This is a genomic window from Actinomadura sp. GTD37 (assembly GCF_041951365.1).
Taxonomy (GTDB): domain Bacteria; phylum Actinomycetota; class Actinomycetes; order Streptosporangiales; family Streptosporangiaceae; genus Spirillospora.
The window spans coordinates 57,672-171,858 of the sequence record NZ_JBGNUS010000003.1 but is presented as its reverse complement, the minus strand read 5'-3'; the positions used below and the strand labels follow the sequence as shown (position 1 = coordinate 171,858).

Annotated in this window: 100 protein-coding genes, 2 tRNA genes and 1 pseudogene (1 of these 103 running past the window's edge); 29 read left to right on the top strand and 74 right to left on the bottom strand. The window is 72.0% G+C overall.

What is annotated here, in order from left to right; translation table 11 throughout:
* The 5 genes in view from ACA511_RS19200 to ACA511_RS19180 are tightly spaced (each overlapping or abutting the next) and all read right to left on the bottom strand, a layout consistent with a single transcriptional unit that may run on beyond the window.
* A protein-coding gene (locus ACA511_RS19200) for a glycosyltransferase (protein WP_375025756.1) crosses the window boundary here: on the bottom strand, nt 1–181 show its 5' portion. Its footprint begins 947 nt before the window's first position; only the first 181 of its 1,128 coding nucleotides appear in the window; the start codon lies at nt 179–181; its stop codon lies off the left edge, out of view.
* Nucleotides 178–870 carry a polysaccharide deacetylase family protein gene (locus ACA511_RS19195; protein WP_375025755.1) on the bottom strand — a complete coding sequence of 231 codons (693 nt, stop codon included), beginning with the start codon at nt 868–870 and terminating at the stop codon, nt 178–180. Before ACA511_RS19195 ends, ACA511_RS19200 begins: the two co-directional genes overlap by 4 nt.
* Nucleotides 827–2,530, bottom strand: a complete 1,704-nt coding sequence (locus ACA511_RS19190; protein ID WP_375025754.1) for a lipid II flippase MurJ — start codon at nt 2,528–2,530, stop codon at nt 827–829. Before ACA511_RS19190 ends, ACA511_RS19195 begins: the two co-directional genes overlap by 44 nt.
* Nucleotides 2,527–3,864: an O-antigen ligase family protein gene (locus ACA511_RS19185; RefSeq protein WP_375025753.1), complete on the bottom strand. Its 1,338-nt coding sequence runs from the start codon at nt 3,862–3,864 to the stop codon at nt 2,527–2,529. Before ACA511_RS19185 ends, ACA511_RS19190 begins: the two co-directional genes overlap by 4 nt.
* Complete coding sequence (locus tag ACA511_RS19180) at nt 3,861–5,294, bottom strand: exopolysaccharide biosynthesis polyprenyl glycosylphosphotransferase (protein WP_375025752.1); 1,434 nt, start codon at nt 5,292–5,294, stop codon at nt 3,861–3,863. The genes ACA511_RS19185 and ACA511_RS19180 overlap by 4 nt, the downstream gene beginning before the upstream one ends.
* A 353-nt stretch (nt 5,295–5,647) precedes the next feature.
* Between ACA511_RS19180 and ACA511_RS19175 the strand changes: the two genes are divergently transcribed.
* A complete protein-coding gene (locus ACA511_RS19175; RefSeq protein ID WP_375025751.1) occupies nt 5,648–6,880 on the top strand; it encodes an Ig-like domain-containing protein in 1,233 nt (410 codons plus the stop codon).
* Between the two features lie 75 nt (nt 6,881–6,955).
* Here the strand turns inward: ACA511_RS19175 and ACA511_RS19170 are convergent, their stop codons facing one another.
* The 5 genes from ACA511_RS19170 to ACA511_RS19150 form a co-directional block, all read right to left on the bottom strand.
* Nucleotides 6,956–8,020 carry a hypothetical protein gene (locus ACA511_RS19170; RefSeq protein ID WP_375025750.1) on the bottom strand — a complete coding sequence of 355 codons (1,065 nt, stop codon included), beginning with the start codon at nt 8,018–8,020 and terminating at the stop codon, nt 6,956–6,958.
* A gap of 315 nt (nt 8,021–8,335) precedes the next feature.
* Nucleotides 8,336–8,408, bottom strand: a tRNA-Thr gene (locus ACA511_RS19165).
* Between the two features lie 61 nt (nt 8,409–8,469).
* On the bottom strand, nt 8,470–9,960 hold the full coding sequence (locus tag ACA511_RS19160; RefSeq protein ID WP_375025749.1) for an alpha/beta hydrolase: 1,491 nt from the start codon (nt 9,958–9,960) through the stop codon (nt 8,470–8,472).
* 230 nt (nt 9,961–10,190) lie between these two features.
* A complete protein-coding gene (locus ACA511_RS19155) occupies nt 10,191–10,601 on the bottom strand; it encodes a hypothetical protein (RefSeq protein WP_375025748.1) in 411 nt (136 codons plus the stop codon).
* Between the two features lie 19 nt (nt 10,602–10,620).
* Nucleotides 10,621–11,712, bottom strand: a complete 1,092-nt coding sequence (locus ACA511_RS19150; RefSeq protein WP_375025747.1) for an efflux RND transporter periplasmic adaptor subunit — start codon at nt 11,710–11,712, stop codon at nt 10,621–10,623.
* A gap of 216 nt (nt 11,713–11,928) precedes the next feature.
* Here ACA511_RS19150 and ACA511_RS19145 point away from each other — a divergent pair, with 216 nt between their 5' ends.
* A complete protein-coding gene (locus ACA511_RS19145; protein ID WP_375025746.1) occupies nt 11,929–12,996 on the top strand; it encodes a ferredoxin reductase in 1,068 nt (355 codons plus the stop codon).
* Between the two features lie 20 nt (nt 12,997–13,016).
* Nucleotides 13,017–14,063: a fatty acid desaturase family protein gene (locus ACA511_RS19140; RefSeq protein ID WP_375025745.1), complete on the top strand. Its 1,047-nt coding sequence runs from the start codon at nt 13,017–13,019 to the stop codon at nt 14,061–14,063.
* A gap of 3 nt (nt 14,064–14,066) precedes the next feature.
* On the opposite strand, the gene ACA511_RS19135 is transcribed toward ACA511_RS19140, so the two are convergent.
* Nucleotides 14,067–14,876 (bottom strand): GNAT family N-acetyltransferase, encoded by an 810-nt coding sequence (locus tag ACA511_RS19135; protein ID WP_375025744.1) that lies wholly within the window; start codon nt 14,874–14,876, stop codon nt 14,067–14,069.
* 174 nt (nt 14,877–15,050) lie between these two features.
* Between ACA511_RS19135 and ACA511_RS19130 the strand changes: the two genes are divergently transcribed.
* The gene (locus ACA511_RS19130; protein WP_375025743.1) at nt 15,051–16,451 is read left to right on the top strand and encodes an MFS transporter; all 1,401 of its coding nucleotides are present in this window, start codon (nt 15,051–15,053) and stop codon (nt 16,449–16,451) included.
* Between the two features lie 40 nt (nt 16,452–16,491).
* Here the strand turns inward: ACA511_RS19130 and ACA511_RS19125 are convergent, their stop codons facing one another.
* Nucleotides 16,492–17,148: a S1 family peptidase gene (locus tag ACA511_RS19125; RefSeq protein WP_375025742.1), complete on the bottom strand. Its 657-nt coding sequence runs from the start codon at nt 17,146–17,148 to the stop codon at nt 16,492–16,494.
* 151 nt (nt 17,149–17,299) lie between these two features.
* Here ACA511_RS19125 and nhaA point away from each other — a divergent pair, with 151 nt between their 5' ends.
* Entirely contained in the window at nt 17,300–19,192 is a 1,893-nt protein-coding gene (gene nhaA, locus ACA511_RS19120) for a Na+/H+ antiporter NhaA (protein ID WP_375025741.1), read from the top strand.
* 10 nt (nt 19,193–19,202) lie between these two features.
* Here nhaA and ACA511_RS19115 read toward each other — a convergent pair whose 3' ends face one another.
* The 8 genes from ACA511_RS19115 to topA form a co-directional block, all read right to left on the bottom strand.
* Entirely contained in the window at nt 19,203–20,024 is an 822-nt protein-coding gene (locus tag ACA511_RS19115; protein ID WP_375026284.1) for a stage 0 sporulation family protein, read from the bottom strand.
* A gap of 64 nt (nt 20,025–20,088) precedes the next feature.
* Nucleotides 20,089–21,084, bottom strand: a complete 996-nt coding sequence (locus tag ACA511_RS19110) for a hypothetical protein (RefSeq protein WP_375025740.1) — start codon at nt 21,082–21,084, stop codon at nt 20,089–20,091.
* A 195-nt stretch (nt 21,085–21,279) separates the two neighbouring features.
* The gene (locus ACA511_RS19105) at nt 21,280–22,122 is read right to left on the bottom strand and encodes a fructosamine kinase family protein (protein WP_375025739.1); all 843 of its coding nucleotides are present in this window, start codon (nt 22,120–22,122) and stop codon (nt 21,280–21,282) included.
* Complete coding sequence (locus ACA511_RS19100) at nt 22,123–22,602, bottom strand: low molecular weight protein-tyrosine-phosphatase (protein WP_375025738.1); 480 nt, start codon at nt 22,600–22,602, stop codon at nt 22,123–22,125.
* A 145-nt stretch (nt 22,603–22,747) separates the two neighbouring features.
* Nucleotides 22,748–24,445: a S8 family serine peptidase gene (locus tag ACA511_RS19095; RefSeq protein WP_375025737.1), complete on the bottom strand. Its 1,698-nt coding sequence runs from the start codon at nt 24,443–24,445 to the stop codon at nt 22,748–22,750.
* A 140-nt stretch (nt 24,446–24,585) separates the two neighbouring features.
* The gene (locus ACA511_RS19090; protein WP_375025736.1) at nt 24,586–25,725 is read right to left on the bottom strand and encodes a DNA polymerase III subunit delta'; all 1,140 of its coding nucleotides are present in this window, start codon (nt 25,723–25,725) and stop codon (nt 24,586–24,588) included.
* 19 nt (nt 25,726–25,744) lie between these two features.
* Nucleotides 25,745–27,739, bottom strand: a complete 1,995-nt coding sequence (gene tmk / locus ACA511_RS19085; RefSeq protein ID WP_375025734.1) for a dTMP kinase — start codon at nt 27,737–27,739, stop codon at nt 25,745–25,747.
* A gap of 97 nt (nt 27,740–27,836) precedes the next feature.
* Complete coding sequence (topA, locus tag ACA511_RS19080) at nt 27,837–30,518, bottom strand: type I DNA topoisomerase (protein ID WP_375025733.1); 2,682 nt, start codon at nt 30,516–30,518, stop codon at nt 27,837–27,839.
* 238 nt (nt 30,519–30,756) lie between these two features.
* Between topA and ACA511_RS19075 the strand changes: the two genes are divergently transcribed.
* Complete coding sequence (locus ACA511_RS19075; RefSeq protein ID WP_067792576.1) at nt 30,757–30,942, top strand: DUF5703 family protein; 186 nt, start codon at nt 30,757–30,759, stop codon at nt 30,940–30,942.
* A 162-nt stretch (nt 30,943–31,104) separates the two neighbouring features.
* On the opposite strand, the gene ACA511_RS19070 is transcribed toward ACA511_RS19075, so the two are convergent.
* The 3 genes from ACA511_RS19070 to ACA511_RS19060 all read right to left on the bottom strand — a co-directional run bounded on the left by ACA511_RS19070 (nt 31,105) and on the right by ACA511_RS19060 (nt 34,578).
* On the bottom strand, nt 31,105–32,358 hold the full coding sequence (locus tag ACA511_RS19070) for a chaplin family protein (protein ID WP_375025732.1): 1,254 nt from the start codon (nt 32,356–32,358) through the stop codon (nt 31,105–31,107).
* Between the two features lie 143 nt (nt 32,359–32,501).
* The gene (locus ACA511_RS19065; RefSeq protein WP_375025731.1) at nt 32,502–33,179 is read right to left on the bottom strand and encodes a hypothetical protein; all 678 of its coding nucleotides are present in this window, start codon (nt 33,177–33,179) and stop codon (nt 32,502–32,504) included.
* A gap of 79 nt (nt 33,180–33,258) precedes the next feature.
* The gene (locus tag ACA511_RS19060; protein WP_375025729.1) at nt 33,259–34,578 is read right to left on the bottom strand and encodes a M20/M25/M40 family metallo-hydrolase; all 1,320 of its coding nucleotides are present in this window, start codon (nt 34,576–34,578) and stop codon (nt 33,259–33,261) included.
* 109 nt (nt 34,579–34,687) lie between these two features.
* On the opposite strand from ACA511_RS19060, the gene ACA511_RS19055 reads away from it, so the two are divergent.
* Nucleotides 34,688–34,773 (top strand) — tRNA-Leu (locus ACA511_RS19055).
* Nucleotides 34,774–34,868: 95 nt separating this feature from the next.
* Here the strand turns inward: ACA511_RS19055 and ACA511_RS19050 are convergent.
* Nucleotides 34,869–35,501 carry a hypothetical protein gene (locus tag ACA511_RS19050; protein ID WP_375026283.1) on the bottom strand — a complete coding sequence of 211 codons (633 nt, stop codon included), beginning with the start codon at nt 35,499–35,501 and terminating at the stop codon, nt 34,869–34,871.
* A gap of 1,105 nt (nt 35,502–36,606) precedes the next feature.
* Between ACA511_RS19050 and ACA511_RS19045 the strand changes: the two genes are divergently transcribed.
* Nucleotides 36,607–37,260, top strand: coding sequence for a hypothetical protein (locus ACA511_RS19045; protein ID WP_375025728.1), 654 nt, complete (start codon nt 36,607–36,609; stop codon nt 37,258–37,260).
* 378 nt (nt 37,261–37,638) lie between these two features.
* Here the strand turns inward: ACA511_RS19045 and ACA511_RS19040 are convergent, their stop codons facing one another.
* The 3 genes from ACA511_RS19040 to ACA511_RS19030 form a co-directional block, all read right to left on the bottom strand.
* The gene (locus ACA511_RS19040; protein WP_375025727.1) at nt 37,639–38,037 is read right to left on the bottom strand and encodes a hypothetical protein; all 399 of its coding nucleotides are present in this window, start codon (nt 38,035–38,037) and stop codon (nt 37,639–37,641) included.
* Nucleotides 38,038–38,705: 668 nt separating this feature from the next.
* The gene (locus ACA511_RS19035) at nt 38,706–39,062 is read right to left on the bottom strand and encodes a PRC-barrel domain-containing protein (RefSeq protein ID WP_375025726.1); all 357 of its coding nucleotides are present in this window, start codon (nt 39,060–39,062) and stop codon (nt 38,706–38,708) included.
* Nucleotides 39,063–39,088: 26 nt separating this feature from the next.
* A complete protein-coding gene (locus tag ACA511_RS19030; RefSeq protein WP_375025725.1) occupies nt 39,089–39,604 on the bottom strand; it encodes a hypothetical protein in 516 nt (171 codons plus the stop codon).
* 619 nt (nt 39,605–40,223) lie between these two features.
* Between ACA511_RS19030 and ACA511_RS19025 the strand changes: the two genes are divergently transcribed.
* A complete protein-coding gene (locus ACA511_RS19025; protein WP_375025724.1) occupies nt 40,224–40,802 on the top strand; it encodes a DUF5994 family protein in 579 nt (192 codons plus the stop codon).
* An 8-nt stretch (nt 40,803–40,810) separates the two neighbouring features.
* Nucleotides 40,811–41,272 carry an STAS domain-containing protein gene (locus ACA511_RS19020; RefSeq protein ID WP_375025723.1) on the top strand — a complete coding sequence of 154 codons (462 nt, stop codon included), beginning with the start codon at nt 40,811–40,813 and terminating at the stop codon, nt 41,270–41,272.
* A gap of 185 nt (nt 41,273–41,457) precedes the next feature.
* On the opposite strand, the gene ACA511_RS19015 is transcribed toward ACA511_RS19020, so the two are convergent.
* The 3 genes from ACA511_RS19015 to ACA511_RS19005 all read right to left on the bottom strand — a co-directional run bounded on the left by ACA511_RS19015 (nt 41,458) and on the right by ACA511_RS19005 (nt 43,821).
* On the bottom strand, nt 41,458–41,715 hold the full coding sequence (locus ACA511_RS19015; RefSeq protein WP_375026281.1) for a DUF6458 family protein: 258 nt from the start codon (nt 41,713–41,715) through the stop codon (nt 41,458–41,460).
* 499 nt (nt 41,716–42,214) lie between these two features.
* Nucleotides 42,215–43,453 carry a PP2C family protein-serine/threonine phosphatase gene (locus ACA511_RS19010; RefSeq protein WP_375025722.1) on the bottom strand — a complete coding sequence of 413 codons (1,239 nt, stop codon included), beginning with the start codon at nt 43,451–43,453 and terminating at the stop codon, nt 42,215–42,217.
* A 50-nt stretch (nt 43,454–43,503) separates the two neighbouring features.
* Nucleotides 43,504–43,821, bottom strand: a complete 318-nt coding sequence (locus ACA511_RS19005) for a UBP-type zinc finger domain-containing protein (protein ID WP_245666282.1) — start codon at nt 43,819–43,821, stop codon at nt 43,504–43,506.
* Nucleotides 43,822–44,112: 291 nt separating this feature from the next.
* Between ACA511_RS19005 and ACA511_RS19000 the strand changes: the two genes are divergently transcribed.
* Entirely contained in the window at nt 44,113–45,027 is a 915-nt protein-coding gene (locus ACA511_RS19000; RefSeq protein WP_375025721.1) for a LysR family transcriptional regulator, read from the top strand.
* A 41-nt stretch (nt 45,028–45,068) separates the two neighbouring features.
* Entirely contained in the window at nt 45,069–45,563 is a 495-nt protein-coding gene (locus tag ACA511_RS18995) for an SPFH domain-containing protein (RefSeq protein WP_375025720.1), read from the top strand.
* Nucleotides 45,564–45,703: 140 nt separating this feature from the next.
* Here ACA511_RS18995 and ACA511_RS18990 read toward each other — a convergent pair whose 3' ends face one another.
* Nucleotides 45,704–46,027, bottom strand: a complete 324-nt coding sequence (locus ACA511_RS18990; protein WP_375025719.1) for a hypothetical protein — start codon at nt 46,025–46,027, stop codon at nt 45,704–45,706.
* Between the two features lie 233 nt (nt 46,028–46,260).
* On the opposite strand from ACA511_RS18990, the gene ACA511_RS18985 reads away from it, so the two are divergent.
* A complete protein-coding gene (locus ACA511_RS18985; RefSeq protein ID WP_375025718.1) occupies nt 46,261–48,879 on the top strand; it encodes a LuxR C-terminal-related transcriptional regulator in 2,619 nt (872 codons plus the stop codon).
* Here the strand turns inward: ACA511_RS18985 and ACA511_RS18980 are convergent.
* The 5 genes from ACA511_RS18980 to ACA511_RS18960 all read right to left on the bottom strand — a co-directional run bounded on the left by ACA511_RS18980 (nt 48,866) and on the right by ACA511_RS18960 (nt 54,694).
* Nucleotides 48,866–51,088 (bottom strand): peptidase domain-containing ABC transporter, encoded by a 2,223-nt coding sequence (locus ACA511_RS18980; protein ID WP_375025717.1) that lies wholly within the window; start codon nt 51,086–51,088, stop codon nt 48,866–48,868. The two genes, ACA511_RS18985 and ACA511_RS18980, sit on opposite strands and share 14 nt — an antisense overlap.
* Entirely contained in the window at nt 51,073–52,140 is a 1,068-nt protein-coding gene (locus tag ACA511_RS18975; RefSeq protein WP_375025716.1) for a TIGR04500 family putative peptide maturation system protein, read from the bottom strand. Before ACA511_RS18975 ends, ACA511_RS18980 begins: the two co-directional genes overlap by 16 nt.
* The gene (locus tag ACA511_RS18970) at nt 52,137–53,141 is read right to left on the bottom strand and encodes an MvdC/MvdD family ATP grasp protein (RefSeq protein ID WP_375025715.1); all 1,005 of its coding nucleotides are present in this window, start codon (nt 53,139–53,141) and stop codon (nt 52,137–52,139) included. The genes ACA511_RS18975 and ACA511_RS18970 overlap by 4 nt, the downstream gene beginning before the upstream one ends.
* An 87-nt stretch (nt 53,142–53,228) precedes the next feature.
* Complete coding sequence (locus tag ACA511_RS18965) at nt 53,229–53,402, bottom strand: hypothetical protein (protein WP_375025714.1); 174 nt, start codon at nt 53,400–53,402, stop codon at nt 53,229–53,231.
* 368 nt (nt 53,403–53,770) lie between these two features.
* Entirely contained in the window at nt 53,771–54,694 is a 924-nt protein-coding gene (locus ACA511_RS18960) for a phosphotransferase family protein (RefSeq protein ID WP_375025713.1), read from the bottom strand.
* Nucleotides 54,695–55,481: 787 nt separating this feature from the next.
* On the opposite strand from ACA511_RS18960, the gene ACA511_RS18955 reads away from it, so the two are divergent.
* Nucleotides 55,482–56,033, top strand: a complete 552-nt coding sequence (locus ACA511_RS18955; protein WP_375025712.1) for a class IV adenylate cyclase — start codon at nt 55,482–55,484, stop codon at nt 56,031–56,033.
* Nucleotides 56,034–56,831: 798 nt separating this feature from the next.
* Complete coding sequence (locus tag ACA511_RS18950; RefSeq protein ID WP_375025711.1) at nt 56,832–57,257, top strand: hypothetical protein; 426 nt, start codon at nt 56,832–56,834, stop codon at nt 57,255–57,257.
* Between the two features lie 552 nt (nt 57,258–57,809).
* Here the strand turns inward: ACA511_RS18950 and ACA511_RS18945 are convergent.
* The 10 genes from ACA511_RS18945 to ACA511_RS18900 all read right to left on the bottom strand — a co-directional run bounded on the left by ACA511_RS18945 (nt 57,810) and on the right by ACA511_RS18900 (nt 69,023).
* Nucleotides 57,810–58,640 (bottom strand): FadR/GntR family transcriptional regulator, encoded by an 831-nt coding sequence (locus ACA511_RS18945; protein WP_375025710.1) that lies wholly within the window; start codon nt 58,638–58,640, stop codon nt 57,810–57,812.
* Between the two features lie 25 nt (nt 58,641–58,665).
* Nucleotides 58,666–59,790 (bottom strand): acyl-CoA dehydrogenase family protein, encoded by a 1,125-nt coding sequence (locus tag ACA511_RS18940; RefSeq protein WP_375025709.1) that lies wholly within the window; start codon nt 59,788–59,790, stop codon nt 58,666–58,668.
* On the bottom strand, nt 59,787–61,028 hold the full coding sequence (locus ACA511_RS18935; RefSeq protein ID WP_375025708.1) for an acyl-CoA dehydrogenase family protein: 1,242 nt from the start codon (nt 61,026–61,028) through the stop codon (nt 59,787–59,789). Before ACA511_RS18935 ends, ACA511_RS18940 begins: the two co-directional genes overlap by 4 nt.
* On the bottom strand, nt 61,025–62,062 hold the full coding sequence (locus ACA511_RS18930) for an acyl-CoA dehydrogenase family protein (protein ID WP_375025707.1): 1,038 nt from the start codon (nt 62,060–62,062) through the stop codon (nt 61,025–61,027). The genes ACA511_RS18935 and ACA511_RS18930 overlap by 4 nt, the downstream gene beginning before the upstream one ends.
* Nucleotides 62,055–63,212 (bottom strand): acyl-CoA dehydrogenase family protein, encoded by a 1,158-nt coding sequence (locus ACA511_RS18925; RefSeq protein ID WP_375025706.1) that lies wholly within the window; start codon nt 63,210–63,212, stop codon nt 62,055–62,057. The genes ACA511_RS18930 and ACA511_RS18925 overlap by 8 nt, the downstream gene beginning before the upstream one ends.
* Before the next feature lie 8 nt (nt 63,213–63,220).
* Nucleotides 63,221–64,816 carry a flavin-containing monooxygenase gene (locus tag ACA511_RS18920; protein ID WP_375025705.1) on the bottom strand — a complete coding sequence of 532 codons (1,596 nt, stop codon included), beginning with the start codon at nt 64,814–64,816 and terminating at the stop codon, nt 63,221–63,223.
* Between the two features lie 57 nt (nt 64,817–64,873).
* Entirely contained in the window at nt 64,874–65,647 is a 774-nt protein-coding gene (locus ACA511_RS18915; RefSeq protein WP_375025704.1) for an SDR family NAD(P)-dependent oxidoreductase, read from the bottom strand.
* 98 nt (nt 65,648–65,745) lie between these two features.
* A complete protein-coding gene (locus ACA511_RS18910) occupies nt 65,746–67,395 on the bottom strand; it encodes a class I adenylate-forming enzyme family protein (protein ID WP_375025703.1) in 1,650 nt (549 codons plus the stop codon).
* Complete coding sequence (locus ACA511_RS18905; RefSeq protein WP_375025702.1) at nt 67,392–68,210, bottom strand: enoyl-CoA hydratase/isomerase family protein; 819 nt, start codon at nt 68,208–68,210, stop codon at nt 67,392–67,394. Before ACA511_RS18905 ends, ACA511_RS18910 begins: the two co-directional genes overlap by 4 nt.
* 45 nt (nt 68,211–68,255) lie before the next feature.
* Nucleotides 68,256–69,023: an SDR family NAD(P)-dependent oxidoreductase gene (locus ACA511_RS18900; protein WP_375025701.1), complete on the bottom strand. Its 768-nt coding sequence runs from the start codon at nt 69,021–69,023 to the stop codon at nt 68,256–68,258.
* 104 nt (nt 69,024–69,127) lie between these two features.
* Here ACA511_RS18900 and ACA511_RS18895 point away from each other — a divergent pair, with 104 nt between their 5' ends.
* Complete coding sequence (locus tag ACA511_RS18895; RefSeq protein ID WP_375025700.1) at nt 69,128–69,832, top strand: SDR family oxidoreductase; 705 nt, start codon at nt 69,128–69,130, stop codon at nt 69,830–69,832.
* Here the strand turns inward: ACA511_RS18895 and ACA511_RS18890 are convergent.
* The 16 genes from ACA511_RS18890 to ACA511_RS18815 all read right to left on the bottom strand — a co-directional run bounded on the left by ACA511_RS18890 (nt 69,820) and on the right by ACA511_RS18815 (nt 86,124).
* Nucleotides 69,820–70,530, bottom strand: coding sequence for an ABC transporter ATP-binding protein (locus tag ACA511_RS18890; protein ID WP_375025699.1), 711 nt, complete (start codon nt 70,528–70,530; stop codon nt 69,820–69,822). The genes ACA511_RS18895 and ACA511_RS18890 overlap by 13 nt on opposite strands.
* Nucleotides 70,527–72,344, bottom strand: a complete 1,818-nt coding sequence (locus tag ACA511_RS18885) for an ATP-binding cassette domain-containing protein (protein ID WP_375025698.1) — start codon at nt 72,342–72,344, stop codon at nt 70,527–70,529. Before ACA511_RS18885 ends, ACA511_RS18890 begins: the two co-directional genes overlap by 4 nt.
* Nucleotides 72,341–73,222, bottom strand: a complete 882-nt coding sequence (locus ACA511_RS18880; RefSeq protein WP_375025697.1) for a branched-chain amino acid ABC transporter permease — start codon at nt 73,220–73,222, stop codon at nt 72,341–72,343. The genes ACA511_RS18885 and ACA511_RS18880 overlap by 4 nt, the downstream gene beginning before the upstream one ends.
* A 31-nt stretch (nt 73,223–73,253) precedes the next feature.
* A complete protein-coding gene (locus tag ACA511_RS18875; protein WP_375025696.1) occupies nt 73,254–74,459 on the bottom strand; it encodes an ABC transporter substrate-binding protein in 1,206 nt (401 codons plus the stop codon).
* A gap of 58 nt (nt 74,460–74,517) precedes the next feature.
* Nucleotides 74,518–76,155 (bottom strand): CocE/NonD family hydrolase, encoded by a 1,638-nt coding sequence (locus ACA511_RS18870; protein ID WP_375025695.1) that lies wholly within the window; start codon nt 76,153–76,155, stop codon nt 74,518–74,520.
* 326 nt (nt 76,156–76,481) lie between these two features.
* A complete protein-coding gene (locus tag ACA511_RS18865) occupies nt 76,482–77,210 on the bottom strand; it encodes a FadR/GntR family transcriptional regulator (protein ID WP_375025694.1) in 729 nt (242 codons plus the stop codon).
* Nucleotides 77,211–77,384: 174 nt separating this feature from the next.
* Nucleotides 77,385–78,584, bottom strand: coding sequence for a cytochrome P450 (locus ACA511_RS18860; protein WP_375025693.1), 1,200 nt, complete (start codon nt 78,582–78,584; stop codon nt 77,385–77,387).
* Nucleotides 78,585–78,600: 16 nt separating this feature from the next.
* Nucleotides 78,601–79,026: an acyl-CoA thioesterase gene (locus ACA511_RS18855; RefSeq protein WP_375025692.1), complete on the bottom strand. Its 426-nt coding sequence runs from the start codon at nt 79,024–79,026 to the stop codon at nt 78,601–78,603.
* A gap of 55 nt (nt 79,027–79,081) precedes the next feature.
* A complete protein-coding gene (locus ACA511_RS18850) occupies nt 79,082–79,531 on the bottom strand; it encodes a MaoC family dehydratase (protein WP_375025691.1) in 450 nt (149 codons plus the stop codon).
* Nucleotides 79,531–79,968: a hypothetical protein gene (locus tag ACA511_RS18845; protein ID WP_375025690.1), complete on the bottom strand. Its 438-nt coding sequence runs from the start codon at nt 79,966–79,968 to the stop codon at nt 79,531–79,533. The genes ACA511_RS18850 and ACA511_RS18845 overlap by 1 nt, the downstream gene beginning before the upstream one ends.
* A 5-nt stretch (nt 79,969–79,973) precedes the next feature.
* On the bottom strand, nt 79,974–81,524 hold the full coding sequence (locus ACA511_RS18840) for an AMP-binding protein (protein ID WP_375025689.1): 1,551 nt from the start codon (nt 81,522–81,524) through the stop codon (nt 79,974–79,976).
* Between the two features lie 16 nt (nt 81,525–81,540).
* Nucleotides 81,541–81,948 (bottom strand): nuclear transport factor 2 family protein, encoded by a 408-nt coding sequence (locus tag ACA511_RS18835; protein WP_375025688.1) that lies wholly within the window; start codon nt 81,946–81,948, stop codon nt 81,541–81,543.
* A gap of 35 nt (nt 81,949–81,983) precedes the next feature.
* Nucleotides 81,984–82,823, bottom strand: a complete 840-nt coding sequence (locus tag ACA511_RS18830; RefSeq protein WP_375025687.1) for a mycofactocin-coupled SDR family oxidoreductase — start codon at nt 82,821–82,823, stop codon at nt 81,984–81,986.
* A 142-nt stretch (nt 82,824–82,965) separates the two neighbouring features.
* Nucleotides 82,966–84,183, bottom strand: a complete 1,218-nt coding sequence (locus tag ACA511_RS18825) for an NAD(P)/FAD-dependent oxidoreductase (protein ID WP_375025686.1) — start codon at nt 84,181–84,183, stop codon at nt 82,966–82,968.
* Nucleotide 84,184: 1 nt separating this feature from the next.
* Nucleotides 84,185–84,973, bottom strand: coding sequence for an amidohydrolase family protein (locus ACA511_RS18820; protein ID WP_375025685.1), 789 nt, complete (start codon nt 84,971–84,973; stop codon nt 84,185–84,187).
* Nucleotides 84,970–86,124 (bottom strand): acyl-CoA dehydrogenase family protein, encoded by a 1,155-nt coding sequence (locus ACA511_RS18815; protein WP_375025684.1) that lies wholly within the window; start codon nt 86,122–86,124, stop codon nt 84,970–84,972. Before ACA511_RS18815 ends, ACA511_RS18820 begins: the two co-directional genes overlap by 4 nt.
* Nucleotides 86,125–86,222: 98 nt before the next feature.
* Here ACA511_RS18815 and ACA511_RS18810 point away from each other — a divergent pair.
* Nucleotides 86,223–86,930, top strand: a pseudogene (locus tag ACA511_RS18810) (SDR family NAD(P)-dependent oxidoreductase); the annotation flags it as partial.
* On the opposite strand, the gene ACA511_RS18805 reads toward ACA511_RS18810, so the two are convergent.
* The 7 genes from ACA511_RS18805 to ACA511_RS18775 form a co-directional block, all read right to left on the bottom strand.
* Nucleotides 86,830–88,161, bottom strand: a complete 1,332-nt coding sequence (locus ACA511_RS18805) for a CaiB/BaiF CoA transferase family protein (RefSeq protein ID WP_375025683.1) — start codon at nt 88,159–88,161, stop codon at nt 86,830–86,832. The pseudogene ACA511_RS18810 and the gene ACA511_RS18805 overlap by 101 nt on opposite strands.
* Nucleotides 88,162–88,166: 5 nt before the next feature.
* Nucleotides 88,167–89,639 carry an aldehyde dehydrogenase family protein gene (locus ACA511_RS18800; RefSeq protein ID WP_375025682.1) on the bottom strand — a complete coding sequence of 491 codons (1,473 nt, stop codon included), beginning with the start codon at nt 89,637–89,639 and terminating at the stop codon, nt 88,167–88,169.
* Between the two features lie 40 nt (nt 89,640–89,679).
* Nucleotides 89,680–90,570 carry an HpcH/HpaI aldolase/citrate lyase family protein gene (locus tag ACA511_RS18795; protein WP_375025680.1) on the bottom strand — a complete coding sequence of 297 codons (891 nt, stop codon included), beginning with the start codon at nt 90,568–90,570 and terminating at the stop codon, nt 89,680–89,682.
* 126 nt (nt 90,571–90,696) lie between these two features.
* A complete protein-coding gene (locus ACA511_RS18790; RefSeq protein ID WP_375025679.1) occupies nt 90,697–92,340 on the bottom strand; it encodes an AMP-binding protein in 1,644 nt (547 codons plus the stop codon).
* Between the two features lie 82 nt (nt 92,341–92,422).
* Nucleotides 92,423–93,463 (bottom strand): LLM class flavin-dependent oxidoreductase, encoded by a 1,041-nt coding sequence (locus tag ACA511_RS18785; RefSeq protein ID WP_375025678.1) that lies wholly within the window; start codon nt 93,461–93,463, stop codon nt 92,423–92,425.
* Nucleotides 93,464–93,518: 55 nt separating this feature from the next.
* Nucleotides 93,519–94,289 (bottom strand): SDR family NAD(P)-dependent oxidoreductase, encoded by a 771-nt coding sequence (locus ACA511_RS18780; protein WP_375025677.1) that lies wholly within the window; start codon nt 94,287–94,289, stop codon nt 93,519–93,521.
* 114 nt (nt 94,290–94,403) lie between these two features.
* On the bottom strand, nt 94,404–95,573 hold the full coding sequence (locus ACA511_RS18775; protein ID WP_375025676.1) for an acyl-CoA dehydrogenase family protein: 1,170 nt from the start codon (nt 95,571–95,573) through the stop codon (nt 94,404–94,406).
* Between the two features lie 135 nt (nt 95,574–95,708).
* Between ACA511_RS18775 and ACA511_RS18770 the strand changes: the two genes are divergently transcribed.
* The 3 genes from ACA511_RS18770 (at nt 95,709) to ACA511_RS18760 (ending at nt 98,509) form a co-directional block, all read left to right on the top strand.
* Nucleotides 95,709–96,890 (top strand): thiolase family protein, encoded by a 1,182-nt coding sequence (locus ACA511_RS18770; protein WP_375025675.1) that lies wholly within the window; start codon nt 95,709–95,711, stop codon nt 96,888–96,890.
* A 25-nt stretch (nt 96,891–96,915) separates the two neighbouring features.
* A complete protein-coding gene (locus tag ACA511_RS18765; protein WP_375025674.1) occupies nt 96,916–97,680 on the top strand; it encodes an SDR family NAD(P)-dependent oxidoreductase in 765 nt (254 codons plus the stop codon).
* Between the two features lie 64 nt (nt 97,681–97,744).
* The gene (locus tag ACA511_RS18760) at nt 97,745–98,509 is read left to right on the top strand and encodes a crotonase/enoyl-CoA hydratase family protein (protein ID WP_375025673.1); all 765 of its coding nucleotides are present in this window, start codon (nt 97,745–97,747) and stop codon (nt 98,507–98,509) included.
* 24 nt (nt 98,510–98,533) lie between these two features.
* On the opposite strand, the gene ACA511_RS18755 is transcribed toward ACA511_RS18760, so the two are convergent.
* Nucleotides 98,534–99,301 carry an enoyl-CoA hydratase/isomerase family protein gene (locus ACA511_RS18755; protein ID WP_375025672.1) on the bottom strand — a complete coding sequence of 256 codons (768 nt, stop codon included), beginning with the start codon at nt 99,299–99,301 and terminating at the stop codon, nt 98,534–98,536.
* A gap of 249 nt (nt 99,302–99,550) precedes the next feature.
* On the opposite strand from ACA511_RS18755, the gene ACA511_RS18750 reads away from it, so the two are divergent.
* Nucleotides 99,551–100,291 carry a FadR/GntR family transcriptional regulator gene (locus tag ACA511_RS18750; RefSeq protein ID WP_375025671.1) on the top strand — a complete coding sequence of 247 codons (741 nt, stop codon included), beginning with the start codon at nt 99,551–99,553 and terminating at the stop codon, nt 100,289–100,291.
* An 80-nt stretch (nt 100,292–100,371) separates the two neighbouring features.
* On the opposite strand, the gene ACA511_RS18745 is transcribed toward ACA511_RS18750, so the two are convergent.
* Nucleotides 100,372–100,563, bottom strand: a complete 192-nt coding sequence (locus ACA511_RS18745) for a ferredoxin (protein WP_375025670.1) — start codon at nt 100,561–100,563, stop codon at nt 100,372–100,374.
* A gap of 109 nt (nt 100,564–100,672) precedes the next feature.
* On the opposite strand from ACA511_RS18745, the gene ACA511_RS18740 reads away from it, so the two are divergent.
* The 5 genes from ACA511_RS18740 (at nt 100,673) to ACA511_RS18720 (ending at nt 107,421) form a co-directional block, all read left to right on the top strand.
* On the top strand, nt 100,673–101,911 hold the full coding sequence (locus ACA511_RS18740; RefSeq protein ID WP_375025669.1) for a cytochrome P450: 1,239 nt from the start codon (nt 100,673–100,675) through the stop codon (nt 101,909–101,911).
* A 424-nt stretch (nt 101,912–102,335) separates the two neighbouring features.
* Complete coding sequence (locus ACA511_RS18735) at nt 102,336–103,478, top strand: sugar ABC transporter substrate-binding protein (RefSeq protein WP_375025668.1); 1,143 nt, start codon at nt 102,336–102,338, stop codon at nt 103,476–103,478.
* Between the two features lie 71 nt (nt 103,479–103,549).
* Nucleotides 103,550–104,596, top strand: coding sequence for an ABC transporter permease (locus ACA511_RS18730; protein WP_375025667.1), 1,047 nt, complete (start codon nt 103,550–103,552; stop codon nt 104,594–104,596).
* Nucleotides 104,593–106,131 carry a sugar ABC transporter ATP-binding protein gene (locus tag ACA511_RS18725; RefSeq protein ID WP_375025666.1) on the top strand — a complete coding sequence of 513 codons (1,539 nt, stop codon included), beginning with the start codon at nt 104,593–104,595 and terminating at the stop codon, nt 106,129–106,131. Before ACA511_RS18730 ends, ACA511_RS18725 begins: the two co-directional genes overlap by 4 nt.
* Before the next feature lie 90 nt (nt 106,132–106,221).
* A complete protein-coding gene (locus tag ACA511_RS18720; protein ID WP_375025665.1) occupies nt 106,222–107,421 on the top strand; it encodes a N(5)-(carboxyethyl)ornithine synthase in 1,200 nt (399 codons plus the stop codon).
* 124 nt (nt 107,422–107,545) lie between these two features.
* Here ACA511_RS18720 and ACA511_RS18715 read toward each other — a convergent pair whose 3' ends face one another.
* Nucleotides 107,546–108,508, bottom strand: a complete 963-nt coding sequence (locus tag ACA511_RS18715) for a YihY/virulence factor BrkB family protein (protein ID WP_375025664.1) — start codon at nt 108,506–108,508, stop codon at nt 107,546–107,548.
* A 208-nt stretch (nt 108,509–108,716) separates the two neighbouring features.
* Here ACA511_RS18715 and ACA511_RS18710 point away from each other — a divergent pair, with 208 nt between their 5' ends.
* The 3 genes from ACA511_RS18710 (at nt 108,717) to ACA511_RS18700 (ending at nt 111,643) form a co-directional block, all read left to right on the top strand.
* Nucleotides 108,717–109,196, top strand: a complete 480-nt coding sequence (locus ACA511_RS18710; protein WP_375025663.1) for a DUF5994 family protein — start codon at nt 108,717–108,719, stop codon at nt 109,194–109,196.
* A gap of 153 nt (nt 109,197–109,349) precedes the next feature.
* Nucleotides 109,350–110,933 carry a GMC oxidoreductase gene (locus tag ACA511_RS18705; protein WP_375025662.1) on the top strand — a complete coding sequence of 528 codons (1,584 nt, stop codon included), beginning with the start codon at nt 109,350–109,352 and terminating at the stop codon, nt 110,931–110,933.
* A gap of 119 nt (nt 110,934–111,052) precedes the next feature.
* A complete protein-coding gene (locus ACA511_RS18700; protein WP_375025661.1) occupies nt 111,053–111,643 on the top strand; it encodes a TetR/AcrR family transcriptional regulator in 591 nt (196 codons plus the stop codon).
* Between the two features lie 7 nt (nt 111,644–111,650).
* Here the strand turns inward: ACA511_RS18700 and ACA511_RS18695 are convergent, their stop codons facing one another.
* Both ACA511_RS18695 and ACA511_RS18690 read right to left on the bottom strand, forming a co-directional pair.
* Nucleotides 111,651–112,946: an alpha/beta hydrolase family esterase gene (locus tag ACA511_RS18695; protein WP_375025660.1), complete on the bottom strand. Its 1,296-nt coding sequence runs from the start codon at nt 112,944–112,946 to the stop codon at nt 111,651–111,653.
* 136 nt (nt 112,947–113,082) lie between these two features.
* A complete protein-coding gene (locus ACA511_RS18690; protein ID WP_375025659.1) occupies nt 113,083–114,072 on the bottom strand; it encodes an acyl-CoA desaturase in 990 nt (329 codons plus the stop codon).
* Between the last annotated feature and the right edge of the window lie 115 nt (nt 114,073–114,187).

The following is a 114,187-nucleotide window of genomic DNA, read 5'->3' as shown; positions in this document are numbered from 1 at the left end:
TGCCGCGCATCCCGATCTCGTGGACGGGCACGCCGGTGCGGCGGATCTCCGCGCCGAGCGTCCCGGTCCGGGTGAGCGTCGCGACCTCGCAGGCGACCGGCAGATGGCGCAGCAGCAGCGCGAGCTGGCGTTCGGCGCCGCCGTGCTCCAGCCCGGTGATGACGTGCAGGACGCGGGTCATACGCGGCTCCGGCGGCGCAGCTCGTGCCGGAGGAGCTTGACCCGCAGCCGCAGCGGCCCGTCCCGGTCGCCGATGTAGGCGCGGGGCAGCGCGTGCCGGGACGGCTCCTCGGGGCGGATGTCGCACGCGTGGTCGTATCCGGCGGCGCGCACCGCCTCGACCTCGCGGGCGGTGGCGTGCCCGTAGGGGTAGGCGAAGCCGGTGACGGGCGCCTCGACGATGTCCTCCAGGACGGCGCGGCTCTCCTCCAGCTCCTCGCGCAGCTCGGTGTCGTCCGTCCCGGGGAGGGAGACGTGGTGGCGGCCGTGCGAGGCGACCTCCATCCCGGCGCCGGCGACGGTCCTGATCTGGTCGGCCGTCATGAGCGGTTTGCGGGGGCCGTCGTCCCACGCGTTGTAGGTGCCGATCCGCCCGGACACGACGTACACGGTCGCGCCGAACCCGTACCGCAGCAGCGCGGGGACGGCCCGCGTCGCGAAGTCGGCGTAGCCGTCGTCGAACGTCATCCCGACGAGGCCGCGCGCCCGGCCGGCGGCGTGCGCGTCCAGCAGCTCGGCCATGCCGACGCCGCGCAGGCCGCGCGCCCGCAGCCAGGCGAGCTGCCGCTCGAACCGCGCGGGCGACACCGTCACCAGGTGCGGGTCCTCATCCGCGTGGTCGACCGAGTGGTACATCAGCACCAGCGGCACCGGCCGGACCTCCTCCGCCGGGCGGTTCGCCCCGCCCGTCCTGGCGGGCCGGGTCGTTCTTGCGGGTTCTGTCGGCTGGCTCACTGGTGTCCCCCGATTCGGTCCGGCCGCGCACGCTGCGGCGCGACCGCATAGCGATCCATGGAGCAACGAGGTCGGGTCCCGCCAGGGCGGCGAGGACCATGAACACGGCGGTGGTCGCGAGCCCGCCCCCGGCGAGCTGGACGAGCGCCGGCGTCCCGGCGGCGGCGTGCGCGACGAGCAGTCCCGCGGCGCAGGCTCCGGCGGCGGCGAGCATCAGCCGGGACACGTCGGCGGCGATCCGGCGCGGCGAGACCGGCGCGATGCCGCGCCGCAGCCCGCCGAGCAGCAGCACGGCGGCGAGCGTGATCCCGGCGGCGTTGGCGGCGGCGAGCGCGGGCGTCCCGGCGGACGCGGCGAACGCGGCGCCGGCCGCGGCGGTGACGGCGAGGCCCAGGCCGAGGACCCGCGCCGGGCGCCACGTCGGCCGCCGCTGCGCGAAGAAGGCGCGGGCGGCGAGGCCGACCGCCGACTGCCCCCACAGGCCGAGCGCGTAGACCCGCATGATCGACGCGGTGCTCGCCGTGTCGGCGGCGGTGAACTCGCCGTGCTCGAACAGCACCCTGATGAGGGTGGGCGCGAACGCGACGAGGAACGCGCTGGCGGCCAGCACCACCGTGCTCGCGATGACGAGGTCCTGCCGGATGCGGCGAGCGACCTGCCAGGTGTCGCCGTCCGCGGAGGCCCGCGCGAGCCTCGGGAACGTCACCGTGACGATCAGCAGCGACAGCACCATCGGGACCTGCGCGACCTTCTGCGCGTAGTTCAGGTGCGAGATCGACCCGACGGCCAGCTCGGAGCCGAGGAACCGCTCGACGAACACCTGCGCCTGCCGCGTCACCGTGTAGACGACGACCGGCGCCACCGCCGCGAGCCCGAGCCGCACGTCCACCCGCCCGGACGAGCCGGACGCGGAGGCGGGCGAGGCGGGCGAGGCTGGCGAGGCGCGCAGGCAGCGGGCGAAGGCCGGGGCCTGGACCGCGACCATCAGGAGGCTGCCGCAGGCGACGCCGACCGCCGCGCTGGTGATCCCGACGAGGCCGGACAGGCCCCCGATCAGCGCGAGGATGCCGACGTTGTAGGCGAGGTAGATGGCGGCGGGCGGGCCGAACACGTGGTGGGCGCGCAGCGTCGCGCTCATGAAGCCGGCGACGCCGAACGTCACCACGGTGACCGCCGTCAGCCGGACGCACTGGACGGCCGCGCCGTCCGCGTCCAGGCCGGGGGCCAGGACGTCCACCACGGCCGGGGCGGCGACCACGAGCGCGAGCGTGACCAGCGACAGGCCGAGCACCATGCGCGGCAGCGCCGACCAGGCGAGCGGGCGCAGCCCGTCGCCGCGCGCGAGCAGCCGGGTGACGACGGGGACCATGAGCAGCGCCATCGCGTCCTCGATGAGCAGCGGCGACACCGTCTCCGGGATCGTCCAGGCGACGAGGAACGCGTCGGTGCTGCCGCTGGCGCCGAACATGTGCGCCATGACGAGGTCGCGCGCGAACCCGAGCGCGGTGCCCGCGGCGATGAGCACGCCCGACAGCGCGGCGGCGCGGCCGACGGAGTTCATCCCGCCGCCGGTCATCCGCGCACCGCCCCGAACGCCCGCGCCGCGACGGCGCCGACGACCACGGCCGTGAGCGCGCACGTCGGCCCGCCCAGGTCCGCGTACACGAAGTTGATCAGCAGGAAGGCCGCCAGCGCGGCGCTCGCGAGCCACAGCGGGTCGCGGAAGGCGCGGCGCGTCCACAGCCCGGCGAGGAGCACCGCGATCAGCGCGCCGAACCCGGCGAGGCCCACGACGCCCTGCTCGGACAGGAACACCAGGTACTCGTTGTGCGGCGACAGCAGCGGCTGCCGCGCGTACCCGTTGACGGGGTCGGCGGTCTCGCTGCCGGACGACAGCTCGATCGTCGCGTAGGTGTCGCGGTAGGCGGCGAAGTTCTTCACCCCGACGCCCGCGACGGGGTGGTCCTCCCAGATGCGGACGGCGGCCGCCCACAGGTTGTACCGGTCGTCCACCGACTGGTCGGGGTCGCTGACCGAGGCGGCCATCGACTTGGACCGCTCGACGACCGCCTGCCCGCCGCCGCCCGCGACCGCCGCCATCACCACCGGCAGCGCGGCGCAGCAGATCAGCACCTTGACGGCCGTCCACCGGTCGAACAGCACCAGGACGAGGACGGCGGCGGCGCCGAGCGCGAGCCACGTCCCGCGGCTGAGCGCGAGCAGGAGCGCGGCGGCCAGCACGCCGAGCCCGGCCAGCGCGGCGGGCACGGCGAGCCCGGCCGCCGCCGGGAGGACGGCCGCCGCGCGGCCGGGCGCGGCCAGCGCGAACGCGGTCAGGACCAGGAACGCGAACCCGACGACGATCGACATCGCCATCACGTCGAGGGCGCCGAACGTGCCGACGGCCCGGATGCTCTGCCCGCCCATCGACGCGCCGTTGCCGGTGACCGACTGCCAGATCCCGTACCCGGCCTCCGCGAGGCCGAGCCCGAGCAGCGCGGAGAACACGATCGCGAGGTCGCGGCGGTCCCGGACGAGCAGCACGACGGCGAGCGGCACCAGCACGAACACCTGCAGATCGCGGACGAACCCGGCCATGCTGGTCCCGATGTCGGCCGAGTGCACGGTGCTGATCCCGAGCCCGGCCACCAGCGGCCCGAACGCGAGGAACGCCGCGCGCGGCATCCGCGCCCGCCCGGTCACCAGCAGGAACACGGCGACCAGCACGAGCGCGCCGCTCGCGACGTCCCCGGCCGTGACCTGCACGCCCGGCCCGAACGCCGCCGAACCCGGCGGGATCCCGACGCTCGCCACCGCCGCCGCGACCAGCCAGCTCGGCCGCCGCGGAAGCCGGCGCGGAAGCCGGCGCGGGGCGAGCGGCACGGCCGCCGCCGCGGGGGCGACCGTCATCCGGCGTCCCGGCAGAGCATCGCGCGGGCGGTCAGCAGCAGGATCTTCAGGTCGCCGCCGAACGTCCAGTGGTCGATGTAGTGGTTGTCGAGCCGCGCCCGCAGCTCGATGGACGTGTCGCCGCGGAACCCGTGGATCTGCGCCCACCCCGTCATCCCGACCGGGACGCGGTGCCGCAGCATGTAGCCGGGGCAGGTGCGGGCGAACTGCTCCACGAAGTGGGGGCGTTCGGGGCGCGGCCCGACGAGGCTCATGTCGCCGCGCACCACGTTCCACAGCTGCGGCAGCTCGTCCAGCGACGTGTCGCGCAGGAACCGGCCGACCCGTCCCATCCGCGCGTCGTTCTTGACCGTCCAGCGGGTGTCGGACTCCTCCTCGTCCGCCGGCTTCAGCGTCCGGAACTTCAGCAGCACGAACTCCTCGCCGCCGCGCCCGATCCGCCGCTGCCGGAACAGCACGCCGGGACCGCCCTCGATCCGCACGGCGAGCGCGCACGCGGCGAGCAGCGGCGCGGCCACGACCAGCAGCAGGCACGCCACCGCGAGGTCGAGCGCCCGCTTCGCGCGCCGGGCGGCGGGGTCGCGCAGCCGCCAGTCGACCCGCGCGCACGGCAGCCCGGCGAGGTACTCGCGCCGCTCCGGCGCCACCGGCACCACGTCCGACGGCGGCTGGACGAGCAGCGTCTCGCACGGCAGCCCGAACGAGATGCGCAGCACCGCGTCCAGCTGGTCGGGGTGGACGTCCTCGGCGACGACGACCAGGGTGCCGACCGAGTGCTCCTCGACGAGCGCGGGAAGGTCGGACGTCTCGCCGAGCACCGTTTCCCCAAGCACGGTCTCGCCGAGCACCGGGGCGGACGCGGGGCCGCCCGCCGCCACCTGCCCGACCGCCGACAGCCCGAACTCGCCCCGGTCCCGCAGGATGCCGACCATGTGCGCGGCCGTCCCGCCCGTCCCGACGACGAGCGCCGGACGCGGCCGGGCGCGGCGGCACCGGAACGTCCGGACGGCGGTGTTCATGAAGGCGCGGAAGCCGAGCGACATCGCCGCCGACACCGCCGCCGCCCACAGCAGCGCCGCGACCGGGTGCGGCAGCAGCACCGCCGCGACCGCGGCGACGACGAGCGTCCGGGCGAGCAGCGGCGGGGCGTCGGCGAGCAGCGACGGGCTGCGGCGCGTCCGGTACAGCCCGCCGGACGCGTTGCACACGACGACGGCCAGGGCCGCGAGGCCCGCGAGGACGCCGCCCCGCGAGATGGAGACGCCGACGGCCATCGACCAGCCGTCCACGACGGCGACGCACGCCGGGCACACCCCGGCCAGCGTCCGCGCGCCGCGACCGGACGGCACGAGGACGGCGACGTCCGCCGGCAGAGGATCGGCGGGGCCGGCGCCCGAGTCGATCGAAGGACTCAGCCCCTGGGCTCTCATCGCGCGTCCCTTCACAGCCAAGAACTCACCGCGAGGTGACTCCGCGGGGCCGTCGCGGGCGGCCACGGACCAGCATCGCAACAGGTCAGCGCGTGGACGGCCGCTTTTAACCGAGCCCAGCACAGTCTTGAAGAGAAGATCGACGGAGCGCCCCGACCGTCAGCGGACCACGAAAGATCCCCCGAATCGGCCACCGGAGGCGAACCTTCGGGGGACGATGGACGTCCTACGTGATCGGACGCCGCCACCGGCCGCCCCGCCTCCGGACGGGACGGGAATAAAAGGCCGTTCCGTAAGCGATCTTGTTGCCGGTCCCGCGACGCGCGGGACGGGCGGGCTGTTGAAGGAGAACGGTGCGAGGACAGGCCATGGTGCTGGCGCTGGTCCTGGGGCTGGCGACCGCGTGCGGCGGCGGCGGTGGCCAGACCGGCGGGACGACCGCGAAGGGCGGCGACGACGGCACGCCCCAGGTGACGATCACTCCGGCGAACGGCAACGGCAAGGCGCGTCCCGACCAGGGCGTGACGGTCACCGCCGCGGGCGGCACGCTCGGCAGCGTCTCGGTGAAGCTGAGGGGCGCCGCCGTCCCCGGCACCCTGTCCGCCGACAAGACCAAGTGGCGCACGGCGTGGACGCTCCAGCCCGGCGGCCAGTACCAGGTGTCGGCGACGGCGACGTCCGCGAAGGGCAAGTCGACCACCGCGTCCAGCGCGTTCCGCACCAGCCGCGCCACCGCCGCCACCCGCGTCAACAACGTCGTGCCCAGCGAGAACGAGACGGTCGGCACCGGCATGCCCGTCTTCGTCCAGTTCAACAAGGCCGTCCCGGAGAAGGCCAAGCCCGCCATCGAGCGCGCCATCGAGATCTCCTCGACCACGCCGACCGAGGGCGCCTGGCGCTGGCTGAGCGCCGGCGAGTCCTTCAACGGCCTGCCGTCGATCGTCTTCCGCCCGAAGCAGCCGTGGAAGCCGCGCCAGCGCGTCACCGTCAAGGTCCACTACGCGGGCCTGCGGATCGGCGCCGACGTCTTCGGCGACAAGGACGTCACCCGCACCTTCAAGGTCGGCGACTCCCACACCGTCAACATCAACGCGAAGACCCACCGGCTCGTCGTCAAGAAGAACGGCCGCACCGTCCGCACCTGGGGGATCAGCCTCGGCGCCGGCGGCGACGTCCAGCGCGACGGCGTCGACCACCTGCTCACCACCAGCGGCGTCCACCTCACCATGGACCACGTCCGCCTGGAGCGCATGCGCCCGCCGGGCAAGAAGAAGGGCGACCCCGGCTGGTACGACGAGAAGGTCCCGTGGGCGACGCGCATCTCCAACAGCGGCGAGTACATCCACCAGAACATGGACGACCCGTCCTGCCTCGGGAACCGCAACTGCAGCCACGGCTGCGTCCGCTCCCCCGCCTCCGACGCGCAGTGGTTCTTCCACTGGTCCTACCGCGGCGACCTCGTGAAGATCACCGGCACCAAGCGCAACCTCCAGTGGACGAACGGCTGGGGCTACTGGCAGCTGCCCTTCGCGACGTGGGCCAAGGGCGGCGCGCTCGGCAAGACCGTGACCACCGCCAAAGCCTGACCCAGGCGAGCCCGGACGCCTCCATCTCAGCGACGGAGGCGTCCGGCCTTTCCCGCAGTGCGAATCCGCCTACCGTCAGGGGGCGGTGAGCACCACGGGCGCGTTGACCCACTTGGTCCCCGTCACCCAGATCCGGCCGCTCGGCGCGACGGAGACGTCGTGCACCCATGTCTCGCTCGGGACGGCGAACGTCTGCCATGCACCGCCCGTGTAGCGCAGGAGCGGCGCGGGGCCGTAGAGGAACTCGTGGCTGAGGACCACGAGCGGATCGCCGTCCTTGTCCAGCCGCACCTTCTTGCCGTAGCCCTCGAAGACACCAACGGCGGGGACAGCGGTCCACGTCTGACCGTCCCAGCGGTACAGGGTGTCCCAGGTGAGCGCCCAGACCGTCCCGTCGGCGGCGGGCGCGACGCTGATGACGCAGCGGTCGGTGGGGAGCGTGGGCAGCGTCGTCCAGGCAGAGCCGTTCCAGCGCAGGGCCACCGACTCCTGGCGGTGTTCGGCGGTGTTGTAGCGGCAGCCTCCGGCCCATGCCTCGGTGGCGCTGCGCGCCTGGAGGTCCCCCAGCCCGTCCTGCATCGAGCCCGCGACGGGGTCGGCCTGCCAGGCATTCCCAACACGGCGGTACAGCGCGATCACGTTTTTGCCCTCAGTCGGGCCTTCCACTTCGACCTGGAGCCACACCCCGGCCGGGCCGGCCCACAGTCGGGTGTAGTAGGCGTAGGCGATATCGGGCGGCAGAGCGACCGGCTGGAACGCCGTGCCGTCGAACCGCGCCAGATAGATCTTCTCCCCGCCTTGGACCCCCCTGACCCAGACCTCGCCGCCGTGCGCGACGACCTCCCAGACGCCGCCGTTGCCGGACCAGCCGTTGAGCGGATACTCCTTCCACTGCGAGCCCACCCGGTGACGCACCACCGGGTTGCCGGCGCTCTCACCGACCTGCCCCTGGCGTCCGCTGATCCACGCCTCGGTGTCGGAGACGGCGGCGACGCTGCGCACCCCCGCAGTCGGCCACAGGAAGGGCAGCGGGACGTCCTTGAACACAGCGGGCACCGGCTCGGCGTGGACGGCGGACACAGGAGCCAGAGCGACGACCGCGGCGGCCGCGACGGCCAGCCGGACGGAAAAAGATCTCATGCCCGACATCATGCGGGCCCAACCAAAAAGATGCCAGTGTTCACTGGGAAAATCAGATCGGCGCCCGGCGAGCACCCACCACCGACACCGGTGACGGGCGCGGGGGGGATCCGGGAGGCGATCATGTCGCGTGCACGACCGGAGTTTGCTGCAAAAACGCTCCATGTACGCTCGCCTATGCGGCATCCAGCCGCGCCGTGTATCGGCGGCGGACGTGTTCGCTCGGGTCATGGACAAAGCGGCGTAGACGCTGCTGTTAGCAGGCCCGTTGACAAAAGCCCTCTTGCGAAGATCGCAAGAGGGCTTTGACGTGGGAGCCGCCTATCGGAATCGAACCGATGACCTATTCATTACGAGTGAATCGCTCTGCCGACTGAGCTAAGGCGGCGCGCCGTGCGGGGCACGGCGGGACAAGTCTACCGGGTGTTCGGGGTGGGTGTGCACGCGTTTCAGCCGCAGGTGGTGCCGTCCTTGGGCGGGTCGGTGGTGATCAGGTAGTTGTCGGTGGCCTTGGTGATGCAGGCGTTGCCCTGGAGGTAGGCGGTGTGGCCGTCGCCGTTGAAGGTGAGGAGGACGCCGCTGGAGAGCTGGCCGGCGAGGCTCTCGGCCCACTTGTAGGGCGTGGCGGGGTCGCGGACGGTTCCGATGACCAGGATGGGGGCCGCGCCCTTGGCGGTGACGGGTTTCGGGGCCTGCTTGGTCTGGACGGGCCAGTAGACGCAGGGGAGGCCGCCCCAGACGACGAAGGGGCCGAAGCGGGGGGCGACCTTCTCGGCCTGGTCGGCGTACTTGCCGTAGGCGGCGAGGTCGGGCGGGTTGGGCTTGTCGACGCAGTTGACGGCCATGTTGGCGTCGGACTGGTTGCTGTAGGTGCCGTTGGGCTTGCGTTCGACCATGTCGTCCGCGAGGGCGAGGAGGAGGGTGCCGTCGGAGCTCTGCATCGCCTGGGTGAGGGCTTGGCGCAGGACGGGCCAGTACTGCTTGACGTAGAGCGACCTGGCGATGCCCATGACGGCCAGGGATTCGGTGACCTTGCGGGAGTCGCGGGTGTTGGGCAGCGGCTTCTTGTCGGTGGCCGAGAGGAAGGAGGAGATCTTGGCGATGACGGCGTCGGCGGTGTCGCCGAAGGGGCAGTTGCCCGATTTGACGCAGTCTTCGGCGAACGCGCGGAGGGCGGTCTCGAAGCCCTTCGCCTGCTCGACCAGCAGTTCGGTGGACGAGAGCTTGGGGTCGACGGCGCCGTCCAGGACGAGGGCGCGGACGTTCTTCGGGAACTGTTCGGCGTAGAAGGCGCCCAGGTAGGTGCCGTATGAGGCGCCGTAGTAGGTGAGTTTCTCGTCGCCCAAGGCCGCGCGGAGGACGTCCATGTCGCGGGCGGCGTTGACGGTGCCGACGTGGGGGAGTTCCCGGGCGGCCTTGGCCTTGCAGTGCTGGGCGAACTGCTCGCTGGCGGCGCCGAGGGTGTCCGTTTCCTTCTGGTCGTCCGGGGACGCGTCGGTGGCGAAGAACTTGTCGAGCTGGGGGCCCGTGTTGCAGCGGACGGGGTCGCTGGCGGCGACGCCGCGCGGGTCGAAGCCGACGATGTCGAAGCGGCGGCGCAGGTCGTCGCCGAACGTCCGGGCCGCCTGCCGGGCGAAGTCGACCCCGGAACCACCCGGGCCGCCCGGATTGGTGAGCAGTGAGCCGATGCGTTTGGACTTGTCCTCCGCCGGGAGCCGGATCACGGAGATCCCGACCTTCTCACCGGACGGCTTGGCGTAGTCCAAGGGGACCTGGACGGTCGCGCACTCGAAGCCGTTGTCGCAGTTCTTCCAGGACGGTTTCTGGCCGTAGAACGATCCGAGCCCGGCCGGAACGCTGGACGCCGACGCCGTCTCCTTCTCGCCGCCGTCGCCGTCGCTGCATCCGGTGGTCATCGCCAGTGCCAGCACGGTGGCCACACTGATGATCCTCGCTGCCCGCACCTGGACCCCGTCTCGTCATAGCGGCTCGTACGCCGCCGCCTACGCTACGTCGGCACGGCGCGGGAGGCCACCACCCGTGCCGGTGCGGGAGGTGGAGATGGGGCCCGCGTGGTGCGGCGCGGGCCCATCCGTGCGCCGTGCCCGGCGGGGTCGGGCCGGCGCGTCCGGGCGGTCGGGTGGGCCGGCTGGCCGCCCGGAGCCTCAGGTCAGGGGCTCCCTGCGGGCGGTCCCCCGCGGCCGCCGCCGCGCTGCGGCGCCAGGGACGCGCACGCCTTCATCGCCTTCTCCTCCGCCGCCGACCTGGTCGGCCGGTCGGACGGCGCGCCGCTCGGACGGCCCGACGGCGCGCCGCTCGGACGCTCGGCAGGCGCGCCGCTCGGAGCGCCGGACGGCCTGCCGCCCGGACGGCCCGACGGGTCGCCGCCCCGGCCGCCCCCGGGCATCTTCACGCCCTGTTTCTCCAGGCATGCCTGGAACGCGGCCATGGGGCCCGAGGACGCGCCCGGCTTCGCGTCCGAGGCGTCGTCGCCCCCGCAGGCCGCGCTGAGCAGGAGCACGCCGCCGGCGGCCAGCACGCCGAGTGCCCGGGTCGTTCGGGTCGTTCGGGTCGTTCTCATCGGTCTCCTCGATCGCGGATCAGCGGCCCGGGCCCGCGCTCACCGTGGTCGCGGTGAGCGCGCCGTCCTCGCCCTTCGTCCCGCGGACGGTGCCCTGGTCTCCCTTGACGCCGATCTCGACGGTGACGGTGCTCTGCGCGCCGTTCCGGACGACGGTCACGGTGCTCTGCCCGCCGGCCGTCCTGACCGCCGCGCTCGGCACGTAGAGGACGTCCTCCGCCTTGGCGACGGTGATCTCGACGGTCGCGGTCTGGCCGAGCCGCACCCCGGCCGGGACCTCGCCGAGCGAGATCGTCGCGGGGAACTTCACGACGTTGTCGGTGGTCGTCGGCGACAGCCCGATCGCGGTGATCTCGCCGGTGGCGGTCTTGCCGGTGAGCGCGTCGAAGGAGACGGCGACGGCCTGGCCGACCTTCAGCTTGGTCGTGTCCGCCTCGGTGAAGTCGCCTTCGACCTGGAGGTTCTTGGTGTCGGCGAGTTCCATGAAGCCGGAGCTCGCCGAGGACGACGACGTTGAGGAAGAGGACGCCGAACCGCCCGGCGACGACCCGCCCGAGCCGGTCCCCGTGCCGGAGCCCGAACTCGAACTCGTCCCCGAGCCGCCGGAACCGCCGCCTACCGTCCCGTTGACGGCGGTGATCGTCCCGGCGAACGGCGCCTTCAGGACGGTCCCCTGATAGGTGCGCAGCGCGGAGTTGTAGGAGTTCTTCGCCTGGAGGTACCCGGCGTAGCCCTGCTCGGACGTGGTGTCGCCCTTGGCGGCGACGGCCAGGTTCGCCTTCGCGGCGTTCACGCTCTCCAGCGCCTCGGTCTGGTCGAGCCGGGCGAGGGCCTCGCCCGCCGAGACCTTCTCGCCCGCCTTGACGTAGATCTTGGCGACCGTCCCGGAGGCGCCGAACGCCAGGGAGCGGCTCTTGGCGCTCTCGACCGAGCCGGACGCCGACACCGACGACTCCACCGTCCCGCGCGCCGCACGCGAGGTCCGGGTGGACGCGGAGGCGCCGTCCCCTCCGTCGGAGAGGGTGAGGTACGCGGTGCCGGCGCCCGCGACGAGCAGCACGCCGAGCGCACCGTTGACGAGGAGTGCGCGGCGTTGAAACGGCCGATTCATGCAGACGAGGCTCTTGGCCGCGCATGTGGCTCTCGTGAGGCGAGAGTGAGAAACGAATGAGAGAGGCGCTGGAGCCCTCTGTCGTTACATCGCCGAATGGAACATCGTGCGATGGTGTGATGCTGGTCGCTTTAGCGCGGAACGCCTTGAAAGACCCCTCCTCCCTACGCGACCGTAGGTTACGCGAACGTAAGTTAGCGCCATCGGGGAGGCATCGTGACCAGTACGGCGCGGCGGCCGGGGACGGGCCGCCGGATCAGGCGGGCCGCCCGGCTCCTCACCACCCCGCTCCTCCCGGAGGACTACCTCGGCCTGGTCGACCCGCTGTGGTCGGCCGCCGACCCGCGCGGACGCGTCGAGGCCGTCCGGCACGAGGCGCCGGGCGCGGCGACCCTCGTGATCAAGCCCGGCCGCACGTGGCGGGGGCACCGGCCCGGCCAGTGGGTCAGGGTCGGCGTGGACATCGGCGGCGTCCGGCACTGGCGGACGTTCTCCCTGTCGTCCCCGCCCCGGCGGGACGGGCGCGTCACCGTCACCGTGAAGGCCGCCCGCGACGGGTTCGTCTCCGCGCACCTCGTCAACGCGATCCGGCCGGGGGCCTTCGTCCGGCTGGCGCAGGCGGACGGCGAGTTCACACTGCCCGCGAACCTCCCGCCGAAGCTGCTGTTCATCACGGCGGGCAGCGGGATCACCCCGGTGATGGCCATGCTCCGCCACCTCACCGCCGGCGGCGCCCCCGCCGGCGACATCGCGGTGGTGCACTCGGACCGGACGGCGGGCGACGTCATCTTCGGCGCCGAACTCCGCGCGATGCCGGGGGTGCGGCTGCACGAGCGGCACACGTCCGGCGGGGGGCGGCTCGAACCGTCCGAACTGCCGGGCCTCTGCCCGGACTGGGCGGAGCGCGAGGCGTGGGCCTGCGGCCCCGGCGGGATGCTGGACGATCTCACCGCGTTCTGGCGCGCCGCCGGGGCCGGGGAGAGGCTGCGCGCCGAGCGCTTCCGGACCGTCCTGCGGGGCGGCGGCGAGGGCGGGCGCGTCACCTTCACCCGGAGCGGCGTCGAGGCGGACGCCGACGGGAGCACGCCGCTCCTGGTCGCCGGGGAGGACGCCGGGGCGCTGCTCCCGAGCGAGTGCCGGATGGGCATCTGCTACGGCTGCGTCGGCCGGCTGCGCTCCGGCGAGGTCCGCGACCTGCGCACCGGGAGGGTGCACGGCGAGGAGGGCGAGATCGTCCAGACCTGCGTCTCGGCCGCCGCCGGCCCCGTCGAAATCGACCTCTGACGCTTTTGGGGGACAGACCCATGACCGACCATCTGACGACCGCCGACCACGACACGATCGCCGCCGAACTGGACGCGCTCCGCGAGGAGATCATGTCCGATCTCGGCGAGCGCGACGCGGACTACATCCACCGGGTGATCCGCTGGCAGCGCGGCCTGGAGATCGCCGGCCGGACGCTGCTGATGGCGTCCTCGCTGCCGCCCGCCTGGGTCGCCGGGACCGCGACGCTCGCCGTCGCGAAGATCATGGAGAACATGGAGATCGGGCACAACGTCATGCACGGCCAGTGGGACTGGATGCGCGACCCGAAGATCCACTCGACGACGTGGGAGTGGGACAACGTCTCCCCCGCCGAGCAGTGGAAGCACTCGCACAACTTCGTCCACCACACGTTCACGAACATCCTCGGCAAGGACAACGACGTCGGCTACGGCATCCTGCGCGTCGCGCCCGAGCAGGAGTGGAGCCCCGCCTACCTCCCGCAGCCGCTCTACAACCTGCTGCTGGCGATGTTCTTCGAGTACGGGGTGGCGCTGCACGACCTGGAGCTCGACGCGATCCGGGCGGGGACGGCCGACGCGGACGTCACCAAGGCGAAGCTGCGCCGGATCGGACGCAAGATCGGCCGTCAGTGGGGCAAGGACTACCTGGCGTTCCCGCTGCTCAGCGGCCCGCAGTTCCTGTCCACGCTGGCCGCGAACTTCACCGCCAACATCGCCCGCAACGTCTGGGCCCACATGATCATCTTCTGCGGGCACTTCCCCGGCGACGTCGAGGTGTTCGAGGAGGAGCGGCTCGACGGCGAGAGCAGGGGCGAGTGGTACGTCCGGCAGGTCCACGGCTCGGCGAACATCTCGGGCGGGCCGCTGTTCCATCTGATGACCGGCAACCTCAGCCACCAGATCGAGCACCACCTGTTCCCCGACATGCCGAGCAACCGGTACGGGCAGATCGCCCCGCGCATCCGCGAACTGTGCGACAAGTACGACCTGCCGTACCACACGGGATCGCTGTCGAAGCAGGTCACCAGCACCTGGAAGAAGATCGTCCGGTACGCGCTGCCCTGACCGTCAGCCGAGCGCCTGGGCGACCGGAAGGTAGCGGCGGGACGGGTCGTTCGCGACCGGGGCGCCGTACTCCATGATCGTGGTGGTGAACGCGGGGCGGAGGCCGTGCGCCTCCGCCCACGCGACCAGCTCCGGGTGCCGATGGTCGATGTCGAGCCGTATCGGGCCCTCGGGGACGACCTCGTCCACCAGCGCGAGCGCGGTCTCGTCGTCCCGCGCGATGACGGGACCGACGACGGCCCGGCCGTCGTTCCACCACGCGCCGCCGTAGCCCACCACACCACCCTCGTCCCGGACGACCCGCAACGTCTCGCAGAACGCAGGCAGGCCCTCGACCACCCGCGACCGGTCGGCGCCGAACACCTCGGTATCGAGCTCATGGACGCCGACCATGTCCTCCGTCCTCACCGGCACGGACACACCACGCCTGGACGGCCCGTCCGACACGCCCGTATACGTCGTGCACTTCCCCACAGACCGGAACCCCAGACGCTCATACAGGGGACGCCCGTACTCCGTGGCAGTCAGGCAGAGGCTCGCAGTGCCCGCGTTCTCCATCACGTAACGCATCAACCGCCCGCCGAGGCCGCGCCGCTCAAAACGCTTGGCGACGAGCACCATGCTGATGGCCGCGACGTCCTTGCCGTATGGGGCCGACACCACTGTCCCGGCGAGTTCCCCGTTCTCGTCGTCCACCGCGTAGACGTCGCCCACCGAGAACAGGAACCGCCACTTGCGGTCCTCCGGCCCCCACTCGCGGTCTTCGGCAAGCCGCTGACAGGCCGCGAGGTCATCGATCCCGAGCAAACGCACAGCCCCGTCCATACGACGCGACGCTAGATCGCCGCCATCCACCCCACAACCGAATTAGGCGCCGGCTAAACACCACTCTGCGGACGTCCCCGTCCGGCATTACCTCAGGCGTTATCGCCTGTCCGGGGGGCGGTACGCGATCGTCGTAGGGCAGGCGACGATCTGGGGGAGACCATGCCGCACACCACGATTCCGGCCGCCGGGCCACGGGCGAACGCACGTCCGCGCGACGCGTCCACCGGCACGCTGCTCGTCCTGCTCACCGGCATATTCATCACCACACTCGACTTCTTCATCGTCAACGTGGCGATCCCCGACATTCAGTCCGACCTGGGGGCGGGGACCACCGCGATCCAGTGGGTGGTGGCCGGGTTCGGGCTGGCGCTCGGCGGCGGGCTCATCACTGGCGGACGGCTCGGCGACCTGTTCGGACGCCGCCGGATGTACGCCCTCGGGCTGGCGGCGTTCACCGCCGCGTCGCTCGCGTGCGGGCTCGCCCCGTCGCCCGGTTCGCTGATCGCGGCGCGGGTCGTGCAGGGGATCGCCGCCGCGCTGCTCATGCCGCAGGTCCTCGGCATCATCAACGGCGCCTTCACCGGGGAGCGGCGCGCGCGGGCGTTCACCGCCTACGGGCTGGCGCTCGGACTCGGCGGCGTGTTCGGGCAGCTCATCGGCGGTGCGCTCATCGAGGCCGACCTGTTCGGGACGGGCTGGCGCAGCATCTTCCTGATCAACGTCCCGGTCGGGCTGGTCACGCTGGCGCTGGTCCGCCGGACCGTCCCGGCCCAGCGCGGCACCCGGGGCGCCCGCCTGGACGCCGCCGGAACCCTGCTGGCCACGCTCGGCCTGGTCGCCCTCGTCCTGCCGCTGATCGAGGGCCGCCGGCTGGGCTGGCCCGCCTGGACATGGGCCTCGCTCGCGGCGTCGGCCGTCCTGCTGGCGGCGTTCGCGCTCCACCAGCGCCTGCTCGACCGGCGCGGCGGCGCGCCGCTGGTGGCGCCCGCGCTGTTCCGCGAGCGCGCGTTCCGGGTCGGCAGCGTCCTCGCGCTCGCCTACACGCTCGCCCTGGCGTCCTTCTTCCTGTACCTGGCCCTCTACCTGCAGCAGGGGCGCGGGCTGAGCGCGCTGGAGTCGGGCCTGCTGTTCGTCGCGCTGGGCGCCGGATACTTCGCCGCGTCCACCCGGGCCACCGCCGTCGCCGCCCGCCTCGGACGGCAGGTCCTCGCGCTCGGCGCGGCCGTCCAGGCGAGCGGCTGCCTGCTGCTGATCGCCGCCCTCGGGGACGGCGTCGGATGGCTCGTCCCGGGTCTGGCGCTCGCCGGCGCGGGCATGGGCTTCGTGCTGGCGCCGCTGTCGTCGCTCGTCCTGTCGGGCGTCACGGACCGCCACGCCGCCTCGGCCGCGGGTGTCCTGTCCACCGCGCAGCAGGTCGGCAACGCCCTCGGCGTGGCGCTCGTCGGCATCGTCTTCTACGGCGCGGGCGACATATCGGACGCCTTCCGGACGTCCCTGATCCCGGTCATGGCCTTCTGCGGCGTCACCGCGGCCCTGGCCCGGCTGCTCCCCGGACGCTGACCCGGGTCGACGATCGCGGCGCGCGGGACGTCCGGCCGAGTCAGTACACGGAGACGCCGAAGGCCGACAGGACCGGGTTGACCGGCTGGAAGAACGACGATCCGCCGCTCGCGCAGTCGCCCGTGCCGCCGATGCCCAGGCCGACCGCGGTGGTGCCCGAGAAGTACGGCGCACCCGGAGTGTCGCCGGGCTCGGGGCAGATGGTCGTCCGGGCCAGGCCGGTGATCGTCCCCTCGGGGAAGTGGACGGTGACGTTGACCGCCGTCACGGTGCCGCACCGGACGCCGGTGGCGGGGCCGCTGCGGCACACCCGCTGCCCGACGACCGGGTTGCCCGCCGACGTGATGTCCTGCGACCCGGGGTAGAGGCGCACGCTGCCGGGCCGCTCCACCTGCGGCTCGACGTACCGGACGAGGCCCACGGCGACGTTCGTGACCGCGACGACCGTCCCGAGTTCGACGGTCAGCGCCGGATCGGCGTACAGGGTCAGCCCCGCCTTCGCGCAGCCGCCCGCGGTGAGGAAGTAGTAGGCGCCGTTCTGGCGCACGTTGAAGCCGAGGGTGCAGCGGGCGCCGGGCGCGTAGACCGGCTGCCCGCCCTCGCCGCTCGGCGGGGCGGCCGCCGCGGACGCGGCGGGAGCGACGGCGGCCAGGACGGCGGCGGCCAGGGTCGCGATCACGGTGAGGGTGCGGCGCATCGGACGACCTCCTGTGGGAGCCCAGGACGGTGACTCTCCGGAATGGTGCGTAGAAACCGGCCTCCCGGCAAGAGGACGAACGTGACAAGGTTGGCGGCGGCCTTCAACAAGATCACGACGATGCCCAGGTGGGAGACGTGAGGATCCGGCGATGACGGACGATCGGGGGGACGCGGCCGGACCGTTCGGCGGCCGGACCGCGTGGGCGCGGAGCCTGCGGACGCCGCTGCGGGAGTTCATGCGCACCGAGACGGGCGGCGCCGTGTTCCTGCTGGCCGCGACGCTCGCCGCGCTCGCCTGGGCGAACGCGGACGCGTCCTCGTACGAGCGGCTCTGGGGGACGCAGGCGTCCGTCCGCTTCGGCGGCGCGGACATCACCCAGGACCTGCGCGACTGGGTCAACGGCGGCCTGATGACCGTGTTCTTCTTCGTGGTGGGGCTGGAGGCGCGCCGCGAGTTCGACATGGGCGAACTGCGCGACCGGCGCCGCCTCGCGCTGCCGCTCGCCGCGGGCATCGGCGGGATGATCGTGCCGGTCGCCATCTACCTGGCCGTGAACGCGGGGCAGCCGACCGCGCACGGCTGGGGCATCGCGATGTCGACGGACACGGCGTTCGCGCTCGGCGTGCTCACACTCGTCGGCCGGGGCTTCCCGGGACGGCTCCGCGCCTACCTGCTCACCGCCACCGTCGTGGACGACGTCGTCGCGCTCGCGGTGATCGGGATCTTCTACAGCGAGAACGTGCACCCGCGCATGCTGCTCACCGCCCTCGGCATCTTCGCGGTGATCGTCCTGATCCGCGCCGCCGGCATCCGGCAGTTCGCCGTCTACGTCCTGCTGGGCGTGGTGACGTGGGCGGCGCTGGAGTCGTCCGGCGTGGAGCCCGTGGTCATCGGGCTGGCCATGGGGCTGCTGACCTACGCGCATCCGGCCGCGCGCACCGACCTGGAACGCGCCACGGAGGTGTTCCGGCTGTTCCGGGAGCAGCCGACGCCGGAGTACGCGCGCTCCGCGCAGACCGGCGTGGCCGCGGCGATCTCGCCGAACGAGCGGCTCCAGCTGCTGATCCACCCGTGGACGAGCTACGTGATCGTCCCGCTGTTCGCGCTCGCCAACGCCGGGGTCGCCATCAGCGGCGGCTTCCTCGGCCGCGCGTTCACCTCCCCCGTCACGCTGGGCATCCTGGTCGGCTACGTCGTCGGGAAGCCGATCGGCATCCTCGGCTGCTCGTACCTGGTCACGCGGCTCAGCCGGGGCCGCCTGAACCCGCCGGTCGGCTGGGCCGCGGTCGGCGGCGGCGGCACCATCGCCGGCATCGGCTTCACCGTGGCGCTGCTGATCGCGACCCTCACCTTCACCGGGCCGCGGCTCGAAGAGGCGAAGATCGGCATCCTGTCCGCCGCGCTCTGCGCCACGGTCGTCACCTGGGTCGTCGTCCGCGCGACCAGGCTGCTGCCGCCCACGACGCGGCTGCGCGCCCTCCTCGGGACGGCGGAGAGCATCATCGACCTGGCCGCGCCGGTCGACCCCGACCGCGACCACATCCGCGGCCCGGCCCGCGCCCCGGTCACCGTCGTCGAGTACGGCGACTTCGAATGCCCGTACTGCGGCCAGGCCGAACCCGTCATCCGGGAACTCCTCGCCGGGCACGGCGACGTCCGGTACGTGTGGCGGCACCTGCCCCTCACCGACGTCCACCCGCAGGCCCAGCTCGCGGCGCAGGCGTCCGAGGCCGCCGCCGAGCAGGGCGCCTTCTGGGAGATGCACGACCTGCTCCTCGACCGCCAGGACGCGCTGGAGCCCCGCGACCTCGTCCGCTACGCCACCGAACTGGGCCTGGACGTCGACCGCTTCCGCGCCGACATCCGGGCCGGCCTGGGCGCCGACCGCGTCGCCGAGGACGTCGACTCCGCCGACCTGAGCGACGTCTCCGGCACCCCCACCTTCTTCGTCAACGGCCGCCGCCACCTCGGCGCCTACGACATCACCGACCTCACCGCCGCCGTCCGCAACGCCAAAAAACTCACCGCCATCCGCCCCTGACGAACCGGGCTCACTCCTCCTCGGGGTTGTAGAGGGCGTCGTGTTGTTGGCGGGGGGAGCAGACGGAGGCGGAGGGGCAGGAGCAGCGGCGGGAGCCCACCTTGACCGTCACGCGGTCGCCGGGGACGTTGTAGCCGATCACCTGGCCCTCGCCCTCGGGGGTGGAGACGCGCGAGCCCAGGCGCGGGGCCTTCTCCTTGAACTCCATGTAGAGCGGGTGCTCGTACTTGAGGCAGCACATCAGGCGGCCGCAGGCGCCGGCGATGCGGAGCGGGTTGACGGGGAGGTCCTGTTCCTTCGCCATGCGGACGGAGACGGGTTCGAAGTCCTTGAGGAAGGTGGCGCAGCACAGGTCGCGGCCGCAGGGGCCGATGCCGCCCTGGAGGCGGGCCTCGTCGCGGGGGCCGACCTGGCGGAGTTCGACGCGGGCCTTGATGCCGCGGGCCAGGTCGCGGACGAGGGCGCGGAAGTCGACGCGGTGCGGGGCCGTGAAGTAGATCTTGAAGACGTTGTCGGCGTCGAGGTAGTCGACGCCGATGACCTTCATGGGGAGCTCGTGCTTGCGGATGAGGCGCTTGGCGATGGAGCGGCCCTCGGCGCGGCGGCGGCGGTTGGCCTCGTCGCGGGCGAGGTGCTCGTCGGTGGCGGGGCCGGCGCACGCGGGCAGGCCGTCGACGTCCTCGGAGACCCACTGGGGCGCCCACACGCACTCGGCGACCTCGGTGCCCGAGTCGGTGGGGACGAGGACCTTGTCGCCGACCTTCGGGGTGTGCGGACCCGGGTCGAGATAGTAGAGCCGGCCGTAACGGGTGAAGCTGACGGCCATCACCATGCCCACGGTTTCGCTCCGTTCGCCCGGTTTCGTGCGCCCCACGTTAGCCGTCCGGACGTGTGCGTCACCAGGCCGCGTCGGCGAGGTCCTTTCCGGGGATGGCCGGGACGCCGTTCGTATACAGGTCGCCCGCGGTCGCCATGACGGCTCCGCCGCTGTGGGCGGCGTCGAGGCCGGTCAGGGGGCCCGTCACCTTCTGGCGCCACAGGACCTTCGCGGGCTTGCCGGTGAGGGTGAAGGTCTGGACGGTCAACTGCGACTTGGCGAGTATGCCCGCGACGACCGTCTTGCCGTCACGCGTCAGGACGGCGTTGGTGCTCCCCTTGGGCAGGGTCATGGCGGCCTTGCTGAGCTTGAGGTCACCGGCCGCGCCGCTGGTGTCGATGGTGCGGAGCTGGTGCTTGGCCGAGCCGACCGGCGTCCAGACGAAGGAGAGCGTTGCGCCGGACCAGGAGAGGCTGCCGACGCGCCCTGGAGCCTTGGTCGCCCACGTCTTGCGGGTGCCGTCGGTGAGGGAGACGACGTCCACGCGGCCGCGCTTGCCCTTGTAGGTGACGTAGGCGAGGTTGTCGCCCACGACGGCGATGTCCGACCAGATGGTGGAGACGCCGGGGACGACGGCCTTCGGGATGTCCTTCAGGTCCTGCGGGCGCCCGTCCTCGCCCAGGTGGAGGCGCTGGAAGGTGACCTTGCGGTCGCCGTAGGACGCGACGACGAACGAGCCGTCCTTCGCGGCGGCGACGCGGTGGAAGCGGCGGCCCTGCGGCGGGGCGATCGGCAGCCCGGCGCCGGCGCCGGTGTGGACGTCGCGGACGAGCAGCGCCGTCCCCGCGGCGCTGATCCCGACGACGAACCGCGGGTCGGTCCGCTCGGCCTTCGCGGCCGGCTTGGCCTCGTGCTCCTTCTCCGCGGCGCGCTGGTGGCGGTGCACCACGTCCACGCTCCCGCCGACGAACAGCGCCGCGGCCGCGGCCGCGCTGAGCGGGATCAGGCTCTTCCATGAGCCCAGCCGTGTCCCCGGGTCCTCGCGCCTGCCGTCGTCCATGAGGTCGCCTCGCACCTGCCTCTCCGCTCGCGGGTTACCGCGTCGTTTCTATCTCATCTGCATCGCTACAAAAACCCAGAAAGCGGGAGTTACCACATCGAAGCCGAGTCGCAAGCGTCGCAGCGGGCCTTCCCGCCGTCCCCCGGCCGGGCATATCACCACGGAGCGTAGAGGGTCGCGGCAGATCGTTACAGGGAGTTGTCGGTTTGCTCAGCCGAGGGCGGCGCGGGCCGCGTCGGCCAGGCGCGCCCGGTACGAGGCGCCGAACAGCGCCACGTGCACGAGAAGAGGATGCAGCTGGTGCAGCGGGACGCGCGACCGCCAGCCGTCCGCGAGGGGCGCGGCCCCGTCGTAGGACGCCAGGACCGTTTCGAGGTGCGGCGTCCCGAAGAGGGCCATCATGGCGAGGTCCGTTTCCCGGTGCCCGCCGTGGGCGGCGGGGTCGATGAGGATCGCCCGCCCGCCCGTCCACTGGACGTTGCCCGACCACAGGTCGCCGTGGATCCGGCTCGGCGGCTCGGGCGGCCCGGCCAGCTCCCCGGCGTCCGCCATGACGCGCTCGACGAGCCGGACGTCGCCGGACGGCAGATGCCGCGCCGCCAGGCGCAGGAACGGTTCGAGGCGGCGTTCGGCGTACCAGCGCGGCCAGTCGCGTCCGTCGAGCGTGTTGTCGAGCGGGAGGTCGGCGATGAAGCCGTCCCAGGGCGCGCCGTAGGCGTCCGGACGGTTCCCGGTGTGCAGGGCGGCCAGCTCGCGGCCGAAGCGCTCGGCGGCCTCCCGGGACGGCGGCGCGGACGGCAGCCACGGCAGGACGAGCATGCGGTCGTCGGCGGCGAGGACGTCCGGGACGGGCGTCCTCGGCCCCGCCTCGCCCAGCCACCGCAGCCCCGCGGCCTCGGCGGCGAACACCCCGGCCTGGCCGGACGCCGCCTTCACGAACACCTCGCGGCCGTCGTCCAGCGACGCCCTGTGCAGCGTCCACGCATGACTGGACCCGAGATCGCGCACGCGCTCGACCCCGGCGCCGAGGAGGTCCGCCAGCCGGGCGCGCACTCAGCCCTCCTTGAGCCCGGCGCGGATCTCCTCCAGGAGGCCCGGCATCGCCGCCTCCACCTGTTCGAGGACGAGGTCGAAGTCGGCGCGCCCGCCGTAGTACGGGTCGGGGACGTCGAGGTCGCCGCCCGCGTCCGGGTCGAACTCGCGCAGCAGCCTGACCTTGCCGCGCGCCTCCTCGTCCGGCGCCATCGAGCGCAGCGCCCGCAGGTGCCCCTCGTCCAGCGCGAGGATCAGGTCGTAGCGGCCGAACCAGCCCTCCTCGAACTGCCGCGCGACGTGCGCCGACCGGTAGCCGGCCCGCCGCAGCGTCGCGACCGTCCGCTCGTCGGCGCCGTCGCCCACGTGCCAGCCGCCGGTGCCGGAGCTGTCGGCCTCGACGTCCAGCCCCTCCTCCTCGACGTGGTGGCGCAGCACCCATTCGGCAATCGGCGAGCGGCAGATGTTGCCCGTGCAGACGAACGTGACGCGGTACGGCATGGCCCCATCATGCCCGAGCCAGACGCCCTTCAACGATGACGGTGTCCACGCCCGGCGCGGCACTCGTCACTCGTCCCCATGGGACAGAACACGACCCCCGGCCGGGGGCCGGGGGTCGCGTCCTGGGGTGGGTCGAGCGGCGGGATCAGCGGTGGCCGACGGCGTTCAGCGCGTCCACGATGCCGTTCCCGAAGAAGCCGTTCTGCTCCTTGGAACCCTCACAGGTCTGCGTCGAGGTCTGCTTGCCCGCCGACGTGTACCAGACGTACTCGAAGGTCCGGGGGCTCGGGCATTCCTTGGCGGTCGCCGTGCCGCGCAGCACGCGCTCCACGAAGTTCGGGCTGAGGGTGATTCCGCCCTGCCGGCGGTCCCGCTGCCCGTACTTGCTGATGATGAGCGCGGCGACGCCGACGGCGTGCGGCGAGGCCATCGAGGTGCCCTGGATCGACTGGTAGTACGCGCAGTCGTCGCCCTTGCAGCTGCGGATCAGGTACGGCACGTTCGGCGTGCCGTCCGCGTTCAGCTCGCCGCGGGCCTTCGCGAGCCGCTCGGGGTAGGCCGCCCAGATGCCGCCCTTGTCGTCCGGACGCTGGGCGGCGTTGTCGACCTTGTCGCCGCCCGGCGCCGCGACCGCGACGTAGCCGTTGCCGAAGCTGCTGTAGTAGGACTTCCGGGTGGACGGGCCGGTCGCCGAGACCGGGATGACGTGCTCGCCCTCGGACGGCATCGACACGCAGCTCGCCGGGACCGTCCGGTCGTGCGGCTCCTCGCCCGGCGTGGACGGGAAGTCGGGGCTGCTGGCGTCCTCGTTCGTCTTGGTGTAGTCGACGAGGTCGTTGCCGGCCGCGGAGATCAGCGTGACGCCGCGGTCGTGCGCGAAGTCGAGCGCGCGCTGCGCCGCCTTGATGATCGTGCGCTGCTCCAGCTGGTCCTCGGGGCTGTCGGCCGGGTTGTCGCCGCAGTTCCAGAGCCACGGGTCCACGTAGTACGACATGTTGACGACGTCGATGCCGTTCTTGGCGGCGTAGGTGAGGCCGTCCACGGTCGGCTGGAGGAAGAAGTAGCCGGAGTCCTGGCCGACGCGCAGGTTGACGAGCGACACGTTCGGCGCGACGCCCGCCATGCCGAGCCCGTTGCGGGGCGAGGCGATCGTGGACGCGACGTGCGTGCCGTGGTCGTTGTCGTCCCAGTCGTTGGGGTCGACGCACGACGCGAACTCGCACGGGCCGTCGACCTCGGCGCCGTTGGCGTCCGTCGGGATGTCGTGGGTGAAGTTGCGGCTGAGCTTGCGGTTGAAGTTCGGCTTGATGTCGGGGTGGTCGCCGTCCACGCCGGTGTCGAGGATGCCGACCAGCACGCGCTTGTCGCCCGGCTCCTTCTTGTACGAGCCGTCCGCCGTCGCGTGGATCTGCTTCATGTCCCACTGGAGGTCGGCGAGGGGCTCCTCGTCCTTGGACGGGACGCCCTTGAGCGACACCTTGTTCGCGGTGCCGGTCATCCGCTCGACCTTCGCGGCCTTCTTCTTCGTCTTCGGCGCCTCACCGATGATCCGGTTGTGCGCGACGCCCTCCAGCGCCCGCTGCCTCATCACCGCGTGGATGAACTCGGGGTTGTCCGAACGGACGGTCGCGACGCCCACGTCACGGTTCTCGTGGACGATCTCGCCGCCGGCCGCGCGGACCGCCTGGTGGGCCGAGCCGGGGGACGCGTGCTCCTTGTACAGGACCACGTACTCCGACACCTCGCCCTTCGCCTGCGCTTGTCTCGGTTCCGCTGACGCGGGCACCGCGAGCGCCGCCATGGTGGCGACGGCGCACGCGGCGGAAATCAAGGCTCGCCGCAAAGCTGACCTCCTGGCCGTGGGGGGAGCTAGCCCTGGATTGGGGCATGAGCCAGCTGAAGGTACGCGTGCGGCTGTTGAGAGTTGCGAACGGTCATATAACGATTAGGTAGATCTCTTGTAAGGCCGCGCCCGCCGGCTCGTCAGCCGGTGCGCAGCGCCAGCGTGAGCGCCTCGACGGCCAGCAGCGGGTTGACGTTCGCGTCCAGCCGCTCCCGGCACGCCATGATCGCGTCCAGCCGCTTGAGGGTGTCCTCGGGACGCCCGCTCCGCGCCGCCGTCCGCAGCTCCGCGCCCAGGTCGGTGTTGACGAGGTCGGAGCCCGCCCCGAGCTGGAGGGTCAGCACGTCGCGGTAGTAGGACGCGAGGTCGAGCAGCGTGCGGTCGAGGGCGTCGCGCTCGATCCGGGTGGCGCGGGACTTCTGCCGGGCCTCCAGCTCCTTGAGCACCCCGGCCGTGCCCCGCGGCATCCGGCCCTTGGCGCTCTCGCCGAGGGCCTGCCGCAGCGCCGCCGTCTCCGACTCGTTCAGCTCCTCCGTCTGCGTCCTCGCCTCCGCCTTCGCCGCCGCGACCAGCGACTCCGCCGCCGCCACGGCCGGGCTCACCGCCGTCAGCCGGCGCGGCACCGCGAGCACGTCGGCGCGCCGCCGCCGCGCGTCCGGGTCGGTCGCCAGCCGCCGCGCCCGGCTGATGTGCCCCTGCGCGGCCCGCGCCGCGACGTCCGCGGTCTCCCGGTCCACGCCGTCGCGCAGGGCGAGGACGTCGGCGACCGCGTCGATCGGCGGCGTCCGCAGCGTGACGAGGCGGCAGCGCGACCTGATCGTCACCAGGAGGTCGTCCGGGGACGGCGTGCACAGCAGCCACACCGTCCGGGCCGGGGGCTCCTCGATGGCCTTCAGCAGCGCGTTCGCCGCCGCCTCGGTGGCCCGGTCCGCGTCCTCGAACAGCACGATCTGCCGGCGTCCCCCGGTCGGGGACGACGACGCCCGCAGCACCAGCGCGCGGGCCTCCTTCACCGAGTACGACAGGCCCTCCGGGCGGACGACCTCCACGTCGGCGTGCGTCCCCTGGAGGACCTGGTGGCAGGACGCGCAGTGGCCGCAGCCGCGCGGCGTCTCCTCGCACTGCAGCGCCGCCGCGAACGCCCGCGCCGCCGTGACGCGGCCCGCGCCGGGAGGCCCGGTGAACAGCCACGCGTGCGCGAGGCCGCCCGTCCCCTCGGCGGCCGACGACAGTTGCGCGACAACGGGCTCCTGCCCGACCAGGTCGTCCCACACGCTCATGCGATAGAGGCTAACCGGATCAGAAGTCGCGGATGGCCGGGAAGGTGCTCGTGGCGTCCTCCGTGCCGGCCGGGACGGGGTCGGGGAGGATCTCGCGGATGCGGTACTGGATCTCCCTGCTCAGCTCGCCCTGCGGGCGGCTCGCGTCCAGGACCAGGTACCGGCCGGGGTCGGCCTCGGCGAGGGCGCGGAACCCCGCGCGGACGCGCTCGTGGAACTCCTGCGGCTCGGACTCCATGCGGTCGGCCGGGGCGGGCAGCCGCCGCAGGCCCGCCTGCGGCGGGATCTCCAGCAGGACGGTCAGGTCCGGGACGAGGCCGCCGGTCGCCCAGGCGTTGACGCGGGCGATGTCCTCGACCGGCTGCTGCCGCCCGAACCCCTGGTAGGCGAGGGACGAGTCGACGTACCGGTCGCTGACGACGATCGCGCCGCGGTCCATCGCCGGCCTGATCACGTTGGCGATGTGGTCGGCGCGGTCGGCCGCGTACAGCAGCGTCTCGGCGCGGTCGGACAGGCCGGTCGTGTCGCGGTCGAGCAGCATCGCGCGCAGCCGCATCCCGATCTTGGTGGCGCCCGGCTCGTGCGTGGTGATCACGTCGTAGCCGTGGTCGCGGAGCCAGATCGCCGCGAGCCGCGCCTGGGTGGTCTTGCCCGCGCCCTCCCCGCCCTCGAACGCGATGAACACGCCGCGCTCCCGGTGGGCCTGCTGGGGCGCGGCGGCGGCCGCCTCCGGCCGCGTGTAGACCTCGCCGCGCAGGGCGGCGCGCAGGTCGGGGACCAGCGGGACGCCGCGCCGGTCGTCCAGCCGCCGGTAGCCCGGCAGGCCGCAGACCAGGGCGACGGCGGCGGCGATCAGCAGCCCGGCGCTGGAACCCTCGAAGTCGTAGACGCCGTCGCCCAGCTCGATCCGGTGCGGGCCGAGCGCCCCCGCGATCAGCGGGACGGCGATGAAGGCGACCACCGCGGTGACGAGCGCGACCGAGCGCAGGTAGGCGGCCGGGCGGGCGTCCTCCGGCGCGTCGGGGTCGGTCACCGCGGCCCTCGCCGTCGACCAGGACGCCCCGGCGAACACCCCGAGGAACGCCGTCATGAACACGACGACCACGAGGTTGTGGACGAGGGCGAGCACCACCAGCGCGAGCGCGGCGGCGATCACGGCGAGGCCGAGGAGCCGGCGGCGGCTGAACGGGACGAGGACGCGCGGCCCGAGGAACACCCCGAAGCCGAGCCCGAACGCCAGCCCGGCGAGCACGGCGCCGTAGCCCGCGTCTCCCCCGCCCAGCGCGGCCGTGTGGACGCGGGCGACGGCGACGACCGCGCCCGCCGTCAGGGACGCCCCGGCGATCGCGAGGCCGAGACCGCGCGCGGCGGCCGTCCCCGGGCCCTGGAAGAGCAGCTTGAGCGGGGCGGGGAGCGCGGCCGTCCCGGTGGCCGGAATCTCCCGGATCATGGCGATGGCGGTGGTCGAGACGAGGAAGATCCCGGCCGTCACGTAGAGGGCGAGGTCGGCGCGGGAGCCGCGGCCGAGCGTCCCGTCCGCGACGAGGGCGAGGACGGCGAACAGCACCGCCGCGACCGGGGCCGGCCCGTAGACGGCGCGGGTCGCGGTGCGGGCGGCACGGGCCTCCTCGTCCGGCGCCAGGGCCGACAGGGACGCGCGCGCCGCCGCCACCCACAGCAGGCTCACGAACGAGACGAGGAACGCGGCGGCGAGCGTCCACGCGAGCAGGCCCACGAGCGGCACCGTCACGACGATCACCAGCCGCAGCACGTCCGCGATCATCAGCATGAGCCGGCGGTCGACGCGGGCCGCGAGCAGGCCCGCGAGCGGTGCGAGCAGCAGCACCGGCAGCAGCATCAGCACCAGCGTGCCGCCGAGGGCCTGCGCCCGCGCCGCCGCGTCGTCGTCGCGGGTCAGCATCGCGGCCATGGCGGTCAGTGCGGGGACACTGAGCCACTGCGCGAGGCCCGCGAACGACAGCGCCGTCCGGAGCCGCCGGAACGACCCGCTCAACGAGGGTGACGAAACGCCCGGCGGCAGTGCTGCGGCGGGGTGCGGCCGGGGTGCGCCCGTTCTGGTCATGTCGGTCAGGGTATCGGCGTAGATGTCCCTAGGAGCCGGACTTTGCGGAGGTTCGGCGCCGGGGCGTCGTCTTCTTCTTGCCACCGCCCGCGGCCACCTTCTCCCGCCGCTCCGCGAGCAGCTCCGCGGCCCGCTGGATCGTGATCGACTCGACCTCGTCGCCCTTGCGCAGGCTCGCGTTCGTCTCGCCGTCGGTGACGTACGGGCCGAACCGGCCCTCCTTCACCACGACCGGCTGCTCGCTCGCCGGGTCCTTGCCCAGCTCGCGCAGCGGCGCCGCCGCCGCGGCGCGGCGACCGCGCTGCTTGGGCTGCGCGAACAGCTCCTTCGCCTGCTCGATCGTGACGGTGAACAGGTCCTCCTCCGAGCCGAGCGAGCGGCTGTCGGTCCCCCGCTTGATGTAGGGGCCGAACCGGCCGTTCTGCGCGGTCACGGGCTCGCCGTCCAGCTCACCGAGCGTGCGCGGCAGCGACAGCAGCTTCAGCGCGTCGTCGAGCGTGATCGTGTCGAGCGACATCGACTTGAAGAGCGAGCCGGTGCGCGGCTTGCCGGCGTCCGCCTTCTTCGTCCGCTTCTTGCCCTCCGCCGGCGGGGCCGCCTCGGGCAGGATCTCCGTCACGTACGGGCCGAACCGCCCCGACTTCGCGACGATCGTGTGGCCGGTCGCAGGGTCGGTGCCCAGCTCGCGGTCACCGGACGGCTGCGCGAACAGCTCCTCCGCCTTCTCGGCGGTCAGCTCGTCCGGCGCGATGTCGTCGGGGATGTTGACGCGCTCGCCGTCCCGGTCGAGGTACGAGCCGTACCGTCCGACCCGGACCATGATGTCGGTGCCCTTGATCGGGAACGAGCTGATGCCCTTGGCGTCGATGTCGCCGATGTCGCCGACCAGCTCCCGCAGGCCCTCCTCGCCGTTGTCGCCGAAGTAGAACCGGTTCAGCCACGGGACGCGCTCGGCGTCGCCGCGCGCGATCTCGTCGAGCCCGTCCTCCATGTGCGCGGTGAAGTCGTAGTCGACCAGGTTGCCGAAGTGCTGCTCCAGCAGGTTCGTCACCGCGAACGCCAGGAACGACGGGACGAGCGCCGTGCCCTTCTTGAACACGTACTCGCGGGCCAGGATCGTCCCGATGATCGAGGCGTACGTCGACGGACGCCCGATCTCCCGCTCCTCCAGCTCCTTGACCAGGCTGGCCTCGGTGTAGCGGGCCGGCGGGCGGGTCGAGTGGCCCTCGGCGTCCACCGCGTTCGCGGTCAGCGCGTCGCCCTCCGCCAGGTTCGGCAGCCGCCGCTCCTGGTCGTCCCGGTCGGTGGACGGGTCGTCGGCGCTCTCGACGTACGCCTTCAGGAACCCGTAGAACGTGATCGTCTTACCGGTCGCGCCGAACTCGGCCCGCTCGTTCCCCGTCGACAGGCCGGTCACCCGGATCGACACCGACTGGCCCACCGCGTCCTTCATCTGCGACGCGATCGTCCGCTTCCAGATCAGCTCGTACAGCCGGAACTGGTCGCCCTTCAACCCGGTCTCGGCCGGCGTCCGGAACGTGTCGCCCGCCGGGCGGATCGCCTCGTGCGCCTCCTGCGCGTTCTTGACCTTGGACGCGTAGACGCGCGGCTTGTCCGGCACGTACTCGGCGCCGAACAGCGACGCCGCCTGCCTGCGCGCCGCCGTGATCGCCGTCTCCGACAGCGTGATCGAGTCGGTTCGCATGTAGGTGATGAAGCCGTTCTCGTACAGCTTCTGGGCGACCGACATCGTGTACTTCGCGGAGTAGCTCAGCTTGCGGCTGGCCTCCTGCTGGAGCGTCGTCGTCCGGAACGGGGGGTACGGCTTGCGCGTGTACGGCTTGCGCTCGACGGACTTGACCTCGTACGGCCGGTCGCGGAGCCGATCGGCCAGCGCGCGCGCGGCCGACTCGTCCAGGTGCAGCGCGTCCCTGGTCTTCAGGGTGCCGTCGGACGCGAAGTCGCGGCCCTGCGCGACGCGCTTGCCGTCCACGCTGACGAGCCCGGCCTTGAAGACCTTCGGCTCCTCGTCCCTACCGGTGTCGAACTGGCCCGCGATGTCCCAGTAGTGGGCGGGGACGAACGCGATCCGCTCCCGCTCCCGCTCGACGACCAGCCGGGTCGCCACCGACTGCACCCGGCCCGCCGACAGCTTCGGCATGACCTTCTTCCACAGGACGGGGCTGACCTCGTACCCGTAGAGGCGGTCCAGGACGCGGCGCGTCTCCTGCGCGTTCACCAGCGGCATGTTCAGCTCGCGCGGATTCGCCGCGGCGCGCTGGATCGCGTCCTTGGTGATCTCGTTGAAGACCATCCGGTGCACGGGGACCTTCGGCTTCAGCACCTCCTGGAGGTGCCAGGCGATCGCCTCGCCCTCCCGGTCCTCGTCCGTCGCGAGGTAGAGCTCGTCGGCCTCGGCGAGCAGCTTCTTCAGCTTCTGCACCTGCTGCCGCTTGTCGGTGTTGACCACGTACAGCGGCTCGAACTCGCGCTCGACGTTCACGCCGAGCTTCGCCCACGGCTCGCCCTTGTACTTGGCCGGCACCTCCGAGGCGCTCCCGGGAAGATCCCGGATATGGCCGATACTGGACTCCACGATGTAGCCCCGGCCGAGGTACCCCGCGATCGTCTTCGCCTTCGCAGGCGACTCGACGATCACCAGGCGCGTCCCCGCGCCGTTGCCCTTCGCGGTGCCGTTCTTGGCTGGCACAGTCGCTCCAACCTCGCTGTCTTGGTCTCTGCACAGACTCTTTCTTACGGGCTTCGTACAACGCCGCAGGAGGACGCGTTCATACCCACGCGCTCCCCGACCATCGTGCCGCCCCTCCGGGGGACGGGATTCTCACCGTCCCACGCCCCCGACAGGATGACATGCCGCCGCACACCGCGCGGACCGGCCCGCCACGGTACGGTGCCGTACGCACGGTAGACCAGTAATAATGGTCGCGATGGCGGAGTACACCTACCTCGTCCTGTCACTGCCGCGCGGCACGACGCGTGACGCGGCCCGGCAGATCCTCACCGAGCACGCCGAACGCGGCGGCTGGGAAATCGATCGGTTGCGCCTCTACCCGGACGGCCGCCGCCGTATTCAACTTCGCCGCAAGGTCATCCGTGCGGTCCGCACGTTCTGACCGTTCCCGGCGGAGCGTAGCACTACGTTGACGTACTGTTGCCCGAACGTATGGCTTCGCCCGCCCCGGACCGCGCCTCCGGGACGGGCGAAGATCTGTGCGGCGCCCGCGGCGCTTGTCAGCGGCGTCCGCGGCGGCCGTTAGCGGCGGCCGCAGAGGCTGTTAGCGGCGTCCGCCGCCCAGCCTGATCCGGCGCGCCAGCGCCAGCGCCCCGGCCACGACACCGAGGAAGCCGCTCGCCACGAGCGCCCACATCGACCCGGCCTCGTCGTCGAGCGTGTCCGTCGCCGCGACATTCCGCACCGGCCCGATCTCCCCGGTGACCGCAGCGACCTGCCGCCCCACGGCCCTGGCCGGCCCCCGCACGTCAAGCCCGGACCCCGCCCCGCCCACCTGCGGCCGAGCGTTCTTGGCGACGAGACCGTCCATGGCCGGCACGCCGTTGCGGACCTTGGGCAGCCACGTGACCTTGAGCCCGTCGGGCTTCCCGGCACCGACTCCCTTGGAGAGCCCCTGCACCCACGTCACGCCACCGCGCGGCCCGTTTCCGGGGCTCGCGTCCGGCAGCCCACCCCGCGCGCGGTGCCCGTCCGCCACCGGCGCTTCGAGGTCACCGACGGTGGACGCCGCGTCCACCTTGGACAGCGCGTTCTTCCCGAGCACACCGTCCGTAACGGGCAGACCACCGCGCACCCGCCGGTCGCCCACAACCGGCCGCGCCAGCACCGTGTGCAGCCCCGCCTCCTTGCCCAGTCCCCCCACCGAAGACACGCCGCCCACCTTGGGCAGGGCATTCTTCGCGAGCACGCCGTCCATGCCCGGCAAGCCACCCGGCACCCGACGGTGATTCGCGGACGGCACCAACAGCAGATTGCGCAGGCCGTCGATCTGGGTCAGGTCGCCTGCGGGGGTGACGCCGTTCGTCTTGGGGAGGATGTGGGGGTCGGACGCCACGTTGGGAAGGGCGGGGGAGGTCGTGTGGGGCAGCGGGACCTGGGTTCCGGTCGTCCGCGAGTACGGGGAGTAGCCGTCGCCGTCGTCGCACAGGCCGGACGCGAGGCCGGCGACCGCGGCGGCGTTGCCGCAGGCTTCGGCGGGGGCCTGGATCGGCGCGTTCGCCTGGTTGCCGGTGCCGGCGCCGTGGTCACCGGACGTCTGCGCGCCGGAGCCGTGGGAGCCCTCGACGAGCGTCCGCCCGTCGCAGCTCGCCGCCGACACGCCGGCGGCGGCCGCGGCGTTGCCGCACACGTTGACCGGCGCGGAGATCGGCGCGGAGATCTGGTTGCCGCTCAGGACGCCGCCGTCGCCGTGCGTGACGTCGGCGGAGGCGTTGGACGGGATGGCGGTGACGCCGAGGGCCACAAAGCCCGCGGCGAGCACCGCGGCACGAGATATGCCTTTTGCCCGCGTTCGCATGATGCTCCGTTCGGGGGATGGGTGGAGACGCACGTGTCCCGTGGGTCTCATGGGGGGTGACCTGCCGCGCCGAGGGCACGGCGAGTGACCGGACCGGCGCGCCCGAGCCGCACGGGCACGCGTCCGGAGCCTGTGATCAGGGATTAGTCGGGCGCGAAGGTCGGCTCGTCCGCGGCGGTGCGGACGGCCGGGGGCAACGCACCGGAAGCGCGCGCGATCGACGCGCGTGGCGGGACGGGGTCCCAGGCCACGGTGTTCGGGAACCCGGCGGTAGCGCCGTTGACGACGAGGCCACCGGCGGCCGAATGATCGCCATGCCGCGCGGGGGCGGGCATCGACGGGTCCTTGAAAGCGTGCCGGGTCAGGTGACCGACCGACGCGCGTTCGGCAACGCCGGGGACGCCGCGGTCATGGAACTGCTCGTGCACCTTCGGCGCCGGGGCTCGCGCGGGCTTGGACGCCACGTCCGGTCGCCGAGTCGCGGGCGACACGCCCACAACGCCCTCAATCTGCGGCGATGCCGTGTGCACCACCGTTTGCGGCGCCTTCTCCGCGACCGTCCGCACGACCACCTGGCGCACCGGTTCGCCGCGCTCATGGACGGTCGCGACGGTCTGCCCGAGCACCGGGGCCTTCGCGAAGACGGCCGCCGGCGGCGGGAGCTCCGCGGCCTGCGCGGACGCGGACTGCGCCGCGCAGCCGAGGAGCCAGCCCGCGATCAGCAGCCCGCCGAGGACGAGCAGCCGCTGGACGGCCCGTCCGGCGGCGACGCGACGCAGCCGGACGAAGACCGTCCGCACCCGCGCCGCGTCACCTGCCACCGAACAACTCCCGTTGCGACCAGACCGCCCTCAACGAAAAGTAACGGTAGCACCACGGAGCGCATTGGCGATGGCAAATTCAGGAGCGATCAAGGAATTTGTCGAGGACCCTGACGCCGAACCGCAGCCCGTCCACCGGAACGCGCTCGTCGACCCCATGGAACATTCCGGAAAAGTCCAACTCTGGGGGCAGTTTAAGGGGCGCGAAGCCGAAGCAGCGCATTCCCAGCCGCGCGAACGACTTGGCGTCCGTCCCGCCGCTCAGGCAGTACGGCACCGGCAGCGCACCGGCGTCCTCCGAGATCAGCGCGGCCTCCATGGCCGCGACGAGCGCCCCCTCGTAGTCCGTCTCGAGCGCCTGGTCGTGGTGGACGAAATCGCGCTGGACGTCCGGACCGAGAAGCTCGTCCACGACCGCGAAGAACTCCGCCTCATGTCCGGGAAGGAATCGCCCGTCCACCTGAGCGGTCGCGCTCTGCGGAATCACATTCGTCTTGTATCCCGCGTCCAGTCGCGTCGGATTGAGCGTGTTCCGGAGCGTCGCCCCGATCATTCGTGCCAGCGGCCCGATCTCGTCCAGGCACTTTTCGGGACGTTCCGGATCGAATTCCACCCCGTAAGCCATGCACGCCCGTTCCAGGAACGCCCGCACCGACTTCGTCAGCCGCACCGGAAACTCGTGCGACCCCAGCCGCGCCACCGCACCCGCCAGCGCGGTCACCGCGTTGTCCGGATGCACCATGGACCCGTGCCCCGCCGTCCCCCCGGCGGTCAGGTTCATCCACGCGATGCCCTTCTCCGCCGTCTCGATGAGGTACATCCGCCGGTCCCCGGGCACCGTCAGGCTGAACCCGCCGACCTCCCCCACGGCCTCGGTGCACCCCTCGAACAGCTCCGGATGCTCCTGGACGAGCCACTGCGCACCCCACTTGCCCCCGGCCTCCTCATCGGCCAGGAAGGCGAGCACGACGTCCCGCGGAGGCTTGCGCCCCTCCCGCAGCCGCTGCCGCACCACCGCCAGGATCATCGCGTCCATGTCCTTCATGTCCACGGCCCCGCGGCCCCAGACGCACCCGTCCGCGATCTCACCCCCGAACGGATCCCGCGTCCAGTCCTCCTTGCGGGCCGGCACCACGTCCAGATGCCCGTGCAGGAGCAGCGCGTCCCGCCCCGGGTCCTCCCCCTCGATGCGCGCCACGAGACTCGCCCGGCCGGGATGCGACTCGAAGATCCGCGTCTCCAGCCCGACCTCCTCCAGCTTCTCCGCGACGTACTCCGCCGCGACCCGCTCCCCCGGCCCCGAATGATCGCCGGGGTTGCTGGTGTCGATCCGGATGAGCTCCTGGCAGAGCCGGACGACCTCGTCCTCAGCGGTCGGCTGCCGAACCACAGTGATCACCTCCTGTCCTCGCGTTCGGTCCCATGGTGCCCTGACGATCGACTTCGCCGCGACTCGTCTCCTTTGGTACAGTGAAGCCCGCCGCAGCCGCGCTGCGGCCTGCGACCGGGTCCGGGTGGCGGAATAGGCAGACGCGCTAGCTTGAGGTGCTAGTGCCCTTTACGGGGCATGGGGGTTCAAGTCCCCCCTCGGACACTTCACGACAAAGTGGGACAGGTTCACATCTGTCCCACTTTGTGGTTTCTGCGCTTGGCGGAGTACTGGTGCCGAGTCCCAGAGCACCAGGACGTTCAGGAGACCCGTTGCGAGCCTTCGGGCGGAACGTCCAGTGCGCGGGCGAGGGCGGCGGCGAGCGGGGCGGCGCGGTCGGGAACGTACCGCTCGGCCCACGCAGCGGCCAGGCGGTGGAAGGCGATCAGGTCGCGTTCCACACCGGCCAGCAGACTCCGCAGGTCGGCGGTGGGCAACTCGATCATCGGACTGTCATCGCGCTCGACATCGACGATCATCCGGACTACGTCGCCATGACGTTCACCGCATGGATCGGGATCGTGTCCGAGGAAGCCGCTCGAGGCATGGCCGTCGACGACGCTCCACCATTCGCGCCAGTCCTCGATCCCGCTACAGCAGCCGGGCAGCAGGGTGGTGCCCACCGCCGTGTCGACGACTCGCAACCCGCCGGGCGCGAAGAGCGGCTCCATGGTGAGAAGGCCATGCAGAAAGGCATCGAGCGGATCGGCTGGACGCTGCGGACGATCGTCCTCGGGATCGATGTCGTTAGCTGCGGCGATCCCCATCACCGCCGCGCCGACCTCGACCGGAAGGAGTGTGCCGCTCAGCGGCAGGTAGCTGAACGGCTCCGACCACGCGACCGGCCAGAGCGTGAAGCCCTTTGGCTGATAGACCTCCAAGACCGGCTGCATCTCAATCACTCTTGAAGTCTGCCTCAGATCCCCTGGCGGCACCTCACATTTTCCGCGCGGACATATTCCCGCGGCTCACCCGCCGAGCGGCACGAGCAGGGCTGCAGGTAAAGGTCACGTGGCCCGAGCGTTATCGTTCGCCTCTCCGACCTCCATAGCCGCTTCGCACCCCTCCCCAGCCGAGTGCACTTTTGGCTCTGGCCCGTCTGCCTAAGCGCCGTGCCCCGCGTGGCTACCGTGCGTGTTTAAAAGCCAGGAGGCGGATAGGGGATGGTTGCCGGGCCTGTCCGGCCAGCACTTGCCGCAATGGATCGACGAGGTCCGGGCCCGCCGGCTTATCGCCGTTCGGCCATGGCCTTGAACAGGACCACGACGCCGTCATGCGGGCCTGACCACCCGCTGAAACTCGGCCCCGCCGCGAATTTACTGGTCGGAATGGCAGCGTCGAACCCGCAGTGAGCTCAACGCTGCCAGGGCCCTGCTGCTCAACTGTCTCTGTGGAGAGTGATCAAAAGGATGCCCACTGTGGCGACTGCACCGACCACAGCCGCGATCGCGCCGATGACGGGCGCATACTCGGGAGCAGTGATCAACATCCAGGCCAGCCCACCGACCGCCACTACGACGGCGAGAGCGACCTGCCATTTCCACGTCGGACGGAGCGCGCGGAGAGAGCAGCGTGTTGCATCTTGAGATTCTCTACCCTGACGCCGGCGTGCGCGAATAGCGAGGTAGATGGCCGCCGCTAGAATGAAGGCAGACTCGGCCATGGGCAGCGTCCAGATCTGGTGTTCTTGGAGCATGAGGGATCCCCAGTCTTCACGGCAGATGGATAGCGGGCTCCCGGAGCAGTGGCTTGCCAGGCCAGGAGACGGCCCGGGAGTATGAGAACGTGCGATTACGGGCGAACGTCAAAGTAGCTGGAAGTTCGAGCGCTGACCGCTTGCAACCAGATCAAACTCGTCCACACGGCTGTCCCGCAACGGCGGGACACAGACAGGACAAAGAAGCCTCTGACCTGGGGGGGGTGTCCCAGCCTGTCCACATTGGTGTCCACATACAGGCGCCAACGCCTCAACCAATTGACAGATGGAGGATGCGAGTGATGGTGTCCAGCGACCACAGAGAGAGCGAAGGCAGCGAGGTCCATCTCTCCATCGAAGACAAATTAGCTGACACGGTCAGAGAGTTGATCGCCACCACGGGACTCACTTCGAGGGGCCTGGAAAAAGAGACGCAAACCTCCGAGGAGATGAGGTCGATATCAAGGACGTCGTGGTCGGCCTACCAGTGCAGGAATAATCCGCGAATAATCCCTCTTGACGCTCTGGAGTGGATTATCCAGTTCGCAAGTAGCGCGCCCCGTGCCCTCAAGAAGGACGCCCTGCACCTGCATGGGCAGACGAGGCCACAACTGGCGCCACCCGCCTCGCAGGCAAACCTCCCAGGGGAACCTGGCGCTGCTCATGCACACGGCATATCTTCTACGGGCCCAGTTCGACGTCGCCGGTATCGAGTCCACAGGGATGGCAACATTGTCGATTCGACGAAGAAGCCAATCGGCGCGATTGTTGCCGGAGATATATTCCGCCGCGACGACTCGACAGGCCACCCAACGTTGCCCTATCGCTACTACGGCACAGTAACCAGTGACGACCATGCCAAAATGGAGATGGTCGGATACGTGCTTCAGGAAAAGCTCACTTACCTCGACACGATTTACTTTTGCAGTGGTGACGGCGACGATCTGATCAACTGATACATGCCCTATTTACTGCCCACAACGATCTGAGGCTTACCGACAGTCCACAGGTCTTCACAGGGCATCAACCTGGCAGTGCGAGAGACGGCGAGTGGAGCAGTTTTCCCCATTGATAAGTCGTCACAACGAACGTGACGGCTATCCTCTAAGGAGCCAGGCAGACTTCAACCTGGAGATCTGACGCCCCACATCCTGCGGCGTTATGGCGCCGCAGAGAACGGTAGGGCGGCGCGTAGGGGGTAGCGGATTTGGGAGGACGGACTTGATCCGTCCTCGGACACTTCACGACAAAGTGGGACAGGTTCACATCTGCCCCACTTTGTGGTTTCTGCGCTTGGCGGAGTACTGGTGCCGAGTCCCAGAGCACCAGGACGTTCAGGAGACCCGTTGCGAGCCTTCGGGCGGAACGTCCAGTGCGCGGGCGAGCGGGGCGGCGCGGTCGGGAACGTACCGCTCGGCCCATGAAGCGGCCAGTCGGTGCAAGGCGATCAGGTCGCGTTCCACGCCGGCCAACAGACGCCGCGGGTCGGCGGTGGGCAACTCGATCATCGGCCTGTCATCGCCCTCGGCGTCGACGATCATGCGGACTATGTCGCCGTGAAGTTCACCGCATGGATCGGGATCGTGTCCGAGGAAGCCGCTCGAGGCATGGCCGTCGAGGAGGCTCCACCATTCGCGCCAGTCCTCGATCCCGCTGCAGCAGCCGGGCAGCAGGGTGGTGCCCGTCGTAGTGTCGATGACTCGCAACCCGCCCGGCGCGAAGAGCGGCTCCATGGTGAGAAGGCCATGCAGGAAGGCCCCGAGCGGATCGGCCGGACGCCGGCCGCCTGCGTGAGCGCCGTGCCCGTATGGCTACCGTGCGTACTCAAATGGGTCACGCGTGCCGCACGTCTGTCATGCCGAAACCATCTGACCCGAGTCGGGAGCCCCGGACTCGCGGTCGGCGGCGAGATCGTGTCGCCGCTTCCTACGAACCGCGAAGCCGCTCGATCTCCGCCTCCAACTCGCGAACCTTCGCCTCCAGCTCAGCCCTCGTGGGCTTGCGGGCCCCGGTGCGCCGGGGAGGCAACGCGGCATGCTCCCGCTTTCTTGCACCAGGTGGCTCCTCCACGAGACCTATGGCCTCACCGTCCACGATTGTCGCCGGATCGAGGCCGCACTCAGGGCACGACGTGGAACCTGTGAACGCCGCGTGAAGCATCTTGTGCGTGCAGTGCGAGTACTCCTCCACGACGTGGCCGCAGTACAAGCGAAGGCGCCATCGCATCAATTCGTGGGGCTGCGTAGGAGCGCCGAGTATACGGCCGAGGTCCTCGATCTGCCGTGGCGAGAATGGCGGAGGCGGGCAGCACTTGCCGCAGTGCGTGGTCAGCGATCCCGAGACCGAGTGGCGTATCGCGTGGCAGTCGCCGTGTACCTGCCTGAACCGGGGGTCCGGGCGCTCAGCGGCGGGCGAGCTGGCGCTCGCCGCCGGCGCCGGGTTCGTAGTGCAGGCCGTAGTGCCGGAAGACGGCCTCCTCGTCCTCGGCGGGCAGAACGTCGTCGGTGCCGATCGCGGGACTGTGCTTGACCCGCGACCTGTCGTGGGCGACCCGCACGTAGCCGGGCCCCGAGGTCGCACCCTCCAGGGGGACGAAGGCCAGGCGGTGCCGGGTGGGCAGGCCGATCCGCACGGTGGCCATGGCGGGTTCGTCGGTGCTGGTGTCGACGTGGACCGACTCCAGCGTGCCGATCTTGTGTCCGCCGGAATCGAGGACGGCGCAGGTGCGCCATTCCCGGATGTCGGTCATTTGGATCATCGGGACTTCTTCATTTTCCGGTGGAATCAGTTTCCCCAGTCTTCGTCGTCCAATTCGTCCCAGGTCGGCTGATCCGTGGGCGGTGTACCCGGACGGTGGGGGGATCCGCCGGAAGCGCCGGCGCGGCGCGGCGGTGCCGGGACGGGTGCGGCAGCCGGTTCGTCCAGGCGGGGTTTGAGTTGCCGGTAGCGCTCCTCGGTCTCCTCGACGCCGAGGTCGAGAACGACGGCGATCTGTTCGAAGCTCAGGCCCGCGGCTTGGGCGGTGTTGAGCAGGCGCGCCTCGGTCTGGTCCAGATTCAGGCGGACCGCGCTCAGCACCAGCAGTGCCGCGGCGACCTCGACCGGCTCGGGCCCGTCGCCGTTTCCGCGCTGGGCCCGGTCGCCGGCGTCGATGACCGCGCCGATGGCGTCGCGGTCTGCCATCGGCCGTTCCCTGGACTGCCAGAGAAACTCGTCCACGCCGGTGGCGTGGCGGGGGGTCAGGAAGGCGCGCGCCTGCTGGACGGTATGCGGTGCGGGGACCCGGTCTTGGATGGTCAAGGGACTCATTTCCTGTAGCAACCCTGCTAAAGGTCTCACTCGCCACGGGTCGTCCTCGGTCCAGGGCCGCCGGCTCGGGGAGGAGCGGACGGCCCTGGAACCGGCCGGGCGCAGCCCCCAGCGGTGACCGGCTGCTTCTCATTCAAGTGGGACGGCCTGATGTGGGAAACAGTCAAGGTGTGCACACGCCATCACTTGCGCCGATGACCGCCGCCCGGAGCTCAAATGAATCCTGATCCCCTTTTCCCGCCCACCTCCCGAAAAATCTCTTTAGAAAATTGCAATTATTCATGAATTGTCGAGTAGGGTCAAATTATCCGGCAACGATGGCATCCTCGTTTTGAGGTTGTTCCGTCACACCGGCTCGCCCCCTAGAGGGGGAGTCATGACGAATTCGTACGAGCCTCGCACCAGTAGCCGACGCGCGGATCTCCTTCGCCGGCATGAGCGGTGTCCTGCCGCTGGCGGTCGTGCCACCTGGCCGCGATCGCCGCCGGAATCGCGGTCCCCTGATTCTGGGCACCGCCCGCCTCGCCCAACTGCGGCCGCTGACCCGCAAGCGCCTCCGATGGGGAACCGGTTCACCGCATCGATCGAAATTCAAAAGAAGGTGCCGGTCATGTGGACCACCGCCGAACGCCGCACAACGATCAGTCCGTCACCGCCCTCGACTCCACGGCTGCGGTTGCGCCGCGCGGCCTCTCCCGGCTCGGTGCGGACCGCGCTGGACGGCGCCTGGTGGCCCCGTTCGGCCGACCCGGTCGCGGAGCTGCCGGGGCTGGTCCTGGCGCTGCAGGACCACGGCCCCAGCGACAACCACCGTCCCATCGCCCACGTCCTGCTCCGGGTGGACGACTGGGACGAACGTCCGCGCCGGCTACTTATCGACGGCCCGGCCGACACCCGGGTGGTGCGGCTGAGCTGGTTCGACTCACTCCCCGCCGGGCTCCTCACCGCGATTCACGCCGACGGGCGGCGCGTTGACCTGCTCACCGTTCCGGTCTCCACGACCCGCGGCGAAGCCGAGGCGGTGATGGAACTCGCGTCCCACCCCGCCAACCATCTGCACACCCCCGCCCTGCTGGCCGCCCTCACCGAAGCACCCGGCCCACCGGACCGGGCCGGCACCCAGAACGACTCGGAGGACGCCTGGGAATCCGAGGGCGGACGCCTTCGAGGGGACCTGGCGACACGCTGATCCGCCCCATGGCCCGGCCGGCCCGTCATCGGGTCGCCCGGGTACGGAACTCACGGCCCACTCTTCGAACGGAGATCACCCTGACCACCTTCACCACCACCCCGCCTGCCGCCGCGGATCTCGTGCGAGGCCCACACGAGGTGCGGATGCCCGCTCACCGGCGTCCCGGTCACACCATCGTCGCGTTGTCGGGCGCCTTGGACCGCGCCGCCGCCGCGGCGCTGCACGAGCACCTGGTCGGCGCGTTGCGGCACAGCGGCCGCCTGCTGATACTCGACCTGAGCGCGGTGACGTCCGCCGACGCGGCCGGGCTGGCCGTGCTGATCGGCATCCGCCGCCGCGCCGCCGGCCTCGGCATCACCCTGCGCCTGGCCGCCCCCGGCGCGCAGGTCGCCGCGCTGATCCGCGCCACCGGGCTCGACCGCGCGCTCATCGTCCTGCCCGCTCGGGCAGTCGCGTCATCGCCCTGACGTATGGACGCCGGCCCTCTCGCAGGCGTGTCCGGTACATCCACTCTTTCGCCTGGTGGCACCAGGGCCCCGCCGACCGGTGATCCTGTCAGGAAACGACGACGGCGACCGCCGCGATGAGCACGCAGACGATCGCCCCGGCGATGACCATGCCGCCGATGAGTCCCATCACCAGCCGAAGGTATTCATTTTTCATGGTCATCGGGCACGCCCTGACGTCCTTGCCTGGTATCCGCTTCCTCGATGGCGTCTTGGCGGCTGCGGGCCGACCATCGCTTCGGACGCGGCCTTCCGCGCACGACCAGCGGAAGCAGCAGCAGGGCCACGCCGGCGACCATGAGGATGGTGCCCACCGCGTGCAGATCGATCCCGCTCACGGATCCGGTGACGGCGAAAACGAGAATCGCGCCGACCACGAGGAGGGCGATACCGCCTGTCGGCATCACACGCCGCCCTTCGGTGAAATCACATCAATGAATTCGGTCCGGTTGTGCCTTATGGTCACCGGACTCGCATGCTCGTTTCAGCACCATTCAACCGCCCCCCGGCCGCAGGGGAAACAGCGGATTTCCGAAGGTCTCTTCTCTTCCGGAGATGACCGGTCGACGCGACCGGTCGGACCGAGCGCGCCGCGCAAGAAGCGCCACGCGTCTCCTGGGATCCGGGTGGCGGGTGGCGCCGCGGGTGCCGTTGCGGCACGGGGAGGGCGACAAGGAGGCGTCCACCCCGGACCAGAGGAAAGCGCGGCCTTCCGCGCGCGGTGGAACGCCTGGAACCCGGCGTCCACCAACCGCGCCGGTGGCGCTACCGGATCCTGCAGAACCAGCGGGGTCCGCTCCTGGCGACCGTGCTGCACGCCAGTACCGATGTCGTCATCTGCGCCATCCTCACCGCCTCACCTCCCGTTGGCCCGGTCGACCCGGCCGGCCCGGGGTCTTTCGGTCACAGGAACGGCCTGGTGAGGTGGTCGGCGGTGCCGCCGCGCCATTCGATGAGGAAGAGGGTGGCGTCGTCGCTGGTGATTCCGCCTCTTTCGCGCATGAGGGTGTGGGAGAGGTCCCGCACCATCTGCTGGACGCTCGCGCTGGCGGGGCCGACGCGTTCGATGGTGGCGATGAGGCGTTGTTCGCCGAACTGTTCGCCGCCGGCGGTGTGCTCTTCGATGAGCCCGTCGGTGTAGGTCAGGACCCGGTCGCCGGGGCGGAGTTGTTGGTGGTTGATCCGGGGTGTGGAGCCGCCGAAGCCGACGGGGAGTGTGCCGTGGCCTTCGAGGGCGCAGATGACCTTGTGGTCGCGGATCAGCATGGGGGCGGGGTGGCCGGCATTGACCCATTGCAGGTGGCCGGTGCCGATGTTGAGGCGCATCATCTGCGCGGTGACGAAGTGGTCGGGGCCGAACTGGTCGTCGATGGCGGTGTCCATGAACGCGTACAACTCGGCGAGGCCGGGCTGGGCGCGTCTGGCGTGCCGGTAGGCGCCCACGGCGACGGTGGCCAGGACCGCCGCGTTCAGGCCGTGGCCCATCGCGTCGATCATGGCCAGGTGCAGGACGTCGTCGTTGAGGGCGTAGTCGAGGCTGTCGCCGGCGACGTCGTAGGCCGGCTCCAGGATTCCGGCGACGGCGACCTGCGGCGTGGTCATGGTGAGCGGGGGCAGCAGCGACCACTGGATCTCCGCGGACACGCTCATCGCCTGGCGTCGACGCGTCAGGACGAACTGGTCGGTGTAGTTGTTCTTGGTGACCAGCATGTCGGCGACCAGGCCGGCCAGCCGTCGCAGCAGCCGGCGGTCGTCGTCGTCGACCTTGTCCAGGGTCAACGCCATCACGCCGATCTCGTCGCTGCCGTCCAGGAGCGGCAGGAACATCCGCACACCGTCGGGCTGTGACTGTTCGACGGCGGTCTCCGACAGGAAAGCGCGCCCGGCGGGTGAGCCCTCCAGCGGCAGCGGTTCACCGTCGGTGAGGCCGCGGCCGGGAAGCGGCACCAGCGTCAGCTGGGCGTAGTCGTGCAGCAGGATCGAGACGTCCCGGCCGCCGATCGCGCGGACTTCCTCGGCCACCAGCGGGGCGATGAGCTGGGGCGGCATCTCGTGCGCCCGGTCCAGCAGCTGTCCCAGCAGCCGCTCACCGAAGCCTTCGCTGCGATCCTCCGCTTCGGCGGGCCCGTTCGGTTCCCCCATGCCCGTCTATGTGCCCTCCGACAGGGATGGTAACTCTGCGTATCGAGAGTTTAGACGAGACGTTCGTGGACGTAGCACCATCTCCAGGTCGATCCCGGCTCCATTGCGGCGGCGAGCGGATGGTCGGTCTCCTGGTAGTGCGCCCGCGCGTGCCGGCGCGGCGAGTCGTCGGAGCAGGCCACCCAGCCGCAGGTCAGGCACAGCCGTAGCGCCGTCCACCGGTCGCCCCGCGCCTCACACGCCGCGCAACCCTGTGAGCGTGGCGCGACGGGCGTCACGCCGTCCAGGTGCTCGCAGCGGGGCGCCGAGCCGTTGGGGCTGTACGGCACGCCCGAGGCCATGGCGCGGACCCTCATCTCGTGATTCATCGAACCTCCCCTTCCAGGTGTCGCATTGCCCCCGGTCAGTACTCCGGTCCCGGGTGCAGGGGACCGCCGACCGCGAGGGACGACCGGCTCGGACGCCGCCGGCGGGCTCGGGCGCATGGAAGGCGCCTACTCCCAGTCGAGCCCGCTCTCGGGTCGGACCGAACCGGGCAATGCGGGCAGGGATCATCAGTAGCGGTGATAACCGTCGGCCGGCGACGCGGAAATCCAGCGCGCACCGCGCTGTACGCTCCTTGGAGGGGTCCAGCTGTTCCGGCCCGGAAGGCGGGAGATGTGGAACTGCGCCAGCTCCGCTACTTCGTCTCCGTCTCCGAGGAACTCAACTTCGGCCGCGCGGCGGCCCGCGAGCACATCGTCCAGTCGGCGCTGAGCCAGCAGATCCAGCGGCTGGAGCGAGAACTGGGCGTGCGCCTGCTGGACCGCACCACCCACTACGTCGCCCTGACCCCGGCGGGAGCGGCGTTCCTGGTCGAGGCCCGGCAGATCCTCGCCCACGTGACACGCGCCGCCCAGGCCGCCAGGACCGCCCAGGACACCTTGCCCGCGTTGCGGGTCGGCATCATCGACGCCAGCTACGACTCGATGCCGCAGATCCTGCACGAGGCCCAGGCGCTCTACCCCGACCTGGTGATCCACCAGCTCGAGGCCGGCGTCCCCGAGCAGTACCAGCAACTCATCGACGGGCGCCTGGACGTGGGCATCGGCCGCGCCGCACAGGCACCCAGCGGGATCGCCTCACACCTGTTCCGCCAGGACCGCCTCGGCGTCCTGGTCCCCCGCGGGCACCGGTTCGCCGACCTGGACACGGTGCCGGTCGAGGCCCTCGCCCGTGAACCGCTGCTGCTGGCCGAGGAGATGAAGGCCCCGGAGTTCAACCAGTTCACCGTCGAGATGTGCCGCGCCGCCGGCTTCACGCCCACGGTGTACGAGGGAACCGTCGACAGCGTCCACGCGGCATCCGCCCTCGTCGCCCACGGCCGCTGCCTGTACTGCGTCCCCTCTTCCTGCATCTCCGCCCTCCCGGGAACGATCTGGCGCCCGCTCACCGACCCCGTCTCCTACTACCCCTGGTCGATCCTGTGGCGCGCCACCGACGACTCCCCTCACGTCCAGGCCGTCGTCGCCTGCGCCCGCAGCATGTCCCAACGACTCGGCTGGCTGACCGCCGCGGAACAGGCAACCGGCTGACCCACCGCCACCGACCCACCGGCCTCCACCCGGTCCGCGCGGTGATCGGTCCGCGCATCGTCAAGCAGTACGAGCAGGGGGTGCTGTTCCGCCTCGGCCGGGTCCGCGGCGTCCGCGAGCCCGGCCTGCGGCTGATCATTCCGGTGGTGGACGTGATGCGGCGCGTGACGCTGCGGATCGTCACGATGCCGATCCAGTCGCAGGGCATCATCACCCGCGACAACGTCAGCGTGGACGTGTCGGCAGTGGCCTACTACCGGGTGGCCGACGCGGTGAAGTCGGTGGTGGCGATCGAGAACGTCCGCGCCGCGATCGACCAGATCGCCCAGACCACGCTGCGCAAGGTGGTCGGGCAGCACACCCTGGACCCGACGCTGTCGGAGACCGACCGCATCAACGCCGACATCCGCGAGATCCTCGACGTCACCACCTCGACTCGCCCCTCGCCGTCCGCGATGCGACCCTGGCAAGCTCTGAAAGAGATAAGCCATGCTCGAATACCTCATAGCCGTCACTCGACGGATCATCTTCACTGAGGAGTGATCCGCCATGTCGGGGGACCGGCCGGATCCCTTCGGGGCCGCCCGTGGAAGGACAACGCGGGCGGCCCCGGACGATCTCGAGCCTCGAACCGGTCGACGACGAGGCGCCACCCCACTTGAGGGCGGGATTTCCGTCACCGCGTGCCCCCGTTCGGCCCGCGCTTCTCCAGTGCGACCGCGGTGTGATCGGCCTCGGTGATGAACATTTCTCGACCTGCCCTGTCGACCGTGACGGCGAGGGGCGAACCGCGGATCAGCGGCGTGGACGGGCACTTCCTGCACGGCAAGTGGCACTTCGGCACGGCGCGCGGCGCCGCCAAAGCCCGCCACACGGCCGCCCGCCCGGCCGTCAGCGCGGCGCACATGCGCGGCGAGGACCTGGCGTGTTCACGCACGGCACGGTGGAGATCTTCAACCCCCAGCACGGCGAGCCGGCCGCGGAGCTGGCCGGACCGCATCGGAACCCCCTGGACAATCTGCGTGACGCCCCACGGGGCGGCTCGCCGCCTGCACCGGGGCTTCGTATCCAGCGGAGCGGCCTGATGCCGCCTGAACCTCCGGAGCCGCAGGTCACGGGCTTCGGATACGCTCCATACGCCTGGTCTCGGTACCGGGGATAGACGGATATGTGAGAAATGGTGGGTGGCGAGCCTTGGGGGCTTCGCCGACACGACGGACGGCCGATGCCCTGATGCCCGACCTGACGACGACGATCCGCACCCACCACGTCCGGCGGCGGTGGCCGTTGACCGGGCGGGGCCCGGACGTTGAGGCGATCCTCCGGCCGCTCCTCGCCGACGGCCAGCACGGGGTGCTGCTCGCCGGCGACACCGGGGTGGGCAAGAGCCGCCTCGTCGAGGCCGTTCTGCACCGTTGCGCCGTCAGCTCATGCCACACCGCGCGGGTCACCTGCACACCAGCGGATCGTGACCTCCCCTTCGAAGCGGTCCGCCAGCTCCTTCCGGAGCCGGACGGCTCGACAGAGCTTTTCGGCGCCGTTTCCGCCGCGCTGCTCAAGGCCGCGGCGGGACGCGCGATCGTCATCGCCATCGATGACGCGAGCTGGCTGGACGAGGGGTCGGCGGCGGTCGTCCAGAAGCTGGTCGTCCACACCGGCGCGCGAGTGCTGATGGCCACCCGCACGGAGGCGGCCGCGACGCCACCGGTCGAGGCACTGCGGCGCTGGGGCCGCTGGTCCCGGATCGACCTCGCCCCGCTCGACCGGCCGCGGACGAAGGACCTGGTCGAGGCGGTCCTCGGGGCTCCGGCGGACGGGCTCACCCTGGACGGGCTGTGGCGGATCACCGGCGGCAACCCGCTCTTCCTGCGCGAGGTGCTCTGCGGTGCCGTGGACGACGACGCCCTGGTGACGCGGGAAGGCGTCGTCGCCTGGCGGGGTGGCGCGATCGGCGGCGCCCCTCTCAGCGACGCCGCGGCAGCGGTGCTCGAAGCGCTCTCGCCCGAGGAGCTGGACGCGCTGCGCTACGTGGCCGTCGCCGCCTCGGCCCCGCTGGAAGTGATCGAGCGGCTCGTCGCGGTGCCGGTGCTCGAACGGCTGGAGGATCACCGGCTCATCCGGCTCGACCAGTCCGCTCGTGTCCCGCTGCTCCGGGTGGCCCACCCGCTGCACGCGCACACGGTCATCGCCCGCACCGGAGCGTTGCGGATCCGGCGGATCCGCACCGACCTCGCCACCGCGATGACTGCATGCGGGCCGGACGACCGGATCCGCACGGTGCAGTGGCGGCTGGCCGCCCGGTTGGACGTACCCGACGACGAGGTGCTGGCGGCGGCCGACGAGGCCCTGCGCGACCGGGATGTGGCCGTGGCGGAACAGCTGTCCCGCCAGGTCTCCACACCGGCCGGGGCCTGGCGGCTCGGCCGGGTGCTGGTCGCCCGCGGCGAGTACGTGGAGGCGGAGAGGTGGCTGGCCGAGGCGGCCCGGGAGCTGACCGATCCGGCTTCGCTGGCGAACGTGGCGGCCCTCCGGGCGGTCAACCTCTTCTGGGGTTTCCGTGAGCCGCGACGGGCCTTCGAGGTCATCGCCGAAGCCAAGGCCGCGCCATCGGCGGACGGCTCCGGTGACCTGCTGGCCGCCGAAGCGCTCGTCGCGGTCTTCGACGGCCGGGCCGACGCGGCGAACGAGATGGTGGCCCTCCTGCCCGACCGTCCCCCGGACGATCCGGTCCTGGCCGGGGCGATCGCACCATTGCGGCCTCAGCTGCTGCTCTTCACCGGACGCCCGGCGCTGGCGATCGCGGAACTGTCCGCGGCCCCGACCGAATTCCCCGGCGCGTGGCCGCTGATGCGGGCGATGACCCAGGCCTGCCACGTCCACGCGCTGGTCATGACCGGTGCGGTGGCGCAGGCGGCCGAGACGGTGCGGCGTTACTACCACGACGCGGTCGAGCAGGGTTCGCCCGCCGGAGTGGGCCTCGTCGCTCTGGCCGGCGGGATCTGCGCCTACTACCAGGGGCTGCCCGAGCAGGCCGCGACGTGGTTGCGGGAGGCCCGGGCGCTGACCGGCGGCCATCCGCGGTTCCGGTTCCGGGAGACCGTCCTGGCGCTCAGTGCCGGCGTCGCCGCGGAGCTCGGCCACGTCGATGAGGCCCGCGAGTTCCTGGACCGGCTCGGTGCGGCCGGCGCCGCCCCGTCGGTGGCCGACTACGGCGCCTTCGGTGAGGTGTGGGCGCTGGTGATATCCGGGGACCGCAGCGGCGCCGGCGCGGTCCTGCGTCGCCGGGGGGCGGAGGCCCTGGCCGTGGGCAACGTATTGATGGCCACCGAGTTCCTCCATGTCGACATGCGACTCAACCCCTCCCCGGCGACGGCCGCCCGGCTTCGGCGGATCGCGGAGAGCACCGATGGGGACATGTTCACCCTCCTCGCCGATCACGCCACGGCGTTGGCCCACCGGGATCTTCACGAGATGAACCGCGTCAGCGCGGCCTTCGAGCAGCGCGGATATCGCGGCTTCGCGCTGGAGGCCGCCGCCACCGGTGCGACGTTCAGCGGCGGCCGGGAAGTGAACGCGTTGGCCCGCCGCACCCAGCGGCTGCTCGGCGAGCATCGGGGCACCTGGCCGGAGTGGCTGCCCGCGCCGAAGTCCGCGCCGCTGCTGACCCGCCGGGAACAGCAGGTCAGCGAGCTGGCGGCGAGCGGGATGGACAACGCGACGATCGCGCGGACGTTGTCGGTGTCCCCCCGTACGGTCGAGAACCATCTCCAGCGGGCGTACGACAAGCTCGGCATCCGCCGCCGCACGGAGCTGGCGGCGGCACTCGCCGAGGACGGCCTCATGGTCCGCTGATCACCGTGTCCCGCCGCTGATCCGACCGTCCCGGCTGATCCCGCCGTCCCGGCTGATCCCGCTGTTCGCGGACGAGCCGGGCGTAGCGGCCGCCCCGGGAGACGAGAGCGTCGTGGGTGCCCTGTTCCACGATCGTCCCCCGGTCGATGACGACGATGAGGTCGGCGTCCCGGATCGTGGAGAGCCGATGCGCGATCACCACCTGCGTGCAGCCGAGCGCCGTGAGTCCCGTCTGGATCATCGCCTCGGTACGGGCGTCCAGGCTCGATGTCGGCTCGTCGAGCAGGAGGACGCTGGGCTGGTGCACCACGGCACGGGCCAGCGCGATCCGCTGCCGCTGGCCACCTGAGACCTGTGAGCCGGCCTCGCCGACGGTGGTGTACAGCCCCATCGGCATGGCCATGACGTCCTCGGTGAGCGCGGCGACCCGTACCGCCGCCTGGATCTGCTCGGCGGTGCAGCGGTCCTTCCCGGCGGTGATGTTGTCGGCGATCGTGCCCTCGAAGAGGAACGGCTGCTGGGTGACGATCCCCATCTGCCGGCGCAGCCGCCGGCGGTCGAGCTGCTCCAGCGGCACCCCGTCGTAGCTGATCTGCCCATCGGTGGGTTCGAGCAGGCCGAGCAGCAGACGGCCGAGGGTGGTCTTGCCGGAGCCGGACGGCCCGACGATCGCGACGCGCTGCCCCGGTTCGATCCGCAGGGTGATGTCGCGCAGGACCGGGCGGGCGGGGTGGTAGCCGAAGGTCGCGTCGCGCACCTCGATGCGGCCCCGCAGGCCGCCGGGCAGCCGCACCCGGCCGGTCGGCGCCGACGGTGTGTCCATGATGTCGCCGAGGCGTTCCAGGTGGGCGACCGCGGCATGGAGCTGCTGGACGGTGGTGAGCAGCGATCCCAGCGGGGCCAGCGCGGCACCGGCCAGCGCGGCGAGGGCGAGCAGCTCGCCGAGCTGCGCCGGGCTGGGCAGCTGGTAGGCGACGACGAGCAGCAGCCCGACGACCAGGCCGGTCTGCGCGGCGGTGGTGAGCGCCTGGACTCCGGAGAGGAACAGGTCGCGGCGCCGGGCGGCCGCGAGCTCGCGGTCATGGCAGGACCGCCAGCGGGTGACGGTGGCTTCCTCCGCCCCGCAGGCGATCACCGTTTCCACCCCGCCGAGGCTCTCCACCAGGGTGTTCTGCGTCAGCGCCTGGGCGTTCAGCGATTCGCGCAGGCGCTGGACGCTCGCTCGCCCGGCCAACAGCGCGATGAGCGCCTGCAGGGCCGCGACGGCGGCGGCCGCGATCGCGATCGGCGGGGAGGCGAACGCGAGGAGCGCCAGGTATCCCAGTCCGGTGAGGCAGTCGATGCCGAACGCGAGGGACCGCTCCGTCACCAGATCGCGCAGCGTCGAGGCGGTGGACAGGCGGGTGAGCAGGTCGCCGGAGCCGCGCTGGTCGAAGAAGCGGAAGGGCAGGGTGAAGGTGTGCCCGACGAGGCGGCGCATCAGGCGGGCCGCCACACCGGTCTGCAGCTGGATCAGCAGCACCGATCGCAGCCAGCTCACGACCGTGAAGACCAGCCACCCGACGCCCGCCGCCGCGGTGAGCGGGAGCAGCATCTCCTTGAGGCTCCCGCCGGTCGTCCCGTCGACCACCACCCGGGTGACTCCCGCCACCAGCAGCGGGAACAGCTGCACCACGAGGGACGCGGCGACCAGGGCGGCGATCAGCGGCCAGTTGCCGAGCACCCCGCTGAGCAGCCGGGCGGCGGTCCGCCAGGTCGAGTCGGAGCCGCGGGGCATCTTCCCGGCGGGTTTCCCGCAGAGGACGACGCCGCTGTAGCCGGCCGTGAACTCGTCGTGGCCCAGCCGGCGCCGGCCCTGGGCCGGGTCGGCGATGCTCACCTTCGTGCCGCGGATGTCCTCGACGACGACGAAATGGTTCTGCCCCCAGTGGGCGATGAGCGGGCCCGGCAGCCGGGTGAGACCGGCCGCCGGCGCGGCGAACGCGCGCAGCTCCAGCCCGAAGTGCCTCCCGGCACCGATCAGCTCGCGGGCGGACGCGCCGTCCCGATCCGACGGGAGATGCCGCCGTGCCTCGATGACGGACGTGCGCCGGCCGTGGGCGCTCAGCACCATGGCCAGGCAGGCGGCGGCGCAGTCCGCCGCGGAGAGTTGCGTCCGCAGCGGTACGCGGCGGCGCGGCCGCAACCGGCGGATCACAGCCAGTGCCACCGGATCGCCGCCTTGGCCCGCTGCTCGGCGAGCCACTCGGCCAGCGCGGCGTCGCCGGCGCGGGCGAGCACCGCCGGATCCGCCTCGGTGGCGGCTTCCCGTCCCCGCACACCGCCGAGGACGACCTGCCCCGCGTCCGGCACCGGCCCGGCCAGCTCCCCCGCCGCGAGGGAGCGCAGCGGTGCGGGCAGGTCCAGCGCCCAGCGCCGGCCCATGGTGAGCTCGATCTCTCCGGCGGCCCCGGTGCGCTGACCGAGACGGGTGAGCAGGTCGGACGGGGTGCGCGCCGCAGCGACGTCGTCCAGTGCCGTCGAGTCGGCCGACCGCACCCAGACCGCGTCGACCCGGTCGAAGTCGGCCGGACGGGCGCGCAGGTGGTCGGCGGCGTGCTCGGCCTTGAAGGCCCGCCGGAACCGCTCGATGCGGGCGACGAGCTCGATGTGGGCGGTGAACGCCTGTTCGGAGAGACCGACGTCGGCCAGCCATGCGAGGGTGGCCGCCCGGCTGTGCAGGCCGCGGCCGCGGCGGAACGTCTCGGCGGCCGCCGCCAGCTCGTCGGCGGTCGCCGCCACGTCCTCGTCGAACACCTGGTCCCACAGGAGGCAGTAGTCGACGAGTTGCCGGTGCAGGGTGGGGTCCCGCCGGTTGAGGGCGCGGATCGTGAACAGCGCGGACGGTACCGAAAGGGATCGCTCGTTCACGCTGAGCAGCCGGTTGGCCGCGAAGTGGGTGGAGTACTCGATCGACCACGGAACCCCGTCCTCGGTCTGCCCGGTGAGGGCGACGTTCCCGCCCTCCGGGTCGGCGAGCACCAGGTCGTAGCCGGCCCGCAGGTCTCCCGGCGGGGCGTCGACGACGAGTTCGGGCCGGCGCCGCGGGTGGGCGGCGGACCAGTCGGCGACCATCCGCCGGGCCTCCCCGACCCGGTCCCGGTGCCGGGGCAGCCGGCGCAGCAACGCCACCGCGCTGACCAGATCGGCGCCGAATTCGGCGTCCGCGGCGGATTCGCCGGTGGCTTCGGCGACTGCTGTCGTTACCGATGGGGTGGTCACGGCACTGTCTCCTTGGTCGTGTCCCGGGTCACGGGTTCGTCGGCGGTCAGCCAATCGCTGATCGCGTCGCTGATCGGCAGTCCGGTGAGCGTCTCGATCCAGCCCCACTGCCCGTTCACGTTCACTTCGAGGAAGACGTACTCTCCGTCCTCGCGGCGGATGAGGTCGATGGCCCCGAAGTTCAGCCCGAGTGCGGAGATGAAGTCCAGGCAGCGCCGGGCCACCTCGCCGGGAAGCTCGACGGCGCGGTAGGCGACCGTGTTGTCGTCGTAGCGCCGCCAGTCCTGCGCGGTCAGCCGGGAGGACTGCGAATCGATCTCGGCGGCGAAGACCTGGTCGCCCACCACCGTCACCCGCAGCTCGGCGGCCTTGGCGATGTTGGGCTGGAGGATCACCGGCGCGTGCTGGATCCGGTGCCGGCCGGCGAGGTGGCGCCGCTGCACCTGGGTGGTGTAGATGAGGTGCTGCTCGCCGTAGACCCAGAAGTTCTTGTACGTCAGCGCCTTGCTGATGAGCTGCCCGCCGGCGCGGTTCCAGGCGGGGATCAGCTCGTCCGGATCGTTCGTGAAGAGGGTCCGCGGCACGGTGAAGCCGAGTTCGGCGGCCTTGGCGAGGTGGACCAGCTTGTTGTCGGACCGCAGCGCCTGAGTGGGCTTGGCCGGCATCCAGCGCGCCGTCAGCAGCTCCCAGAAGCCGTCGCGGAAGCGGCCGGCGACCAGATCGGCATGCGCCCGGTAGTCCTCGTCGGTCACCAGGTCACCCACCTGGATCGGGCTGGGGCGACGGTCCCAGACGGCGGTGACCTCCGCCAGGTCGTACGTCCGGCCGCGGTGTTTCAGGATCTGCCGGCAGCCGCCGCCGTCTATCTCGACGGTCAGCCGGCTGTGCGCCGGGTACTGGTCCTCGTCCCACCAGAGCACCGGGATTCCGCGCGCCTCCACCTTGGGGCGTACGAAGTCGATGGTGCCGGCGTCGTCGGGACTACTGATGATCAAAAGCATGTCAGCGCTCCAGGGCCGCATCGCAGAGGTCGTGGGGCGCCCGGTCGATCCCCCGCCGGTGCGCGCCACGCCGGTTCGTGTCGGACGCTAGACCCGGAAGCACTCCTCCGCGGGCTTGCCGGGCCCGTCTCCGCTGGTCGCGGAGCACATGAAGCCCGAGCCGGGGGCCATCGCGCCGACGATGAGGTCGAGGTCGTCGTCGACGAGCTCGACGACGCCGGTGTCCTCCGAGACAAGATCATCGATCCGGAGCTTGTTCATCTTTCCTTCCCTCCTAGCGTGCGGCACGGGGCCCGCGCCGCTCTGCTCTTGCTCCGAATGGTCTCCGCGCACCCCGTGCACCCGCCTGAGTAGTGACTACTCAGACTCGTATGGCGTACGTCACACCGCACGACCGGTGGCGGACGGCGGACGAGGCGCGGGGGCTCATCTTGCAGGCTCGCCCTTCAAGGTGCGATGACCGCTTCGCGCCGGGCGCCGGGCGCCATTGCGATGACGGCTTTCACCCCTGGAGCAAACCCGTGGACATCGTGACCATCGACGACGGCGGGACGGTCACATCGTTGACGTCGAGCAGGACCTCGCCTTGGCGCCTTACGCCGCGTACCAAGCACCGACGCAGGTCACTGTCACACGAGCAGCGCCTCGAGCTCCGGAAGTCGGCCGAACAGGTCGGGGAGGCCGCGCACCCCATTGCGCACGGACTCGTGCGACAGCGCGAGGTCAGGGCCGGCGCCCACCTCGACACCGGCCAGGCACCGGAGGGTGTTCCACCTCGTGTGCCCCAGCCAGCCGCCGATCATGAACACGAACCAGCTTGGACCTGACGGCGGCAGCACTCCACCCCCCGCGACATAGCCGTCGAGAACCGAGCGGAAGATGGCGGGCTCGATGTCGTCGAAGCCTGGGCCCTTCGCGAGGCTCAGCGCAGTCGAGCCGAGCTCACCGGACAGGTCGAGCATCCCCGAGAGCTCCCAGTCGAGCACCACCGGCCGCCCCTCTCGAGCGAGCAGGTTCCACGGTTGGACGTCCCGGTGAGTCAGCACGATGGGGCCTGGCCGTTCGCAGGTGTCGACGAAGTGGGCAATCGCGAGGAACGTCTCGACGTGAGAGGCGAGCTCGTCGGCCCACGGCTGTCCGGTCGCCGCCGCCCGCGCGGCGAGCTCGGGCCAGTCCCGTGGCGTCGGGTCCTCGATCGGCACATGGGTCCACGCGACGTCGAGCGCGTGGATGCGCGCGAGAATCTCCCCGATCTCGAACGCGTACGCCGCCGACACCGGCGCTTCAGGCACCTTCTCGCCCTCGACCCATCGGTGAACGAGCGTGTAGTGACCGGCCGAGATCGGCTCCGGCATCGGAATGCCGGCGGCGAAGGCCGCCCGCTCAAACCTGAACACGTCCTCGACGCGATAGGTCCAGCGGCGGTCGACAAGGTTCAACTCCTTCACCGCGAACGACCCCTGGTCGGTGTCGAGCCGGTACACCCGGTTGGCGAACCCGCCATGGACGCGGATCATCGGCCCGATCGGCGTGCCGAGATACGAAAGGTTCACCCACGCACTCTAGGAACTGGCAGATCATCGATGCACTGGACTTCTCGCGATGCATGCTCACGACAACTGCCACTCCGCCGAACGGCCACAGCCCGACCGCCTACCAACACGCCTTGGGGCCGTCCTGTTGCCGAGGGGCGCGGCAACGGCCGCCACAGCGACGCATGGCGGGTTGGTGGCCACGGTTCCCGGCCGGTCGCCACCGGTCGGGGATGCCCATAGGCACCAGAAGACGGTGGCGTTCGCCCGTGACTGGGGGAACGCCACCGTCGCCTACCACCGTTGGACCCCACGGCCCGGCGGACGAGCCCGAACCAGCCCTCGCCTCCCTCACCGGAGCGCGTGTGCCGGACCGCGTTCGCGGCCAGTTCACCGACGGCCCGGCGCGACGACGTCCGCGCAGGGCATGGCCGCGAACAGAGCCTCGGCGAATGCCCTCGCCGCCCGCACCTGGTCCGCACGGCCCCGTACACCCGACGCCAGCGCATTCTTGCCGACGCCCACAGCCATTCGTCGGCCGTCGAGCCGACCAATTTCGCGTTTTCCATCTTGATTTCCTCCTTTGTTCGCCGTTCGCCGCCGACGGTCGGTCCGCATGTCACGGACGGCCGGACAGCAATTGACGCCCGACTCGGCGGCAAGGTCAAGTCTGCATTCTTCTTTCAAAACTGCGCCGGATCGGTGTCGCACAAGTCCCCATGTTCTCCGTCCGGGCTGCCCAAAGCTCCCCGCGAGAACACCGGTGCCATTAGGCTCCTTCGCAGGCACTCGTCATGAACGGGGGACCGTGAAAGCTCAGGAGATCGAGGTCAAGTACCGCGTGATCGACCAGGATGCACTGCTTCACGCCTTGACCGATCAGGGAGTCTCGCTGTCCGCGCCAGTCCTCCAAGAGGATCAGGCGTACGCACCGACGTGGTGGGACTACGGCAAGCCCAAGACCGGTGTCCCGTTCGGACGTCTCCGGACCGTGCAGGGCAAGCACCTGTTCACCGTGAAGACCCCGCAGGACAACGAGATGGCCTGCCTGGAGGCCGAAACGATCGTGGCCGACGCCGAGCGGATGCACGACGCGCTACTGCAGATGGGTTTCCGCCCAACAGTCCGGATCGTCAAGGAACGCCGGACCGGCCGGGCGGGGCGGTGGTCGTTGTGCCTGGACCAGGTCGAGGGCGTGGGACCGTTCCTGGAGATCGAGACGGTGACCACCGCCGACGAGTCGGGCCTGGCCGTCCAGGCACGACTGGACACATGGGCGAACAACCTGGGGGTCAAGCTGGAGCGGGTGACCGACACCTACGACTCGCTCGTCCGGCTTGCACAGCACCACAGCGCTTGAACCAGCTCAGAACAGCGCGCCACTGGTGGCCGGGTCGGCCGTGGGCAACAAGTTGGGGACGACGTCCACGGTCAGGGTGAAGCGCCGCATGGTCGGTGAGCTTGCTGTCGCGGGTCTCGTGGAGGTAGCGGCGGTCGGTGACCCGGTCGGCGAGGGCTGGCCCGGCAAGGACCCAGGGCCGTCTGGAAGGAGGTGATGAACTGCTGCTTGCGGGTGGTCTTGCTCCGGCTTCGGTCCCGGCTGGGCACGTAGACGGCGAGGGCGAAGACCCGTGGCTCGCAGTCCAGGAGGCAGGCGGCGACCCGTCCGGGCGAGATTGCGTGAACTGCAAAGCCTCGGTAGTAGACGGGCTGGAGCCTGATCGTAGCGGCGTCGGTACTCACCGGAGTGTCGGCGACCCTCGCTCGCTCGCTTGTGGCCCACCGGTGTCGGGTGCCGCAGGTCTCGGGGCGTGCGGGGTCTCCGGCGGCTGGGTATCGGCGCCCCGATCGCCTGGCCCTCACCATCGAACCCGCCGGCGGATCCACCCGGCTCACCGGCCTTCCCATCCTCGCCCTCGGGTTCGGCTGACAGCCCGCGCCCACCACGCAAACGAGCCGGGTGCTGTGTTCCGGCTCGTTTGCGCGGTACGCGATCTGGTCCGGTTGCGGGCCCTGGCCGTTCGGGACTGTCCCGAACGGCCGGAGAGGGCCTCGAATGGGCTCCGACGTGCTGGGATTGGCCCATCTCAAGTGACTGGAGGGCTCGATGGGCTCAGTACGACTCAGGGTGCTGGCGGCGGCACTAGCGGGAATGTTCATGATCGCGGGTGCTCTCGGGCTGGCCGCTCCGGCGCAGGCGGCCCCGTCCGCGGCCGGGGCGTCTGCGTCGGCGGCCGGGGTGGCGGCTGCGGCGTTTCCGGCGAAGCCGTGCAAGTACGTGGTCGGCAAGCCGTACCGGAAGGGGCGCACGATCATGGTGAAGGTGTGGGCGGGCAAGTGCGCCAAATTCCCGCCCGACGCGATCGCGAAGCTGTGGCGGGGCCGCTGGTACGGCTACCAGAGCCTCAAGCCGTACGCCACCTGCAAGCGCAAGGCCGGCAACTGCGTGGCGACGGTGAAGTACCACTGCCCCGCCGACACCACCTACACCTACAAGGCGTCCGCCACGCTCACTACCGGAAACACGGCCCGCCAGTGGGGCCCGACGCGGCGCATCCACTGCCCCGCCTTCATCAGCACCTGACGCCCCCGAAGCGTACGCCCGGTCCCGGGGTGTCCCCCAGGGCCGGGCGATCGGCCACCGGCGCCCGAGCCGCCTGGTCGGCGGCGTGGTTCCGCAGGTGAAGCACTCGGTGGTGGACGATTCAATCCGCAGGCTCCGGTCCGCGTCCCCCTGGTACGCGGAGGTGGTGATCGAGCAAGGGGCGATCCTCATCCGGGAATGGCACGCGACCGAGTGCCCGGTCTTTCAAGACCTGATCAACGAAGAAGGGCCCGCGCGCCTTATCTCCGGGGGATTCGTTCGCCTTCAGTAGGAGGGCGCGATGATTCCGGCGATGAGCCGGGCGCGTTGGCTGGGGGCGGGCCGCAGCCGCCGGGCGAGTTCAGCTCGTCGAGGCGCGCGTGCTCGTCGGCCAGCAGGTCCGCCAGATCGGCCGGTGTCCGCGTCGGGTCCATCGCCAGCCGGGCCGAACCGCGAGGCTTGAGGAGTTTCACGGCGGGCCGCTCACCGGTCAGGGGCGGCGGGGGCGTGGTGCGATGGTCCGGCATCTCCCGAGGGAGGACGTCGGCGCAGTCATTCTTGGCCGACGGTGAACTTCGACCGGGAGGCGCGGCGGATGCGCAGGCGGGCCTGCTGGGACGCGGCGTCGATGACGTGGTCCTTCAGGTTCAGGCACACGCGATGCTGGGTCGCGGCGAGGTGCGAGCCGGCGAGCCGGGCGACCGCGTCGCCGTCGCCGGCGGCGATCAGCTCGATGATCCGCCGGTGCGTGACGATCACGTCCTTGCGCTCATCGGTCGCCGGGTAGCTGCCGCTCGGGGCGGCCCGCTCGGCCCACTGCTCCTCCTGCACCGACCACAGGGAGGTCAGGCTGCTGATCACCAGCCGCAGGGTGGCGTTCTCATGGAAGGACACGATGGCGTCGTGGAAGGCCCGGGAGACCCGCGTGAACTCGACGTCGTCGGTCATGCGGTCCTCGCTGATGGCGACCAGCTCTTCGAGCGGGGGGACGACGACCTCGTTCCGGTCCGGACGCGCGGCGCACGCCTTGGCCGCGAGCGGTTCGAGTTCGGCGAGCGCGTGCGCCAGATCCGGGACGTTCACCCGGAGGGCCTGGAGGGCCAGCCCCAGCGTGTATCCGGCGGTGCCCTCATCGGGGGCGTGGACGATCGCACCGCCGACGTTGCCGCGGCGGATGGTGATCAGGCCCTCGGTCTCGAGGATGCGCAGGCCCTCGCGAACCGAGGGGTAGCTGACGCCGAACTCGGCGACCAGCTCGTCCTGCTTCGGGAGCTCTGCGCCGTTGACGAGGTCGTCGGCGAGGATCCGCTGCCGCAGGGCGGCCGCGACCTCTTCCGCCATGCGCGTCTGCCCGAGACGTCCCCCGCCGAGTCGAGATGCCATACTTGTAATTCTAGCAGGGAAAGCGTCAGGGCTCCGTGGTGAAGAGGCTCGCGGAGACGCGGGCGCGGTGCCATCTGGCGCCCCCGCACAGGTGCTCGTTGAGTTTGGCGCGCTTGAGGAGCAGGTGCAGGTCGTGCTCCCAGGTGTAGCCGATTCCGCCGTGCAGTTGCACCGCGGTTCCGGCGCTTCGGGCGGCCACCTCGCAGGCGTGCGACTTGGCCATCGAGACGGCCTCCGACGTCGCGGCGGCGGCCGGGTCGGCGGCCACCCGGCCGGCGGCGTCGCGCACCAGCTCGCGGGCGGTGCGGAGATCGACCAGCATGTCCGCCGCCTGGTGCTTGACGGCCTGGAAGGAGCCGATCGGGCGGCCGAACTGGACGCGCCGACCGGCGTAGTCGACCGTCATGTCCAGCACGCGACGCGCGATTCCCAGGGAGTCCGCGGCGATGGCGGTCGCGGCCCGGTTCACGAGGGCCGCGACGAGCCGTTCGGCCGCCGCGCCCCGCGCCAGGACGTTCCCCTCGTCCACCCGGACCCCGGCGAGCCGGACGGCGTCGGCGCAGCGGGTGCCGTCCACCATGTCCAACGGCTCCACGCTCACCCCCGCGTCCGTCCGGGCCACCACGGCGACGATCTGCTCCCGGGCCGCGGTCCGGGCGACGACCACGAGGAGGTCGCCGGCGCGCGCGTCCAGGACGTATTCGCACGTCCCGTCGAGCAGGACGCCGCCCGCCTCGCGAGCCGCGATCTCGTCGCCGTCGCCGAACGCGCCGGCGAGCACCGCGGTCCCGTACAGCGCACCGGCGCCGAGCCCGGCGAGCCGGCGGTCCCGCCGGCCGGGCGGGGCGGCGAGCAGCAGCGCGCCCGCGCACAGGACCGCCGAGGAGACGAGGGGGAGCGAGGCCGCGCGGGCGCCGGTCTCCTCCAGCAGCGGCACCAGCTCGGCGAAGCCCGCCCCGCCGCCGCCGTCCTCCTCGGGGATCTCCAGGCCGAACCAGCCCAGTTCGGCGGCCTCGCGGGCCAGCCGCCGGTCGGGCCCGCCCCCGGCATCGACGACCGCGCGCACCCGTTCCGAGGACGCCGCATCCGCGAGGAACCGCGCGGCGACCTCGCGGAGGGCCTCGATCTCCTGCTCATCGGCGCCGTTCATGCGAGGACCGGCTCGCGCGGCAGGCCGAGGGCCCGCTCCCCGATGATCGAGCGCTGGATCTCACTGGTGCCGCCCGGGATCGTCCACTCCCACGATCCGATGAAGTCGAGCAGCCACGCGCCCGACTCCCAGCCCGCGCTCATCGGGCGGCGGGCCGCACGCTGCCCGGCCGGCCCGGCGATCTCGACGCCGTAGCCGGTCACGCGCTGCAGCAACTCGCTGTAGTAGAGCTTGATGACGGACGCCAGCGCGCCGGACGCGGACGCGCCCGACTCCGCTTCGGCCACCGCCCTGGCGGCCAGCAGCCGCAGCGCGCGCACCTCCGTGGCGAGCCGGGCGAGGTCGTCGCGCACGACGGGGTCGTCCGCCATCGGGGAGCCGTCCAGGCCGGTGGACCGGCGGGCGAGATCGACGAGCCAGCCGAACCCGACCGCCAGGCGCTCGGCGAGCTCCACCATGGTCGCCCCGCGCTCGGCGTTCAGCGTCCGCTGGGCCACCCGCCAGCCGTCGTTCTCCGCCCCGATGAGGTTGGCCGCCGGGATCTCGACGTCGGTCAGGAAGATCTCGCAGAAGTGCTCCTCGCCTCCCGCCTGCCGGATCGGCCGCACGGTGAGGCCCGGGCTCCGCATGTCCATCAGGAAGTAGGAGATGCCGCGCCGCTTCGGGGCGTCCGCGTCGGTGCGCGCGAGGAGCAGGCACCAGTCCGCGTACATCGCCAGGCTGGCCCACACCTTCTGGCCGTTGACGACGTAGACGTCACCGCGCCGCTCGGCCCGCGTCCGCAGCGAGGCCAGGTCCGACCCGGCCTCCGGCTCGCTGAAGCCCTGGCACCAGACCTCGCCGTCCAGGATCGCCGGGAGGTGGCGCTCGCGCTGCTCGGCGGTGCCCGCGCCGAGCAGGGTGGCCGCCGCGTGGTGCAGCGACACGAAGTGCAATACCAGCCGGGGCGCCTCGGCGCGGGCGAGCTCCTCGAAGATCACCGCCTGTTCGGGCAGCGAGAAGCCGCCGCCCCGGTCGGCCGGCCAGTGCGGCGCGGCGAGCCCGCCGGCGCGCAGCGCGGCGAGCCACTCTCCCTGGAACTCGACGAACTCGTCGTGGCTCGCGCCGGTCTGCCGCTCCCGCCAGCCGTCCGGCACGTTGGCGGCGCACCAGTCGCGGACGGCGGCCCGCAGCGCCGCCAGGTCGGGCTCGCCGGCGGCCGTCCGTACCGGACGCACCGGCGCCGTAGCACTGCTCACGCGCGCTCCTCCTCTTTCTCCGGCGACGCCGCCTTGCGCAGGCTCGAGACCGTGGACGGGAACAGCCCGCTGAGGCCGTCGCCGAGCACCAGTTCCCCGAACCAGCGCTCGGTCTCCGGCCGGTTCAGCGGCAGCCGGCGCAGCGGCTGGCTGTGCCGGGAGATCCAGGAGACCGCCACCTCGTCGCAGAAGCCGGTCGCCCCGTGCACCTGGTGGCCGGTCCGCAGGACCACGTCCGCGGCCCGCAATCCGGCGACCCGGGCGCCGACGACGTCGGTCAGCAGGCCCGCGCGGCGCCGCCCGGCCGACCAGAGCGCGTAGAGCGCCTGCCGCTCGAACACCTGCACGGCGGTCACGGCGTCGGCCAGCCGGTGCTGCACCGCCTGGTACCCGATGATCGGCGCACCGAACTGGACGCGGTCGCGGGCATGCGTCACCGTCAGCTCCAGCGCGCTCTCCAGCATGCCCAGCAGCGTGAAGCTCTGCAGGTGCAGCGCCAGCGCCAGCGTGGCCGGTGAACCGGGAGCGGGCTCTCCGAAGTCCAGGTCGGTGACGAAGGGGCCGAGGCGTCCGCCGCGCCGCGCTCCGGCGCCCGGACCCGCCGTGGCCGGGGCGACGCGGGTGGACGTCCCGACGAGCCGCCAGGCGAGCGGCAGGTCGCCCATGTTGACCCGGACCCGGTCGCCGGGACCGTCCCGGCGGTCGTCGACGACCGCGAGCGCGGGGCCCTCTTCGTGCGGCGCCACCATGTTGCCCGCCAGGCGCTCGGGCACCGGGTACGGCAGCGCGAACGCGCCCGCCGCGCGGCAGGCCGCCGCGGCGGCCTGCAACTCCTGCTCCCCCGCGTCGGGGACGAGTTCCAGCACCCCCAGCGAGGCCAGCAGCGGCTCGATCTCACGCGTCCGCACCTCCGGCTCGGACTCCGAGCGCATCACCAGATCGAACCCGCCCGCGTCCGCCAGGGCCTGCCGGACGACCGCGTCCAACTCGCGGATCTCCGGGTCGAAGTCGGGCTCGAAAAGCTCGTCAGCCATGGCGGGCGAGGGTCCTTCCGATCAGGTTCCGCTGCATTTCCAGCGTCCCGGAGGCGATGGTCGCGGCCTGCGCGTAGCGCCAGTGGTCCTCGACGGCGGCGGCGAAGCGCGCCGCCGGACGCGCGGGATCGGCGGGTCCGACCGCGGCCGACCCCAGCAGGTCCATGAGGACTTCGGCGACGTCCTGGTCGAGCAGCGTCGCGGCGGACCGGTAGGCCGCGACGACGGCGGGCTCGGTGTCGCCCTTCATCTGGGCCTGGAGCACCTTGTACGCGAGCAGCCGCACCCCGCGCGTCTCCAGCAGGGCGGTCGCCCAGCGGGTGACCAGGTTCTCCGGGACGTCGTCCCACACGTCCGCGAGGACCTCGGGGGCCATTTGCAGCAGCCGCTCGCAGCGCGCGTAGCGGGCGATCCCGACGCGCTCGTAGGCGAGGACGTCCCGGACCACCGTCCAGCCCCCGTTCACCTCCCCGAGAACGGCCGAGTCGTCGACGGCGACGTCGTCGAGGAAGACCTCGTTGAGGTGGTGCGGGCCGAGCATGCTGCGGATCGGGCGGACCGTGATCCCCGGCGAGTCGACGGGCAGGAGGAAGACCGTGATGCCGCGCGTCCCGCGGCCGCCGGTGCGGGCCAGCAGGAAGCACCACTGGGCCATCTCGGCGTAGGACGTCCAGCACTTCTGGCCGCTGATCCGCCAGCCGCCGCCGGGCGCCCTGGTCGCCGCGGTCCGCAGGGCGGGCAGGTCGGAACCGGCGTCCGGCTCGCTGAAGCCCTGGCACCAGATGACCTCGCCGGCGGCGATGCGCGGCAGCAGCCGCGCGCGCTGCTCCGCAGTGCCGTGCTTCATGATCGCCGGACCGACCCAGTTGACGCCCATGTACTGGGCGCCGCGCGGTTCGTGGTGCGCCCACATCTCCTCGCGCATGACGGTCTGCTCCCACACCGAGCCGCCGCGCCCGCCGTACTCCGCCGGCCAGGCCAGCGTCAGCAGGCCGTCGCCGGCCAGCACCCGGCAGAACGCCTGCGCCGTCTCCAGGTCCCGGGGATCGTCGGTGCAGGCGCCGAGGAAGTCCGCGGGCACGTGCTGTTCGACCAGGGTGCGGAGCCGGCCGCGCAGCGCGTCGGCCGCGGCTCCGAACTCGAATTCCATTCGGCCTCTCATCGCATGTCGAAACCGCGGAAGCCGGTCGTGGCGACCTCTGCGCACCGGCGGACGTACTGGTGGAATCCGCCCCCGTAAGGGAGGAAGACCCGCGAACCGTCGTCCTTGTTCACGTGCACCATGTAGTTGTCGACCTGCCGCCGGATCAGCGGCCCGGCCACCTCGGCGGCGTGCGCGGTCCATTCGCTCTGCGCCCGCCGCGTCGGCTCGATCCGGTCGGCTCCGCGCTCGCGCGCGTGCTCGATCAGGTCGCCCACGAAGTCGAGGTGCTGGACGTTGTGCACGTTCATGTTCGCCAGGACCGACGGGCTGCCCGGCCCGGTGATCAGGAAGAGGTTGGGGAAGCCCGCCGTCATGAGCCCCAGATAGGTCTCCGGGCCGCGCTGCCAGCCGTCGCTGACCAGCTCACCGGCCGCGTTGCGGACACCGGCCTGGTCCAGCGCGCCGGTGAAGGCCTCGAACCCGAGCGCGAACACGATGACATCGAGGTCGTGGGAGGCGTCCTTCGTCTCGATGCCGCCGGGGGTGATCCGCCGGATCGGGTCGGACCTGACGTCCACCAGGGTCACGTTGTCCTGGTTGAAGATCTCGTAGTAGCCCGTGTCCACGCAGAGCCGCCGGGTCCCGATCGGGTAGGCGTCCGGCACCACCCGGTCGGCCACCTCCGGGTCCTTGACGACCTCGCGCACCTTGGCGCGAACGTAGTCGCCCACGATCCGGTTGGCCTCCAGGTTGGTGCCCTGGTCGGTGAACAGCGCCAGCAGCGGCTGGCCGCCGAACGCCCAGCGCTCGTCGAGCAGATCGCGGCGCTGCTTCGCGGAGAAGTCGGCCGCGCGGCCGGCATAGGCCGGGGTGAGGTTGCCGGCGGGCGCCGCGGCGACCTTCGCGCGCACCGTGGCCAGGTCGCCGGCCAGCTCGGCCTGCAACTCGTGGTCCGCGGGCCCGTTGTGCGCCGGCACCGAGTAGTTCGGCGTCCGCTGGAACACGACGAGGCGCTCGGCCTGGGCGGCGATCGCCGTCGCCGCCTGGACGCCCGACGACCCCGTCCCGACGATCCCTACCTTCTTCCCCTTCAGGTCGACGCCGTCCTGAGGCCAGTGGGACGTCTGCACCCACCGGCCGCGGAACGTGTCGAGCCCCGGGAATCCGGGATCGCGGGACTTGGACAGCTGGCCGGTCGTCGAGACCAGGAACCGCGCGGTGACGACGTCGCCCGCATCGGTCTGCACGGCCCAGCGCCGTCCGTCCTCGTCCCAGCGCGCGCCCACCACCGAGGTGCCGAACCGGAAGTGCCGCCGGACGTCGAACCTGTCGGCGAAGTGCTTCAGGTACCGCAGGAGTTCCGGCTGCGCCGCGTACCGCTCGCTCCACTTCCACTCGCGGTACAGATCGTCGTCGAAGAGGTAGCAGTAGTAGTGGCTCTCCAGGTCGACGCGGGCGCCGGGGTAGGCGTTGTGGTACCAGACTCCCCCGACCTCGGGCGCGCTCTCGATGCCGAGCACCGACAGCCCCTGGCCCATCAGCCGGTGGGCCGCGTAGACGCCGCCCATCCCGGCGCCGATGACGATCACATCCCGGTCCGGCGGACTCACGTTGGCACCTGTCCGGTCAAGGCTTCACCATCTCCTCGCTTGGTCACCGTCTGCGCATCAGGGGCGGGCTATCTGACCGCCGTCGATCAGGTACGGGGCGCCCGTGATGTAGCCGGCCTCCGGGCTGAGCAGGAAGGCGATCAGCGCCGCGATCTCCGCGGGCCGCGCGTACCGGCCGAGCGGCTTGCTCGCCAGGAACGCCTCCCGGACGCGCGTCCGGTCGGCGCCCGCCGCGCGCTCCGCGTCGAGCATCATCGGCGTCTCCACCCCGGAAGGGCAGACGCAGTTGACCCGGACGTCGAAGGGCGCGCCCTCCACGGCGGTCGCCTTGGTCAGGCCGATCACCGCGTGCTTGGTCGCGCTGTAGGGCGCCCGGCCGGGGTAGCCGGCCATGCCGGCGGTGGAGGCGAGGTTGACGATGGCCCCGCCGGCCCGTTTGAGGTGCGGGAACACCGCGCGGGTGCCGAGCCAGACCGCCTTCAGGTTGACGGCGATCACCCGGTCGAACTCGTCCTCCGGGTAGTCCTCGACGGGGGCGCTGGGGCCGTTGACCCCGGCGTTGTTGACCAGGCCGTCGATACGCCCCCAAGCCCCGGCGACGTCCGCGACGCAGGACCCGAACGCCTTGGCGTCGGTGACGTCGACCTCGTACGGGCGGGCCCGGTCCCCGGTGGCGTCGATCCCGGCCGCGACGCCGGAGACCGGCGAGCCCGGCAGGTCGAGGAGCGCCACCCGGGCGCCCTCGGACGCCACCCGCTCCGCGACCGCCCGTCCGATCCCCTGCACGGCTCCGGTCACCAGCACGACCTGGTCGGCAAACCTCTCAGGCACCGCCATCCTCCGATCGCATGGCTGCAATACTTGCTATCCTAGCAAGGATTGATAGGTACGAGTAGGGCCAGTCTCCGCCCACGCCCGCCCCGGTCGGGCTAGCGCTTCGGGATGCGGGCCACCAGCTCCTGTTTGCGGACCTTGCCGAACGCCGTGGTCGGCAGCTCGCCGAGCGCGAACCATGCCACCGGCACCTTCTGGCGGGCCATCCCGCGCGCCCGGACGAACTCCGCGAGCTCCTCGGTCCCCGGCGCCTCGGTGTCGGGGCCGCCCACATAGAACGCGACCGGGACCTCGCCGTAGCGCGCGTCGGGCCCCGGAACGACCGCCACGTGCAGGACGCCGGGATGCGCGAGCACGGCCTCCTCGATCTCGCGCGCCGAGAACTTCTCGCCGCCCCGGTTGATGATGTCCTTGACCCGGCCGGTGATCAGGACGTTCCCGTCCTCGTCGACCCGGCCGACGTCGCCGGTCACGAACCAGCCCTCGGCCGGATCGAGCGCCGCGGCGCTGTCGCCCTCGTCCACGTAGCCGAGCATCCGCTCAGGCCCGCGGACCCGGATCAGCCCTTCCGCGCCGGCGCCCAGCGGTGCGCCCGACTCATCGACGACGCTCACCTCCGAGCCAGGGCCGACCGGGCCGTCGGTATCGCGGCGGACGGCCAGCGGCGTGGCGTGGCCCGCGATCGTCGTGCTCATGTGCTCGGTCGAGCCGTAGCAGCGCCAGGCCCGCAGCCCGAGCTTCTCGGCGCGGTCGATCAGCGCCGGATCCGTCGCCGCGCCGCCGACCGAGTACCCCCGCAGCGACACCCGCGCCGCCCCGGCGGCCTCGTAGGCGGCCAGGATCTCCCGCAGGAAGACGGGGGTGCCGGAGGAGATCGTGCACCCCTCCGCCTCGATGAGCCGCACCGCCCGCCGGGCGTCCCACACGTCCTGGAGGACCACGGGGGCCCCGGCGGTGACGGGCATGGTGAACCCGACGATCAGTCCGGTCAGATGGGCGAACGGCGCGGGCATGAAGCTGACGTCGCGCCGGCAGACGCCCCAGGTCTCCCGCATCTGGCGGGTCTCGGCGAGCAGGCCCACCGAGTCGACGACGACGCCCTTGGCGCGCGCGGTCGTCCCCGAGGTGTACGCCACCACGCACGGGTCCTCCGCCGTGACCGCCTCCGGCACGGCGACCTCGGGGGCCGGCCGGTCGAGGAGCGGGGCCAGCTCGGTCCACCCCGGAGCGGTCCCGCGCACCGCCAGCCGCAGCCGCGGCGACGCCGCCCCGGGCCCGTCCAGGACGGCGTCGAACAGGGCGGTGTGGGCGTGCCCGCGGAACTCGACGGGAGTCACCACCGCCGCCGGGCGCAGCTCGGCGAGGATCTGCCGGAGCTCGCGCTCCCGGTAGATCATGACGATCGGGTTGTTGACGGCGCCCACCTGCCAGGTGGCCAGCGCCACCGTGGCGGCCTCCCACCAGTTGGGGACCTGCCAGGCCACCACGTCGCCCGGCCCGATCCCGGCGTCCCGGAAGACCGCGGCCAGCGCGTTCGCCCGGCTCCGCAGCTCCCGGTTCGTCAACCTGACGTCGCCGTCGATGATCGCGGTCGCGTCGGGGAACTGGTCGAGGCACGCGATGAGCCGCTCGCCCACCACGGAGTCGTCGGTCAGCCCCGCCCGCCGCCACGCCGTCCGCAGCCGCTCGGGCTGCCGGTACTTCTCGAACCTGCTCCGCGCCAGCACGCCGCTCCCGCCGGTCATGGCCGCGAGCCCCAGACGGGGACGCGGCGTTCGAGGAAGGCGGCGGGCCCCTCGGTCGCGTCCGGATGCGCCCAGTGCGCGCGGATCGAGTCCCAGCCGCGGTCCATGACCGCGCGCAGGAGCGTCTCCTCGACGTCCACCAGCGCCTTCCGGCTGCGCCGGACGGCGGCCGGCGAGTTCGCGGCGATCAGGCGGGCCAGTTCCAGGGCCCGGTCGAGCAGCACCCCGTCGGGGACGACCTCGGAGACCAGGCCCGCCTCCTTCGCCGCCGCCGCGCCGAGCCGCTCGGACCGGCCGAGCAGCGCCATCCGCGTGATCGCGTCGAACCGCGCCCGCAGCGCGAGCATCACCGGTTCCAGGGCGGTGACCTGCCCCATCGTCACGTGGGGGTCGAGGAACGAGGCGCTCTCCCCGGCGATCACGATGTCGCCCTCGGCGGCGAAGTGCAGCCCGCCGCCGGCGCACACCCCGTTCACCGCGACGACGACCGGGACCTCGATCCGGTGCCGCGGCAGGAACGCGAGCTCCTCCGCCGAGGTCGCCCCGTACTCCGTGCGGGTCGACTCCAGCATCGAGGCGTCGGCGCCGGCGCAGAAGCCCTTCCCGGCGCCCGTCACGACGACGCAGCGGACGTCGGGATTCCCGGCGACCGCGTCCCACAGCGCGCTCAGCTCACGCATCATCCGCGCGTCGAAGGCGTTCAGCCGGTCCGGCCGGTTCAGGGTCACCAGCAGGATCCGGCCGCCGTCCTCCCAGCGCGCGGTCAGGGACGTCAGATCCGGCACACCGGCGGCCGGCGTCTTCTTCGGGGTCACGGTCACTCTCCTCGGCGATCATGTGCGCCGGCGACGCCGGCGGGCTCAGATGATGACCATTCCGCCGCTCACCGACAGGGTCTGCCCCGTCACGTAGCCCGCGTCGGGGCCGCAGAAGTAGGCGATGGCCGACGCCACGTCGGCCGGCGAGCCGAGCCTGCGCATCGGGATGCCGCGGCGCAGCCGGTCCAGCATCCCGGGGGCCTCCCGCATGGAGTCGGCGAGCAGCGGAGTGTCGATGATCCCCGGCGACACGGTGTTGACCGTGATCTCGTCCCGGGCGAGTTCGCGCGCGAGCGACCTGGTGAGCGCGAGCATCCCGCCCTTGGCGGCGGTGTACGCCGCGCCGTTCGACATGCCGGTCCGCGCCGAGTCCGAGGCGACGTTGACGATGCGGCCGTCGCCCCACGCGCGCAGGGCCGGCACGGCCTCGCGGGTGACCTTGATCGGCCCGCTGAGGTTGATCGCCAGGAGCGCGTCGACGAGGTCCTCGTCGTGCTCTGCCAAGGGGACGTTGAGCGTCCACCCCGCGTTGTTGACCAGCCCGCCGAGGCCGCCGAACCGTTCGGCCGCCCCGGCGAGCGCCGAGCGGATCGTGGCGGTGTCGGTGACGTCCAGCAGGAACGCGTGGGCCGTGCCGACGCCGTCGCGGATCGAACCCGCGACCTTCTCGGCGCCGTCCAGGTCCCGGTCCGTCACGGCGACCGGGTGCCCGCGGCCGGCCAGCAGCTCGGCGGTGCATCGCCCGATGCCGCTCGCCGCCCCGGTCACCAGGATGGGACGCGGCCGCGGATCGCTGTCCTCGCCGATCATGATTCGGAGTCTAACCTTGAAAGTATTAAAAGGACAAGCCGGATTATGTTACGGTCCGACGGGTCGCCGGCGGGGGATCGGCGCCGGAGAGCGAGGTCGGTCGGATGGATGCCAAGAGGCTGGCGATCGTCGTGGGAGCGTCGTCCGGAATCGGCGCGGAGACGGCCCGGATCCTGGCCGGGCAGTACGAGGTGCTCCTCGTGGCCCGCCGTGCGGACCGGCTGCGCGCGCTCGCCGACGAGATCGGCGGGGAGTTCGTCGCCGCCGACGTCACCTCCGCCGAGGACATGCGGCGGCTGGGCGAGATCGTCCGCGAGCGCGGCCGCGGCCCCGGACTGGTCGTCTACTCGGCCGGCGTGATGCGCCCCTCCCCCGTGCACCGCACCGGCGTCGAGGACTGGGACCACGTCCTGTCGGTCAACCTGCGAGGCGCGTTCCTCCTGGCCCGCGAGCTGATCCCGGTGCTGGAGCCCGGCTCCCGCATCGTCCTCGTGTCGTCGGTCGCGGCCGACAAGGGGCAGCCGAACCTGTCCGCGTACGCGGCCTCCAAGGCGGGGCTCGAACGGTTCGCCGAGTCGCTCGCCGCCGAACTCGAGCCCAAGGGCGTCGCCGTGCACGTCGTCGCCCCCGGCCCGACCGCGACCCCGCTGCTCGACCTGCCGGGCACCTCCCCGTTCCAGTTGGAGGCGGTCCGGGTCGCCGAGGTCGTCGACTGGCTGAGCAGGCTCCCCACCGACGTCGTGATCAAGAAGATCACCCTCCGGGCCCCGGTCAAGGGACCGTTCGCCCGCGAGGGTCACGACAGGTAGGCGTCCTGCAGGTCGCGGTCCAGGTCGGGGTCGGCGGGGGTGCTGGAGCCGACCAGCCGGCCGCGTTGCAGGATGTGGACCCGGGAGCAGACCGCCTTGGCGACCTCAAGGCGCTGCTCGACGAGCAGCACGGCGGTGCCCTCCTCCGTGATCCGCACGATGATCTCCTCGACGCGGTTCACGAGGGCGGGCGAGAGGCCGTTGGTCGGCTCGTCCATCAGCAGGACGCGGGGGCCGCCGACCAGCGCGCGACCGATGGCCAGCATCTGCTGCTGCCCGCCGCTGAGCGCCCCCGCGACCTTGCCGAGGTGCGGCGCCAGCTCCGGGAGCAGCGCGAGCACGCCGTCGACGGTGTACTTCGACGACCGGGCCCGCACCGCGGTCGCACCGAGGGCGAGGTTGTCCCGCACCGAGAGGCCGGGGAACACTCGCCGCCCTTCGAGGACGTGCCCGAGCCCGGCACGGGCCCGCGCCGCCGCGTCCTTCCCGGTGACGTCCGTCCCGTTCAGCCGGACGCGGCCGCCGCGGACGGGTTCGAGCCCGCCGGCCGCCCGCAGCAGGGAGGTCTTGCCGGCCCCGTTGGCGCCCAGCACCCCCACGCAGGCGGCCTCCGGCACCTCGAACGAGACCCCGTGCACGGCCGTGATGCCGCCGTACGAGACGACGAGCTCCGACAGGCTCAGCGCGGCGCCGGTCATTTCTCTCCCAGGTAGGCGGTACGGACGGCGTCGGCGCTCGCGAGCTCGCCGGGCGGCCCCTTCCAGAGCACCTTGCCGAGTTCGAGCACGATCACCTCGTCGACCAGCCGCCGGACGAAGTCGAGGTGGTGCTCGACCACGATGACCGCGCACCCGGTGCCGGCCAGCGTGCGGATGCACTCCGCGAGCCGGTCGATCTCGGCCGAGGCCAGGCCGGCGGCGGGCTCGTCGAGCAGCAGCACGCGGGGTCCGGCGTGCACGGCGACGGCGATCTCCAGGAACCGCAGCTGCCCGTGGCTCAGCCGGCGGGCCTCGCTCCGCATCGCGGCGGGGTCGGCGGAATCGATCCCGCCCGCTTCGAGCAGTGCGGACGCCATCGCCCAGCCCGCGGCGGCCGGAGCGCCGGCGCGCCGGTGCAGCGCGAAGTGCTCCCCGACGCCGAGGCCCGGGAACGTCTTCGGGATCTGGAACGTCCGGCCCACCCCGTGCCGCGCGATCTCGTGCGGCCGCGTCCCGACGAGGTCGTCCCCGTCGAGCGTGACGGTCCCGGTCGTCGGGGCGTACAACCCGGACAGGACGTTGAGCAGCGTCGTCTTCCCGGAGCCGTTGGGCCCGACGAGCCCGAGCACCTTGCCTCGGCCCACCTCCAGGTCGACGCCGTCCAGCGCGCGGACTCCGCCGAAGGACTTCGCCACGTCGCGGGCGACCAGCACGGGCGCCCCTCCGTCCGGCGCGGGCCCCGCGGCGGACGGCCCGCCGGTCTCGGCGGCCCCGCCGCCGGACGGGGCGGGGACAGCGGCGCTCGTGCCGCTCAGCAGCCCCCGCGGGCGCAGCAGCATGAGCACGATCAGCAGCGCCCCGTACAGGTAGGCGTTGACTCCCGGGAACGCCGTCAGTTCGAGCGGGACCAGGGTCAGGATCACGGCGCCGAGCAGCGGCCCGTACACCGACCCGGCCCCGCCGAGGATCACCATCACCAGCAGCAGGATGGACAGCTGCGCGGTCACCGCGTTGGGCGTCAGGTAGAGGGAGAGGTAGGCGAACAGCCCGCCGCCCAGGGAACCGAGGGCCGAGCCCAGCGCGAACCCGAGCACCCGGGTGCGGTACGGGGACACGCCGAGGGCGATCGCGCCGGCCTCGCCGTCGCGCACGGCGAGGGACGCGCGGCCGAACCGCGAGTGCCGGATGCGGTGGTGCGCCACGTACGCCAGGTAGGCGCACGCCAGGATGACCGCGGGCAGCAGCAGCTCCGACTCCGTCGGCTCGCCGCCCGGGACCACGATCGGGACGATGCCGGACACGCCCGCCGTGCCGCCGGTGAGCGAATCCAGTTCGAGGATGAGGTCGGTCGTCACCAGGGTGAGCCCGAGCGACACCATGGCCAGCCCGATGGTCCCCAGCCGCCCGGCGGGCGCGCCGATGCCGAGCCCCACCACGAACCCGGCGGCCAGCGCGGCCGGGAGCGTCCACCAGATGACCCAGCCGAGCTCGGAGGTCAGGATGCCGGCCACGTAGGCGCCGACCGCGAACGCGGCTCCCTGCCCGAGCGACAGGGCGCCGCCGAACCCGGCGGGGATGTTGAGGCCCAGTGCCGCGATCGCGTACACGGCGAGCAGCAGGGTCACGTAGCTGTAGTAGGCGCCGCCGCCCCAGGACGCGATGAGGGCGAAGGCGATGAGCACCACGACGAGGCCGTTGACCCACGGGTTCGTCGCCGGCACGCGGATCGGGGCGGGCAGCGCCGCCGCCCCCGCCGTCACGCGGGCGCCGACGGCGGCCTGCGCGGCGCGCAGGCCGCGGAGGAACTCGTTCATACGGTCCGCGCTCCCATCCCGCCGAACACACCGAACGGCCGCACGAGGTAGACGAGCAGGAGGACCGCGAACATCACCAGGTTGATGAGCAGGCTGCCCACGTAGGCGTCCGCGATCTGGACGACGAGGCCGACGACCAGGCCGCCGAGCAGCGCGCCCCGCAGGTCGCCCAGCCCGCCGAGGGCGGCGGCCACGAACCCGTTGAACAGGTAGGCGAGGCCCATGCTCGGGCTCACCAGTTCCGTCGGTGCGATGACCAGGCCGGCGACGAGGGCCACCGCCCCGGCCAGGCCGGCCGCGATCTGGGACATCCGCGCGGGCGAGATCCCGATCGCCGCCGCGCCGTCCACGTCCTCCGAGACGGCGCGCAGCATCCGCCCGACCCGGGTGCGCGTGTACAGGAGGCCGAGCAGGACGGCGAGCACGACCGGGGTGGCGATCAGCACGAGCTCGGCGGGCGAGATCCGGAGCGGCCCGAGGCTGGTCTTCTCGATGGGGGCGCCGTGCGGGTACGCCAGCGACTGGCCGCCGAACGGCTCGGCCAGCAGCTGGGCCAGGATGACGCTCGTCCCGAGGGTGGACAGGATCCACGGGAGGCTGTTGTCGACGCGCAGGAACGGGCGGATGGCCAGCCGCTCCTCCACCAGCGCGACGCCGATCACCGCGACCGCCGCGAGCAGCATGGCGGCGGCCAGGGGGAAGTGCCACAGCCTGGTCGCGGCCATCACCACGATCGGGCCGGCGATCATCAGCTCGCCGTGCGCGAAGTTCAGCACGCCCGTCGTGCGCTGCAGCACCGCGAACCCGAGGGCGACGAGGGCGTAGATCGCCCCCACCGCCACCCCGGGCACGACGATGTCGTTGAGCAGCCCGCTCACCGTTCAGCGGCCTTCCGGCTCGGGCCGTCGATCACGAGTCGACCGCCGCTTGCCGGCAGGTTCCCGCGTCGCAGGGGAACTGCGGCTGGAACAGGCCGAGCTGGTCGGGGGTCAGCCCGAGCCGTTTGTCGGGCCCGTAGACGTAGTCGCCCTGCGCGCCGGGGAAGCTCTGCCCGGACATGAGGGCCTTCTTGATCCCGGCGGGGTCGGTGCCGCCCGCCTTGGCGGCGGCCGCCACCACGAGGGTGACGGCGTCGTATCCGTAGGCGCCCACCTGGTCGATGGCCGAGAAGGTCTGCTGCCCGCGCTTGGCCTTGTACCCCTGGACGAACTCCCCGGCCGCCCCGGTCCCCGGCTGACCGGCGTCCTGCGCCAGGAACGTCTTGGGCAGCGGGCCGCCCACCGCCTTGGCCAGCACCTCCTTCGGCGCCGCCGCGACCACGGCCGGGTCGCCCATGGCCTTGGGCCCGACGAGCAGGCCGTTGTAGTCGGACTCGCCCACGCTCTTCATGGTCTGCACGAGACCCGCGCCGTAGGTCCAGGTGATCAGCGAGCTCACGCCCTTGCCCTTCAGCTCGTTCAGCTGGCGGGTGACGGACGTGGCGCCGGTCGGGAAGTCGGAGGTGACCAGGCGCACGTTCGGGTAGCGCTGCGACACCAGCGCCTCGGTGATCTTGACTTGGCCCTTCCCGTAGGCCGACGCCTCGTTGAGCTGCCCCACGACTCCGCCGGTCGCGTTCTTCGAGGCGTAGTCGAGCAGCGGCTGGACGGCCGGGTCGCCGTCGTTGTCGCCGACGCTGAAGCCCCACTTGTAGGTCTTGCCCTCCCCGAGCTTCGCGAGGATCGGCCCCGTGCCGGCGCCCAGGCCGATGATCTTCGTCTGGTTCAGGACGTCCTGGACGGCGGGCATCGACTCGGTCGTGAAGTAGATGGCCTGCGCGCCCTGCTGCGCCAGCTCGCGGGTGGCCGCGACCGCCTTGGTCGCGTCGCCGCCGGTGTCGCGGACGACGAGCTTCACTTCGGGATCGCCCGCGCCGCCCGACTTGTTCGCCTTGGCGACGGCCACCTCGGCTCCGACCCGGGCGGCGATCCCGCTGGAGGACAGCGGCCCGGTGAGGGCCCCCACGAAACCGAAAACGATCTTGTCGTCGTCGCCGCCGGACCCGCCGCCGCACGCCGACAGGGCCGACACGAGCAAAGCGGAACAAGCGACCAGCGTGCCCACACGGCGCCCCATGCATCCTCCCCAGGATTATTAATCTTGCAAGGATTGAACCGTTCCGCGTTCTCCGATGTCAACGGGTAGGGAGGGGAATAACCGGCAAGATGAGGCAGGAGGGATGGAGCGGTCCATGGTGCAGGCGCTGCTCCCGGACCGGTGAGCCCGCGGGCACGGCGAGATCGAAGCGCGGAAAGCAGCTCGCCGCGACGTCCAGCCGGATCCGGTGGCCCCGCTCGAACGCGTAGGCGGTGGAGGACATGCGCACCTCGATCTCGCGGACGTCCCCCGTCAGGTCGACCCGCAGGATCCCGTCGCACACCGACATGGCGCGCCCGTCGGGCTCGACGTCGACCAGCCGTGCCACGAAGTCCGCCGGCCCGGCGTCCCCGGAGACGAACAGCCGCGCGGCCACCGGCCCGATCGCCTCCAGCGGCGCCTCCAGGGGCGCGGAGGTGAAGGACAGGACGTCCGGCCTCGCCTCGACCGCTCGCTGGTCCCGCGGGCCCGAGTTCGCGGAGATGAACAGGCCCGGCAGGTAGGTGGCGCCCCCGGTGGCCGGCACGGGGTCGGCCGGATCATGCCTGATCACCTCGACCTCGTCCGGGCCCGTCCGCTCCCCGGCGGTGAGCAGGCCCTTCGCCGCGTCCGCCCCCAGGCGGAACGGCACGTACTCCGCCCGGACCGGCGGCCACTCCTGCTCGTCCCGCCACTCGTCGGCGCCCATGACGAAGATCCGGACCGGCGGGCCGGTGACCTCCGCGCCGTCCAGCACCTCCTCGAACCACCGCAGCTGGACGCCGCCGAGGTCGACCGCCGCCGCACTCGACCGCGGCCCGAACCACCGCTCGGGGAACCAGCCCGAATGCGCGCCGTGCGCCCACGGGCCGACCACCAGCCGCGACGACGCCGAACGGCTCGCGGTGACGTGGCCTTCGAGAGTCCCGTCGAGGAAGATGTCGTGCCAGCCCCCGATGCTCAGCACCGGGACCTCGCCCTGGTAGATCTCGTCCGGCCGGGGCACGCGGTCCGGCAGGTCACCGCCGAGCCAATCGGCGGCGTACGGCGCCACGTCGAGCAGCCGCGCCGCGAGATCGGCCGGCGGGCCCGCGTACACGCCTCCCGCACTCGCCGTCAGCTCCGCCAGCAGGGCGCGCGCCGCCGCCACGTCCTCGCCGCGCGCCGCCCGGCGCGCCAACTCGGACGGGACGAGCGACTCGGCCATCCACAACGCGACGAACCCCAGTTGCAGCGCCCCACCGGACCTCGCCCAGCCGTCGCGTACGTCCGCCGACGTGGTGGCCGGCGCGATCGCCTTGAGCCCCGCGGGCCCCGCCGCGGCCGCCGACCACTGCGTCGTGCCCGTGTACGAGCCGCCGGCCATCACCACGCGCCCGTCGCACCAGGGTTGCCGCGCCAGCCAGTCGACCGTGTCCGCGCCGTCCGCCTCCTCGGCGACGAACGGCTCGAACGTCCCTTCGCTCGCGAACCGGCCGCGGGTGTCCTGCACCGCGACGGCGAAGCCCGCCTCGACGGCACGGCGGACGTCCAGCCAGTTGTTCACGATCCCCGTCGACGACTTCCCGTACGGGATCCGCTGCAGGATCACAGGACCGGGACGGTCTCGCCGCATCCCGTACACGTCGGTGGCGAGCCGGACGCCGTCCCGCATCGGGACCATGAGGTCCAGGCTCACCAGCATCTCACTGCTCATCCGTCAAGTTATAAGGGTTACAAGCTTGGCTGCACCAGGGGTCCCTCCGGGGCATTGGCGCTGGTGGGTGGTTCCGGGCGAAGAACGACTGCGGTCGCGCCGGGGCGATCCGGAGGCGGACGGGAATGTGTTCAGCGGCCACATCAGCAGCGCGCGCGGGCCTTGCCCGAGAACCAATAGCGCGCCGGTGGCGGTGATGTTGCGGGGCGGCGTCGTCGGCCGGTTCTCCCCGGCGTCGTGCTCAGCGCCCCCCGGCGTCGCTGACGACGTCCGCTACCGGCGGTCGGCCGGGCGGTGCCGGAAGGTCGCCGCAGTGCGAGGCGCGGTCAGCGCCAGCCGACGATCTCGTTCATCAGGGCCGGCTGCCTGCGCTTGACGTAGGCGGCGTACTCCTCCATGTGCTCGCGCATGAGGCTCTCGGCGAGGCCGGCGTCGCCGTCGGCGATGGCACGGGCGACCGCCGCGTGGGCGTCGCGGACCTTGGCGCGGCGGGTCTTGGGAAAGAACAGCCCGCTGACCCGCGCATGGAAGATCGTTCCCAGTGCGGCGCTGAAGAGGTTGAGCATCCCGTTGCCCGACATGGACGCGACGAGGCGGTGGAAGTCGCCGCTGTAGTTGAGGTACTCGTCGTCGTTCTCAAGCGGCGTGCCCTCGGCGAGGGCGGCGAGCCGGGACAGCGCCTCGGGATCCCGGCACTCGGCGGCGAGGCGGGCCATGACGGGCTCCATCACGAGCCGCGCCTCCATGAGTTCACGGAAGGTCATCTGGCCGGCCTGGAAGTACAACGTCGACATCTGGCCGAAGGCGGCCGGGCTGACGCCCGTCACGATCGGGCCGCCGCCGGGGCCCGGCTTGATGGAGATCAGGCCGTGCACCTCGAGGATCCGCAGCGCCTCGCGCAGCGAACCGCGGCCGACTCCGTACTCCTCCAGCATCTGCGCTTCCGAGGGCAGCGGCGTGCCGGCGGGCAGTCCTTCCGAGCCGATCTTGCGCACGATGTCCTGTGCGACCGCCTCGCCCACCTTCAGGCCCCGCTTGATCTGCGGTTGCGCCACCCAGGCCCCCTCTGACGGATCAATGACAACCATCATTATGGTGCACAGGCAGTCCGGACGATCCGGGCGCGTGCCGCCGCGGGGCACGGCGGCGCGCCGCCGTGCCCCGGCATCCGGCGATGACCTGGTGCTCGGCTCAGCCGGGGGGTACCCGCGCGACGTCGGCGCCCGCGTTCACGACGTGGGCCGGAACCGCAGCCGCAGCGACAGCGGCGCCCGGGTGAACAGCCCGCTCGGCTGCGCCGGTTCGAGCAGCTCGATGTCGTCCATCGCGTCGAGCAGTTCGTTGGTCGCGACCTCGACCTCGGTCTTGGCGAGCATCGCGCCGACGCAGAAGTGCCGGCCGAAGGCGAATCCGGTGTGGTTGGCGGCCGCGGCGAACGCCTTGCCGAAGTCCAGGTCGGGACGGGTGATGTCGAACCGGTCCGGATCGGCGTAGCGCTCCGGGTCGCGGTTCGCGGCGGCGATCAGGCAGATGACGGTGGCGCCGGCGGGGATGGTCCCGCCGGACAGCTCGACGTCCTCGGCCGGCTGCCGCATGATCATCTGGACGGGCGGCGCGTGCCGCAGCGTCTCGGCGAAGGCGTTCGGGATCAGTGCGCGGTCCGCGCGGACCATGGCCAGCTGCTCGGGGTCGCTCACCAGGCTCAGCATCATGTTGGCCATCGCCTTGTCCGTGGTCTCGCCGCCGGCGACGAGCAGCAGGCTGACGAACGCCTTGATCTCCAGCTCCGACATCCGCTCGCCGTCGATCTCCGCAGTGCACAGCGTGGACAGCAGGTCGTCGCGCGGCTCCGCGCGGCGCGCGGCGATGTGCGGCAGCATGTACGCCTGCAGTTCCTCCTTCGTCCGCAGGCCCCGGTCGATGACGCCCTGGTCCTGGGACAGGTTGCCGAGGAACGCCATGATCGCGGTGTACCAGCGGTGGAACAGGACGTGGTCGGTCTTCGGCAGGCCGAGCATGTCCACGATCACGTTGATCGGGAAGCGGGTGGTGAAGGCGTCGACGAGGTCGACCTCGCCCGCGTGCCGGAACCCGTCGACCAGGTCGCGGGCGTTGTGCCGGATCACCGGGGTGAACTTGGCGGTCAGCTCGCTGCCGCGGAAGGCCGGCGAGACCAGGCCGCGGTGGATCGAGTGCTCGCGCCCGTCCATCTGCAGGATGGTGCGGCCGTGCACGGGCTCCAGCTGCCAGCTGTAGTTGTCGGACGTGAACACCGGGTCCTTGAACGCCCGCTCGACGTCCTCGTACCGGCTGATCACATAGGCGTCGAGCCCTTCGTGGAAGGACAGTGGCGCGGTCTCGCGCAGCGCCGCCCACACGGGGGCGGGGTCGGCCTGGCATTCGGGGGACATGATGTCGATGACGGGCATCGGACTGTTCCTTCCGTTAAGACCTGAACGCGGACTCCGGCAGGCTGCGCAGCGCGTCGAGGATGCCGTCCGGGATGGGGGCCTTGACGCCGTCGGGGCTGCGCACCGCGAAGACGATCTCGCCGTGCGCGACGAGATCGCCGCCCCGGACGAAGTCGAAGCCGACGGTGTAGGAGGTGGTGCCGAGATGGTCGAGGACGGCCTGGCAGGTCAGCTCGTCGAAGACCTCGCACTGCATGAGGTACCGGCACGACGACCGCATGCCGACCGTGTAGACGCCGAATTGGCCGATGAGGTCGGCGGAGTGGATGCCCAGGCTGTACAGCCAGCCGCTGTAGGTGCGTTCCATCCACGGATAGAACATCGCGAAGTACGCGATACCCAGGGCGTCGCAGTCGCCGTAGGAGAGCCGGAACGTGAGCCGGTCGGAGGATTCGGGCATACGGGTGCTCCAAAGTGTCAGATGGCCGGGCGGTCGGCCCGTCTCGGCCCGGCGGTCAGCCCGTCTCGGCCGGGGCGGGCGGCTCGGGCGGCTCGGGCGGCTCGCAGGTCACCGACGCCGTGCCGGACAGCACCGTCCCGCCGCCGACGACGTCCAGCCGGACCTCGCAGTCGGCGACGGTCGCGCCGTCCTCGTCCCGCACGTCCGTGACCGTCCCGGCGGCGCGCAGGTGGTCGCCGGCGAAGACGTTGCCGGTGAACCGCAACCGGATCCGGCGCAGCCGGTCGTGTCCGCCCGACCACGACGCCAGCATGTCCAGGACGTAGGCCATGTTGGTGGGGCCCTGGTTGACCGGCCGGTCGCCGAGCCCGGCCGCGCGGACCGCCTCGACGTCCCAGTGGATCGGGTTGCCGTCGGACAGCAGGGCGGCCATCGTCTTCATCTTCTCGGCGTCGACCGAGGGGATGTCACGGGGCGGCAGCTCGTCGCCGATCCGCACGGTCATCAGGTCCTCCTCGGGAAGACGATGGAGTTGCGGCAGACCGCCGCCGGGCCGTCGGCCTGATCGTGCAGTTCCAGCTGGTACCGGACCAGGTCGAAGACCCCGGCCCGGCGGCCCTGCTTGCGCTCGGCCGCGTAGACGAACCCGTCGACGCGGTACTCCGCGCCGACGAGCAGCGGGCGGGTGATCTCGATGTCGCAGTCGCCGAACAGCGGGCCGTCCGCGGCGGTCGCTCCGAACCACTCGAACAGCTCGTCCCACGAGACTCCCATGGCGCCGGTCGCCGCGATGAAGACGAACACCGGGTGGGCGTGCTCGCCCCCCTGGGGGGCGAGCACGGCGTCGGCGGTGAGCCAGGCCCGCCACGGCGTGATGGTGTAGGCGCCGCCGGGGAACCGGCGGCCCACCATCGCGGCGAGGTCCTGCTCGCTGAACGTCACGGCCGTCACACCTGCCGGTCGGACTCGGCCCAGTACGGCGCCCGCAGGTCCCGCTTGAGGATCTTGCCGGTCGGCGCCTTCGGCAGGCCGGCCACGAAGTCCACCGAACGCGGCTTCTGGTACGAGGCGAGGTTCTCGCGCGCGACGGCGATGATCTCCTGCTCGGTGGCGGCGGTGTCCGGCTTGAGCACGACGACGGCCTTGACGGCCTCGCCCCACTCGTCGTCGGGCACGCCGATCACCGCGCACTCCAACACCGCCGGGTGCTTGGCGATGGCCTCCTCGACCTGCACGCTGTAGATGTTCTCCCCACCGGAGATGATCATGTCCTTGGCGCGGTCGACGATGAAGACGTAGTTCTCCTCGTCCCAGGTCGCCAGGTCGCCGGTCCACATCCAGCCGTCGCGCAGCGTGCCGGCGGTCAGGTCGGGCCGGTTGTAGTAGCCGATCATGTTCGCCTCGGACCGGACGATGATCTGCCCGGTGGTGCGGCCGTCCTTGGGCACTTCGCGGCCCTCGGGGTCGACGACCCGGACCGCGGTGACGAACCCCTCGCGACCGCAGGAGCGCAGCCGGTGCTCGTTCCGGCCGGCGACCGCGTTCGCGTGGTCCTCCTGGGAGAGGAAGGTCATCGTGGTGCCCTCGGTCTGCCCGTACCCCTGGATGAGCGTGCACGGGAAGGAGTCGAGCGCGGCGCGCACGATCGCGGACGGCATCGGCCCGCCGCCGTACTGGATGTTGCGCAGGCTGGACAGGTCGTAGTTCGCGAACCCGGGGACGGCCATCATCCAGTTCAGCATGGTGGTGATGCCGAGGAACGCCGACACGCGCTCCGCCTCGATGATCTCCAGCGCCTGCTTGGCCTCGAAGTTGACCAGCACGAGCGGACAGCCGTGCTTCATGTAGTTCATCGAGAGCACGATCGGGATGTGGTACATCTGCCCGGTCAGCATGTACACGTCGCTCGGCACGATGCGCTCGGCGACGGTCTGGTTGAGCATGCCCATGGCGGCGCTGCGGTGCGAGTGCAGCGCCCCCTTGGACTCCCCGGTGGTGCCGCCGGTGTACAGGATGAAGAACGGATCGTCCTCGCCGACCTTGTCGGTCCAGATCGGCTCGGCGTCCGAGGCCGCCGCGACCAGGTCCTCGTACGAGCCGTCGCCGGCGCCGTACTGGAGCCAGTGCGGCACGTCGACGAGCCGCTGCAGCTCCGCGGCGGTCTCCCGCCACTCGGGCGCGACGACGACCAGCTTGGGGCGGGCGTCCTCCAGCAGCCGGCCCAGTTCGGCCGGGGCCAGCCGCCAGTTCAGCGGCTGCAGCACGAGTCCGGCGCGGCCGGCCGCGAAGTACAGCTCCTGGTACTCGATGCTGTTGCGGCTGAGGACCGCGATGCGGTCGCCGGTCTCCAGCCCGAGACCGCGCAGCCCGTTGGCGAGCCGGCGGATCCGCTCGTCGAGGTCGCGCCAGTTGATCCGGCGGTCGTTCGGGACGTCGTAGATCGCCTGAGCGGACGGCGTCAGCGCCGCCCACTTGGCGGGGATCAAGCCCTGGTTCATGGTCCGGCCTCCCTCGTCAGTAGGGCAGGTCGAGGGCGATGTGCCGCTTGGACAGCCGCCACTCGCCGCCCTCCTTGACGAGCTGGTCCTGGTACTTGCCGCTGGACAGCACGCGGATGGCGCCGTTCTCGACGGCGATGAGGGTCAGGTAGGACTCGGTGGTGGCCGAGGCGGCGTCCTCGGCGCGGATGATGATGTTGGTGGTGAGGTGGCGGCGCTGGTCGGTCTGCGCGGCCAGTGAATCGCGCATCAGACCCATGATGGCCTCCCGGCCGTCGAACGGGCCGATCAGGTCGCCGCCGGCGATGGTCATGGTGAGCACCGCGTCCTCGGTGAAGCACTCCGCCATGGTGTCCGGGTCGTTCTCGTCGTAGGCGAGCGCCCAGCGGTGGAAGACGTTCTCGATGTCGCCTCGTGCGGACATGGTGTTCCTCGGTTCGGTTCGATGGGGTGGGCGGATCACTTCACGTACGCGCCGGCGTCCACCGGCAGGGCGACACCGGTGATGTACCGGCCCTCGTCGCTGGCCAGGAACAGGATCGCGTTGCTGATGTCGGCGCTCTCCACCCAGGGCACGGGCAGGGTGTTGAGCGAGAGGAACCCGGGCATCGCCTTGTCCTGGCTGGGCTCCGGGTCGCCCGGCGAGAACATCGCGTACGTGCCGGGGTTCTGGATCATGATCGTGTCGACGTTCGTGGGGTGCACGGTGTTGACGCGGACCCGGTGCGGGCCCAGCTCGTTGGCGAGAGTGCGCATCAGGCCGACGATGCCGTGCTTGGCCGCGACGTAGTGCGCGACGTGCTGGACGCCCTTCAGCCCGCCGATCGAGCTGGTGAACAGGATCGATCCGCCCTGGCCGGCCTCGATCAGCGCCGGGATCGCGACGCGGGCGGTGTGGAAGACGCCGGTCAGGTTGACGTCGATCATGTCGCGCCACTGCTCGGCGGTCAGCTCCCATGCCTTGCCGTAGGTCGCGATGCCCGCGTTGGCCACGACGGTGTCGATCCGGCCGAGCTCGGCCAGGCCCTCGTCGAACGCCTTCTGCAGGCCGGCCAGGTCGCGCACGTCGGCCTTGCGGGCCACGACGCGGCGGCCGAGCGCCTCGACCTGGGCGGCCGTCTCGGCCAGTTCGTCCTCGGTGGCGAGCGGGTAGTACGGCGTGACCGTGTCGATGTTCTCGCAGATGTCCACGGCGATGATGTCCGCGCCCTCTTCGGCCAGGCGCACCGCGTGGCTGCGTCCCTGCCCGCGCGCCGCCCCGGTGATGAAGGCGACCTTGCCTGCCATGCGACCCGTCATTCGTGTCTCCTCGTGGGCGGCGAGCGGCCAGTGCTCGCGGCGGGGCCGTTAATCTCTGATAAGGATAAGCATCGTTATAACGGTCAGGGAAGAGCCGGTCAACTGTTTCCGGGAGATTGCGCGCGAACTCGCGAGGTCGCCCTCAGCCGCGGAGATCATCGACTACGGACGGCCACGACGCGCCCTCGGACAGCGACCGCCGCAGCCGGACCGCCTCCTTCGCGGCGTTGAGCGCGACGACGCCCTGCATGCGGCCGTCGCCCCCGGCCACCGCGACGAACCGATCGCCCTCGGGGTCTCCGTCGAGCACGACGACCTCGTCGGCCGGACGCACCCGTCCGAAGATCTGCAGCCTGGCGCCGAACTGGTCGGACCACACGTACGGCACCGGGTCGTACTCGGTGGGCGTGCCGCACAGGGTCGCCGCGACGGCCGCGGCCTGCTCCCCCGCCGCGGTCCAGTGCTCGGTGCGCAGGGTCGTCCCGTACCGGCGGGCCCGCCAGCGGGCGACGTCGCCGACGGCGTACACGTCCTCGACGCCGACGGCGGCCAGCGTCTCGTCGCAGACCACGCCGTCGTCCAGGGTCAGGCCGCAGCCTTCGAGCCAGTCCGTGGCCGGCCGCGACCCGACGCCGACGACCACGACGTCCGCGGGCAGCTCGGTGCCGTCGTCGAGTTCGACCGCCGTCGGCCGGGCGCGGCCGTGCAGCCGGACGACCCGGCGGCCGAGCAGCACGCGCACCCCGTGCGCGGCGTGCCGGACGGCGGCCGCCGTGCCGAGCCGGCCGCCGAGGCCGCGCCCCATCAGCGCCTTGTCCGCCTCGACGATCGCGACGTCCAGATCGAGGGCGCGGCACGCGGAGGCGATCTCCGCGCCGATGAAGCCGCCGCCGACCACGACGACACGCGCCCCGGCGGTCAGCGACGCGCGCAGCGCCAGCGCGTCGTCGAGCGTCCGCAGGACGTGGACGCCGGTGGACGGCCCGTCCATCGCCGGGTCCGGCAGGGCGCGCGGGACGGACCCGGTCGCGACGACGAGCGCGTCGTAGCCGACCCGCGTGCCGTCCGCCAGCGCGACGTGCCGGGCGGCCGGGTCGAGGCCGACCGCCGCCCGGCCCAGGCGCAGATCGACGCCGAGCCCGGCGAACCGCTCCGCCGACAGCAGCGCGATCCCGGCCTGGTCGACGCGTCCGAGCAGGAAGCCCTTCGACAGCGGCGGCCGGTCGTAGGGCGGGTGCGGCTCGGCGCCGATCATCGTGATCGGGCCGGCCCATCCGCCGCGGCGCAGCCCCTGGGCGGTCCGCGCGCCGGCCAGTGACGCGCCCACGATCACGGCCCGCGCCGGACTCTCCCGCGGCACGTCAGGCCAGGCCCAGCAGCGCGGCGAGCGTGCCGCCGAGGATCGCCGACTCCTCCTCCGGGGCCAGGCCCCAGGACCGGACGGCGGCGATCTCGGCGGCCGGGTCCGCCATCGGCCAGTCCGAGCCGAACACCATCCGGTCGGCGCCGTGCGCGGCGACGATCGCCCGCATCCGGTCGGCGTCCAGGTCGGACAGGCGGGGCGGCCAGGAGGTCTCGAGCACCGCGCGGGAGCCGACCACCAGCTCCTCGGCCTCGTCCAGCCGGTGGTACCCGCCGTAGTGGCAGGCGATCAGCCGCAGGTGCGGCACGGCGTCGAGCAGTGCCCGCAGGTGCCGCGGCGCACCGCGGTCGTTGGCCCGGTCGTCGCCGCCCGCGCCCGCGTGCGTGATCACGGTGACGCCGGCGTCCGCCAGCGCGCGCGCCAGGTCCACCACCGCCGGATCGGCGAGCGACAGGTCCTGGAACAGCGGATGCAGCTTGACCCCGCTGATCCCGTTGTCGGCCAGCGAGCGCAGGTTCCGGTCGATCGGCAGCCCCGGATGGACGGTGCCGAACGGCGTGAACCGCTGCCGGTCCACCGCGCCGATGAACTCGTTGGTGCGCTCAACGTTCTTCGCGATCCCGGCGATGCCGAGGGTCATCGCGTGGTCGATGCCCGCCGCGTCCATGGTGGCGGTCAGCCCGGCGACGGTTCCGTCGAACCGGGCGTCCAGGCCGGCCGGGCGGCCCGCCAGGACCCGCGGCGCGATGTGGTCGGGCCAGACGTGGCAGTGCGCATCAATGATCATGATTGGGCGGCCTTCCTGGTGAGCTGCCGGGCCAGCGAGTCGTAGATCACCTCGGTGGAGCCCTCGTAGATCCGCATCGGCCGCGCCTCGCGGTAGAACCGTTCGAGCGGCGTGCCGCGGGTCAGCCCGAACCGGCCGGCGACCTGCACCGCCCGGTCGACGACCCGGCCGGCCGCCTCGGTGGCCCCGACCTTGGCCATGGACGACAGCCACAGGTTGGCGAGCGGGTCGCGGGCCGCCGCGGCGGCGGCCCGGTACGTCAGCGAACGGGCCATCTCGATCTCGGTCCACGCGGTGGCCAGGTGCTCCGGGACGGACCCGAGGCGGGCCAGCGGCATCCCGAACTGCTCCCGGCCGACGCTGTGCCGGACGGCCTCCATCAGGGCGGCCTCCGCCATCCCGACCGCGGCGCCGGCGACCGAGACCCGGAACGTGGCGAGCGTGGCCAGCACCAGCTCGAACCCCTGGCCGGGGGCGCCGATGCGATGGTCGGCGGGCACCTCGGCGCCGTCGAGGACGACGTCGCCCAGCACGTGCGGCGCGATGATCTGGTGGGGGCTGCTGGTGGTCAGGCCGGGCGTGTCCGCGGGGACCAGGACGAGCGAGTAGCCGTCGCCCTCCCGCGCCAGCACGGCGTAGGTGTCGGCGTCGCCGGCGTTGGTGATGAACGACTTGTGACCGGTGAGCCGGAGCCGGCCGGCGCGCTCCTCGGCGGTCGTGCGCAACGCCTTGAGGTCGGAGCCGGCGTGCGGCTCGGTCACGGCCAGCGCCGCGATGGCGTCCATCGACGCGACGGCGGGCAGCCAGCGGTCCCGGACCGCGTCCGTGCCCGCGCGGGCGAGCGCGAACGTCCCGATGCCCTGCATGGCGAAGAGCGAGTCCAGGTGCGCGCTGACCGCGGCCAGCGCCTCGCGCACCACGGTGGCGGCGAGGGAGTCGACCTCCGCGTGCCGCCCGCCGTAGGCCGCGGGGACCAGCACGCCCGCCAGGCCGCTCGCGGCGAGCGCGGCGCGCATCCCCGGGTGCACCCGGTCGGCCTCGTCCGCCTCGGGCGCCAGGTCGCGGACGGAGTCGGCGAGGGCCCGCGCCTCCGCCTGCAGACTCCGGTAGTGGTCCGGCAGCTCGTAGAGCACCGGCTGATCGGCGACCATCGCACCCAACTCCTCAAGGTCGGATAATTCATGCATACTATAACAAGGAATTTCTGCAACGCCAGATCCCGTTCGGGACACCGAGAAAGGACCTCCGCATGCCGGACAACGCGCCCCCTCTGCCGCCCGACCTGCCGTTCGCGGGCCGCGTCGTGCTCGTCACCGGCGGCAGCCGGGGGCTCGGCCGGGCCATGGTGGCCGGGTTCGCCCGCGCCGGCGCCGACGTCGTGATCGCCAGCCGGGACGGCGACGCGTGCGCCCGCTACGCGGCGGAGATCAGCGCCGCGACCGGCGTGGCCGCCCTGCCGTACGGCGTGCACGTCGGCCACTGGGACGAGCTGGACGGCCTCGCCGACGCCGCGTACGACCGCTTCGGCCGGGTCGACGTCCTGATCAACAACGCCGGCATGTCGCCGCTGTACGACGACGTCGCCGAGGTCAGCGAGGAGCTGTTCGACAAGGTCATCGCGGTCAACCTCAAGGGCGCGTTCCGGCTGACCGCGCTCGTGGGCAGCCGGATGGCCGAAGGCGCCGGCGGGTCCATCGTCAACATCTCCAGCCGGGCCGCGGACCGGCCCCGGCCGGGGCTGCTGCCGTACGCGGCGGCCAAGGCCGGCCTGAACGCGCTGACCGCCGGGTTCGCGCACACCTTCGGGCCCTCGGTCCGGGTCAACGCGATCATGGCCGGCACCTTCTTCACCGACGTCAGCCGGTCCTGGGACCGGGCCGCGTTCGGCGAGCGCGCCCAGCGGTTCGCCCTGCGCCGCGGCGGCGAGCCGGAGGAGATCGTCGGCGCCGCGCTGTACCTCGCGGGCGACTCGGCCTCCTACACCACCGGCGCGGTGCTGACCGTGGACGGCGGCCAGCCCTGAGCGGACGGGTCTCCGCCAGAAGCTCGGCGAGCACCTCGTCGGTGTGCTCGCCCACGGACGGGACGCCCTCGTAGCTCGGCCCGTCCCACCGCGACAGGTGCAGCACCGGGCCGGGCATCAGCACCCGGCCGAGGACGTCGCTGCCGGTGATCTCGACCAGCGTCCGGTCCAGGAAGTGCGGGTCGGCGGTGATGTCACCGGCGTCGTTCACCGCCGAGGCGACCACCTCGTGCTCCTCCAGGACGCGCAGGATCTCCGCCCGCGGCACGGACGCCACCCAGTCGCGGACCTTCGCCTGGACCACCGCGTCGTTGGCCAGCCGCGCCTCGTTGGTGGCGAAGCGCGGATCGTCGAGGACCTCCGCCGCGCCCATCGCGGTGAACAGCCGCACCGCGATGCTCTGGTTGGACGCCGCGATGGCCAGCCAGCCGCCGTCCGCCGCCCGGTAGATGCCGCGCGGCGAGGCCGACCCGGTTCCGTTGCCGACACGCTGCTGCACATGCCCGGTGGCGGTGTAGTTCAGGATCATGTCGCCGAGGATGAACATCAGCGGCTCGTACAGCGCCACGTCCACGACATCGCCCGCGCCGGTGCGCTCCCGGCGGAACAGCGCCATCGCGGTGCCCATCGCGGCGGAGATCCCCGCGATCGAGTCGGCGAAGCCGAACGGCGGCGAGGTCGGCGGGGACTCCGGCCAGCCGTTGGTGAAGGCGAAGCCGCTCGCCGTCTCGGCGACCGTCCCGAAGCCGGGACGCTCCCGGTACGGGCCGGTCTGCCCGAAGCCGGACAGCCGGGTCAGCACGAGCCCCGGGTTCTCCGCGCTCAGCGCGTCGTAACCCAGCCCCCATGCCTCCATCCGGCCCGGCCGGAACGACTCGATCACCACGTCGACGGTCGCGGCGAGCCGGCGGACCAGCTCCCGTCCGTCGTCCGTGCGCACATCGATGCCGACCGACCGCTTCCCCGCGTTGAGCCGGCTGAAGCCGAGCGACAGCCCGTCCTTCATCGGCGTCCACTGGCGGGCGAAGTCGCCGGCGGCCGGGTCCTCCACCTTGATCACGTCGGCGCCGAAGTCGCGCAGCATCCGGCCGCAGGTCGGCGCCGCGTACATGGTGCCGAGCTCCAGGACACGGACGCCGCGCAGCGGCGCGCTCCGATCGTCCACGCCGGTCACACCCGCCACTGGATGTGCTGGACTTCGAGGTACTCGCGCATCCCCCACTCGCCCAGCTCGCGGCCGACGCCGGAGCGCCCGAACCCGCCGAACGGCGCGTCCGGCCGCATGCTGCCGCCTCCGTTGATCCACACCGTGCCGGCCCGGATCCGCTCCGCGACCCGCCGCCCCTCGGCGAGATCGTCGCACCAGACGTTGGCGGCGAGCCCGTAGGCGGTGTCGTTGGCGAGCCGGACGGCCTCGTCGGTGTCCTTGAACGGCAGCACGACCGCCACCGGGCCGAAGATCTCCTCCTGCACGGCGCGCGCGCCGGGCGGCAGGTCGCCCAGCAGCACCGGGTTCACGAACCAGCCGCGCTCCGGCAGCGGCCGCGTCACCTCCAGCAGCCTGCGGCCGCCCTCGGCGACCGAGTCGTCGATGAAGCCGCGCACCCGCGCCTGGTGGTCGGGACGGATCATCGGCCCGATGTTGGTCGCCGGATCCCACGGGTCACCGACGATCATCTGGTCGAACGCCTCGGCGCTCGCCGCGAGGAACTCCTCGTACAGCGAGTCGTGCACCAGCAGCCGGGCCAGCGCCGCGCAGCCCTGGCCGCCGTTGCGGGACCAGCGCAGGTGCATCTCCGCGGCGATCTTCTTGACGTCCACGCCGGGCAGCACGATGCTCGGCGACTTGCCGCCGAGTTCGAGGGTGACGCCGGCGAGGTTGCGGGCCGCCTGCTCCATGATCCGCGCGCCGACGCCGTCGGAGCCGGTGAACGACACCCGGTCGACACCGGGGTGGGAGGACAGCCGGACGCCGACGTCGGCCTGGCCGATGATGACGTTCATGACGCCCGGCGGCAGCTCCGCCTCCCGCAGCAGCTCGCCGAGGAACAGCGTGGTCAGCGGCGTCCGCGGCGACGACAGCAGCACGACCGTGCAGCCGGCGGCCAGCGCGGCGCCGAACTTGAAGACGGCCAGGTTCAGCGGATAGTTGTAGCCGGTGATCGCGGCCACCACGCCGACCGGCTGGTGGACCACGTCCGACATGGTCGGCACCGGCTGGTCCCAGGGCCCGAGGTGCTGGGTGCGGTCCACCTTGGCCGCCTCCGCGGCCCACCTCAGGTGCTGCTGCACGGCCATCTTGACCTGCAAGTACGCCGCCAGCGAGACGGGCGTGCCCACCTCGTTGACGATCGAGGGCAGCAACTCGTCGCCGTGCGCCTCCAGGACGTCGGCGAGCCGGTGGATGTGCCGGGACCGCTCCTCGCCGGACAGCGCCGCCCAGCCGGGGAACGCCTCGCGCGCCGCGGCGACCGCGGCGTCGACCTGGGCCGGCGACGCACCGCCGACGTTCGCGATCACTTCTTCGGTCGCCGGGTTGTGGACGTCCCAGCGCTCGCCCTCCGGATCGACCGGCCGGCCGCCGATGGTGAGCTGCCGGGTCGCCGGGATCCAGTGGCGCAGGGCCTCGTAATCGGTGTTCATAGGGTCATCCGTCGCTCTCTCTCGAAATACGGCCCGCGCATCAGCCCGCTCCCCCGCGTCCGGCGCGGGCGGCCGCGAGCCACTGGACGGCCTTGTCGTAGTGCGCCCGGTCGACGTGCAGCCCCCGGTAGCGCAGCGCGCCGCTGCCGGTGCGGGCGGCCGTCTCGTACGCCTCGACCATGCCCTGGTAGAAGGCGATCTCCTCCGCGCCCGGGGAGAACACCTCGTTGAGCGTCGCGACGTGCGCGGGGTGGATGGCGATCATGCCGCGGAAGCCGAGGCGCCGGCCGGCGCGGGCGAACTCGCGCAGCCCGTCGAGGTCGTCGACCCGCTCCCACAGCCCGGTGAGCGCGTGCAGGCCCGCCTCCCGGCAGGCCAGCAGCACCCGGCTGCGCAGGTAGAGCGTCTCGTGGCCCTCGGGCGTCCACTCGAACCCGACCTCGCGGGCGATGTCGGCGTGCTCGGCGGTCGGGCCGATCAGCGCGGCGACCCGCGGCGACGCGTGCGCGATCTCGCGGACGTCGTGGATCGCCCGCACCGTCTCGATCGGCACGATGTAGCGCAGCCCGCCGACGCCGCCGCGGATCTCGAAGTGGTCCAGCAGCGCGTCGTAGCGCAGCACGTCGGTGGCTTGATCGATCTTGGGCGGGAAGACCACGTCCAGGCCGGGCACGACCACGGCCTCCAGGTCCGCGCCGGTCTGCCGGGTGGCCAGGCCGTTCACCCGCACGCCGATGCCGACGTCCGGGTCGGCCGCCCGCAGCCGGGCGATCGAGGCGGCTACGGTGCGGCGCGCCTCGTCCTTCAGGTCGTCCGGCACGGCGTCCTCGAGGTCGAGGATGATCGCGTCGGCGCCGGACCTCAGCGCCTTGTCGGCCCAGTCCGGCTTGTGTCCGGGGACGAACAGGATCGAGCGGTACGGTCGTGGCATCAGCGGCTCCGTGGCAGGTCGTGGTCCCGCCGGTACGCGCCGCGGAACGGGCGGCGCGTCCCGCGGACGGCGGCGCGGACGTCCTCGTGCGGCGGGTCATAGGTGCGGTCCATGGCGGGCGTCCGATCAGCTCGCGGGCGCCGCGGCGCGGTCGCCGGTGTCCGGGGTGACGCCCTCGTCGCGCAGCACGGACTTGCGGATCTTCTCCGACGGCGTCTTGGGCAGGGCGTCGACGAAGCGGATGAACCGCGGGACGGCGAACGCCGGGATCCTGCCCTCGCAGAACCGCCACAGCTCCGCCGCGTCGACCGGCTCGGCGGCCACCACGACGGCGAGCACCTCGTCCTCGCCCGCCTCGATGTCGGCCTTGACGCCGAGCACCGACACCTCGAGCACCGCCGGGTGGCCCAGGATCGCCTGCTCCACCTCGTAGGAACTGATGTTCTCGCCGCGGCGGCGCAGCGCGTCCTTGTACCGGTCGACGAAGTAGTACCAGCCCTCCTCGTCGCGGCGCAGCGCGTCACCGGTGTGGAACCACAGGTTGCGCCACGCCTCGACGGTCTTGTCCGGCATGCCGTGGTAGCCGAGGCTGCACGTCCACGGGTGCTTCGGGCGGACGACGAGTTCGCCGATCTCGCCGACCGGCACCTCCGCGTCGGTGTCCGGGTCCACCAGGCGGATGTCGAACCAGTCCGCGACCTGGAGCCCGGCGGCGCCGGGCGGCCGGTCCACCCCGTACGGGGACAGGATCGGCGCGCTGGTCTCGGTCAGCCCGAACACCTCGACGAACGCCTCGATGCCGAACCGGCGCTTGAACGCCGCCAGCACGGAGGACGCGGTCGGCGCGGCGAACACCGCGCGCAGCGGGTTGTCGGCGTCGTCGCCGCGCGGCGGCTGCTTCCAGACGAAGTCCATCATCACGCCGATGAAGTTGGTCACCGTCACGCCGTCCGCGCGCACCTGGTCGATCCAGCGGCTGGCGCTGAACTTCGACCGGACGACCAGCCCGGCCCCGGCGATCAGGGCCGGGTAGGCGGCCATGAACTGGGCGTTGCCGTGGAAGAGCGGCGTGACCGTGAGATAGGTGTCCGCGGCGGTGAGGCGGGTGAGCGACACCACCTCCTGGCCGAAGAAGTACATCTGGGCGTGCGGCATGGCCACGCCCTTGGACGGCCCGGTCGTGCCGGAGGTGAAGAAGATCGAGGCCAGCGTGTGCGCGGCGGGCTCGGGCGGCGAGACCGGCTCGGCCTCGGCGAGCACGTCCCAGCCGTCGGCGCGGCGGCCCGCGGCCCGCAGCGCGCGCAGCGCCGCGTCGGCGTGGCCGGTGTCGATCACGAAGAAGTGCTCGATCACGTCGGCCGCGGCGCCGATCGCCAGGAACCGCTCGGCGTACACGTCGTCGACGACGACGAAGCGCGGCCGGGCCAGCGCGACCTGGTGGCGCAGGAACTCGCCCTCGTACGCGGTGTTGATCGGCGCCTCGACCAGCCCGGCCAGGCCGCAGCCGAGCCAGCTGAACACGAACCGCGAACTGTTCGCCGCCATGACCAGCACCCGGTCGCCCGCGGCGCCGCCGGCCGCCGCGAGGCCGCCCGCGACCCGCTCGGCGGTGGCCAGCGTCTGGCCGTACGTCCAGCGGCGCTCCTCCTCGGGCGTGATCAGGAAGACGCGGTCCGGCCGCACCCGCGCGTGGTGCCGCAGGACGTGCGCGACGTTCCAGGTCGCCGGGTCCGGGAAGTCGGGAACGAGGTCTGTGTAGTACCGCGTCATCGTGCGCAGTCCCCTGCCGTGCTGGCCGGACCGGCCGGTGCGGCCGGGGTCCGGGACGTTGTCGGTTCGATGTCCATGGCCGCTACTCGCCGGTCCCGTCCGGCAGCCCGGTGCGCGGCGTGACGGCCCGGATCGCCGGGACGACGTCGCGGCCGAGGCGGCCGATCGCGGTGATCGCCTCGTCGGCGTCCATCGACGGCCACTGCGGGCGCAGCAGCAGCGGGTCGACCGGGAGCGACGTGACGATGTCCACCAGCCGGGCCGTGACCTCGTCGGGTGTGCCGACGACGGCGTGCCCGGCGACCGCGGAGGCGAAGTCCGCGGCGATCTCGCTCTCGTCCATCACGTCGAGCCCGCGCTGGGCGTAGGACAGGTAGCGCCCCTGGGCCACCCGGGCGTACTCGACGACGGCCTGCTCGGTGGTGTCGGCGACCAGCACGTTGCGCCGCAGCGGCTGCGGGCCGAACGCCCTGCCCCGCGCGGCGAAGCCGTCGCGGACCACCGCGAACCGCTGGGCGACCTCGTCCAGCGGCGTCTCCGGCGGGCACGCGTAGGCGTCGCCGAGCCGGCCGGCCCGCCGGGTCCCGGCGAGGCTGTGCGCCCCGATCCAGATCGGGGGGTGGGGGCGCTGCTCCGGTTTCAGGTGCGGTCGGACGCCGTCCAGCTGCCAGAACCGGCCGTGGTGGGTCACCTCGTCCTGCGTCCACAGCTTGACGAGCAGGTCGAGGCACTCGTCCATGCGGGCCGCCCGTTCGGCGAACGGCACGCCGAGGTAGCCGAACTCCTCGGGCCGGTATCCGAGGCCGGCGCCGAACACCAGCCGGCCCTCGGTGACGACGTCCAGCGTGGCGATCTCCTCGGCCAGCAGCACCGGGTGGTACAGCGGGGCGATCATGATCTGGGTGACGAGCCGGACCTCCGGGCCGACCTCGGCGGCGAGCCGGGCGAGCAGCGGCACCGGCTGCAGCCAGCGCAGGTCGCCGTAGAGGAAGTGCTGGCCGATGGCGATGTAGGTGAACCCGTTCGCCTGGGCGGCCTCGACGATGCGCAGCACGTCGCGGAACTGCCGCGTGGGGGACACCGACGTCGGCACGTCGCTGAGGAGTAGACCTACCTGGACCATGACCGGACCTCCGGTTCGGCGAGTCGTCGTTGGAGTGGTGGCGTGACCGGTCCCCTCACTTGGCGGTGAGGCCGCCGTCGACCGGCAGCGTCACCCCGGTGATGAAACTGGCGTCGTCGCTGGCCAGGAACGCGACCACCGAGGCGATCTCGGTGGGCTGCGAGGCCCGGCCCAGCGGGATGCCGCTGACGAACTGCTCGACGAGTTCCGCTACGTCGGCGCCGGGCTCGCGGCCGAAGAACTGCGCGAGCATCGGGGTCTGGACGGTGCCGGGCGCGACGCAGTTGACCCGGATGCCGTCGGGGCCGCCGACCAGCGCGAGCGCGCGGGTCAGCCCGACGAGCGCGCTCTTGGTCAGCGAGTAGATCGGGCTGAACGGCGAGCCGACGAGCGCGGAGGTCGAGGCGGTCATGGTGACCGACGCCTTGCCTTCGCCCTTCTTGAGCAGCTCCCAGGCGAGCGTCGCGCTGTAGAACGGGCTCTTCATGTTGACGTCGATGTTGCGCTGCCACTCTTCGGCGCTGATGTCCAGTCCCGCCGCGCCGGGCATGCCGACCTGGTTGTGCATGATGTGCAGGCGGCCGTGCTCGGCGTCGACCCGCTCGTACAGGTCGGCCAGCGCCGCCGGGTCGGTGGCGTCGAGTTGCGCGGCGCGTGCCGAGCCGCCGGCGTCGGCGACCTCGCCCGTGACGGTCTCGGCCGCCTGGCCGGACAGGTCGGCGACGTACACGTGCGCGCCCTCGGCGGCGAGCCGGTGGCAGATGGCCCTGCCCATGCCCGAACCGCCGCCGATGACCGTGGCGACGCGTCCTTCGAGTCGGTTCACTGCGCGTTTCCCTTCATAGTTGTCGGTGGCCGGGCCGAGCCGCCGGTTCCGGCGGAGGCGCCGGCCGGGCGCGTGCGCCGCCCCCGGCGTCGCCCCGGCCCGGCCGGAGGCCCGTCAGCGCCGCTGGTCGAAGTTCCGTCCGAGCAGTTCGGAGACGATCCGGATGCGCTGCATCGTCGGAGTGCCCCCGGCGAGGGCCCAGCCGTGCGCGTCGCGGTGCAGCCGCTCGATGCCGTACTCCTCGGTGTATCCGTTCCCGCCGTGCAGTTGCATGGCCAGGTCCGTCACGCGTTTGGCCATCTCGTTCGCGGTGCACTTGGCCAGGGAGACCTCCAGCGGGTTCGGCAGCCCGTGCCCGGCGTTCTCCGCGGCCCGCTGGAGCAGCAGCCTCGCGGCCTCGACCTGCAGCATCATGTCGGCGACCGTCAACTGGATGCTCTGGAACTCGATCAGCGGCTTGCCGAACTGCGTGCGCTGCTGAACGTAGTCCAGCGTGAGGTCCAGTGCCGCCTGGCCGATGGCGAGGCTCATCGTGGTGTTGCCCAGGCGCTCGATCGAGAACGCGGTGAACAGGGAGCGGAAGCCGCCCGCGCCGATCAGCAGGTTCCGCTCCGGCACGACCACGTCATCGAAGATCACGTCCGCGGACGGGATGCCGCGGAAGCCCATGAGCCGCTCCGGTTCGCCGAAGCTCACGCCCGCGCGGTCCGCCTCGACGAGGAGCGCGCCCAGGCCCTTGGCCCCGGGCGCGTCGGACAGGCGGCAGTAGACGAGGTAGTGGTCGGCCTCGCCGCCGTTCGAGATCCACCGCTTCCGTCCGCGCAGGGTGTAGGCGCCGTCCGCGTAGGTGGCGCGCGTGGTCATGTCGGTCGCCGCGGATCCGGCGTCGGGCTCGGAGATCGCCACGGCGATCGTCGACTCGCCGGACACGACCCCGGGCAGCAGCGCCCGCTTCTGCTCGTCGGAGCCCAGCAGGCTCACCACCTGGGCCGGCCCGGTGTTCGCCTCGAACACCTGGAACGCCGCCGGGCGGCAGTGCTTGGCGAGCTCCTCGATGACGACGAGGGAGTCGGCGAGCGGCCGCCCGGATCCGCCGTACTCCTCCGGAAGGGAGATGCCCAGGAAGCCGAGCGACCCGAGGAAGCTCCGCTCCTCATGCGGGAAGGAGGTCCGCTCGGCATCCCACCGGGCGGCGTGCGGCGCGTAGCGCTCCCGCGCGACCGACGCCGCGAGGTCGCGGGCCTCCTGCTGCTCCGGGGCGCCCGGGACGCTGGCTCGGCTCATCACTGGCGGAGATCCCTCCGATCGACCAACTATGATATTGGTGAACATAGTTTCAAACGTCAAGCGCGACGTCCGTCGTTGTCCTGGCGTCACTTTACATGATAATCATACATATAGATAGCGAGGGGGTGAGCCGTGCCGGAAGCGGTGATCGTAGAAGCCGTCCGCTCCCCCATGGGACGCGGCAGGAAGGGCGGCGCGCTGGCCGAGGCGCATCCCGCCGACCTGCTCGCGCAAGTCCTGCGGGCACTGGTCGAGCGCACCGGGATCGACCCCGGCATCGTCGAGGACGTGCTGGTGGGATGCGTGGGCCAGGTGGGCGAGCAGTCGGCGACGCCCGGCCGGCAGGCCCTGCTCGCCGCCGGTTTCCCCGTGCACGTGCCGTCGGCGACGATCGAGCGCAAGTGCGGCTCGGGCCAGCAGGCCATCGACTTCGCCGTGCAGGGCGTGCTCGCCGGCGCGTACGACGTCGTCATCGCCGCGGGCGTCGAGTCGATGAGCAGGGTGCCGATGGGGTCCGCGCGGATGGGCCAGGACCCGTACGGACAGGGGGTCGCCGAGCGCTTCCCGATCCTGCCCCCGCAGGGCGTCGCCGCCGAACTCGTCGCGCAGCGTTGGGGCCTCTCGCGCGCCCGGCTCGACGAGTACTCCGCGCGATCGCACGCGCGCGCCGCGCAGGCGCGCGCGGCGGGACGGTTCGACGACGAGCTGGTACCGGTCCAGGCCGGCGGGGCGACCGTCCGCGCCGACGAGACGATCCGCGAGGGCAGCACACCGGCCGGCCTGTCCGCGCTGGCGCCCGCGTTCGCCGCGGAGCCGTGGCCGAGCCGCTTCCCCGACGTCGACTGGAAGATCACCGCGGGCAACTCGTCCCAGCTCACCGACGGCGCGGCCGCCATGCTCGTGATGAGCGAGCCGCTCGCCCGCGAACTGGGCCTGCGGCCGCGCGCCCGCGTGGTCGCCTCGGCCGTCGTCGGGGACGACCCGCTCCTCATGCTGACCGGCCCGATCCCGGCGACCGCGAAGGTGCTCGCGCGCTCCGGGCTGGGCCTCGCGGACCTGGCGGCGGTGGAGGTGAACGAGGCGTTCGCGCCCGTGCCGCTGGCCTGGCAGGCCGAGTACCCGGTGCCCGACGACCGCCTCAACCCGGTGGGCGGCGCCATCGCGCTGGGGCATCCGCTCGGCGCGTCGGGCGTCCGCCTGGCCGTCACCCTGCTCGCCCACCTCGAACACGTCGGCGGCCGGTACGGCCTGCAGACCATGTGCGAGGCGGGCGGCATGGCCAACGCCACCATCTTCGAATCCCTGCGGCGCTAGCGCCCGTCCCCGAAGGAGGAAGTCCATGGACCTCACCGGAGGCAGCGCCCTCGTGACCGGCGGCGCGTCCGGCCTGGCACTCGCGGCGACGCGGCGGCTGATCGGGCGCGGCGTGCCGGTCGTCATCCTCGACCTGCCCGCCTCGGCCGGCGCCGCGGTGGCGGCGGAACTCGGCCCCTTGGCGCGGTTCGTCCCCGGCGACGTCACCGAGCCCGCGGCGGTGGAGGCCGCCCTCGACGCCGCGGAGGAGCGCGGGCCCGTGCGGGCGCTGGTGCACTGCGCCGGACGGGGCGGCACCGTCCGGGTCGTCGGCAAGGACGGGTCGCCCGGCGACCTGGAGCTCTACGAGACGATCGTGCGGATCAACCTCGTCGGCTCGTTCAACGTGCTGCGGCTGACGGCCGCCCGGATGGCCGCGGCCGACCCCGTCGGGGAGGAGCGCGGCGTGTGCGTGCTGACCTCCTCCGTCGCCGCCTACGAGGGCCAGATCGGGCAGATCCCGTACGCGTCCGCCAAGGCCGGCATCGTCGGCATGACGCTGGTGGCCGCCCGCGACCTGGCCAGCCGCGGCATCCGGGTCGTCACCATCGCGCCCGGCATCTTCGACACGCCGATCCTCAGCCGGTTCTCCGACGAGATCAAGGACCGGCTGGGCGCCCAGGTGCCCAACCCCGCCCGGCTCGGCCGGGCCGACGAGTTCGCCCGGCTCGCCGAGCACATCATCGACAACCCGTACCTCAACGGGGAGACGATCCGTCTCGACGGCGCCGTGCGCATGCAGCCGCGCTGACGCCGCCCGTCCGTCCTACCGGCCCGAACCGACGACTCGACCCACTCGACCACATTGGGGTGCCATGTCCGCCACCGTCCGCCTCGACCGCACGGACGGCGTCCTGATCGTCACCATCGATCGCCCGGACGCCCGCAACGCCATCGACACCGCGACCGCGCAGGCGATCGCGGACGCCATGGACCTGCTCGACGACTCCGCCGACCTCGTCGCCGGAGTGCTCACCGGAGCCGGCGGCACGTTCTGCGCGGGCATGGACCTCAAGGCGTTCCTCGCCGGTGAGCGGCCCTCCATCGGCGACCGCGGCTTCGCCGGCATCGTCGAACGGCCGCCCGCCAAGCCGCTGATCGCCGCCGTCGAGGGGTACGCCCTGGCCGGCGGGTTCGAGATCGTGCTCGCCTGCGACCTGATCGTGGCGGCCGAGAACGCCACGTTCGGCCTGCCCGAGGTACGCCGCGGCCTCGTGGCCGGGGGCGGCGGGCTGATGCGGCTCTCCGAGCGCGTGCCCTACCACCTCGCGATGCGCTGGGCGCTGACCGGCGCGCACGTGCCGGCGGCCGGTGCGCACGCGGCCGGTCTGGTGGCCGAGCTGGTGCCGGCCGGCACCGCGCTCGACGTGGCGCTCGACCTCGCCCGCGAGATCGCCGCCAACGGGCCGCTCGCGGTCCGGGCCACCAAGCAGGTGATCACGTCGGCGCGGGACTGGCCCACCGCGGAGCAGTTCGTGCGGCAGCGCGAGATCACCGAGCCGGTGCGGTCCTCCGCGGACGCGCGGGAGGGCGCCGCGGCGTTCGCCGAGAAGCGGCGGCCGGTCTGGCGCGGCGTCTGAGCGGGCCGCCGGGCGGTCCGCCCGTCACTGCGGGTCGGGGAAGACCGGGGGACGCTTTTCGAGGAAGGCCGAGGCGCCTTCGACCATGTCCGCGCTGCCGACCGCCTGCACGAGCATGCCGAGCCCGTTCGTGAACGACGCCCGCGCGGCGTCCCACCAGATGTTCGAGCTCACCTTGGTGATCTCCAGGTAGCGCGGGCTGAGCAGCGCGATCTCCTCGACCCACCGCTGCGCCGCCGCCTCCACGTCCTCGTCGTCGACGACGGCGTTGACGAGGCCCATGCTCAGGGCGTCCGCCGCGGTGTAGCGGCGGCACAGCATGGCGATCTCCTTGGCCCGCTTCTCGCCGATCTGCACGCCCATGACGTTCGTGGCGCCGGTGACCGGCGAGCTGCCGACCCTCGGCCCGGTCTGCCCGAAGGTCGCCGACCGGCCGGCGAGGGCCAGGTCGCAGGCGACCACCAGTTCGTTGCCGCCGCCGGCGGCCGGCCCGCCGACGGCGGCGATGACCGGGCGCGGACACTGCCGGATCGCGTCGAAGAGGCGGAGGGACGCCCGGTACAGCTCGCGCATCTGCGCCGTCGTGGGGGTGCTGAGCGACTGCAGCGAGCCGCCGGCGCAGAAGCTGCCGCCGGACCCGGTGATGACCACCGCGCGGGCGGTGTCCGCGGACTCGACGGCCGCGGTGATGGCGGCGGCCATCTCGGCGTCGTAGGCGTTGCGCCGCTCGGGGCGGTTCAGCCTGATCCAGACCGCTGGTCCGCGCGACTCCACGATCACTGCGTCGGACATGAAGGCCGTCTCCTCGTGCTGGTGGGAGCGTGATCGCATGCGGCGGCGGGACGGGGCATCCCTGGGCGCATCGCCCGGCGCGCGGGGCGCCGATGCGCCGCCCGTAGGCGGAATCTCGCTGAAATCAATGCTAATCTTGCATATCAATTATGGTCCGGTCAACCGTGTCGGACCTGCGTGCGGACGCCGCCGCCCGCGGCGGGATGGAGGAGTGATGCCCAGAGGTCCGGGCCGTTCGCGAGGCGTCCGGTGAAGAATCCGCATCGGCCGCCCAAGGCGGCGATGTTGATCGCCCAGCGGATCGTCCGGGACATCGTGCGCGGGGACCTGCGCCCGGGCGACCTGCTCCCGCCCGAGCGCGTCATGCTGGAGACGTACCAGACCGGCCGCGGCACACTGCGCGAAGCGCTGCGCCTGCTCGAGTTCCAGGGCGCGATCACGCTGAAGCCCGGACCGGGCGGCGGGCCGATCCTGCTCGATCCCGACGCCTCCCACCTGGCCGGGACGGTCGTGCTGCTGATGCAGCTGAAGCAGGCGCCGTTCCGCACGATCGCGGAGGTGCGCAGCGCGCTCGAGCCGATGATCAGCGGGCTGGCCGCGACGCGCATCGACGAGGCGTCGCTCACCGGGCTCGACGGCACCATCGTGCAGATGCGCGCCCACCTCGACGACCAGCACGTGTTCCTTGAGGCCAACAAGCGGTTCCACGACATCATCGCCTGGTCGTCGGGCAACCCGCTGTTCGGCTACCTGGCCGACTCGCTGCTGGACATCATGGACGGGACGCTGGTCGGCGTCGACTACCCCGGCCCGCGGCGCAAGGCCATCCTCACCGCGCACGAGCAGGTGCTCGACGCCATCAAGTCGGGCGATCCGGCCGAGTCCGAGTCGCGCATGCGCGAGCACATCGGCGAATACGTGCGCTATGCCGAGCGCAAGTTCCCGGAGGTGCTCGATCAGATCGTCCCGTGGGACCGCGTGTTCGGCTGAACGCGCGCGGCCCGGACCGCGGGGCCGCGCCCCGGGGCCGGATCGCCGGGCCGGCCCGCGCGCCGTCGCGCCGCCGGCGCTCAGTAGACCGTGATCGCTCGTTCCGGGCAGCTGTCCGCGGCGAGCTGGGCCGACTCCTCCTCACCTGGAGGAACGTCCTCGTGCTCGACGTAAGCTTGGCCGTCCTCGTCCCTGAGCAAGAACAGGCCGGGCGCCGTCATGTGACAGACGCCGTGCCCCTGACAGATCTCCGGATCCACCCTGACCTTCATCGTTCCTCCCCTGGACCGCATGGCGGCAGTCGTTGACAACAGCCTAATCTAGTATAACGATTATCAGACTGACTCTGCTCTTTTCCACCTCTCCCCGGAGGTTCCGTCCATGTCCGCGCCACGCCGGTGCCCCGTCATCTCCTTCGACCACAACTCCCAGACCCACGCGGACGACACCGTCGGCTCGTACCGGGCCGTCCGCACGTCGACACCGGTCGCCTGGACCACGGCGCACGAGGGCTACTGGGTGCTCTCGGACTACCTGAGCGTCTTCGACGCCGCCCGCGACGACGAGACCTTCTCCTCGCGGCGCCTGCCGCACGGCGGTGAGGGGCTGGCCGTCGTGATCCCCAAGACGCCGATGCACCGGCACATCCCCATCGAGCTGGACCCGCCGGAGTTCCGCACCTTCCGCAAGATCGTCAACCGGATCACCGCGCCGGCCGCCGTCGAGCGCATGCGGGAGATGATCGACAACTATACGACCTGGTTCATCGACCAGGTCATCGAGAGCGGCGAGTGCGACTTCGTCGACGTCATCGGCGTGCCGGCGATCGTGACCGTCGACTGGCTGGGCCTGGACGCCGAGGACTGGAAGCGGTACGCCGACCTGCACCGCACCACGCTGTCCGGCGTGCCCGGATCGCCGGCGTTCCGGCAGGCCGTCGAGGTCGAGCTGCCGGAGCTCTCGGAGCGGATGCGGCGCACCATCGCCGCCCGCCGCGCGGAGCCCGCCGACGACGTCATCACCTACCTCGTCCAGCAGGAGATCGACGGCCGGCCGATCACCGACGAGGAGGTCTTCGCGATCACGGAGCTGCTGGTCGCGGGCGGCACGGGAACGACGGCCTCGCTGGTCAGCCAGACGCTGGTGTGGCTGTACCAGCACCAGGACGTGCGCCGGACGCTGATCGACCACCCGGAGAAGCTGGAACGCGCCATCGAGGAGTTCCTCCGGTACTTCGCGCCGACGCAGGCCCTGGCCCGCACCGTCGTCCAGGACGTCGACTTCCACGGCTGCCCCATGCAGACGGGCGACAGGGTCCTGCTGGCCTGGGCCTCGGCGAACCGCGACGAATCCGTCTTCGAGAACGCCGACGAGATCGACATCGAGCGCTGGCCGAACCGGCACACGTCGTTCGGGGTCGGGGTGCACCGCTGCGCGGGCTCGCACCTCGGGCGCGCCATGTCGCACGCGCTGATCAGCCAGATCCTCGAGCGGATGCCGGACTACTCGGTCGACCTGGAGGCGCTCCGGCGCTATCCGCAGCAGGGCACCAACGTCGGCTTCCAGTCCATCCCCGCGCGCTTCACGCCGGGGCCGCGCAGGCTTCCCGCGGACGCCTGAGCCGTCCGGCGCCGGACGTACGGCGCCCGGGTCCGCAGGCGCCGACCGCGGGCGCCGTGGTGAGACCGGGCGCCCTCTCGCCGGGCGCCGTCCCGCCGGACGCCCTCTCGGCGGGCCGGCCTGTGCCGGGCCGACCTGCGCCCGAGCAATATCGCGCCATCCATTGACGCGATGATGATTATAACTATACTCATAGATACTCGGCGCTCGGCCGGCTCGTCAGCACACGACCGGCAGCGCAGCAGGCCCCTCACGAGTCCTCACGAGTACCGCACGGTGGCGCAACCCGCGAGACCCGCGCGCCGGACCACCGTCCGTTCCCACGCACGCTCCAAGGCACCCGAGTCCCATCACCGTCCTCGCGTCCCCCGCTGCCCGATTCGGTCCACTGACAGGAGACGCACCCGCCATGAGGACAACCTGGTTGAAAGCCACCGTGCTCGGCACGGTGGCGGCGATGGCGCTCGTCGCGTGCGGCGACTCGGCGAAGACGACGCCGACGCCGGGCGCGACCGAGGCCGGGACCACCGCGCCCGCGGCGCCCACACTGAGCGCGAGCCGGGTCGAGGCCCTGGCGGTGGCCGCGGCAAAGAAGGCGGGATCCCCCACCTCCCTCCCCAAGATCACCATCGGATACCTGCGGTACACCGCCCAATCCCCCGCCGACCAGCGGATGTACGACTCCGCGGTCGCGGCGGCCAAGATACTCGGCTGGACCGTCATCCCCTGCGACGGCATGGGCGACCCGGCGAAGATGGCCGCCTGCGGCAACACCCTCCTCAACCAGAAGATCGACGTCCTGCTCGACGACGGCATCCCGCAGACCATCATCGCGACCGCGCTCCAGCGCGCCCGCCGCGAGGGGATCCCGACCGTCTACAGCGGCGGCAGCCTGGACAAGACCGACCTGTACACCGCGGGCTACGCGCCGCCGGAAGGCGAGATGGGCACGGCCCTCGCGAAGTACGTCGCGGACCACGCGAAGGGCCGCGACGGCGGCGCGATCGTGCAGGGCTTCGCGGCCAGCTGGGGAATCGAGCGGGTCAACGCCCTCAAGGCGGCCGGCGTCAAGATCGCCTCCGAGCAGGACGCCGACGCCACCAACCTGGTGCAGGGCACGCAGCAGCAGATCGCCGCCCAGCTGAACCAGCACCCGAACGCCTCGGCGGTGTGGATCACCTTCGAGACCGCGGTGCTGGGGGCCGCGCAGGCCGTCAAGGCGCGGTACCCGGGCAAGTCGTTCCCGGACCGCCCGCTGCTGGCGACCTTCTACGCGAACCGGCCCACGCTCGACCTGATCCGCAAGGGGCAGGTCGACGCCGCGGTCGAGAACTCACTCGAGTGGTCGAGCTGGACGGCGATCGACCAGATCGCCGAACTCCAGGCCCGCAAGACCCCGATGTCGAAGGACGTGCGGCCCGTGTACGGCGAGGGCCTCGACTTCTGGCGCCCGACCCTCGTCACCAAGGACAACCTGCCCCCGGCCGGGCAGCTCGTCGCGCCGCCGGTGGACTACGCGGCGTTCTTCGCCGCCAAGTGGAAGCACGAGTTCGGCGCGGGTCGCTGAGTCCCGCCCCTCCGTCGCCATAGCGGCCGGCCGGGCATCCCCGGCCGGCCGCCTCCTCGAAGTGAGATCAGATGGACGAAGCAGTCACGGCCCAGGACGCGCAACCGGCCCCGCCGGGCGTCCCGGCCGGCACAGCGGACCCCGGCGGCGCCGGCGCCCGGCCCCGCCGCGGGCCCTCCGTCGGGCACATCCTGGGCAGATGGGGCCTGCTCATCGCCTTCGCGCTCGCGCTGCTGTCCTTCGCGCTGGCCAGCCCCGACACGTTCTTCACCGCCGACAACATGCGGTCGGTGCTGCTCCAGTCGTCGGCGCCGATGATCCTGGCGGTGGGGCTGACGATCCTGCTGGTCCTCGGCGACTTCGACCTGTCGATCGGCTCGATGCTCGGGCTCGGCGGCGCCTCGGCGGTCGCGCTGATGGCGCTGCACCAGGCGCCCTGGCAGGTCGCGCTCCTGGCCGGGCTCGGCCTCGCCGTCATCGTCGGCCTGGTCAACGGACTCGTCGTGGCGTACTTCGGCGCCTCGTCGTTCATCACCACCCTGGCCATGGGGACGGTGCTGGTCGGCGTCGAATTCGCCTTCACCGACCAGAAGACCATCTACGAGGGCGTCGCGCAGACCTACCTGAACCTCGGTCAGTCGGCGCCCTTCTGGGGCATCAACGTCCAGGTGTGGATCGCCGCCGGGGTCGCCGTCCTCGTCTGGCTGCTGCTGGAGCACACCGAGATCGGCCGCTTCTTCCACGCGATCGGCGGCAACCCGGACGCCGCGTACTTCTCCGGGATCGCGGTGCGAAGGCTGCGCGTCCTCGGCTTCGTGCTCGTCGCCGTCGCCGCCGCCATCGCCGGCATCCTGGTCACCGCGCAGGCCGGCTCCTCGGCGCCGCAGGCCGGCATTCCGTACCTGCTGCCCGCGTACGCCGCCGCGTTCCTCGGCTCCACGTCCTTCAGGCCCGGTCAGTTCAACGTGGCGGGCACCGTGATCGCGACGCTGTTCTTGCAGGTCGTCCAGACCGGCCTGCAGATGCTCCAGTTGTCCACGGCGTACATCAACGTCGTGCAGGGCGCGATCCTGATCGTCGCACTGCTGCTCAGCCGGCTCGGGCAGGCTCGGGCATGACCGGGGCGGACACGGCACTCGCGTCCCTGCGCGGGCTGCGCAAGTCGTACCCGGGCGTCCAGGCCATCCGGCACGTGGACCTCGATCTGCGGGCGGGCGAGATCACCGGCCTCGTCGGCAAGAACGGAGCCGGCAAGAGCACGCTCATCAAGGTGCTCGCCGGCCTGGTACGCCCCGACGCGGGGACGATCCACATCGACGGACGGCCCGCGCAGCTCGGCTCGCCCGCCGACGCCGCCCGGCACGGGCTCGCCTTCGTCCATCAGGAACTCGCGCTGGTCCCCCACCTGTCCGTCGCGGAGAACGTGCTGCTGGGCCTCGGGTACCCGGCACGCGGCCGGACCCTGGTGCACTGGCCCCGCGTGTACCGGGAGGCCGCTAAGGTGCTCGCCCGGCTCGACATCGCCATCGACCCGCGGCGGCCGACGCACTCGCTGTCGATCGCCGAACAGCGCCTCGTGATGCTCGCCCGCGCGCTCGCCGCGCAAGCGCGCCTGATCGTCCTGGACGAGCCCACGGCCTCGCTGAGCAGCGCCGAGATCGAGCACCTGTTCCGCGTCGTCCGCGCCCTGCGCGGAGACGGGGTCGGGACCGTCTTCGTCTCGCACCGCCTCGACGAGATCCTCGACCTCACCGAGCGCGTGGTCGTCATGCGGGACGGCTCCGTGGTGGGCGACTTCGCCACCGCCGCCCTCGACCGCGAGAAGCTCATCACGGCCATCAGCGGCCCCTCGGCGGCGGCGCGGCCCGCTCGCCGCCTCCCCCGGTCGGCCGATGCCGGCGAGGAGGTCCTCCGCGTCGAGCACGTCAGCCGGCCACCCGTGCTGACGGACGTCACGCTGTCCATCCGCGCCGGTGAGGTCGTCGGCCTCGCCGGTCTCGCCGGCGCCGGCCGCACCGAACTCGCCAGGATCATCTTCGGGGTCGACCGTCCCGGCGCCGGCACCGTGTCCGTGCGCGGACGCGCCGTACGGCCCGGACGGCTCCGCCAGGCGCTCCGGCGCGGCATCGTGCTGCTCCCCGAGGACCGCCGCCACCAGGGCAACGTCCTCGATTTCGGGGTGCGGAGCAACATCACGCTGGCGACGCTGCGCAAGCACCGCCGCACCGCACGGCTCGCCCTGCCGTCCCGCCGGTCCGAGCGCGTCGCGGCGCGGCAGATGGTCGAGCGCCTCAACATCGGAACCGCCTCGGTCGAACAGGCGGTGCGGTCGCTGTCCGGCGGCAACCAGCAGAAGGTCGTCCTCGCCAAGTGGCTCCGGCACGGCGCGGAGGTCTTCCTGTTCGACGAGCCGACCCACGGCGTCGACGTGGAGGGCAAACAGGAGATCTACGCGATCATGCGGGAGCTGGCCGACGAGGGCAGGGCGGTCATGTTCATCTCGTCCGAGTTCGCGGAACTCGTCGAGGTGTGCGACCGCGTCGTCGTCCTCCGCGACGGCCGGATCGCGGCCGAACTCGACGCCGGCCTCAGCGAGTCCCTGATCTTGGAGCACTGCTTCACGACCGACCCCGGTGACGGAGGTCTGAAGTAGGGTCCGAAGAGCCGGGGAATTGCGACATCCAGCCCAGAGGCTGACTCGCCCCACCGGCGTCACCCCCCGAGAGGGGACATCTTGTCGGTCTTGAACGAGCCTGATCGTTCCGGCGCCATCGCCGCGCGCATGAACTCCGAACCCGGGCTGAGCCTCGGCGTCCTGGCGCACACGGCCAAGGAGAACGAGCGCCGGCAGCCGATACATCCGCTGCACCTCAAGCGGATCGCGCCCGGCCTCCGGTCGCGCATCTACCTCGAACGCGGCTACGGCGAGCGCTTCGGCGTCTCGGACGAGGAGCTCGCCCCGCAGGTCGCCGGGCTGCTCCCGCGCGACCGGCTCATCGCCCAGTGCGACGTCATCCTGCTGCTGAAACCGCTGGCCCACGACCTCAAGGAGCTGCGCCCCGGCCAGGTCCTGTGGGGCTGGCCGCACTGCGTCCAGGACCGGGAACTCACCCAGGCCGCCATCGACGGGCAGCTCACGCTCATCGCGTTCGAGGCGATGAACCACTGGACTCCGGACGGCGGGTTCAACCTGCACGTCTTCCACAAGAACAACGAACTCGCCGGCTACAGCTCCGTCCTGCACGCGCTCGCCCTCACCGGGTCCACCGGCGCCTACGGGCGGCGGCGCCGCGCCGCCGTCATCAGCTTCGGGGCCACCGCCCGGGGCGCGGTCACGGCCCTCAACGCCCACGGGATCCACGACGTCCACGTCCTGACCCACCGGGGCGTCAGCGCCGTCGGCTCACCCATCCACTCGGCGCAGATCGTCCACTTCGACCGCGACCCGGAGGGCGCCGGCCGCACCCGCGCCCTCACCGACGACGGCCCGATCGCGACGGCCGCCTTCCTCGCCCGGCACGACATCGTCGTCAACTGCGTCTTCCAGGACACCGGCGACCCGCTGATGTTCGCCACCAACGACGACCTGCCGCTCTTCCCCACCGGCGCCCTCATCGTCGACGTCTCCTGCGACGCCGGAATGGGCTTCGAGTGGGCCCGGCCGACCACCTTCACCGACCCCATGTTCACCGTCGGCCACAACATCCACCACTACGGTGTCGACCACAGCCCCTCCTACCTGTGGGACTCCGCCACCTGGGAGATCAGCCAGGCGCTGATCCCGCACCTGTCGACCGTCCTCGCGGGCCCCACCGCATGGGACGGCGACAAGACCATCCAGCGGGCCGTCGAGATCCGCGACGGCGTCGTCCAGAACCCCGCCATCCTGTCGTTCCAGCACCGCTCCCCCGACTACCCGCACACGACCCCCCGCCCCGCCTGACGACGCCCCAGCGGCCGCCCCCGAGTGAGGGGGCGGAAGTGGGCGGCGTGGGGCCGCCGGGGTCGCCCTGACCGCCCTGCACGCGGGGGCCGCCGCCTTCCTCCTGGGCCGGACGGCGGGCGGGTCAGTCCGCGTCGTCGCGTGGCGGCGGGTCGAAGTCGACGTCGACGTTCTCGAAGCCCTTGTGACGTTCGGTCTCGGCGTAGGAGGTGTAGGCGCGCCGGTCCCCCGCCGTCAGTTCGACGTTGTCGGTGAAGGGCGTCAGAAGGCTGCGGGGCCACAACCGCCGGGCCCGGACGACGTTGATCTCGGCGCCGGCCACGAAGGTGATCGCGGCCAGGTAGATCCACGTCAGCAGGCCGAGCACGATGCCGAACATGCCGTAGGTGGCGGTGGCGCCCTTGAGCATGTGCCCGAGCAGGAACGCGCCGGCCCACTGCAGGACCTGCCAGACCAGTGCGGCCGCGATCGCCCCCGTCCGGACCTGGGCGATCGTCAGGGGCCGGGCGGTGAGCATCCGGAACACCACCGTGAACAGCACGACGTTGACGGCGACGGCGGACACGGTGGCCCCCGCCCGCACACCGGCGCCGAAGACGCCGGCGGAGGCGGTCACCGCCGACAGCAGCGTGGTCGCCAGCAGCACCACGCCGCCGACGGCCAGCAGCGTCAGGCTGCGGACCCTCGCCGCCACGGGATTCGGCCGCGAGTCGCGCGGCACTCCCCACACCTTGTTCAGCGCGTTCTGGGCGGCCTGCACCACGCCCAGGCCGCCGTACAGGCTGCCCACGACGCCCGTCGCCAGTGCCAGGACATTGCCATGGAGGGAATGGATGTTCGCACCGATCTGGTCGCCGATGACGGGGAACTGCGCGAGCGCGGAATCCAGCACTTGTCGCTGGAGCCCGGGATTGCCCTGCAATGCGAAACCCAGACCCGTCACAAGCAACAGCAGCAGCGGGAACAGCGACACGAACCCGTAATAGGTGATTATCGCCGTGAGATATGTGCCCTGGTCGTCCAGGAACTTGTACACCACCGCCAGCGGCAGCCCCGCCCAGGGATGCCGCCTCTGATAGGCGTCCACACGGCCGACCACTCCCACAGGGCTCCCGTTCCCCAGAAAAGCCCGCCCGATGCGTTTATCCCGTGAGCACCATCGAATCCGAAGGAAAGTGCGTCCGTTGACGTAGTCTGGTGGTACCGAAGGCACTTCGTGCGCGGGCCGCCTTGCCGGCGCCGTCCTCGGTGACGTACTGCACGGCCCTCGACCGGCCGAGATTGGGGCCTCCGAGATGGCCCGCAGCACTCAACTCGCGGACGCCTCCGCCACGACCGCGGCGCCCCCGCTCCCGCCACCGGCGACGTCGCGGCTGCGGCTGGCGCCGGGCGGCGCCGGACGCGGGGTCATGGACGGCGGCTGGTGGCCCCGTTCGCGCGACGCGGCGGCCGAACTCACCGACCTCGTGGCCGCGCTGGCCGAGCGTCCGGGCCTGACCGCCACCCGCCTGATCATCGACTTCGACGACTGGGACCAGGTGCCGCTCCGCATCGCCGTCCCGGGCCGGGAGATCAGGGTGGGCTGGCTGCCCCACCTCGACCACATGGTCGCGGTCACCTGCGGCCGCGCGGAGCCGCTCCTCCTGCTGGTCGTGCCGCCCGCGACGCACCCGGCCTCGGCGGAGGCGGCCCTGGCCAAGGCGGCCGCCGGGGTCGGCGCCGCGCTGCCGGAGGAGATCCTGGCGTCCTGCGACATCTCCACCGCTCGCCCCTGAGCGACCGGTCACCCCACGAAGGCAACTAGCCGTTCGGCTACCAAAAAAGTAGCCGAACGGCTAGACAGCGTCGTCGTTGATCACTAACCTCGGGTCCACTACTGGCAAGTAACCACCTCCCGTTCGCAGGTTCGCGGCCGGTTTGGAGTGCCCATGCCCGAGATCAGTCGTCGCTCTCTGCTCGCCGGCGCCACCGCGGCCGCGGGACTCACCGTCCTCGGGACGCCGCAGGCCCGCGCGGGGTCGCGCAGGCGGGTGCCCGTGACCCGCGAGGAGCACCGCCTCGTGATCATCGGATCGGGGTTCGGAGGCGGGGTCGCGGCGCTGCGGTTCGCGCAGGCCGGAGTGCCGTCGCTCGTCCTCGAACGCGGCATCTGGTGGCGCACCGGGCCGAACGCCGAGACGTTCCCGCACGCCACCAGCCCGGACAAGCGCGTGATGTGGATGGGGCTCGACCCGGAGCTCTTCGGGATCCCGATGCCGGTGCACGACCCCTACACCGGGCTCCTGGAGCTGGTGAAGGGCGACGGGATGAACATCATGTGCGCCGCGGGCGTCGGCGGCGGGTCGCTGGTCTACCAGGGCATGACCCTCAAGCCGACGGAGGAGCTCTTCAACTCGACCATGCCCGAAGGGCTCGACTACGCGCGGATGGACCGGGTGCACTACCCGCGGGTCGCGCGCATGCTCAAGATCCAGACCGCCCCGGACGAGCTGGTCGCGAGCGAGACCTACCGGCCGGCCCGCATCTTCGCCCGCAACGCCGAACGCGCCGGCTACGAGGTGTCGAAGATCCCGATGCCGATCGACTGGTCGTTCGCGCTGCGCGAGCTCAAGGGCGAGATGAAGCCGTCCTACACCAACGGCGACTGCTCCCTGGGCGTGAACAACGGCGGCAAGCACTCGGTCGACGTCACCTACATCGCCGCCGCCCAGGCGACCGGCCTGGTGACGGTCGCGACGCAGCACAACGTCACCGATGTGGCGCGGACCGCGGACGGCCGCTGGCAGGTCCTCGTCGACCGCATCGGCACGGACGGGACCGTGCTGGAGAAGAAGATCATCACGGCCCGGGGCCTGGTCATGGCGGCCGGCACCGCCGGCACCACCAGGCTGCTGATGCGCGCGGCCGCCAAGGACCAGATCCCGGACATGCCCGACGGTCTGGGCACCAACTGGGGCACCAACGGGGACCGCATCTACGTCTGGACCGACTTCGCCGACGACTTCGGCGCGCCGCAGGGCGGTCCGGTCGTCTACGGCAGCAAGGAATGGGACGATCCCGCCACCGCGAACACCGTCATCCAGGCGTCCATCCCGCCGCTGCCCGCCAACCTCCGCTCCACCATGCTCGTCGGCTACGGCGTGAGCCGGGGCCGAGGGCATTTCGAGTACGACGCCAAGAAGGACGACGCCGTCCTGAAGTGGCCCAAGGGCGGCGACGGCCCGCTGTACGAGCGGCTCCAGGAGCGCGCCGCCAAGATCACCGGTTCGGCGTCGCTGCTGCTCGACACGAACGCGGTGGTGCCCTCCACCTGGCATCCGCTCGGCGGCGCGTCGATGGGCGTCGTCTGCGACCTCGCCGGCCGGGTCCTCGGCCAGCGCGGCCTCTACGTCCTGGACGGGGCGCTCATGCCGGGCACCACCGCGGCCTGCAACCCGTCCATGACCATCGCCGCCGTGGCCGAGCGGGCCACCGACGTGCTCGTCGCCGAGGACGCGGGGACGGCCTTCTGACCGGCGAACCGCGGCCCGGCCGGGATGGATAGGCTGCGGGTGGCGGGACGATCGGGCGAGGGGCGAGGCGCCGTCCCGGCGGACAGCGGTTCCGGCGGGCGGGCAGAGGGAGTTTGCGGGTGGGAGCGGCTCGGAGCCGTCTGCTGGCGGCCGCCTTGGAGCTGTTCATGCGGCACGGGGTCAGCGGCACCTCGCTGCAGATGATCGCGGACGAGCTCGGCGTGACCAAGGCCGCCGTCTACCACCAGTTCCAGTCCAAAGAGGACATCGTCGGCGCCGTGATCGCGCCCGCGCTGGAGGAGCTGGAGGCCGTGGCGGACGCGGCCGAAGCGCGGCGCCGCCGCGGCGACCGGCTCCGCGTCGCGCTGGAGGGCGTCGTCGACCTCGTGGTGCGGCACCGCGGCCTGTTCGCCATGATCATGACCGATCCGGAGGTGGGCCGGCTCGTCCGGAGCCGCCCGCCGCTGCGCGGGCTGGAGGCGCGCATCGAGGCCGTCCTGACCGGCCCGGACCCCGACGCCGAGACGCTCGTCAACAGCGCCATGGTCAGCGGCGCCCTGCTGGTCGCCGGCATGGACCCGCGGCTCACCGGCCTGGACGACGAGACGCTGCGCCGCCACCTGAGCGCCACCGTCTTCCGCATGCTGCGCCTCCGTCCGCGCACGGCGGGCACGACAGACGCGGCAGGCGCGGCGAACGCGCGCGGCTGACGGCGCGCTATCTCGTCGTCCGGGACACGAAGTCCCAGATCACGGCGTTGGCGTCGATGTCGTAGGTGGTCCCGCCCAGGAACGGGCCGAGGAACGGGATGCCGCCGGGCCAATTGTGACCGCCGCCCTTGATCTGGTACAGGACGACGGGGCCGTCGGACGGGCAGTCCGGGTAGTCGTGGCGGACGACGGTGGTGTTGTCGTCGGGTGCGATGTCGGGCAGGTTCGTGGCGACGGTCCTGGCGCCGCAGCCGTTGTTGCGCGTCCAGAAGTCGAGCGCCGGCTGCACCGTGGAGTAGGGGACGATGTAGTCGCCGTCGCCGTGGATCAGGACGATCGGCACGTGCCGCCCGGGGCGGCAGGAACCGGGGTCGGACAGCTGGCCAGAGACGGCGACGTAGGCGGCGAACCGGTCGTTGTCGCAGGCCATCTTGCTCGTGAAGAAGCCGCCGTTGCTCATCCCGGACGCGTACAGGCGGTGGGGGTCGGCGTTGAACCGCTGGACGAGGATGTCCTGGAGCCGCCGCACGAAGCCGGGGTCGTCCAGGTCGGGGGACGGCGTCCCGGCCGGGACGCCCTGCCAGCCCATGCCGTAGTGCTCAGGGGTGATCATGATGAAGCCGCGGGTCTGCGCGAAGTCGGCCATGCGGCCGTAGTACTCGGCGAGGCCCGGCGTCTCCAGGAGCCCGGGGAAGTGGAACAGCACCGGCCGCGGGGTGCCGTCGTAGTCGTCGGGCAGGCGGAGGATCGCGTTCCTGGCCTGCCCGGCGTGGGTGATGCGGACGGCGTGGTCGCCCGGGTCGGGACGGCGGTCCTCGACCGTGAACGCGACCGGCTGGGACGAGGAGGAGCCGCCGCGCCGGACGGTGCCCTTCCCCGCCCACTTCACCGTCGCCATGCCGGGGACCGTGACCCCGCCGTTGACGCCGGCGGAGATCTCGACGCCCGCGCCGGGGTCCTTGAGGGTGAATTCGCCCTTCATCCCGAAGCCGTCGCGGGCGATGCGGAAGGAGACCTCCGCCGTCCCGCCGGCGGCGCCGGGGAGCGTGCCCGTGCCCTGGATCTTCTCGGTCTCGTACGACGCGACGTTGTCGAGGACGGCGATGGCCCCGGTGGACAGTTCTCCGGTCAGGTCGTAGGCGGGGGAACCGGCCGCGGTGACCGTGACGCGGTCTCCGAGGGGCGGCGCGTCTCCGGCGGGCGGTGCGGCGTGGGCGGCCCCGGCGGGCACGGCGCTCAGCGCCGCTCCCGCAAGGCACGCGGCGGCGAGACCTCGCCAGGACCGGGGGGAGCGGTGGACCACGGCAGGTACCTCCTGCGAACCCGTGCCGTCAGCACGTCGGGGAGAAGTCGCGCCACCATAGGTCCCGGTCGAAGCGGCCGCCAATGCACAGTCGAGAGCATCCGGCATGGATTTTTTAGCGCTTTAGGACAAAGCGCTACCGGGGTTCACGAGGTGAGGGCGGGCGGCGGCCTCGGTGCGCCGGGTTCTGCGCTCGGTGCCGGTTCGCCTGCCGTTCGACGCGCGCCGGGGACGGCCAGTGGACGTCGTAGGCGCAGCCCAGCTTCTCGAGCAGGCGGATCAGGGCCGCGCTGGGATCGGTCTGGCCCTTGAGGACGCCGTGGCGGGCGCTGGTCGGCTCGATGTGGTGCCAGTTGTGCCAGCCTTCGCCGAACGTCAGCAGCGCCACCCAGCGGACGTTCGACGAGTGGTCGCGGGCGGCGAAGGCCCGGTCGCCGAAGCAGTGCGCGACCGAGTTCACCGACCACGTGACGTGGTGGACGATCGCGTAGCGGACCAGCCCGGCCCAGAAGAGGGCCGTCCAGAAACCGGCCCACGACCAGGACAGCAGGCCGCCGGTCGCGGCGGGCAGCAGGAACGACGCGACCGCGATCGCCGGATAGGCCGCGTCCACGCGGCGGATGTCGGGGTCGGCGAGCAGGTCGGGCACCCAGTGTTCGCGGTTGGACCTCCGGCGGGCGCTGTAGAACCAGCCGGCCTGGGCGTGCAGGAGGCCGCGCAGCAGGGCGAGGCCGGTGTCGCCGTAGGCCCAGGGCGAGTGCGGGTCGCCCGGCTTGTCGGAGTACTTGTGGTGCCTGCGGTGCTCGGCGGCCCACAGCGAGGGCGGCCCTTGCAGGGCGAGCGCGCCCGCCAGGGCGAAGCCCACCCGGACGGGGCGGGCGCACCGGAAGGAGCGGTGGGTCAGCAGGCGGTGGTAGCCGACGCTGATGCCGAAGATGTTGACGGTGTACATGACCAGGGCGAGCAGGACGTCCAGCGGCCCGACAGCGCGCCCCCACGCGGCTGCCGCCGCCGCGATGAGGGCGACGGGAGGTAGGACGACGAGGAAGATCAGGTAGGCGTGCCTGCGGGTCGCGGAGACCCGGACCGTTTCCCCCGCCGATTCCCCCGCCGCGAGGTCCGCCATGGTTCCTCCCGAGGGGTCGGGCCCCATTGAACTGCGGCGGCCGGACGGACGGCAGTGGCCCGCCCGACAGAGAACAGTCACTCCTTGAATCGACTTAACTACTCATAGTGTCAAA

Excerpts from the sequence above, each read along its gene's own strand:
- ACA511_RS19190 (WP_375025754.1), bottom strand. The coding sequence starts at position 2,530 with ATGACCGGCGGCGGGATGAACTCCGTCGGCCGCGCCGCCGCGCTGTCG.
- ACA511_RS19185 (WP_375025753.1), bottom strand. The coding sequence starts at position 3,864 with ATGACGGTCGCCCCCGCGGCGGCGGCCGTGCCGCTCGCCCCGCGCCGG.
- ACA511_RS19180 (WP_375025752.1), bottom strand. The coding sequence starts at position 5,294 with ATGAGAGCCCAGGGGCTGAGTCCTTCGATCGACTCGGGCGCCGGCCCC.
- ACA511_RS19170 (WP_375025750.1), bottom strand. The coding sequence starts at position 8,020 with ATGAGATCTTTTTCCGTCCGGCTGGCCGTCGCGGCCGCCGCGGTCGTC.
- ACA511_RS19155 (WP_375025748.1), bottom strand. The coding sequence starts at position 10,601 with ATGAGAACGACCCGAACGACCCGAACGACCCGGGCACTCGGCGTGCTG.
- ACA511_RS19150 (WP_375025747.1), bottom strand. The coding sequence starts at position 11,712 with ATGAATCGGCCGTTTCAACGCCGCGCACTCCTCGTCAACGGTGCGCTC.
- ACA511_RS19140 (WP_375025745.1), top strand. The coding sequence starts at position 13,017 with ATGACCGACCATCTGACGACCGCCGACCACGACACGATCGCCGCCGAA.
- ACA511_RS19130 (WP_375025743.1), top strand. The coding sequence starts at position 15,051 with ATGCCGCACACCACGATTCCGGCCGCCGGGCCACGGGCGAACGCACGT.
- ACA511_RS19125 (WP_375025742.1), bottom strand. The coding sequence starts at position 17,148 with ATGCGCCGCACCCTCACCGTGATCGCGACCCTGGCCGCCGCCGTCCTG.
- nhaA (WP_375025741.1), top strand. The coding sequence starts at position 17,300 with ATGACGGACGATCGGGGGGACGCGGCCGGACCGTTCGGCGGCCGGACC.
- ACA511_RS19115 (WP_375026284.1), bottom strand. The coding sequence starts at position 20,024 with ATGGTGATGGCCGTCAGCTTCACCCGTTACGGCCGGCTCTACTATCTC.
- ACA511_RS19100 (WP_375025738.1), bottom strand. The coding sequence starts at position 22,602 with ATGCCGTACCGCGTCACGTTCGTCTGCACGGGCAACATCTGCCGCTCG.
- ACA511_RS19090 (WP_375025736.1), bottom strand. The coding sequence starts at position 25,725 with ATGAGCGTGTGGGACGACCTGGTCGGGCAGGAGCCCGTTGTCGCGCAA.
- ACA511_RS19075 (WP_067792576.1), top strand. The coding sequence starts at position 30,757 with ATGGCGGAGTACACCTACCTCGTCCTGTCACTGCCGCGCGGCACGACG.
- ACA511_RS19070 (WP_375025732.1), bottom strand. The coding sequence starts at position 32,358 with ATGCGAACGCGGGCAAAAGGCATATCTCGTGCCGCGGTGCTCGCCGCG.
- ACA511_RS19050 (WP_375026283.1), bottom strand. The coding sequence starts at position 35,501 with ATGCAGCCGGTCTTGGAGGTCTATCAGCCAAAGGGCTTCACGCTCTGG.
- ACA511_RS19045 (WP_375025728.1), top strand. The coding sequence starts at position 36,607 with ATGGTGTCCAGCGACCACAGAGAGAGCGAAGGCAGCGAGGTCCATCTC.
- ACA511_RS19040 (WP_375025727.1), bottom strand. The coding sequence starts at position 38,037 with ATGGAGCCGCTCTTCGCGCCGGGCGGGTTGCGAGTCATCGACACTACG.
- ACA511_RS19035 (WP_375025726.1), bottom strand. The coding sequence starts at position 39,062 with ATGATCCAAATGACCGACATCCGGGAATGGCGCACCTGCGCCGTCCTC.
- ACA511_RS19025 (WP_375025724.1), top strand. The coding sequence starts at position 40,224 with ATGTGGACCACCGCCGAACGCCGCACAACGATCAGTCCGTCACCGCCC.
- ACA511_RS19020 (WP_375025723.1), top strand. The coding sequence starts at position 40,811 with ATGGCCCGGCCGGCCCGTCATCGGGTCGCCCGGGTACGGAACTCACGG.
- ACA511_RS19015 (WP_375026281.1), bottom strand. The coding sequence starts at position 41,715 with ATGCCGACAGGCGGTATCGCCCTCCTCGTGGTCGGCGCGATTCTCGTT.
- ACA511_RS19010 (WP_375025722.1), bottom strand. The coding sequence starts at position 43,453 with ATGGGGGAACCGAACGGGCCCGCCGAAGCGGAGGATCGCAGCGAAGGC.
- ACA511_RS19005 (WP_245666282.1), bottom strand. The coding sequence starts at position 43,821 with ATGAATCACGAGATGAGGGTCCGCGCCATGGCCTCGGGCGTGCCGTAC.
- ACA511_RS18990 (WP_375025719.1), bottom strand. The coding sequence starts at position 46,027 with ATGCGGTCCGGCCAGCTCCGCGGCCGGCTCGCCGTGCTGGGGGTTGAA.
- ACA511_RS18985 (WP_375025718.1), top strand. The coding sequence starts at position 46,261 with ATGCCCGACCTGACGACGACGATCCGCACCCACCACGTCCGGCGGCGG.
- ACA511_RS18970 (WP_375025715.1), bottom strand. The coding sequence starts at position 53,141 with ATGCTTTTGATCATCAGTAGTCCCGACGACGCCGGCACCATCGACTTC.
- ACA511_RS18965 (WP_375025714.1), bottom strand. The coding sequence starts at position 53,402 with ATGAACAAGCTCCGGATCGATGATCTTGTCTCGGAGGACACCGGCGTC.
- ACA511_RS18950 (WP_375025711.1), top strand. The coding sequence starts at position 56,832 with ATGATCGCGGGTGCTCTCGGGCTGGCCGCTCCGGCGCAGGCGGCCCCG.
- ACA511_RS18945 (WP_375025710.1), bottom strand. The coding sequence starts at position 58,640 with ATGGCATCTCGACTCGGCGGGGGACGTCTCGGGCAGACGCGCATGGCG.
- ACA511_RS18940 (WP_375025709.1), bottom strand. The coding sequence starts at position 59,790 with ATGAACGGCGCCGATGAGCAGGAGATCGAGGCCCTCCGCGAGGTCGCC.
- ACA511_RS18930 (WP_375025707.1), bottom strand. The coding sequence starts at position 62,062 with ATGGCTGACGAGCTTTTCGAGCCCGACTTCGACCCGGAGATCCGCGAG.
- ACA511_RS18925 (WP_375025706.1), bottom strand. The coding sequence starts at position 63,212 with ATGGAATTCGAGTTCGGAGCCGCGGCCGACGCGCTGCGCGGCCGGCTC.
- ACA511_RS18910 (WP_375025703.1), bottom strand. The coding sequence starts at position 67,395 with ATGACCGGCGGGAGCGGCGTGCTGGCGCGGAGCAGGTTCGAGAAGTAC.
- ACA511_RS18900 (WP_375025701.1), bottom strand. The coding sequence starts at position 69,023 with ATGATCGGCGAGGACAGCGATCCGCGGCCGCGTCCCATCCTGGTGACC.
- ACA511_RS18895 (WP_375025700.1), top strand. The coding sequence starts at position 69,128 with ATGGATGCCAAGAGGCTGGCGATCGTCGTGGGAGCGTCGTCCGGAATC.
- ACA511_RS18890 (WP_375025699.1), bottom strand. The coding sequence starts at position 70,530 with ATGACCGGCGCCGCGCTGAGCCTGTCGGAGCTCGTCGTCTCGTACGGC.
- ACA511_RS18885 (WP_375025698.1), bottom strand. The coding sequence starts at position 72,344 with ATGAACGAGTTCCTCCGCGGCCTGCGCGCCGCGCAGGCCGCCGTCGGC.
- ACA511_RS18875 (WP_375025696.1), bottom strand. The coding sequence starts at position 74,459 with ATGGGGCGCCGTGTGGGCACGCTGGTCGCTTGTTCCGCTTTGCTCGTG.
- ACA511_RS18870 (WP_375025695.1), bottom strand. The coding sequence starts at position 76,155 with ATGAGCAGTGAGATGCTGGTGAGCCTGGACCTCATGGTCCCGATGCGG.
- ACA511_RS18860 (WP_375025693.1), bottom strand. The coding sequence starts at position 78,584 with ATGCCCGTCATCGACATCATGTCCCCCGAATGCCAGGCCGACCCCGCC.
- ACA511_RS18855 (WP_375025692.1), bottom strand. The coding sequence starts at position 79,026 with ATGCCCGAATCCTCCGACCGGCTCACGTTCCGGCTCTCCTACGGCGAC.
- ACA511_RS18850 (WP_375025691.1), bottom strand. The coding sequence starts at position 79,531 with ATGACCGTGCGGATCGGCGACGAGCTGCCGCCCCGTGACATCCCCTCG.
- ACA511_RS18840 (WP_375025689.1), bottom strand. The coding sequence starts at position 81,524 with ATGAACCAGGGCTTGATCCCCGCCAAGTGGGCGGCGCTGACGCCGTCC.
- ACA511_RS18835 (WP_375025688.1), bottom strand. The coding sequence starts at position 81,948 with ATGTCCGCACGAGGCGACATCGAGAACGTCTTCCACCGCTGGGCGCTC.
- ACA511_RS18830 (WP_375025687.1), bottom strand. The coding sequence starts at position 82,823 with ATGACGGGTCGCATGGCAGGCAAGGTCGCCTTCATCACCGGGGCGGCG.
- ACA511_RS18820 (WP_375025685.1), bottom strand. The coding sequence starts at position 84,973 with ATGATCATTGATGCGCACTGCCACGTCTGGCCCGACCACATCGCGCCG.
- ACA511_RS18815 (WP_375025684.1), bottom strand. The coding sequence starts at position 86,124 with ATGGTCGCCGATCAGCCGGTGCTCTACGAGCTGCCGGACCACTACCGG.
- ACA511_RS18800 (WP_375025682.1), bottom strand. The coding sequence starts at position 89,639 with ATGAACACCGATTACGAGGCCCTGCGCCACTGGATCCCGGCGACCCGG.
- ACA511_RS18795 (WP_375025680.1), bottom strand. The coding sequence starts at position 90,570 with ATGCCACGACCGTACCGCTCGATCCTGTTCGTCCCCGGACACAAGCCG.
- ACA511_RS18790 (WP_375025679.1), bottom strand. The coding sequence starts at position 92,340 with ATGACGCGGTACTACACAGACCTCGTTCCCGACTTCCCGGACCCGGCG.
- ACA511_RS18785 (WP_375025678.1), bottom strand. The coding sequence starts at position 93,463 with ATGGTCCAGGTAGGTCTACTCCTCAGCGACGTGCCGACGTCGGTGTCC.
- ACA511_RS18775 (WP_375025676.1), bottom strand. The coding sequence starts at position 95,573 with ATGAGCCGAGCCAGCGTCCCGGGCGCCCCGGAGCAGCAGGAGGCCCGC.
- ACA511_RS18765 (WP_375025674.1), top strand. The coding sequence starts at position 96,916 with ATGGACCTCACCGGAGGCAGCGCCCTCGTGACCGGCGGCGCGTCCGGC.
- ACA511_RS18760 (WP_375025673.1), top strand. The coding sequence starts at position 97,745 with ATGTCCGCCACCGTCCGCCTCGACCGCACGGACGGCGTCCTGATCGTC.
- ACA511_RS18755 (WP_375025672.1), bottom strand. The coding sequence starts at position 99,301 with ATGTCCGACGCAGTGATCGTGGAGTCGCGCGGACCAGCGGTCTGGATC.
- ACA511_RS18745 (WP_375025670.1), bottom strand. The coding sequence starts at position 100,563 with ATGAAGGTCAGGGTGGATCCGGAGATCTGTCAGGGGCACGGCGTCTGT.
- ACA511_RS18740 (WP_375025669.1), top strand. The coding sequence starts at position 100,673 with ATGTCCGCGCCACGCCGGTGCCCCGTCATCTCCTTCGACCACAACTCC.
- ACA511_RS18730 (WP_375025667.1), top strand. The coding sequence starts at position 103,550 with ATGGACGAAGCAGTCACGGCCCAGGACGCGCAACCGGCCCCGCCGGGC.
- ACA511_RS18725 (WP_375025666.1), top strand. The coding sequence starts at position 104,593 with ATGACCGGGGCGGACACGGCACTCGCGTCCCTGCGCGGGCTGCGCAAG.
- ACA511_RS18710 (WP_375025663.1), top strand. The coding sequence starts at position 108,717 with ATGGCCCGCAGCACTCAACTCGCGGACGCCTCCGCCACGACCGCGGCG.
- ACA511_RS18705 (WP_375025662.1), top strand. The coding sequence starts at position 109,350 with ATGCCCGAGATCAGTCGTCGCTCTCTGCTCGCCGGCGCCACCGCGGCC.
- ACA511_RS18690 (WP_375025659.1), bottom strand. The coding sequence starts at position 114,072 with ATGGCGGACCTCGCGGCGGGGGAATCGGCGGGGGAAACGGTCCGGGTC.